This window comes from Streptococcus suis (assembly GCF_019856455.1).
In the GTDB taxonomy this organism is placed as follows: domain Bacteria; phylum Bacillota; class Bacilli; order Lactobacillales; family Streptococcaceae; genus Streptococcus; species Streptococcus suis_AE.
In genome coordinates, this window is sequence record NZ_CP082205.1 from 863639 (window position 1) to 978981 (window position 115343).

The 115343-nt window shown below is 40.3% G+C and carries 107 protein-coding genes, 4 pseudogenes and 1 other annotated feature (2 of these 112 running past the window's edge); of the genes and pseudogenes, 96 read left to right on the forward strand and 15 right to left on the reverse strand.

The annotated features are described in order from the left end of the window. The 3 genes in view from K6969_RS04290 to K6969_RS04300 are tightly spaced (at most 35 nt apart) and all read left to right on the forward strand, a layout consistent with a single transcriptional unit that may run on beyond the window. A protein-coding gene (locus tag K6969_RS04290) for an MFS transporter (RefSeq protein ID WP_029173460.1) crosses the window boundary here: on the forward strand, positions 1-968 show its 3' portion. It extends 301 nt beyond the left edge of the window; 968 of the gene's 1269 nt are visible here — the last part of the coding sequence; its start codon lies off the left edge, out of view; the stop codon is at positions 966-968. A 35-nt stretch (positions 969-1003) separates the two neighbouring features. Further along, the gene (locus K6969_RS04295; RefSeq protein WP_029173459.1) at positions 1004-2272 is read left to right on the forward strand and encodes an MFS transporter; all 1269 of its coding nucleotides are present in this window, start codon (positions 1004-1006) and stop codon (positions 2270-2272) included. A gap of 10 nt (positions 2273-2282) precedes the next feature. Continuing rightward, positions 2283-3323, forward strand: a complete 1041-nt coding sequence (locus K6969_RS04300; protein WP_029173458.1) for an ArsR/SmtB family transcription factor — start codon at positions 2283-2285, stop codon at positions 3321-3323. A 226-nt stretch (positions 3324-3549) separates the two neighbouring features. On the opposite strand, the gene K6969_RS04305 is transcribed toward K6969_RS04300, so the two are convergent. After that, complete coding sequence (locus K6969_RS04305) at positions 3550-4557, reverse strand: acyltransferase family protein (protein ID WP_029173457.1); 1008 nt, start codon at positions 4555-4557, stop codon at positions 3550-3552. Between the two features lie 189 nt (positions 4558-4746). Between K6969_RS04305 and rnc the strand changes: the two genes are divergently transcribed. The 5 genes from rnc to ftsY are packed head-to-tail and all read left to right on the forward strand — an operon-like array spanning position 4747 to position 11853. Next, complete coding sequence (gene rnc / locus K6969_RS04310) at positions 4747-5433, forward strand: ribonuclease III (RefSeq protein ID WP_321537474.1); 687 nt, start codon at positions 4747-4749, stop codon at positions 5431-5433. Positions 5434-5435: 2 nt separating this feature from the next. Further along, positions 5436-8969, forward strand: a complete 3534-nt coding sequence (gene smc / locus K6969_RS04315; RefSeq protein WP_171942579.1) for a chromosome segregation protein SMC — start codon at positions 5436-5438, stop codon at positions 8967-8969. Continuing rightward, on the forward strand, positions 8966-9775 hold the full coding sequence (locus tag K6969_RS04320) for a Cof-type HAD-IIB family hydrolase (protein ID WP_050571204.1): 810 nt from the start codon (positions 8966-8968) through the stop codon (positions 9773-9775). The genes smc and K6969_RS04320 overlap by 4 nt, the downstream gene beginning before the upstream one ends. Continuing rightward, positions 9765-10592: a Cof-type HAD-IIB family hydrolase gene (locus K6969_RS04325; RefSeq protein ID WP_029174669.1), complete on the forward strand. Its 828-nt coding sequence runs from the start codon at positions 9765-9767 to the stop codon at positions 10590-10592. The genes K6969_RS04320 and K6969_RS04325 overlap by 11 nt, the downstream gene beginning before the upstream one ends. Then, the gene (gene ftsY, locus K6969_RS04330) at positions 10579-11853 is read left to right on the forward strand and encodes a signal recognition particle-docking protein FtsY (RefSeq protein WP_029174670.1); all 1275 of its coding nucleotides are present in this window, start codon (positions 10579-10581) and stop codon (positions 11851-11853) included. The genes K6969_RS04325 and ftsY overlap by 14 nt, the downstream gene beginning before the upstream one ends. Positions 11854-12181: 328 nt before the next feature. Here the strand turns inward: ftsY and K6969_RS04340 are convergent, their stop codons facing one another. The 6 genes from K6969_RS04340 to K6969_RS04365 form a co-directional block, all read right to left on the reverse strand. Further along, positions 12182-12529 carry a GNAT family N-acetyltransferase gene (locus tag K6969_RS04340; protein ID WP_228381544.1) on the reverse strand — a complete coding sequence of 116 codons (348 nt, stop codon included), beginning with the start codon at positions 12527-12529 and terminating at the stop codon, positions 12182-12184. 1 nt (position 12530) lies between these two features. Then, positions 12531-13205 carry a DNA alkylation repair protein gene (locus tag K6969_RS04345; protein ID WP_171942580.1) on the reverse strand — a complete coding sequence of 225 codons (675 nt, stop codon included), beginning with the start codon at positions 13203-13205 and terminating at the stop codon, positions 12531-12533. 200 nt (positions 13206-13405) lie between these two features. Continuing rightward, positions 13406-14893 carry a glucose-6-phosphate dehydrogenase gene (gene zwf / locus K6969_RS04350; protein WP_029173061.1) on the reverse strand — a complete coding sequence of 496 codons (1488 nt, stop codon included), beginning with the start codon at positions 14891-14893 and terminating at the stop codon, positions 13406-13408. 78 nt (positions 14894-14971) lie between these two features. Then, complete coding sequence (locus K6969_RS04355) at positions 14972-15787, reverse strand: TIGR03943 family putative permease subunit (protein WP_171942581.1); 816 nt, start codon at positions 15785-15787, stop codon at positions 14972-14974. Next, positions 15784-16689, reverse strand: a complete 906-nt coding sequence (locus K6969_RS04360; RefSeq protein WP_171942582.1) for a permease — start codon at positions 16687-16689, stop codon at positions 15784-15786. Before K6969_RS04360 ends, K6969_RS04355 begins: the two co-directional genes overlap by 4 nt. 1 nt (position 16690) lies before the next feature. Further along, the gene (locus K6969_RS04365; protein WP_162840664.1) at positions 16691-16837 is read right to left on the reverse strand and encodes an SPJ_0845 family protein; all 147 of its coding nucleotides are present in this window, start codon (positions 16835-16837) and stop codon (positions 16691-16693) included. Between the two features lie 122 nt (positions 16838-16959). Here K6969_RS04365 and ligA point away from each other — a divergent pair, with 122 nt between their 5' ends. From ligA to K6969_RS04480, 23 genes and pseudogenes are all read left to right on the forward strand, one after another. Continuing rightward, positions 16960-18918 (forward strand): NAD-dependent DNA ligase LigA, encoded by a 1959-nt coding sequence (gene ligA, locus K6969_RS04370; protein WP_171942583.1) that lies wholly within the window; start codon positions 16960-16962, stop codon positions 18916-18918. Between the two features lie 10 nt (positions 18919-18928). Next, the gene (locus tag K6969_RS04375) at positions 18929-19972 is read left to right on the forward strand and encodes a diacylglycerol kinase family lipid kinase (RefSeq protein ID WP_002939803.1); all 1044 of its coding nucleotides are present in this window, start codon (positions 18929-18931) and stop codon (positions 19970-19972) included. A gap of 136 nt (positions 19973-20108) precedes the next feature. Further along, a complete protein-coding gene (locus K6969_RS04380; RefSeq protein ID WP_002936021.1) occupies positions 20109-20309 on the forward strand; it encodes a F0F1 ATP synthase subunit C in 201 nt (66 codons plus the stop codon). Positions 20310-20345: 36 nt separating this feature from the next. Further along, on the forward strand, positions 20346-21062 hold the full coding sequence (gene atpB / locus K6969_RS04385; RefSeq protein WP_105130701.1) for a F0F1 ATP synthase subunit A: 717 nt from the start codon (positions 20346-20348) through the stop codon (positions 21060-21062). A 17-nt stretch (positions 21063-21079) separates the two neighbouring features. Then, positions 21080-21586, forward strand: coding sequence for a F0F1 ATP synthase subunit B (gene atpF, locus K6969_RS04390; protein ID WP_029184975.1), 507 nt, complete (start codon positions 21080-21082; stop codon positions 21584-21586). Next, on the forward strand, positions 21587-22120 hold the full coding sequence (locus K6969_RS04395) for a F0F1 ATP synthase subunit delta (protein WP_002936016.1): 534 nt from the start codon (positions 21587-21589) through the stop codon (positions 22118-22120). It begins immediately after the preceding gene. Between the two features lie 3 nt (positions 22121-22123). Continuing rightward, entirely contained in the window at positions 22124-23644 is a 1521-nt protein-coding gene (atpA, locus tag K6969_RS04400; RefSeq protein ID WP_032497571.1) for a F0F1 ATP synthase subunit alpha, read from the forward strand. A gap of 11 nt (positions 23645-23655) precedes the next feature. Then, positions 23656-24534, forward strand: coding sequence for a F0F1 ATP synthase subunit gamma (locus K6969_RS04405; RefSeq protein WP_002936012.1), 879 nt, complete (start codon positions 23656-23658; stop codon positions 24532-24534). A 19-nt stretch (positions 24535-24553) separates the two neighbouring features. After that, a complete protein-coding gene (atpD, locus tag K6969_RS04410) occupies positions 24554-25960 on the forward strand; it encodes a F0F1 ATP synthase subunit beta (RefSeq protein WP_171942584.1) in 1407 nt (468 codons plus the stop codon). Positions 25961-25969: 9 nt separating this feature from the next. Beyond that, entirely contained in the window at positions 25970-26386 is a 417-nt protein-coding gene (locus tag K6969_RS04415; protein ID WP_002936007.1) for a F0F1 ATP synthase subunit epsilon, read from the forward strand. Positions 26387-26445: 59 nt separating this feature from the next. Continuing rightward, on the forward strand, positions 26446-26670 hold the full coding sequence (locus tag K6969_RS04420) for a DUF1146 family protein (protein ID WP_012775178.1): 225 nt from the start codon (positions 26446-26448) through the stop codon (positions 26668-26670). A 24-nt stretch (positions 26671-26694) separates the two neighbouring features. Continuing rightward, a complete protein-coding gene (gene murA / locus K6969_RS04425; protein WP_029180030.1) occupies positions 26695-27978 on the forward strand; it encodes a UDP-N-acetylglucosamine 1-carboxyvinyltransferase in 1284 nt (427 codons plus the stop codon). Beyond that, complete coding sequence (locus K6969_RS04430) at positions 27971-28162, forward strand: DNA-directed RNA polymerase subunit beta (protein ID WP_012775177.1); 192 nt, start codon at positions 27971-27973, stop codon at positions 28160-28162. The genes murA and K6969_RS04430 overlap by 8 nt, the downstream gene beginning before the upstream one ends. 29 nt (positions 28163-28191) lie before the next feature. Further along, a complete protein-coding gene (locus K6969_RS04435; protein ID WP_171942585.1) occupies positions 28192-29031 on the forward strand; it encodes a DNA/RNA non-specific endonuclease in 840 nt (279 codons plus the stop codon). Between the two features lie 251 nt (positions 29032-29282). Then, a complete protein-coding gene (pheS, locus tag K6969_RS04440; protein ID WP_024378481.1) occupies positions 29283-30326 on the forward strand; it encodes a phenylalanine--tRNA ligase subunit alpha in 1044 nt (347 codons plus the stop codon). A 763-nt stretch (positions 30327-31089) separates the two neighbouring features. After that, positions 31090-31611 carry a GNAT family N-acetyltransferase gene (locus K6969_RS04445; RefSeq protein WP_171942587.1) on the forward strand — a complete coding sequence of 174 codons (522 nt, stop codon included), beginning with the start codon at positions 31090-31092 and terminating at the stop codon, positions 31609-31611. A gap of 1 nt (position 31612) precedes the next feature. Beyond that, complete coding sequence (pheT, locus tag K6969_RS04450; RefSeq protein WP_171942586.1) at positions 31613-34012, forward strand: phenylalanine--tRNA ligase subunit beta; 2400 nt, start codon at positions 31613-31615, stop codon at positions 34010-34012. Between the two features lie 54 nt (positions 34013-34066). Further along, positions 34067-34324 (forward strand): DUF2087 domain-containing protein, encoded by a 258-nt coding sequence (locus tag K6969_RS04455; protein ID WP_248029882.1) that lies wholly within the window; start codon positions 34067-34069, stop codon positions 34322-34324. Then, positions 34300-34485 carry a hypothetical protein gene (locus tag K6969_RS04460; RefSeq protein WP_029188188.1) on the forward strand — a complete coding sequence of 62 codons (186 nt, stop codon included), beginning with the start codon at positions 34300-34302 and terminating at the stop codon, positions 34483-34485. The genes K6969_RS04455 and K6969_RS04460 overlap by 25 nt, the downstream gene beginning before the upstream one ends. Then, positions 34466-34816, forward strand: coding sequence for an IS66 family insertion sequence element accessory protein TnpB (tnpB, locus tag K6969_RS04465; protein WP_029188189.1), 351 nt, complete (start codon positions 34466-34468; stop codon positions 34814-34816). The genes K6969_RS04460 and tnpB overlap by 20 nt, the downstream gene beginning before the upstream one ends. A gap of 50 nt (positions 34817-34866) precedes the next feature. Continuing rightward, positions 34867-35073: a transposase gene (locus K6969_RS04470; RefSeq protein WP_029178852.1), complete on the forward strand. Its 207-nt coding sequence runs from the start codon at positions 34867-34869 to the stop codon at positions 35071-35073. Next, entirely contained in the window at positions 35027-36379 is a 1353-nt protein-coding gene (locus K6969_RS04475) for an IS66-like element short variant transposase (RefSeq protein ID WP_029943010.1), read from the forward strand. Before K6969_RS04470 ends, K6969_RS04475 begins: the two co-directional genes overlap by 47 nt. Before the next feature lie 70 nt (positions 36380-36449). Beyond that, positions 36450-36572, forward strand: a pseudogene (locus K6969_RS04480) (DUF2087 domain-containing protein); the annotation flags it as partial. A 20-nt stretch (positions 36573-36592) separates the two neighbouring features. On the opposite strand, the gene K6969_RS04485 reads toward K6969_RS04480, so the two are convergent. Then, positions 36593-36895 carry a hypothetical protein gene (locus K6969_RS04485; protein WP_029173577.1) on the reverse strand — a complete coding sequence of 101 codons (303 nt, stop codon included), beginning with the start codon at positions 36893-36895 and terminating at the stop codon, positions 36593-36595. 188 nt (positions 36896-37083) lie between these two features. Here K6969_RS04485 and K6969_RS04490 point away from each other — a divergent pair, with 188 nt between their 5' ends. Further along, on the forward strand, positions 37084-37827 hold the full coding sequence (locus K6969_RS04490) for a polyphosphate polymerase domain-containing protein (RefSeq protein ID WP_029173578.1): 744 nt from the start codon (positions 37084-37086) through the stop codon (positions 37825-37827). Next, the gene (locus K6969_RS04495; RefSeq protein WP_029173579.1) at positions 37814-38491 is read left to right on the forward strand and encodes a DUF4956 domain-containing protein; all 678 of its coding nucleotides are present in this window, start codon (positions 37814-37816) and stop codon (positions 38489-38491) included. The genes K6969_RS04490 and K6969_RS04495 overlap by 14 nt, the downstream gene beginning before the upstream one ends. 310 nt (positions 38492-38801) lie before the next feature. Here the strand turns inward: K6969_RS04495 and K6969_RS04500 are convergent, their stop codons facing one another. Continuing rightward, a complete protein-coding gene (locus K6969_RS04500; protein WP_029173580.1) occupies positions 38802-39284 on the reverse strand; it encodes an NUDIX hydrolase in 483 nt (160 codons plus the stop codon). 156 nt (positions 39285-39440) lie between these two features. On the opposite strand from K6969_RS04500, the gene folE reads away from it, so the two are divergent. The 5 genes from folE to K6969_RS04525 are packed head-to-tail and all read left to right on the forward strand — an operon-like array spanning position 39441 to position 43003. Further along, complete coding sequence (gene folE / locus K6969_RS04505; RefSeq protein WP_029173581.1) at positions 39441-40004, forward strand: GTP cyclohydrolase I FolE; 564 nt, start codon at positions 39441-39443, stop codon at positions 40002-40004. An 8-nt stretch (positions 40005-40012) separates the two neighbouring features. Beyond that, positions 40013-40825 (forward strand): dihydropteroate synthase, encoded by an 813-nt coding sequence (folP, locus tag K6969_RS04510; protein ID WP_029173582.1) that lies wholly within the window; start codon positions 40013-40015, stop codon positions 40823-40825. Continuing rightward, positions 40818-41180, forward strand: a complete 363-nt coding sequence (gene folB, locus K6969_RS04515; protein WP_012027113.1) for a dihydroneopterin aldolase — start codon at positions 40818-40820, stop codon at positions 41178-41180. Before folP ends, folB begins: the two co-directional genes overlap by 8 nt. Then, positions 41177-41671, forward strand: a complete 495-nt coding sequence (gene folK, locus K6969_RS04520; RefSeq protein ID WP_024418459.1) for a 2-amino-4-hydroxy-6-hydroxymethyldihydropteridine diphosphokinase — start codon at positions 41177-41179, stop codon at positions 41669-41671. Before folB ends, folK begins: the two co-directional genes overlap by 4 nt. Positions 41672-41692: 21 nt before the next feature. Then, entirely contained in the window at positions 41693-43003 is a 1311-nt protein-coding gene (locus K6969_RS04525) for a GntP family permease (RefSeq protein WP_029173583.1), read from the forward strand. A gap of 70 nt (positions 43004-43073) precedes the next feature. Here K6969_RS04525 and K6969_RS04530 read toward each other — a convergent pair whose 3' ends face one another. Beyond that, a complete protein-coding gene (locus K6969_RS04530; RefSeq protein ID WP_014637706.1) occupies positions 43074-44222 on the reverse strand; it encodes a cobalamin-independent methionine synthase II family protein in 1149 nt (382 codons plus the stop codon). 202 nt (positions 44223-44424) lie between these two features. Here K6969_RS04530 and K6969_RS04535 point away from each other — a divergent pair, with 202 nt between their 5' ends. Next, positions 44425-45591: an MFS transporter gene (locus K6969_RS04535; protein ID WP_029173584.1), complete on the forward strand. Its 1167-nt coding sequence runs from the start codon at positions 44425-44427 to the stop codon at positions 45589-45591. Positions 45592-45690: 99 nt separating this feature from the next. Here K6969_RS04535 and K6969_RS04540 read toward each other — a convergent pair whose 3' ends face one another. Continuing rightward, positions 45691-45861, reverse strand: a complete 171-nt coding sequence (locus K6969_RS04540) for a DUF3042 family protein (RefSeq protein WP_012775205.1) — start codon at positions 45859-45861, stop codon at positions 45691-45693. A gap of 68 nt (positions 45862-45929) precedes the next feature. On the opposite strand from K6969_RS04540, the gene miaA reads away from it, so the two are divergent. From miaA to K6969_RS04565, 5 genes are read left to right on the forward strand one after another with little or no spacing between them, the layout of a single operon-like run. Beyond that, positions 45930-46814, forward strand: coding sequence for a tRNA (adenosine(37)-N6)-dimethylallyltransferase MiaA (gene miaA, locus K6969_RS04545; protein ID WP_029173585.1), 885 nt, complete (start codon positions 45930-45932; stop codon positions 46812-46814). After that, on the forward strand, positions 46807-48057 hold the full coding sequence (gene hflX, locus K6969_RS04550; protein WP_029173586.1) for a GTPase HflX: 1251 nt from the start codon (positions 46807-46809) through the stop codon (positions 48055-48057). Before miaA ends, hflX begins: the two co-directional genes overlap by 8 nt. After that, positions 48041-48670, forward strand: a complete 630-nt coding sequence (locus tag K6969_RS04555; RefSeq protein ID WP_029173587.1) for a cystathionine beta-lyase — start codon at positions 48041-48043, stop codon at positions 48668-48670. The genes hflX and K6969_RS04555 overlap by 17 nt, the downstream gene beginning before the upstream one ends. A 10-nt stretch (positions 48671-48680) precedes the next feature. Then, positions 48681-49610: a ribonuclease Z gene (rnz, locus tag K6969_RS04560; protein ID WP_029173588.1), complete on the forward strand. Its 930-nt coding sequence runs from the start codon at positions 48681-48683 to the stop codon at positions 49608-49610. Then, positions 49607-50362 (forward strand): SDR family NAD(P)-dependent oxidoreductase, encoded by a 756-nt coding sequence (locus K6969_RS04565; protein ID WP_029173589.1) that lies wholly within the window; start codon positions 49607-49609, stop codon positions 50360-50362. The genes rnz and K6969_RS04565 overlap by 4 nt, the downstream gene beginning before the upstream one ends. 43 nt (positions 50363-50405) lie before the next feature. Here K6969_RS04565 and K6969_RS04570 read toward each other — a convergent pair whose 3' ends face one another. Then, on the reverse strand, positions 50406-53591 hold the full coding sequence (locus K6969_RS04570; RefSeq protein ID WP_171943005.1) for a M14 family zinc carboxypeptidase: 3186 nt from the start codon (positions 53589-53591) through the stop codon (positions 50406-50408). Between the two features lie 215 nt (positions 53592-53806). Here K6969_RS04570 and cls point away from each other — a divergent pair, with 215 nt between their 5' ends. From cls to K6969_RS04665, 19 genes are all read left to right on the forward strand, one after another. Beyond that, the gene (gene cls / locus K6969_RS04575) at positions 53807-55354 is read left to right on the forward strand and encodes a cardiolipin synthase (RefSeq protein ID WP_024395267.1); all 1548 of its coding nucleotides are present in this window, start codon (positions 53807-53809) and stop codon (positions 55352-55354) included. A 157-nt stretch (positions 55355-55511) separates the two neighbouring features. After that, the gene (gene recJ / locus K6969_RS04580; RefSeq protein WP_029943097.1) at positions 55512-57725 is read left to right on the forward strand and encodes a single-stranded-DNA-specific exonuclease RecJ; all 2214 of its coding nucleotides are present in this window, start codon (positions 55512-55514) and stop codon (positions 57723-57725) included. After that, a complete protein-coding gene (locus tag K6969_RS04585; RefSeq protein WP_171943007.1) occupies positions 57704-58600 on the forward strand; it encodes a DUF3114 domain-containing protein in 897 nt (298 codons plus the stop codon). The genes recJ and K6969_RS04585 overlap by 22 nt, the downstream gene beginning before the upstream one ends. 243 nt (positions 58601-58843) lie before the next feature. Beyond that, complete coding sequence (locus K6969_RS04590) at positions 58844-60046, forward strand: IS110 family transposase (protein WP_321537499.1); 1203 nt, start codon at positions 58844-58846, stop codon at positions 60044-60046. 692 nt (positions 60047-60738) lie between these two features. Then, positions 60739-62028, forward strand: a complete 1290-nt coding sequence (locus K6969_RS04595; protein ID WP_321537475.1) for an IS4 family transposase — start codon at positions 60739-60741, stop codon at positions 62026-62028. A gap of 310 nt (positions 62029-62338) precedes the next feature. After that, a complete protein-coding gene (locus tag K6969_RS04600) occupies positions 62339-62851 on the forward strand; it encodes an adenine phosphoribosyltransferase (RefSeq protein WP_002937136.1) in 513 nt (170 codons plus the stop codon). 103 nt (positions 62852-62954) lie between these two features. Next, a complete protein-coding gene (metA, locus tag K6969_RS04605; RefSeq protein ID WP_029944187.1) occupies positions 62955-63896 on the forward strand; it encodes a homoserine O-acetyltransferase MetA in 942 nt (313 codons plus the stop codon). 9 nt (positions 63897-63905) lie between these two features. Continuing rightward, complete coding sequence (locus K6969_RS04610; protein WP_014735657.1) at positions 63906-64580, forward strand: DnaD domain-containing protein; 675 nt, start codon at positions 63906-63908, stop codon at positions 64578-64580. A 1-nt stretch (position 64581) separates the two neighbouring features. Then, entirely contained in the window at positions 64582-65265 is a 684-nt protein-coding gene (locus K6969_RS04615) for a tRNA (adenine(22)-N(1))-methyltransferase (RefSeq protein ID WP_029173594.1), read from the forward strand. Next, complete coding sequence (locus K6969_RS04620) at positions 65255-66049, forward strand: Nif3-like dinuclear metal center hexameric protein (protein ID WP_029173595.1); 795 nt, start codon at positions 65255-65257, stop codon at positions 66047-66049. The genes K6969_RS04615 and K6969_RS04620 overlap by 11 nt, the downstream gene beginning before the upstream one ends. Before the next feature lie 175 nt (positions 66050-66224). Then, positions 66225-67049, forward strand: coding sequence for a ZIP family metal transporter (locus K6969_RS04625; RefSeq protein WP_029944186.1), 825 nt, complete (start codon positions 66225-66227; stop codon positions 67047-67049). Positions 67050-67146: 97 nt separating this feature from the next. After that, positions 67147-68016, forward strand: coding sequence for a glucose-1-phosphate thymidylyltransferase RfbA (gene rfbA, locus K6969_RS04630; RefSeq protein ID WP_171942778.1), 870 nt, complete (start codon positions 67147-67149; stop codon positions 68014-68016). Beyond that, entirely contained in the window at positions 68016-68609 is a 594-nt protein-coding gene (locus K6969_RS04635; RefSeq protein ID WP_029173597.1) for a dTDP-4-dehydrorhamnose 3,5-epimerase family protein, read from the forward strand. The genes rfbA and K6969_RS04635 overlap by 1 nt, the downstream gene beginning before the upstream one ends. Further along, complete coding sequence (locus K6969_RS04640) at positions 68609-69094, forward strand: phosphoribosylanthranilate isomerase (protein ID WP_029173598.1); 486 nt, start codon at positions 68609-68611, stop codon at positions 69092-69094. Before K6969_RS04635 ends, K6969_RS04640 begins: the two co-directional genes overlap by 1 nt. Positions 69095-69282: 188 nt before the next feature. Next, positions 69283-70329 (forward strand): dTDP-glucose 4,6-dehydratase, encoded by a 1047-nt coding sequence (gene rfbB, locus K6969_RS04645; protein WP_029173599.1) that lies wholly within the window; start codon positions 69283-69285, stop codon positions 70327-70329. Between the two features lie 54 nt (positions 70330-70383). Continuing rightward, on the forward strand, positions 70384-71235 hold the full coding sequence (gene rfbD, locus K6969_RS04650; RefSeq protein WP_029173600.1) for a dTDP-4-dehydrorhamnose reductase: 852 nt from the start codon (positions 70384-70386) through the stop codon (positions 71233-71235). A 16-nt stretch (positions 71236-71251) separates the two neighbouring features. Next, positions 71252-72295 (forward strand): LPXTG cell wall anchor domain-containing protein, encoded by a 1044-nt coding sequence (locus tag K6969_RS04655; RefSeq protein WP_029173601.1) that lies wholly within the window; start codon positions 71252-71254, stop codon positions 72293-72295. 37 nt (positions 72296-72332) lie between these two features. Continuing rightward, entirely contained in the window at positions 72333-75728 is a 3396-nt protein-coding gene (locus tag K6969_RS04660) for a GBS Bsp-like repeat-containing protein (RefSeq protein WP_321537476.1), read from the forward strand. A gap of 119 nt (positions 75729-75847) precedes the next feature. Next, on the forward strand, positions 75848-76234 hold the full coding sequence (locus tag K6969_RS04665) for a glycoside hydrolase family 73 protein (RefSeq protein ID WP_029174368.1): 387 nt from the start codon (positions 75848-75850) through the stop codon (positions 76232-76234). Positions 76235-76303: 69 nt separating this feature from the next. Here K6969_RS04665 and K6969_RS04670 read toward each other — a convergent pair whose 3' ends face one another. Beyond that, complete coding sequence (locus K6969_RS04670) at positions 76304-78853, reverse strand: LTA synthase family protein (RefSeq protein WP_171942776.1); 2550 nt, start codon at positions 78851-78853, stop codon at positions 76304-76306. Between the two features lie 208 nt (positions 78854-79061). Here K6969_RS04670 and cps2T point away from each other — a divergent pair, with 208 nt between their 5' ends. The 16 genes from cps2T to K6969_RS04750 all read left to right on the forward strand — a co-directional run bounded on the left by cps2T (position 79062) and on the right by K6969_RS04750 (position 96653). After that, a complete protein-coding gene (gene cps2T / locus K6969_RS04675; protein ID WP_171942775.1) occupies positions 79062-80210 on the forward strand; it encodes a beta 1-4 rhamnosyltransferase Cps2T in 1149 nt (382 codons plus the stop codon). Next, positions 80207-81136, forward strand: a complete 930-nt coding sequence (locus K6969_RS04680; protein ID WP_171942774.1) for a glycosyltransferase family 2 protein — start codon at positions 80207-80209, stop codon at positions 81134-81136. Before cps2T ends, K6969_RS04680 begins: the two co-directional genes overlap by 4 nt. Before the next feature lie 2 nt (positions 81137-81138). Further along, positions 81139-81945, forward strand: a complete 807-nt coding sequence (locus K6969_RS04685) for an ABC transporter permease (protein WP_029174372.1) — start codon at positions 81139-81141, stop codon at positions 81943-81945. Continuing rightward, entirely contained in the window at positions 81945-83159 is a 1215-nt protein-coding gene (locus K6969_RS04690) for an ABC transporter ATP-binding protein (RefSeq protein ID WP_171942773.1), read from the forward strand. The genes K6969_RS04685 and K6969_RS04690 overlap by 1 nt, the downstream gene beginning before the upstream one ends. Beyond that, positions 83141-84904 (forward strand): rhamnan synthesis F family protein, encoded by a 1764-nt coding sequence (locus tag K6969_RS04695; RefSeq protein ID WP_253911804.1) that lies wholly within the window; start codon positions 83141-83143, stop codon positions 84902-84904. Before K6969_RS04690 ends, K6969_RS04695 begins: the two co-directional genes overlap by 19 nt. Positions 84905-84936: 32 nt before the next feature. Further along, the gene (locus tag K6969_RS04700; protein WP_029174375.1) at positions 84937-86196 is read left to right on the forward strand and encodes a polysaccharide biosynthesis C-terminal domain-containing protein; all 1260 of its coding nucleotides are present in this window, start codon (positions 84937-84939) and stop codon (positions 86194-86196) included. After that, positions 86193-87500, forward strand: a complete 1308-nt coding sequence (locus K6969_RS04705; RefSeq protein WP_171942772.1) for a DUF2142 domain-containing protein — start codon at positions 86193-86195, stop codon at positions 87498-87500. Before K6969_RS04700 ends, K6969_RS04705 begins: the two co-directional genes overlap by 4 nt. 22 nt (positions 87501-87522) lie before the next feature. Further along, positions 87523-88512, forward strand: a complete 990-nt coding sequence (locus K6969_RS04710; protein ID WP_029174377.1) for a glycosyltransferase family 8 protein — start codon at positions 87523-87525, stop codon at positions 88510-88512. A gap of 2 nt (positions 88513-88514) precedes the next feature. After that, the gene (locus tag K6969_RS04715; RefSeq protein WP_029174378.1) at positions 88515-89495 is read left to right on the forward strand and encodes a glycosyltransferase family 2 protein; all 981 of its coding nucleotides are present in this window, start codon (positions 88515-88517) and stop codon (positions 89493-89495) included. Between the two features lie 9 nt (positions 89496-89504). Beyond that, positions 89505-91565 (forward strand): rhamnan synthesis F family protein, encoded by a 2061-nt coding sequence (locus tag K6969_RS04720; RefSeq protein WP_029174379.1) that lies wholly within the window; start codon positions 89505-89507, stop codon positions 91563-91565. Then, positions 91565-92818, forward strand: a complete 1254-nt coding sequence (locus tag K6969_RS04725) for a glycosyltransferase family 4 protein (protein ID WP_171942771.1) — start codon at positions 91565-91567, stop codon at positions 92816-92818. Before K6969_RS04720 ends, K6969_RS04725 begins: the two co-directional genes overlap by 1 nt. Before the next feature lie 104 nt (positions 92819-92922). Continuing rightward, on the forward strand, positions 92923-93639 hold the full coding sequence (locus tag K6969_RS04730; RefSeq protein ID WP_024375707.1) for a glycosyltransferase family 2 protein: 717 nt from the start codon (positions 92923-92925) through the stop codon (positions 93637-93639). Then, complete coding sequence (locus tag K6969_RS04735; protein WP_171942770.1) at positions 93639-93995, forward strand: DUF2304 domain-containing protein; 357 nt, start codon at positions 93639-93641, stop codon at positions 93993-93995. Before K6969_RS04730 ends, K6969_RS04735 begins: the two co-directional genes overlap by 1 nt. Beyond that, positions 93985-94773: a glycosyltransferase family 2 protein gene (locus K6969_RS04740; RefSeq protein ID WP_099780225.1), complete on the forward strand. Its 789-nt coding sequence runs from the start codon at positions 93985-93987 to the stop codon at positions 94771-94773. The genes K6969_RS04735 and K6969_RS04740 overlap by 11 nt, the downstream gene beginning before the upstream one ends. Before the next feature lie 96 nt (positions 94774-94869). Then, entirely contained in the window at positions 94870-95985 is a 1116-nt protein-coding gene (locus K6969_RS04745; protein ID WP_029177963.1) for a glycerophosphodiester phosphodiesterase family protein, read from the forward strand. Between the two features lie 179 nt (positions 95986-96164). Next, on the forward strand, positions 96165-96653 hold the full coding sequence (locus K6969_RS04750) for an EbsA family protein (protein WP_029174384.1): 489 nt from the start codon (positions 96165-96167) through the stop codon (positions 96651-96653). Here K6969_RS04750 and K6969_RS04755 read toward each other — a convergent pair. Then, complete coding sequence (locus K6969_RS04755; RefSeq protein WP_014637747.1) at positions 96642-96836, reverse strand: ferredoxin; 195 nt, start codon at positions 96834-96836, stop codon at positions 96642-96644. The two genes, K6969_RS04750 and K6969_RS04755, sit on opposite strands and share 12 nt — an antisense overlap. A 50-nt stretch (positions 96837-96886) precedes the next feature. On the opposite strand from K6969_RS04755, the gene K6969_RS04760 reads away from it, so the two are divergent. The 9 genes and pseudogenes from K6969_RS04760 to K6969_RS04800 all read left to right on the forward strand — a co-directional run bounded on the left by K6969_RS04760 (position 96887) and on the right by K6969_RS04800 (position 104732). Further along, on the forward strand, positions 96887-97363 hold the full coding sequence (locus K6969_RS04760) for an SAG1386/EF1546 family surface-associated protein (RefSeq protein ID WP_024407378.1): 477 nt from the start codon (positions 96887-96889) through the stop codon (positions 97361-97363). Between the two features lie 9 nt (positions 97364-97372). Further along, positions 97373-98050: a (d)CMP kinase gene (cmk, locus tag K6969_RS04765; protein WP_029174385.1), complete on the forward strand. Its 678-nt coding sequence runs from the start codon at positions 97373-97375 to the stop codon at positions 98048-98050. Positions 98051-98076: 26 nt separating this feature from the next. Then, positions 98077-98205, forward strand: a sequence feature (ribosomal protein L20 leader region). Between the two features lie 40 nt (positions 98206-98245). Then, positions 98246-98752 carry a translation initiation factor IF-3 gene (gene infC / locus K6969_RS04770; protein ID WP_074415973.1) on the forward strand — a complete coding sequence of 169 codons (507 nt, stop codon included), beginning with the start codon at positions 98246-98248 and terminating at the stop codon, positions 98750-98752. Between the two features lie 26 nt (positions 98753-98778). After that, complete coding sequence (gene rpmI / locus K6969_RS04775; protein ID WP_002940607.1) at positions 98779-98979, forward strand: 50S ribosomal protein L35; 201 nt, start codon at positions 98779-98781, stop codon at positions 98977-98979. Positions 98980-99028: 49 nt separating this feature from the next. Next, positions 99029-99388: a 50S ribosomal protein L20 gene (gene rplT / locus K6969_RS04780; RefSeq protein ID WP_012028296.1), complete on the forward strand. Its 360-nt coding sequence runs from the start codon at positions 99029-99031 to the stop codon at positions 99386-99388. Positions 99389-99502: 114 nt separating this feature from the next. Continuing rightward, positions 99503-100417: pseudogene (locus tag K6969_RS04785) on the forward strand (IS4 family transposase); the annotation flags it as partial. Positions 100418-100632: 215 nt separating this feature from the next. Beyond that, a pseudogene (locus tag K6969_RS04790) lies at positions 100633-101491 on the forward strand (IS630 family transposase); the annotation flags it as partial. 28 nt (positions 101492-101519) lie between these two features. Beyond that, positions 101520-101897: pseudogene (locus K6969_RS04795) on the forward strand (transposase); the annotation flags it as partial. A 339-nt stretch (positions 101898-102236) separates the two neighbouring features. Beyond that, entirely contained in the window at positions 102237-104732 is a 2496-nt protein-coding gene (locus tag K6969_RS04800) for a pneumococcal-type histidine triad protein (protein WP_171943111.1), read from the forward strand. A gap of 296 nt (positions 104733-105028) precedes the next feature. Here the strand turns inward: K6969_RS04800 and K6969_RS04805 are convergent, their stop codons facing one another. After that, on the reverse strand, positions 105029-107203 hold the full coding sequence (locus tag K6969_RS04805; RefSeq protein WP_171943112.1) for an LTA synthase family protein: 2175 nt from the start codon (positions 107201-107203) through the stop codon (positions 105029-105031). Between the two features lie 116 nt (positions 107204-107319). On the opposite strand from K6969_RS04805, the gene K6969_RS04810 reads away from it, so the two are divergent. The 8 genes from K6969_RS04810 to K6969_RS04845 all read left to right on the forward strand — a co-directional run. Next, positions 107320-108483: a class I SAM-dependent rRNA methyltransferase gene (locus K6969_RS04810; protein WP_171943113.1), complete on the forward strand. Its 1164-nt coding sequence runs from the start codon at positions 107320-107322 to the stop codon at positions 108481-108483. Beyond that, complete coding sequence (aroD, locus tag K6969_RS04815) at positions 108480-109154, forward strand: type I 3-dehydroquinate dehydratase (RefSeq protein ID WP_002940621.1); 675 nt, start codon at positions 108480-108482, stop codon at positions 109152-109154. The genes K6969_RS04810 and aroD overlap by 4 nt, the downstream gene beginning before the upstream one ends. 2 nt (positions 109155-109156) lie before the next feature. Then, positions 109157-110323, forward strand: a complete 1167-nt coding sequence (gene aroC, locus K6969_RS04820; RefSeq protein WP_002940623.1) for a chorismate synthase — start codon at positions 109157-109159, stop codon at positions 110321-110323. Between the two features lie 7 nt (positions 110324-110330). Next, positions 110331-111434 (forward strand): prephenate dehydrogenase, encoded by a 1104-nt coding sequence (locus K6969_RS04825; protein WP_321537477.1) that lies wholly within the window; start codon positions 110331-110333, stop codon positions 111432-111434. Between the two features lie 9 nt (positions 111435-111443). Further along, the gene (locus tag K6969_RS04830; protein WP_024419139.1) at positions 111444-111782 is read left to right on the forward strand and encodes a YlbF/YmcA family competence regulator; all 339 of its coding nucleotides are present in this window, start codon (positions 111444-111446) and stop codon (positions 111780-111782) included. A gap of 268 nt (positions 111783-112050) precedes the next feature. Beyond that, a complete protein-coding gene (gene nagA, locus K6969_RS04835) occupies positions 112051-113196 on the forward strand; it encodes an N-acetylglucosamine-6-phosphate deacetylase (protein ID WP_171943115.1) in 1146 nt (381 codons plus the stop codon). A gap of 23 nt (positions 113197-113219) precedes the next feature. Then, positions 113220-114221, forward strand: a complete 1002-nt coding sequence (lacD, locus tag K6969_RS04840) for a tagatose-bisphosphate aldolase (protein WP_171943116.1) — start codon at positions 113220-113222, stop codon at positions 114219-114221. Positions 114222-114384: 163 nt separating this feature from the next. Continuing rightward, positions 114385-115343: the 5' portion of an IS110 family transposase gene (locus K6969_RS04845; RefSeq protein WP_015445098.1), read on the forward strand. Its footprint extends 163 nt past the window's final position; the window shows 959 of its 1122 coding nt (coding positions 1-959); its start codon is at positions 114385-114387; its stop codon lies beyond the right edge, outside the window.

Consider the following 115343-nt stretch of genomic DNA (forward strand, 5'->3'; position numbering starts at 1 on the left):
GGGTTGTGGCAGTGGTCTGCGTCATCAACTTCCTGTCTGACCTTGCTGGTCAATACGAAAACGGTCTCTATATGCCAGTCAGCTTGCGGGTTGTGGCAGCTGAAGACCGTGAAACAGCTATGGCTTTTAAAATGACTGTTAAAAATCTCTTGCAAATTGCCTTCCAAGCCAGTGGTGCCATCCTGATCGGATTTATGTCCTATCAAAACCTAGCCTTCTTCAACGCTGGGACCTTCTTGGTCAGCCTTGCGATTATGGCAGGTTTGCGTCCAGCTTTTGCCAAGTTGTTGAAAGAGAGTCCTATCCAAGAAGTTGAACAAACCGAAACAGAAGCAGGACTTATCAAGGGAATTGGTCAGAGTATCAAAGATTCCTACCAAGCTGTGCAGAATATTCCTGTTCTTAAAGCGTCAATCATTACCATTGCAAGCTTGAATGCGATTTTTACTGCCCTCTCACCATTAGCAATTCTTAATATGAAGGAGTTTTCAGACTTTGTGATTGTCAATGCGGGGACAACGGTGGCTCTGATTTCCATTCTCTTCTCAGTTGGTAGTATCTTGGGGTCAAGTATCGGTATGGCTCTTTTCAAAAATGTTAGCTTGGTCAACCTCCTCAAGTTTTCTACTCTTATGCCTGTTTTACTTTTCTCAGGTTTCTTTCTTCACAATATTTATGTGGTATTGATGGTTATTTTTGTGACAGCTATGACTTTGGGTGTCTTCAATCCGAAAATGAGTGCTCTTGTTATGAATGAATTACCGGAGGATAAATTAGCGACAGTCGGTGGAGGGATTGATGCTTTCTGCCAGATTGGTATGGTAGCAGGTCAAGCCTTGGTCGCCCTTATGGTGACGGTGCTTTCTGCGACAAGTATTTCTCTCATCTTCCTCTTGCTTTCTGTGGGACTCTTGGGTTATAGCATTTTTACAGGAAAAAATACTGAAAAGATTGTAGCTAGTGCATAGATAGAAAAATTTGACTACTAGAAGGAAAATTACTTGTGAAAAAAATTATCTGTAATAAAATATTCTTGTTCAGTTACCTAGCAGATGTGATTTCCAACTTTGGCGATACGCTTTACTATCTGACTTTGATGAACTATGTCTTGTTTTTACCAGATACCAAGTTTGCCTTGGCCATGATTACGGTTTCTGAAACTCTGCCGATCTTGTCGGGACTTTTTATGGGAATTTGGGCTGATCGGACCAAAAAGAAATTGGACACGATTTTGGCTACTCTGGTGCTTCGTTTTGTTCTTTATGTCCTCGTTGGCTTACTGATGGGATTTACACCAGCTCTCTGGATTGTAGCAGTCGTCTGTGTGGTCAATTTCTTGTCTGACTTGGCTGGGCAATACGAAAATGGTCTTTATATGCCACTTAGCCTGCGGGTCTTGGAGGCAGAAGACCGTGAAACAGCCATGGCCTTTAAGAACACCGTGGGTGGCATCTTGATGATTGTCTTTCGATCCAGCGGTGCCATTCTCATCGGCTTCATGTCTTACCAGAATCTTGCCTTTTTCAATGCTGGGACCTTCTTGGTCAGTCTTGCCATCATGGTAACCCTCCGTCCAGCTTTTGCCAAGTTGTTGAAAGAAAATCCTATCCAAGAGGCTGAACAAACCGAAACAGAAGCAGGACTTATCAAGGGAATTGGTCAGAGCCTTAAAGAATCTTATCAAGTCATTCAAAACATCCCTGTACTAAAGGCTTCTATTCTGACTATTTCGGGTATCAATACGGTTGTTAGTGCCGTATCTCCCATGGTTATCTTGTCTATGAAGGAATTTTCAGACTTCGTGATTGTCAATTCTGGCATAACTCTTGCCTTGGTATTCAATCTATTTTCTGTTGGTTACATCCTTGGCTCTAGTCTAGGTATGGCTTTCTTCAAACATATCAGCTTGTCCAATCTGCTCAAGTGTTGTACAGTTTTTTCGGTCATCCTGTTTGTTGGCTTCTACCTTCATAATATTGATATTGTGATGGCGACTATCTTAGTCACTACCATGACGACTGGCATTTTCAATCCAAAAATGAGTGCTCTGGTTATGAATGAACTACCCGAAGATAAATTGGCGACTATAAATGCAGGAATGGGGACTATATTTAATATTGGGATGCTTGCAGGTCAAGCCTTGGTCGCCCTTATGGTGACGGTGCTTTCTGCGACAAGTATTTCTCTCATCTTCCTCTTGCTTTCTGTGGGACTCTTGGGCTATACTATTCTTACAGGGATCAAGCCTGCAAAGTCATTCGTGAATACTTAGAAAGAAAACTATGAAATTAGATTACCGAGATTATAGAAGCGAAATTGTCGAAAAATTCTTTATTCCTTTAATTGTTACGGAACGTGAGGAACCGATTGAGGCGGATTTTTCACAGAAAGAAAAAGACATTCTCAAAGATGCCTTGGACATTCGTGATGAGATGGAAGAAAAGTTGGCGGATTATCGTCAGGAGGTTAATGAGGTCTTTGTCTGGGGACATATCTTTACAATCCTGCACACCTTGTATTTCTACCTCTTGGATCAAGGACAGGATCCTAAGACAGTCGAGGAAGCTTGTCAATTGATTTTAAAGCTGTCTCAAGAAGAAGTAGAAGATGCCATGCGAACCATGTTGGCGTCTGAAAATGACGGACATCGTGAAAAGGACCTCAGCCTCATGGAACTCTTGGAAAAGACAGATAAAAAGCCGGCAGATAAGTGGTACTGGTCACTGGCTATTCGCAATCCTTTGGAAACAGTTCAGCGGTCTGTCCATCTCTTGGATAAGCTGCTCCCAATCTATCAGCCCTATTTTGAGCTGGCAAGGGCGGAGCGTGAAAAATTTGCTCATGAATTTGACATTGAAAAACTCTATCAAGAGTCCAAGCGGTTATCAATGACTAGCTTGGATGCTTTGAGTGTTGAAAATGCTCAATTCTTCGTTCTCAGTCCGTGGAATTATTGGTTTGCTTATTATGGCAATGAGCAGTTTGACACTATGAAGGTTGCCTTGCTTGCTTCCTGTAGAATTGACCAGATTATGCTGTCAAATGACGAGCTGGATCTGGATGATTTGACAACAGTTCTCAAGGTTATCAGCGATAGTACGCGTTATCAGGTCTTGGTGGAGCTGACCAAGCCCCATGCCAAGAGCAAGGATATCGCAGAGCGACTGAATATTACAGGGGCTGCCGTATCCTTCCACACCCAAAAGCTGATTAATGGCGACCTGCTCCTCTTTAACACAAAAGTCAAGGACGCTAAATACAGTGTCAATCGCGACCTGCTCCAACAGGTGATTGATAAGTTGAAAGAGGATTTTGATTTGTAAAAAAGCCTTGTAAGTTAAGTCTTACAAGGTTCTTTTGTGCTTATACTCTTCGAAAATCAAAATCAGACGTTGTTGACTTGATTTGATGAGTGAAAAGGTCCAGTGGATCTTTTCAGCCTGTTCCCTTGAAATATAATAAGGAACAGTGTTCTATCTGCATCTTACGGTCACGAACCAAGTTCGTCTAATTTCCGACCTCCAACAGTCTATTCCCAGACTGTTGGAGCTAGTCTGTTTTTGATTTTCTTTGAGTATTAATGATTAACCAGCTGAGCAGTTGGCAAGTGATGATGGTGATAAGGAAGACTAACCAACCTTGCTGTATTTTGGTCAGGGAACTAGTTTCTAGGAAGAAAAAGCTGATTTCGACTGGGATAACATGGATAAAATAATAATAGCTGGCGTATTCTTTTAGAAATTGGAATTTTTTCTTGCGGAAGAGGTCTGTGGTTAGGGTCCAGGCGACTAGATAGGCTGTGAATGGAATCAGGCTAAACAGAAAGTTCTTGTCGTAGCCCTGATTGAGATAGATGATAGTGGCTTCAAAAGCTAAAAGGGCTATGCAGACAAGTAGTTTGGTTTTTTGTCGGTGTTGGAAAATGGGTTGATTGAGTTTGTCGGCTAGATAAAAGCCTGTCAGGACAAAAATCGGTGCGTAGAAGAGGCCGTTGCGGCTGGTGAAAAAGAAGGTTTTGTAGCTGTCAAATGCGGTCAGGAAAATCGATTCTGCTAGGTAGGAGGAGTAGGTTTCGACTGAGCCTAGGAGATAGAGAAGGCAGGCTAGACAAGCTGTGATGCGCCAGCCCCATTTCTCCAAGGAAAAATGGACGAGGACAAGTCCTAGCAAGAAGGCGGGCATGTACCAGAGTTGGTAGCTGGTGCCGGTGTAGGTCAGTCCGACTAGGAGTGCGAGGGGATAGTAGGGGAAGGGGATTTCTTGGAGTGTTAGGTAGATGAGGTAGAAGGGCAGGTAGAGGGCGGACCAGGTCAAGTATTGTTTGCTGTAGCGGATGAGGTATTGTTTGGAGAGACTAGAGTAGTTATGTCGGAGGAAGAAGCTGGCGGTGACCATGAAGTAGGGGACGACCATGCGGCTAAAGATTGATTTTTGGATGAAGTGGAGCTGGTCTGCTTCAAATAACCTGCGGCAATGGAGGGCGATAACGAGAATGGCTCCGATGAACTGGATGAGGGAGAGTAGTGATGTATTGAGTGGTTTTGTCTTATTTTGCATGCTAACGTTTTTCTTTTTTTCTTCTATTTTATCGAAATCTGATGAATATGTAAATGTTTGCAAAAAGATGTGGAGAGGTGCTGGCTGAAACTTAGTTGACAAGAGAAGTCCAGTGGAAAATATGGTATAATGTTAGGACGGAGTAAATGTAAACCATCTATTTCGTTTAAGTTAGAAAGGAGCATATAGATGAAAGATTTACGTGCAAAATTATTGGCTGATTTTGGGATTGATTTTCCGGATTTGAATTTATTAGAAACGGCTTTTACCCATACTTCTTATGCCAATGAGCATCGCCTTCTAAAAATTTCACATAATGAACGCTTGGAATTTTTAGGAGACGCTGTTCTCCAATTGATGATTTCCAAGTACCTCTATAAAAAATATCCTGATAGACCGGAAGGTGAGATGTCCAAGTTGCGTTCGACCTTTGTACGTGAGGAGTCTTTGGCTGGTTTTTCACGTGCTTGTGGTTTTGATCGGTTTCTTCGTCTTGGTAAGGGGGAAGAGAAGTCTGGAGGGCGAAATCGCGATACTATTTTAGGAGATGCTTTCGAGGCGTTCTTAGGAGCTCTGCTATTGGACAAAGGGGAAAAGACCGTAGAGGAATTTATCCATAAGGTCATGATTCCTCGTTTAGAAAAAGGGAATTTTGAGCGCGTGACCGACTATAAGACTGCTTTGCAGGAAATTTTGCAGGTCAATGGTGAGATTGCTATTTCGTATCAAGTAATAGCTGAGTCTGGACCTGCCCATGATAAGACCTTTGAAGTGGAGGTATCTGCTGATCAGCGTGTGATTGGTCGTGGTCGTGGTCGCTCTAAGAAATTAGCTGAACAAGCCGCCGCCAAAAATGCTGTGGAGGCTAGAGGATAGGTATGTATCTAAAATCAATTGAAATGCAGGGCTTTAAGTCCTTTGCGGATAAGACTAAGGTAGTCTTTGATCGTGGAGTGACTGCTGTTGTAGGGCCGAATGGTTCTGGTAAGTCCAATATTACAGAAAGTCTACGTTGGGCCTTGGGAGAGTCGTCTGCTAAAAGTCTACGTGGAGGCAAGATGCCAGACGTCATCTTTTCGGGAACTGAAAGCCGTAAGCCTCTTAATTATGCTTCCGTTGTCGTAACCTTGGATAATAGCACAGGTTTTATTGCTAATAAGAATAAAGAAATCAAGGTAGAACGCCATATTTATCGATCTGGAGATAGCGAGTATTTGATAGATGGTCAGAAGGTTCGATTGCGGGATATCCATGATCTTTTCATGGATACAGGCTTGGGACGTGATTCTTTCTCTATCATTTCACAAGGGCGGGTTGAAGCAATTTTCAATTCCAAGCCTGAGGAACGCCGTGCTATTTTTGAAGAGGCGGCAGGAGTTTTAAAATACAAGACGCGTAAAAAAGAAACAGAAAGTAAGTTGGCACAGGCCCAGGGCAACTTGGACCGCTTGGATGATATTATCTATGAATTGGATAATCAGGTCAAACCATTGGAGAAACAGGCACAAACTGCTAAGAAATTTCTAGAATTGGATGGTCAACGTAAGGAATTATACTTAGATGTTTTGGTGGCTCAGTTGTCGCTTGGTAAGGAAAAGTTATCGGAAAAAGAAGCCGAACTAGAGTCTGTCAAAACGGAATTGACTAGCTACTACAAACAGCGTTCTGAGCTGGAGCAAGAAAATCAGAACTTGAAAGAGAAGCGCCACCGCCTTTCAGAACAATTGGAGCGTGAACAGGCAGTTCTGTTGGATTTGACCAAGTTAATCAGTGATTTGGAGCGAAAAATTGAGGTCCATAAACTGGAATCTAGTCAAAACGAATCAAGTCGTCAAGAAGCGCAGGCGCGTTTGGAAAACTTGTTGACTAGACGAGAGCAGTTGGCAGAACAGATTGAGCAAAAGAAAGAAACGCTTGCGCAATTAGATAGTTCCTTGTCTAGCTTGAAAGACGATATTGCTGAGGTAGACAAAGAAATTTCCTACTTTTCAGAAGATCCTGATCAGGTTTTAGATCATCTGCGTGAACAGTATGTTGCTCTGATGCAGGAAGAGGCAGAAGCTTCAAACAGTCTGACCAAGATTCAGCAGGATATTGCCAATCAAATCAGTCTTTCTGAGAGTAAATCTGAAGACTTGGCACGCTTGCAGACGGAAAAACAAACAGCTCAAGAAGTACTTGATAAGAGTCGGAAAAGTTTAGAAGAAGCTGATCACGTTTTACGCCAGTTGCTTGAGAGCTATCAGACCAAAAAAACAGAATTGGATCAAGTCCAGACTGCTTATCAGGCTGAGCAAGGTCGCTTGTTTGATTTGCTGGATCAGTTGAAAGGCAAGCAGGCTCGCCAGTCTAGTTTAGAAGCTATTTTAAAAAATCATTCCAATTTCTACGCGGGGGTTAAGGCTGTCTTACAGGCGGCACCAAGCTTAGGAGGAATTATTGGAGCAGTCAGTGAACAATTGACCTTTGATACTCGTTACCAAACGGCTTTGGAAATTGCTCTTGGAGGTGCTAGTCAAAACGTCATCGTTGAAGACGAAGCGACTGCTAAACGAGCTATCGCGTTTTTGAAAGAAAAACGGCAAGGACGGGCAACCTTCTTACCTCTAACAACTATCAAGCCACGTCAGCTTTCTGGACAGCAAGTCTCTTTACTAGAATCTTCAGAAGGATTCTTGGGGCTTGCAAGTGATTTGGTGACTTATCAGCCAAATTTAGATGCGATTTTCCAAAATTTGCTAGGTACTATCGCGATTTTTGATACCATTGACCATGCCAATCAGGCAGCGCGGGCAACCAAGTTTCAAGTGCGTATGGTGACCATGGATGGAGCGGAAATCCGTCCTGGTGGAGCCTTTGCTGGTGGTAGCAATCGAAATAACAGCACGACCTTTATCAAACCAGAACTGGATGCTCTTTTAGGAGAAATAGCAGAGCTGTCCAGCCAGTTACAGGAGCAAGAAAGCTTGGTTGCGGCTAAGAAAACTAGCTTAGACCAGACCAGAGAAGCCTTGGAAACGATTAAGGCGGAGGGGGGAGAAGCTAGATTGAACCAGCAGAGCGCAAGGATTCATCAGGAACAGGCAGAAAATAGACTGGCTCAGCTATCAGCCCAGTATGACCTGCAAATGAGTCAGGTTAGTCCGACCATTTTGACTGAGCTAGAAGAGGCTGCTGCTAAGGAAGAAGTAAATGTCCAAGCCTTGAATGAGAAAAAACTAGCCTTGGATCAACAAATCAATCAAGTTCGTGATAATCGCGACAGTATTCAAGAAAGCTTGCAGAAACTACAGACTCAGAAGGGTCAACTAACTTTGGAACAGGCTGAACTGACTAGCCAACTTCGTTTTGAACAGACAGATTTGAGACGTTTGCAAGAAGAAAAAGTGGTTGCAGATAAGGAAATTTCTCTTTTAGAGGATATGATTGACCAGAAGCTTGAAGCTCTTGAAGATACTAGTATTGAGATTCTTGAAGAACAATTGCAGGCCGCATCTGATAAGCAAAACCAGACAAATCAGATTCTAATTCGCTTAAAGTTTGAATTGGAAGATATTGATGGGCAGTTTGAAGACTTGGAAGAAAGATTGCAACAAGCTCGGACTAAGAATGATGATTTGATTCGTAAGCAGGCTAAGCTAGAGGCGGATTGTGAGCAAGCGGGCGATAAATTACGGGCTCTACTTGGTAATTTGACAGAGCATTTTAAATTGAGTTTTGAAGCTGCCCAGTCTCAGGCCAAGGAAGTTGAGTATCTTGCAGTTGCTGAACAAAACCTCAAAGACCTAGAAAGAGCTATTCGTGCTTTGGGGCCAGTCAATTTGGATGCTATTGAGCAGTATGACGAGGTTAATAATCGCCTTACCTTCCTCAATGAGCAACGGACAGATATTTTGTCGGCGCGTGATTTACTACTAGATACTATCCACGAGATGGATGATGAGGTCAAAGAGCGCTTCAAGGTTACTTTTGAAGCTATTCGTGAAAGCTTTAAGCAGACATTCAAACAAATGTTTGGCGGTGGTTCAGCGGATTTGATTTTGACAGAAGGTGACCTGTTGACTGCGGGTGTGGAGATTTCAGTTCAACCTCCGGGTAAGAAAATTCAATCTCTCAATCTTATGTCAGGTGGCGAAAAAGCCCTTTCGGCCCTCGCTCTGCTATTTTCCATTATCCGTGTTAAGACCATTCCTTTTGTTATTCTCGATGAGGTGGAGGCAGCCTTGGATGAGGCCAATGTCAAACGTTTTGGCGACTACCTCAACCGTTTTGATAAGGAGAGTCAGTTTATCGTCGTGACCCACCGTAAAGGGACCATGGCGGCAGCGGATGCCATGTATGGGGTGACCATGCAGGAATCTGGCGTGTCCAAGATTGTTTCCGTTAAGCTGAAAGATGTGGAGAAATTATGATTAACAAAATTTACGCCAGTGATATGGATGGTACCTTTTTACGAGAAGACCATAGTTTTGATAAGGAACGGTTTCGTCGTATACTGAATCAGTTTAAGGAAAAAGGTTATTTATTTGTGGCAGCAAGTGGGCGATCTATGCAAAGCCTGAAACTTGTTTTTGAAGATTTTGTAGATGAAATCGGTTTTGTGGCAGAAAATGGTTCAATCGTTGAATATCAGGGGCAGACTATCTTTATGGATGATCCAATTAGTCCTGAAATCTATCTGCCGATTATCGCGGGTATTGATGCAGGTCCCTTTGGTAGCAGTCGTTCCATGGTGCTGTCTGGACTCGAAAACTTTTATTTATTAAAAAATGCTGAGCCTCAGTTTTTAGAGACGATGACGAATTATTATGCACATTTTCGATTGGTAGACACATTTGAAGAAGTTCGAGAAGAGATTATAAAAATCAATGCCAAATTTTCTCCTGAGGAAATGGACGATGCCAGACGATGGTTAAATGATACATTTGAAGGTGTAACGGCCATGACAACTGGTTTTGACAATATTGATATAATTCCAAATGGTTCAAACAAATCAGTTGGATTGAGTCATCTCTGTGCTCATTTTGGAATTACCGGTCAGGCTGTAGTGGCATTTGGTGATAATCAAAACGATTTAGATATGTTTGACTTTGCAGGTCTGGCTCTTGCGACAGAAAATGCAAGAGAGGACGTGAAGGCCAAGGCAGATTCTATTATTGGTCATTGCAATGATGGAGCAGTATTAGCCTATTTAGAGGAGGAAGTAAATGGCAATTAAGTTGATTGCATTGGATTTAGATGGAACACTTCTGACATCGGACAAACGGATTTCAGAAGCTAATAAAAAGGCCTTGCAGGCAGCGCGTGAGCGTGGAGTTTATGTAGTTCTGACAACAGGGCGTCCTTTACAAGCTATCGGTACTTTTCTAGAAGAACTAGATCTGCTAGGGGAGAATCAATATTCGATTACATTTAACGGTGGTCTAGTACAGGAAAATACAGGTCGTGTTTTGGATAAGGTTGGCTTTACCATTGAAGATGTGCGCACCATCCGTCGTGTGACAAATGACTTGGACCTGCCTCTGGATGTCCTGTATGGTGGCGATGTCTATTCTCTACCATCAGCCCATGAATCACTTTATCTAACTTGTAATCCATTGCTTAATAAAATTGTGGCAAGCGATGAGGAAATGCCAGAAGATTTTGTCTACAATAAGGCAGTTTCAGCTGTGGCAGCAGACTTTTTGGATGGACAAATTCCAAAAATTCCTGCGGAACTTCACGAGCGCTTCGAGATTTTCAAATCGCGTGATATTCTGCTCGAGTGGAGTCCAAAAGGTGTTCATAAGGCAAATGGTCTGGCTAAGTTGATTGGACATCTGGGGATTGATCGGTCAGAAGTTATGGCCTGTGGCGATGAAGGAAACGATCTTTCGATGATTGAATGGGCTGGTCTGGGTGTTGCCATGGCTAATGCGACTGATGAAATCAAGTCTGCGGCCAAAGTAGTCTTACCAAAAACCAATGATGAAGATGGCATTGCCTGGGCCATCGAGCACTATGTATTGAATGAGGACTATTATGGGATTATTTGATCGATTATTTGGACAAGAAAAACAAGAGGAGCAAGTCGCTCTTGTTGAAGAAGTGGAAAGGGAGCAGTCGGCTTCTAGCGAAGATACAGTAACTACTGAAGTTGAGTCAACGACTCAAGAAATGGAAGAGTTCCAGTCTGAAGTAGCAGAGCCTGAATTGACAGCCGAGCAAGAAGCTCAGAAACAACGGACCTTAGACATGATGGCTCAATATTATGCAGCCAAAGAAGCTGCTGCGGCTCGAGTGAAGGAAGCGCAGGAACAAGGCTTTGACCCTGCTATTCAAACCAAGGTCAAGGAAGAGCCTGTTGAGGAAGTTGCTCCAGTAGAGCAAGAAAGTGAGCAGGACAAGTACCAGCGTACCTTGAAAAAGACGCGTACAGGATTTGGGGCAAGGCTCAATGAATTCTTTGCCAATTTCCGTTCTGTAGACGAAGAATTTTTCGAAGAGTTGGAAGAAATGCTGATTTTGTCAGACGTAGGTGTACAGGTTGCTTCTACGCTGACAGAGGAGCTCCGCTATGAAGCCAAACTACAAAATGCCAAGAAGACAGATGAACTCCGTCGGGTTATCATCGAAAAATTGGTGGATATTTACGAAAAAGATGGTCAATTCAGCGAGCAAATCAATTTCCAAGATGATTTGACTGTCATGCTCTTTGTCGGTGTTAACGGAGTTGGGAAGACGACGTCTATCGGTAAGTTAGCCTACAAGTACAAGCAGGCTGGCAAGAAGGTCATGTTGGTCGCAGCGGACACCTTCCGTGCGGGTGCGGTAGCCCAGCTGGTCGAGTGGGGTCGCCGTGTCGATGTGCCAGTAGTCACAGGACCTGAAAAGTCAGACCCAGCTAGTGTGGTTTTTGATGGGGTAAAACGTGCCGTGGCAGAAGGCGTGGATATTCTCATGATTGACACAGCAGGCCGCTTGCAAAATAAAGATAACCTTATGGCAGAGCTGGAAAAAATCGGTCGTATCATTAAACGAACACTTCCTGATGCACCGCATGAAACCCTCTTAGCACTAGATGCCTCGACAGGACAAAACGCCCTTAGTCAAGCCAAAGAATTTGCAAAAATTACTCCATTGACAGGTCTTGTTTTGACCAAGCTAGACGGTACTGCAAAAGGTGGTGTTGTCCTTGCCATCCGTCAGGAACTGGATATTCCAGTTAAGCTGATTGGTTTCGGTGAGAAAATCGATGATATCGGAGAATTCAAGTCTGAAGAGTTCATGCGTGGGCTTTTGGAAGGATTGGTGTAGAAAAAAGTCGTTAGTTCAACAAGAACTAGCGACTTTTTCTATCTGTATGCAACAGTGAGTAAATGGCAATATCCACAATACCACGATTATTTCGATCGGCTTGGCGGAGAGTTCCTTCATAGGTCATACCGACTTTTTCCATGACACGACCAGAAGGACGATTTTCACTATCGTGAACAGCCGTAATCCGTAAACAGCCGCCCTCTTCTAGTAGAAAGCGAGTGACTTCGGGCAGTATAGTCTTTTAGTTTACTTTTAGTACTAGGCAACGAGCTGCAGACAGTACTAGAGTACGGCAAAGCGAGTTAACGAAGTAATAAAAGAAAAACTAAATGACTAGATAGCCTTGGCCCCACCATTGTCTGCTAAACACCCAACCTAATTCAGCAGCTTGTACTCTCTCATCTAAGCTGACAACGGAAATATCTCCAATAGGTTGCTTACTTTCTTTGAGCTCAATTACCCACCTGTATGTTTTTTCCTGTGAATAGGATTGAAGACAGAACTGGACATAGTCTTCAGTATCTTGGAGTGTCTGATGAGTTGGCCAGGTCAGATAGGTGGTAACCTTTTCATCTGAAGTCCAGTTTTGGAAAACGGGCTCAACATCGCTTGCTTGAAAAGGGCGTAAAATCAGTCGTTCTGTTTCTAAAATCTGAGTTCCTTTATGTTGCATCTCATTTCCTCCTCAATAATGCCTCAATCCAGTCGGGTGCGTAGGCAGAAGTACAGCCTTTTGGAACTTTCATGTCCGCATAGACAGCCAATTCCTGACCGATTGCAAGGCCTTGTTCCAGATAGTTGGGATAGGCAACCGCAATCTCCACCAAGCATTGGTTCATGGTCCATTGGATAAGCGGGTCTGCGGTTTGCAAATGCTGGCGAATATGGTCTAGAGTTTCTTCAATTTCTTGATTTGAGGCAGTTCTTCCAGCAAAGTACTTGGCGCGGAGGAACCAGCCAATGCGTTGAAAAATGGCTGGTTTTTGGGCAAGCAAGGTTTCTTCCCAATCCCTACTGTCTTTTCGTTTGCTGAGAATGATAGAAGCTAGTTTGTCTAAGACATTGACAGAAACCTGTTCATCGAGGCAGTTTTCTAAATCCTCTAGGGTCAGTTGGTCGGGCTTATTTTTGGCAATTTGAATGGCTAAATATTGTGCCTCTAGGACACCTGTTTGCCAGAGTGGAGCAAACAAGTCCAGTCGATTTTTATAGGCCTTGGCGATACCAGAAATAGCTCCCATTGGAACGCCGTAGTAGGGCTTGGTTTCGCCAATTTTTTCATAACGCTTGAGGGTGCCAGCATGGCTGGCTGCTTCAAGTTGGGTGAGAATGGTGTTCATTTCAGTCATAAATATCTCCGAAAAAAAACTGGATTGCTCCAGTTTTTATATGTAGTCGTTTAGTTTGCTTTTAGTACAAGGTAACGAGGTGCAGGTTGCTAGAACAGCCTCTAGGCTGTTCTAGGTTGGAAATAAGACATGCGAAGCAAGTCACTTTCGTGGAGTACGGCAAAGCGAGTTAACGAAGTAATCAAAGATAAACTAAATGACTATTTCAATAAACCACGTTCACGGTACCAGACATCTGGCGTCCATACCCACTTGCAACCGTAGCTTTCTAGCAAATCAAATGCTGCCTCAGGTCCCATGGTTCCAGCTGGATAGGTGTGGAGTGGGACTTGGTTGCTTGCCCACAAATCAACAATGCGGTCAATCAAGCTCCAGCTTGCTTTCACTTCTTCCCAATGGCTAAAGTTAGTAGAATCACCATTTAGGACATCGAAAAATAGTTTTTCGTAGGCTTCGGGTGAATTTCCAAGAGCAGTTGCATTGTGGCGGAAGTTGAGTTTGGCAGGTGTAAGAGCGAAGTGGGAACCAACTTCCTTACCGTTGATAGAGAGCATAAAGCCTTCAGTTGGTTGGATGAAGATGGTCAATACATTGGCCTCAGAAGGCTGACCAAAAATATCTTCCGCATGCTTGAAGGTGATGGTCACGCGCGTGCCCTTTTCTGTCAGACGTTTACCTGTACGGAAGAAGAAAGGTACATCACGGAATCGGTCAGTATCAACGAAGAAGACACCTCCTGCAAAGGTTTCTGTCTGAGAAGCTTCGGCAATATTTGGTTCATCCAAGTAGCTAACGTAGTCTTTTCCGTCGATGGAACCTGCTGCATATTGACCACGGATGAAGTTGCGCTTGAGGTCTTCGTCAGAAGGCTGACGCAAGTGTTGGAAGACCTTGATTTTCTCAGCGCGGACATCTTCCTCCTTGAAGCTGGCTGGCTTATCCATTGCTAGAAGGGAAAGGACTTGAAGGGCATGGTTTTGCACCATGTCCTTCAAGGCGCCAGAATGATCGTAGTAGCTCCCACGATCCTCAACACCAATCGCTTCAGCAAATGTAATTTGGACGTTATCGATGTAATCGCGGTTCCAAATATGCTCAAAAATGATATTGGCAAAGCGAACAGCGAAGATATTTTGCACCATTTCTTTACCTAAGTAATGGTCGATACGGTAGATTTGGTCTTCATTGAAGGCTGCTGCCAATTCATCATTGAGTTTGGTAGCTGTAGCAAGGCTAGTTCCGAAAGGTTTTTCAATAATCAAGCGTTCAAAACCTTGTCCGTCAACAATCTGCTCAGATTTGAGGTGTTTGGCAATGGTTCCGAAAAATTCAGGCGCCATAGAGAGGAAGAAGACCTTGTTGTGCTGGGTATCGTATTTTTCACATAAGTCATCCTGCAATTTACGAAGAGCTATATAATGTTCCGTGTCATTGACATCATGGCTTTGGTAGTAGAAATGACTAGCAAATTCATGAGCTTGACGTGGTGTGTCAGGTAGATCACCCAGTGATTCAATGACGGTTTGCTCAAAAAATTCCTTGGTCCAGGGTCTACGAGCTGTACCGATAACTGCAAAATTTTCTCGGATGTGTCCGGCCTTATAGAGGCGAAATAAAGATGGGTAAAGTTTGCGTTTGGCAAGGTCGCCACTAGCACCAAAAATTGTAAACAATACATGTGATGACATAATTTCATTCCTATCTGTTGAATATCATTAATAGTATACCACAAATTGTCAGAAAATTCACTTTTTGAGTTGGGATTATTAGAAAACACGGTAGACATACGGGGAATCTGGCTGTTCAATCTGAACCATCGATTGTAATTCAAGTGTTGGGAGATTTTGTTTCAACGATGTGTGGTAGGAAACCTTGATTGTTCCTCTGGCTTTTACCCAAGTATTGTTAGGAAATTCTGTGGTAGCCCCCGTAGAGAGTAAGCCATATACCCCAGAATCAGCAATGCAGTGAATAATACCAAAGCGGAAAAGGAAAAATTGCTGGCTATTGTCAGGGTCATTGTAGACAAATCCAATCATTTCAATCGTTTTTCCTGAAAATTCCGTAGGATAGTCGTAGATTGCTTCCATCACTTCCATATAGTTTTCATTAGTAACGACAATGATTTCTTCAGCCAAGTATCTATCAGCAATTTCACGCATCTGGTTTTGATAGGCAGATTTTGTAAAATAAATAGAAGTATCAGGCTTGAGATACTGAACAGTCGTCCCTTCTTGGTTTTGTGTATTAGCATCGTTTTCTGCTGCTAGTGGGAAATGATAGCCCTTGGCAGCGACAGTTGTTGAATCCAGGCTTACCGTAGGAAAGAGCCAGGCTATAGCAAGAGGAATGAGCAATAGTCCAATGCTTGATAGTTTGGCAATTTTGCTTTTTAAATGGCTATGTACTCGAATTTCTTTTACCCAGACATACAATTGTACGATGGCAAGTATGAAAGATAAAACCATGGATAGATAGGCTAGATAGCTATAGTGCAGATTAATGTATTGGTCTAATTTTCCAGAAATATAGAGATACATGGTCATCTCAAAATAGCCAGCAAGAATTAAAAAACGAATCATACTACACCTCCAAGTATCAGACTATATCCCAAAATAACGAGAGTGATAGTAATGATAAAACCGGCTATAAATTTTCCCTTGAAATAATGTTTCATCATGAGCAAGTTTTTAACATCCACCATGGGTCCGATAACTAAGAAAGCCATTACTGGGGCGAATCCGAAGCTGGATAGTAGTGATGCACCAATAAAGGCATCGGCTTCAGAACATAGGGAAAGTAGAAAGGCCAGCAACATCATCAGTATAATAGCTGTTAATGGACTGTGACCGATGGTAGTCAGGACAGCGGTTGGAATATAGACTTGTACGAGACTGGCAAATAGACAACCCAAGACTAGGTAACGTCCCGTATCAAAAAATTCATCAATGGCATGAATAAGTGCGAAGCCAACTTTTTGCCAACTGGTTTTATCTGAATAATCATGCTGGTGATGGTCAAACTTGCTTCCTTTAAGAATTTGTCCTTTTACGAAAAAACCAAGAATGATTCCCAATACTAGGGATACAATGATGGCTCCTAGGGCTCTATAGAAGGCGAAAAGTAGGGAATTGCCAAAAGCGGTAAAGGTTGCAAAAAGGACGATAGGATTAATGACAGGCGCCGTTACTAAAAAGGGAACAGCAGTGTAACTTGGCACTTTTTTCTCTAATAGCCGATTGACAATAGGGACAATACCACATTCGCAAGACGGAAAAATGAAGCCGATAAAGGTTCCAAATAGAATGGCAAGAAACTTGTTTTGGGGTAAGAGTTTACGAACCTTATCTGGTGTTATAAACACATCGATAAAACCTGAAATAATAGCTCCAATCAAGACAAAGGGCAAGGCTTCAATCATGATAGACAGGGAAATAGCCCCCGCCTGTAGGACGGAGGTAGGTAATTGATCAAGACCAAACATATTATTTTTTATCCTGATTCAAGTTGTTTTTCTCGGAATTTTCTTTTGATTTTGAATCTGGATACTCAATTTCTTCCAATTTTTCAAATGAAGCAAATTCTTCCAGCATCTTTTCTAAATCATCTTGTCGTTTATAGGTTACAGCCATAGGGCACCTCCAAAAATTTTATATAAACATTATACATTTTTTGCTAAAAATTTTCTAAAGGAATCTGTTTTTATTGAAGCGCAAATATAGTTAGCACCCTCAAATCATGATATAATATTCTTATGAAAACAAGAATATCAGAATTAGTTAGCGTGCTCAATCAATACGCTAAAGAGTATTATCAATTGGACCAACCTAGCGTATCAGATGCAGAATATGATACGCTTTATCGTGAATTAGTAGAGCTAGAAACGGCTTATCCAGAACTGATTTTACCAGATAGTCCTACCCATCGGGTCGGGGGAAAGGTGCTAGACGGATTTGAAAAATATAATCATGTTTATCCTCTTTTTAGTTTGCAGGATGCCTTTTCTCGTGAAGAGTTAGAAGCTTTTGACCAGCGAGTTCGCAAGGAATTTCCTCAAGCAACATATATCTGTGAATTGAAGATTGATGGTCTATCTATTTCCCTGACCTATGAAGCGGGTAATTTAGTCGTGGGTGCTACACGTGGTGACGGTAGTGTCGGTGAAAATATCACAGAAAATCTCAAACGAGTGGCTGATATTCCTTTGACCTTACCCGAAGCTGTGGACATCACTGTCCGAGGTGAGTGTTATATGCCAAAGGCTTCTTTTGACCGTGTTAACAAACAGCGTCAGGAGGCTGGTGAAGCTGAATTTGCTAATCCGCGTAATGCAGCAGCAGGGACTCTCCGCCAGCTTGATACGGGAGTGGTGGCCCAGCGTGGTCTCGCTACCTTCCTCTACCAAGAGGCCAGCCCCTCTGAAGTGACTAGCCAGTCCGAAGTGCTTCGCAAGTTAGATGCTCTGGGATTTGTGACCAACCACGAATATTGCTTGGCGGAGTCGATTGATGACACGTGGGATTTTATTGAAAAAATAGCAGAGCGTAGAGATGATTTGCCCTATGAGATAGATGGTGTTGTCATCAAGGTAAATGATTTAGCTATACAAGAAGAACTAGGATTTACAGTAAAAGCGCCACGATGGGCAGTAGCTTACAAGTTTCCAGCTGAGGAAAAAGAAGCAGAAATCTTGTCGGTTGATTGGACTGTTGGCCGAACAGGTGTTGTGACACCAACTGCCAATCTTAGTCCTGTTCAACTGGCAGGAACGACTGTCAGTCGAGCGACCTTGCATAACGTAGATTATATCGCCGAAAAAGATATTCGTATTGGCGATACGGTCATTGTTTATAAGGCGGGAGATATTATTCCAGCAGTTCTGAAAGTGGTGGACAAGTATCGAAAAGAGCAAGAAATCATGCTCATTCCTAGTCATTGTCCGTCTTGTCAGAGCGACCTAAAACACTATGAGGACGAAGTTGCCCTCCGCTGTATCAACCCTATTTGTCCTAGCCAGCTGATGAGTAAGTTGGAACATTTTGCAAGTCGGGATGCCATGAACATCGCAGGGCTAGGGGCTTCAATCGTTGAAAAACTCTTTGGAGCAGGCTTGGTACACGATGTTGCTGATATTTATAAATTGACTGTTGATGACCTATTGACCTTGGAAGGTTTCAAAGAAAAATCAGCTGACAAGCTCTATCAAGCCATTCAAACTTCTAAGAGCAACTCAGCAGAACGCCTCCTATTTGGACTAGGTATTCGCCATGTAGGTAGTAAGGCAAGTAAGATTTTAGTAGAAAAATTTGGTGATTTAGAAACTCTAGCATTTACTGATCAAGAAGCAATTGCTTCGCTAGAAGGGCTTGGTCAGGTTATTGCTAAGTCTTTGACAACTTTTTTTGCTAGTGAGGGTGCGCAACAACTTTTAGCCGAACTTAAGGAAGCTAAGGTAAACTTAACCTATCTCGGACAAGTAGTAGATGAAAATGCTGCGCTATCGGGTATGACAGTTGTACTGACTGGTAAATTGGAGCGAATGAAACGAAACGAAGCCAAAGCCAAATTAGAAGCTTTAGGGGCAAATGTAGCGGGATCTGTTTCTAAAAAAACTAATCTTGTGGTTGCCGGAACAGATGCAGGCAGTAAATTGACTAAAGCACAGGAGCTAGGTATCGAAATTAAAGATGAGGCTTGGTTAGAGAGCTTGTAAAGGTAAAACGATGGAAGAAAGAAAACGTGCTAGACTAATATATAATCCGACCTCAGGTCAAGAAATCATGAAGAAAAATGTGGCCGAAGTATTGGAAATTTTGGAAGGCTACGGTTATGAAACTTCAGCTTTCCAAACAACTGCTGAGAAAGACTCTGCAAAGAATGAAGCTACACGTGCGGCGCTTGCAGGCTTTGACTTGATTATCGCGGCTGGTGGAGATGGAACGATCAATGAAGTCGTCAATGGAATTGCTCCGCTTGAAAAACGTCCGCAGATGGCCATCATACCGACTGGCACCACCAATGACTATGCGCGTGCTTTAAAAGTGCCCAGGGGAAATCCTGTAGAAGCAGCTAAGGTTATCGGTAAGCAGCAGACCATTTTAATGGATATTGGTTTAGCCAAAAATCAAAAAAATGGTTTTCATCAAGAACATTATTTTATCAACATTGCTGCGGCAGGTACACTTACGGAGTTGACCTACAGTGTTCCCAGTCAACTTAAGACCATGTTTGGCTATTTGGCCTATGTGGTAAAAGGAGCAGAACTCCTGCCACAAGTACAATTTACACCTGTTCGTGTAGAGCATGACGAGGGCGTGTTTGAAGGCTCGGTTTCAATGATTTTTGTTGCCTTAACCAATTCAATTGGTGGTTTTGAACAGATTGTTCCCGATGCTAAGTTAGATGATGGTAATTTTACCTTATTGATGGTTAAAACAGGGAATTTATTTGAAATTCTACATCTGATTCGTCAAGTCTTAGATGGTGGCAAACACATTGAGAGTGATTTAGTTGAATACATAAAAACAAAGAGCCTATCCATTGAAAATCTGAATCCAGATAACCGTCTACTGCTCAATCTAGATGGAGAGTTTGGTGGGGAAGCCCCTGTACGTCTGTACAACCTATCAAACCATATAGAGTTTTTCGCAGATACAGATCTGGTTTCTGACCATGCAATCACTCTTGATACTGATCAGATGAATCGAGAAGATATGGCCAAACGATTCATTGAAGAAACAGACCATATTGATGAAGCTATTAAATAGGAAGAAAAGATGAAATACTCTTTTCTTTTTATTTTACAAAAACGAATTAAACGCTTACAATGGCGGTATTTTCTTGACAAATAGATGTTTTAGGAGTATCCTTACATGGTATTAAATTTTAAAAGGAGAATTCGTTATGAGTTTAGGCGCATTGGCCCTTGGATTGGCCTGTCTTGGTGTAAGTATCGGTGAGGGACTGTTGGTGGCTTCATACCTTAGTTCGACTGCACGTCAACCAGAAATGCAAAGTAAATTGATGGCTGGTGTATTTTTGGGTGTTGCCTTTATCGAGGGAACTTTCTTCGTAACCTTGGCTATGACATTTGTCTTGAAATAGTAGAAAATAGAGAAATAGAAAAGGGGGGAACCTCCATTGGAAGAACATTTAAGTCCAACCCTTACCCTTGGTCCCGTAACCTTTGACCTGACCATGGTATTGGTTTCTGTCATTACCATTTCCATTATTTTCTTACTTGTTTTTTGGGCTAGTCGTCAGATGGAGCTCAAGCCTAAAGGAAAACAGAATGTTTTGGAGTACGTTTACGAATTGACCATCAATTTTACAAAAGGGAATCTTGGCGATGCGGAAGCAAAGCGGTATTCCTTGTTCTTCTTTACAGTCTTTACTTTTCTTTTGGTTGCCAATAATCTAGGTTTGATGACCAAATTGGAAACAGCAGAAGGACATAATTTGTGGACTTCTCCAACGGCCAATATGGCTTACGATTTCGGTTTGGCAACAATTGCAACAGTATTTTGTCATGTTGAGGGTATTCGTCGTCGCGGTTTCAAGGCATACCTCAAATCTTTTGTGACACCCTGGGCTATGGCTCCAATGAACATTTTGGAAGAAGTGACCAACCTTGTGTCGCTTGCTCTTCGTCTGTACGGTAACATTTATGCTGGTGAAGTGCTTGTCTCTCTTCTTCTACAATTATCTCAACAAAGTGCACTTGCATATCCAATTGCCTTTGCTCTGAACGTTGTTTGGACAGCATTTTCTGTATTCATTTCATGCTTGCAGGGATATGTATTTATCATGTTGGTATCTATGTACTTAAATAAAAAAATCAGTAGTGAGAGTGAATAGGAAAGGGAAAGACAACTATGGCAACAACTATTACAATGCAATCTAGTACCATTCTTGGAAACTTTATCTTGGTAACAGTCTCATTTGCAGTACTTATTATTCTTATTCGTGTTTTTGCATGGGATAAAATTACAGGTATTTTTGAAGAACGTGCCAATAAGATTGCGAACGATATTGATGCTGCAGAAGAAAAATTAACAGTAGCAGCAAACCTTGTTCAACAACGTGAAGATGAGTTGGTACAGGGACGTATCGAAAGTCAAAAGATTATTCAAGATGCGGTTGAACGTGCAAAACTAGAGAAAAAACGAATTTTAGAACAAGCTGAAGTTGAGGCTCAAGCTCTAAAAACAAAAGCGACAATGGAAATTGAAGCTGAAAAACGTGAGGCACAAGAAAACTTGCGCGTTCAAGTTGCTGAATTGGCAGTTGATCTTGCAAGCAAAATTATTTTGGAAGATTTGGACCAACAAGCTCATAGTAACTTGATTGACCGTTATTTGGACAAACTAGGAGACAAGTAGATGAACGCTAGAGAAAATGCCATCGTGCAAAAATATGCTCTATCATTTGTTGAAAAAGTCAGTGATCATGCAGATATTTGGGATATGTATGACCAGATTTCTGACTTGATTTCCATCATTCATGATAGTAAGCTGAATCGAATCTTGCTGTCAGCGACAGTATCGAGAGAAGAAAAGGCTGACTTTGTAAGGACGGTACGTCAATCTAGTTTCTGGCAAATCAATGACTTGATTGAAGATGTTATTCGTGATGGTCATGCAGACTTGCTTCTTGAAACCCTTGAGCGTGTCCAATTACAAATCAGTAAATTTAAAAATGAATTTGAAGCCCGTGTGGTTTCGGTCTATCCGTTGACAGAAGCTCAAAAAGAGCGTCTCCGTCACTTGGTAGAACAACGATTCTCCTTGCGTGTACGCAATATCACGGAAGAACTTGATCAAAGTCTCCTCGGTGGTTTTATTGTAACGGTTAACCATAAGGTAATCGATGCAAGCGTTCGGACACAGTTGAAGGACGTTAGAAAAAAACTTTAGAAAATAGAAAGTGGTGTTCTTTTGATTAATGCACAAGAAATTAGCGCTTTACTAAAACAACAAATTGAAGGCTTTCAGCCTGACTTTGACTACACAGAGACAGGTGTCGTAACCTATATCGGTGACGGTATCGCCCGTGCGCAAGGTCTTGACAATGCCATGAGTGGAGAGCTTTTGGTATTTGAAAATGGCACCATTGGTATGGCACAAAACTTAGAAACCAACGATGTTGGTATCATCATTCTTGGACAATTTACCGATATTCGTGAAGGATCAGTTGTTCGTCGTACTGGTAAAATTATGGAAGTACCAGTTGGTTCGGCTTTGATTGGTCGTGTCATCAACCCACTTGGTCAACCTGTGGATGGTCTTGGTGAAATTCGTACTAGTAAGACTCGTCCGATTGAATATCCAGCACCAGGTGTTATGCAACGTAAGTCGGTTAATGAACCGCTTCAAACTGGTCTTAAGGCTATTGACGCTTTGGTTCCGATTGGTCGTGGTCAGCGTGAATTGATTATCGGTGACCGTCAGACAGGGAAGACATCTGTAGCTATTGATGCTATTCTCAACCAAAAAGGCCAAGACATGATTTGTATCTATGTGGCTATCGGTCAGAAAGAGTCAACTGTTCGTACTCAGGTTGAAACCCTTCGTCAATATGGTGCTTTGGATTACACAATTGTAGTAACTGCATCTGCTTCACAACCGTCTCCATTGCTTTTCTTGGCTCCTTATGCTGGTGTTGCGATGGCAGAAGAGTTCATGTATGAAGGCAAACACGTCTTGATTGTTTACGATGATTTGTCAAAACAAGCGGTAGCTTACCGTGAATTATCTCTCTTGCTTCGTCGTCCTCCGGGTCGTGAAGCCTATCCAGGGGATGTATTCTACTTGCACAGTCGTTTGCTAGAGCGTTCAGCAAAGGTTTCAGATGAATTGGGCGGTGGCTCCATTACAGCTCTACCATTTATCGAAACACAAGCGGGAGATATTTCAGCTTACATCGCGACCAACGTGATTTCAATCACGGATGGACAAATCTTCTTGAAGGACGATTTATTCAACTCTGGTATCCGTCCAGCCATTGATGCGGGTTCTTCTGTATCACGTGTAGGTGGCTCTGCACAGATTAAGGCCATGAAAAAGGTTGCAGGTACCCTTCGTATCGACTTAGCTTCTTATCGTGAATTAGAAGCCTTTACTCAATTTGGTTCGGATTTGGATGCGGCTACTCAGGCCAAACTCAATCGTGGTCGTCGGACTGTGGAAGTGTTGAAACAACCATTGCATAAGCCGCTTCCAGTTGAAAAACAGGTTTTGATTTTGTATGCTTTGACAAATGGCTTCTTGGATTCAGTGCCAATTGATGATATTTTGGCATTTGAAGAAGAACTGTACGCATATTTTGATTTGCACTACGATGGTCTTTTGGATGTTATTCGTACAACAAAAGACCTTCCTGACACAGATGAATTGAATGCTGCTATCCAAGCTTTCAAAGACCAGTCTGTCTTTAAGTAAAGGAGTGAATAATGGCAGGTTCTCTCAATGAAATCAAGTCAAAAATTGCATCTACTAAGAAAACCAGTCAAATCACCGGTGCCATGCAGATGGTTTCGGCTTCTAAACTAGCCAAATCAGAGCAATTAGCGCAATCCTTTCAAATCTACGCTAGCAAGGTTCGTCAGATTACAACGGATCTCTTGCGTGGAGAATTGATGGCTTCAGATACAAGCAATCCAATGCTGATTCGCCGTCCAGTTCAAAAATCTGGTTATATTGTCATTACCTCTGACAGTGGACTAAAAGGTTCTTATAATTCCAGTATTTTGAAGGCTGTGATGGGGATGATTGAACAGGACCATGACTCGAAAGATGAGTATGAGATTATTGCTATTGGTAGTATGGGAGCTGATTTCTTCCGTGCTCGTGGTATCAATCCTGTCTTTGAATTGCGTGGTTTAGCAGACAACCCAAGTTTTGAAGAGGTTCAAAAAATCATTTCTAAGTCTGTTGAGATGTACAAGAATGAACTCTTTGATGAGTTGTATGTTTGTTATAACCACCATGTCAATAGTTTGACCAGTCAGGTGCGTGTACAACAGATGCTTCCTGTAGAAGATTTGGACCACAATGAAGCAGATGGTTATACAGCTACCTTTGAGTTGGAACCAAACCGTGAGGTTATTTTGGAACAACTCTTGACTCAATATGCAGAATCAACCATTTATGGAGCAATTTTGGATGCCAAAACTGCTGAAAATGCAGCAGGTATGACAGCCATGCAGACAGCGACGGATAATGCTAAGAATGTCATTAACGATTTGACAATCCAATACAATAGGGCTCGTCAGGCAGCGATTACTCAGGAAATTACTGAGATTGTAGCTGGTGCCTCAGCCCTTGAGTAATAGAAATAGAGGAAATAGAATGAGTTCAGGCAAAATTACTCAGGTTGTCGGACCAGTTGTAGACGTTGCGTTTGCAGCAGAAGATAAACTTCCTGAGATTAACAACGCACTCGTTGTATATAAAAATGATGATTCCAAACAAAAAGTCGTGCTTGAAGTGGCTTTGGAACTTGGTGATGGCGTTGTACGGACCATTGCCATGGAATCAACGGATGGATTGACACGTGGGATGGAAGTTCTCGATACAGGTCGTCCCATCTCTGTTCCAGTCGGTAAAGAAACACTGGGTCGTGTCTTCAATGTGTTGGGAGATACCATTGACCTTGAAGAGTCTTTTCCGGCAGATTTTGAACGTGAGCCTATCCATAAGAAAGCGCCGGCTTTTGACGAATTATCTACTTCAAGCGAAATTTTGGAAACAGGGATTAAGGTTATCGACCTCCTAGCACCTTATCTAAAAGGTGGTAAGGTTGGTCTCTTCGGTGGTGCCGGTGTTGGTAAAACCGTCCTTATCCAAGAATTGATTCACAATATTGCCCAAGAACACGGTGGTATCTCTGTATTTACCGGAGTTGGCGAGCGTACCCGTGAAGGGAACGACTTGTATTGGGAAATGAAAGAATCAGGTGTTATTGAAAAAACGGCCATGGTATTTGGTCAGATGAATGAGCCACCGGGAGCCCGTATGCGTGTTGCTCTTACTGGTTTGACCATTGCAGAATACTTCCGTGATGTGGAAGGACAGGATGTTCTTCTTTTCATCGATAATATCTTCCGTTTCACTCAGGCTGGTTCAGAAGTATCAGCCCTCTTGGGTCGTATGCCGTCAGCCGTTGGTTATCAGCCAACACTTGCAACTGAGATGGGGCAATTGCAGGAGCGTATTACCTCAACCAAGAAGGGTTCTGTTACATCTATTCAGGCTATTTACGTACCTGCCGATGACTATACAGACCCAGCTCCAGCGACAGCTTTCGCTCATTTGGACTCGACTACCAACTTGGAGCGTAAGTTGACTCAGCTGGGTATCTACCCTGCGGTGGATCCATTGGCTTCGTCATCACGTGCACTTGCTCCACAAATCGTTGGTGAAGAGCACTATGCAGTAGCTATGGAAGTAAAACGTGTCCTTCAACGTTACCAAGAATTGCAAGATATTATTGCCATTCTCGGTATGGATGAATTGTCAGATGAAGAGAAGACCTTGGTTGGTCGCGCTCGTCGTATCCAATTCTTCCTCTCTCAAAACTTCAACGTTGCAGAGCAATTTACAGGTATGCCAGGTTCTTATGTGCCAGTAGCTGAAACGGTGAAAGGCTTTAAGGAAATCTTGGACGGCAAACACGACCATCTACCAGAAGATGCCTTCCGAAATGTTGGTTCAATTGAGGATGTGGTCGCTAAAGCTACTAAAATGAAATTCTAGAGGTGGCTTATGGGACAAATGACTGTACAAATCGTAACACCAGACGGTATCAAATATGACCATCATGCAGCATTTGTTTTGGTCAAAACGGTTGATGGTGAGATGGGTGTCTATTCTGGACATGAAGAACTGATTGCAGTTTTGGAAATCGGTGAAATGAAAGTGCGTCGTGTTGATGATGAAAACCATGTAGACTGGATTGCGGTCAATGGTGGAATCATTGAAGTCAACAAGGATATTATTACGGTCATTTCTGATTCCGCTGAGCGGGAACGGGATATTGATATTAGTCGTGCAGAACGTGCCAAATTGCGCGCGGAACGTGAATTGGAAGAAGCACAGACTGCTCGTAATATTGATATGGAGATGCGTGCAACAGTCGCCCTCCAACGCGCGATAAATCGTATTCGTGTCGGGAAACATTAATATATATGGGATTGAACTTGGTTCAGTTCCATTTTTTAATTTCATGGTATAATGGAAACATGGTAATTTCAATTTTACAGTTTTTTAGTCATATATTGTTTATCTATCTGGCTCATCATCTCTTGGTTACAACAGTTGATTGGTCACGGTGGTTGAAGGTGACTGGGGACAATCAGCGTAAAATCAATTTGCTGATTCTCTTTCTGGCAATAGCACTGGGGTACTTAGTCTCGACTTTCTTTTTAGAATTGTTGATGATGGGACGCTCTTTTGCAAATATGTGATTTAAGATAAGAAAAGGATAAGAAATGGATACAATTATTGTTACAGGTAGTAAAAACGGTTTGAAAGGACAGGTTGAGATTGAGGGGGCGAAGAATGCCGTTCTGCCTTTATTGGCAGCAACAGTTCTAGCAAGTCAAGGGCAAACCAAATTGACTCAGGTTCCTATTTTGTCTGATGTCTATACAATGAATAATGTTGTACGTGGTCTGGGAGTTCGTGTGAATTTTGACGAGGAAACAAAGACTATCGATATTGACGCAACAGGTAAACTTGGTAGCGAAACTCCTTATAAGTATGTGAGTCAAATGCGCGCCTCTATTGTTATTCTTGGTCCGATTTTGGCACGCAATGGTTATGCTAAGGTTTCTATGCCAGGAGGCTGTACAATTGGTAGTCGTCCAATAGATTTGCATTTAAAAGGTTTGCAAGCTATGGGGGCTAAAATTAAACAACGCGCTGGTTATATTGAAGCGAGTGCAGAGAACTTGCAGGGAGCTCATATCTATCTTGATTTCCCAAGTGTTGGGGCAACGCAAAACTTAATGATGGCTGCAACTCTGGCGCAGGGTACAACGGTATTAGAAAATGCTGCGCGAGAACCTGAAATTGTTGACTTGGCTATTTTCCTAAACAAAATGGGGGCCAAAGTTAAGGGAGCAGGTACAGAGACGATTACGATTACTGGTGTAGAAGAATTGACTGGCGCAGAACACCAAGTTGTCCAAGATCGTATCGAAGCGGGTACCTTTATGGTGGCAGCGGCAATGACTGGTGGCGATGTCTTGGTCAAGGACGCTGTCTGGGAGCACAACCGTCCACTCATTTCTAAGATGTTGGAAATGGGAGTTGAGGTGACGGAAGAAGCTGAAGGGATTCGAGTTCGTTCGCAAGTGGATAAGCTTAAACCTGTAACAGTAAAAACTTTGCCCCACCCAGGCTTCCCAACGGATATGCAGGCTCAATTTACAGCTCTAATGGCAGTTGCAAAGGGTGAATCTACCATGATTGAAACGGTATTTGAGAATCGTTTCCAGCATTTGGAAGAAATGCGTCGGATGGATTTGCATTCGGAAATTTTACGAGATACAGCTATCATCACGGGAGGACAAGCTCTGCAAGGTGCTCAGGTTATGTCTACTGATTTGCGAGCTAGTGCTGCATTGATTTTGGCAGGTTTGGTTGCTGAAGGTGAAACGATTGTAGGTAAATTAACGCACTTAGATCGAGGTTACTATCGTTTTCATGAGAAATTAGCTGCTTTAGGTGCAACGATTGAACGTGTGAGTGGAGAAGATGAAAATGGATAAGGATAATCTTAGCTATGTTGGTAAAAATTTAATCTTAGTAGCAGTTGTTTTGTTGATTGCTATTTTGGTGTTTATTTTAGGATTAATGGTTGGTTACGGTGTCATAGGAGATGGAGACAATGTATTTGCGGTGTTGTCACCAGCTAAGTGGCAAGAACTAATCGGTAAATTTACAGGAAAGTAGGCTGGACCTGCTTTTTTGATGGAGAGAAAATGGCGAAGAAAAATGTAAAAAAACAAGCGATGAGTCTGCTCAGCTTATTGGCTACGATTGTTGTAGTAGCGGGTGGCTATCTTTTAAGTGATAACAAGAGCAGTAACCTTGCTGACTATTCCTATTATGTCAATCAGTCTAAGGCAAGTGAAGGCACACCTAGTCAGGAACTGGCTAGTTCGGTATTGACAGAAGATGTAAAAAAGCAACTGGGGAATTCGATTGAATGGAATGGTGCTGGAGCATTTATTATTAACGGAAATAAGACTGATTTAGATGCTTCAGTCTCTAGTAAGCCCTATGCGGATAATAAGACAAAGACTGTGCAGGGAGAAACGGTTCCAACAGTGGCAAATGCCCTTTTAGCCAAATCAACGCGACAGTATAAGAGTCGTGAAGAAACAGGAAATGGTTCGACTTCATGGACCCCAGCTGGTTGGCATCAGGTACAGGATTTGGATGGTTCCTATGATCATGCGATTGATAGGGGGCATCTGCTGGGCTATGCCTTGATTGGCGGTTTAAAAGGCTTTGATGCTTCAACCAGCAATCCTAAGAATATTGCAGTTCAAACAGCTTGGTCCAATCAGGCAAGGGCTGAGGATTCGACGGGGCAAAACTATTTTGAGAGTCAAGTTCGTAAAGCTTTGGATAAGAACAAACGTGTTCGTTACCGCGTGACCTTGGTGTATGCTGATGAGGATGATTTGGTTCCAGTCGGAAGCCATCTAGAGGCAAAAGCAGCAGATGGTAGCCTAGAGTTCAATGTGTTCGTTCCAAATGTGCAGAGCGGTCTCAGTATCAACTATCATAGTGGGGAAATTGCAGTAAATGAGTAAAGAAATCAATTGCCAAACATTCTTATTTTTGATAGAATATTCTTAATTGAATAGAAGTCTGTGAGACTAGTACACCTATGGAAACTGCTCAGGGAGTTGAGCCGTGACTGCAAGCTCAATCAGTGAAAGTTGGTCGAATTCACTCACACAAGGACTTAGAAACAAGGTCTGCCTTGCAGATGAAAACGGATGGTACCGCGTGACAACGCTCCGATACGAGTGGTGTCATGCGTTTTTTTATTGGAGGAATTATGTCAAACATTGAACAACAGTTGGCTGAACTAAGCCAATCCACACTTGAAAAGTTAAAAGAAATCCAGCACCAAGGAGAAAAAGAACTACAAGACCTGCGTGTTGCGGTTTTGGGTAAAAAAGGGTCCTTGACTGACTTGTTGAAAGGCTTAAAAGACCTATCTAACGAAATGAAACCAATCGTTGGTAAACAAGTCAATGAAGTGCGTGATGTCTTGACAGCAGCCTTTGAAGAAACAGCTCAAAAGGTTGCGGCAGCGAAAATTCAACAACAATTAGCATCCGAAACCATTGATGTGACCCTGCCAGGTCGTCAGGTTAAGGTCGGAAAACGCCATGTCTTGACCCAAACTTCTGAAGAAATTGAAGATATTTTCTTGGGTATGGGCTTCCAAATCGTCGACGGATTTGAAGTGGAGAAAGACTACTATAACTTTGAGCGCATGAATTTGCCAAAAGACCACCCAGCGCGTGATATGCAGGACACCTTCTACATCACAGAAGAAATCCTTATGCGGACCCATACGTCGCCTGTTCAGGCGCGTACCATGGACCAACATGATTTCTCAAAAGGTGCCTTGAAGATGATTTCGCCTGGACGTGTTTTCCGTCGTGATACGGATGATGCGACCCACAGCCACCAGTTCCACCAGATTGAAGGTTTGGTTGTTGGTGAAAATGTATCCATGGGCGATCTCAAAGGTACGCTTGAAATGATTATCAAGAAAATGTTTGGTGAAGAGCGTCAGATTCGCCTGCGTCCATCATACTTCCCATTCACTGAGCCTTCTGTTGAGGTGGATGTTTCCTGCTTCAAGTGCGGTGGTGACGGCTGTAATGTATGTAAGAAAACAGGCTGGATTGAAATCCTCGGTGCCGGCATGGTCCACCCGCAAGTATTGGAAATGAGTGGCATTGACTCAACCAAGTACTCTGGCTTTGCCTTCGGTCTTGGTCAGGAACGTATTGCCATGCTCCGCTACGGTATCAACGATATTCGTGGATTCTATCAAGGCGATGTACGATTCTCGGAGCAGTTTTGATGTGAGACCTGTTTCTGATACTGAAAGTATCTAGAAACAGGACGGTAGCCGCTCTAGCGGTCTACCTACTCCCCTCACTAGTTCTAAGGTTGAAAAAATGTCGTTTTCAACCTTAGAACGTCGTAATCTCGCACTATTTAAGGTGTGGTAATCGCTGCTCTGCGACTTTCCTAGCTACCTTACTAGGATTTCTAGATAAAAATATCGTTTTGCTTGAAATCCGTCGTGATTTAGTAAGTTTGTCAGGTTGTTTAAGGTGAAAAACGGTAGCTGCTCTAGTGGCCTACCTACTCCCCTCGCTAGGTTCAAGGTTGAAAAAATGTCGTTTTCAACCTTAGAGCGTCGTAACCACGGACGAGTAAAGTAAGGAGGAAATCGCTATTCTGCGACTTTCCTAGCTACCTTACTAGGCTTTCAAGCAAAAAATATCGTTTCGCTTGAAATTCGTCGTAATCCTATAAAATTAGTAGATTGTTGATTGAGAGAAAGGATAGCCGCTATGGCGGTCTACCTACTCCCCTCACTAGGTTTAGAGTTGAAAAAGTATCGTTTTCAACCTTAGAACGTCGTAACTCCGCACGAGTAAGTGAAGGGAAATCGCCATTAAGCGACTTTCCTAGCTACCTTACTAGGATTTCAAGCGAAAAATATCGTTTTGCTTGAAATCCGTCGTAATTCGATAAAGTTAGTAGATTGTTGATTGAGAGAAGCGGTAGCTGCTCTAGCAGCTTACTTAACCCAGTTAGAAATGAGAGGCAATGAAATGCAGATTGATCCTATACGTTTGGAAGAGGTTTCTGTTTTGCAGGAGCTGGCTAAGCAGACTTTTGCAGAGACCTTCGCTCACGATAATGCCCCTAAGGAACTGGAGGCATTCTTTGAGGAGTCTTATTCCTTGGAGGTCTTGACTAGTGAGTTGTCGGACCCCAATTGCCAGCACTATTTTTTAAGAGTTGATAAACAGATAGCTGGTTACCTCAAACTCAACCAAGGTCCTGCCCAGACAGAACAGGAGTTGGAAAATGCCTTTGAAATCCAGCGTATCTATCTCTTGCAGGCTTTTCAAGGTCGCGGTCTTGGGAAGGTCTTGTTTGAATTTGCTTTGGAAAAAGCAGAGCAGTCTAGTTGTGACTGGGTCTGGCTGGGAGTTTGGGAACACAATCTCAAGGCTCAGCAATTCTATGCAAAATATGGATTTGAAAAATTTGGCCAGCATGAATTTGCGGTCGGTGATAAGATAGATGTGGATTGGCTACTAAAACGGCCTTTGCACCAGAAAGGATAATATGTTAGTAAGTTACAAATGGTTAAAAGAACTGGTTGACTTTGATGCGACAAGCCATGACTTGTCTGAAAAAATGTCAACAACAGGAATTGAAGTAGAAGGGGTTGAGCAAAAGAGTGCTGGCCTTTCTAAGTTGGTTGTCGGTCAGGTTGTGTCTGCTGAGCCCATTCCAGATACTCACCTCAACATCTGCCAGGTCAATGTGGGTGAGGAAATCACGCAAATCGTTTGCGGTGCACCAAATGTCAAGCCTGGCATCAAGGTGATCGTTGCTCTGCCAGGAGCTCGTATCGCTGGCAACTACAAAATCAAGAAAGGCAAAATCCGCGGCGTTGAGTCTTTGGGGATGCTCTGCTCATTGAGTGAAATCGGCGTGTCCGATTCAGTTGTGCCAAAAGTCTATGCGGACGGCATCTACCACCTGCCGGAAGCTGCAGTCGTGGGTGAGCCAGTCTTTTCATACCTTGACCTCGACGACGAGATTATCGAGCTGTCCATCACACCAAACCGTGCTGACGCCCTTTCCATGCGTGGCGTGGCTCACGAAGTGGCTGCTATCTATGATAGCAAGGTCAACTTCAAGCCTGTGGCCTTGGAGGAAAGTGACAAGAAGGCCAGCGATGTGATTGAAGTGGCCATTGAGTCGGACAAGGTGACTGCCTACACGGCCCGTGTCATTGAAAATGTGAGCATCGCACCAAGTCCACAGTGGTTGCAAAACCTGCTCATGAACGCAGGTATTCGACCGCTTAACAACGTAGTTGACATCACCAACTACATCTTGCTCTACTTCGGTCAACCAATGCACGCCTTTGACTTTGACAAGTTTGACGATAAGAAAATCGTGGCTCGTCAGGCAAAAGAGGGTGAGAACTTGGTAACCCTTGACGGTGAAGAGCGTGATTTGATTGCCGATGACATCGTCATTTCCGTTGGGGACAAGGCGGTTGCCCTCGGTGGTGTCATGGGTGGTGCCAATACAGAAATCGACAATAGCTCTAAGACCGTTGTGCTGGAAGCGGCCCTCTTTGACGGCAAGTCAATCCGCAAGACCTCAGGTCGCCTCAACCTTCGCTCAGAGTCCTCTTCTCGATTTGAAAAGGGCATCAACGTAGCGACCTTGACGGAGGCTATGGACACAGCGGCTGCTATGATTGCAGAGCTGGCTGGCGGTCAGGTCTTGTTTGGTATCGTTTCTGCGGGTAGCGTGGATACTTCGGATGTCCCAGTCACAGCAACCATTGACTACGTTAACCGCTCGCTCGGGACCAACCTCGACTATGCACAAATCGCAGACATTTTCCGTCGTTTAGGTATGGAAACAACTGGCGATGCAAGTCAGTTCACAGTCGCAGTACCGCGTCGTCGTTGGGACATTCGCATTCCAGCAGACTTGGTAGAGGAAATCGCTCGTATTTATGGGTACAATAATCTGCCAACCACTCTTCCGAAAGAGGACGGAACAGCTGGTGAGTTGACCCTGACCCAGAACATCCGTCGCCAAGTACGTAGCCTGGCTGAAGGTGCAGGTCTGACAGAAATCATTTCCTATGCCTTGACAACGCCTGACAAGGCTGTGGAGTTTGCGGCTCGTCCAACCACAGTCACCGAACTCATGTGGCCTATGACTGTTGACCGCTCTGCCCTCCGTCAGAACATGGTGTCTGGTATGTTGGAAACAGTGGCCTACAACGTAGCTCGTAAGAATAAGAATTTGGCTCTTTACGAAATAGGAAAAATCTTTGAACAGTCTGGCAATCCAAAAGAAGACCTGCCACAAGAAATCAATAAGTTTGCCCTTGTCTTGACTGGTTTGGTAGCTGAGAAAGACTTCCAGACACCAGCTGTGCCAGTTGATTTCTTCCATGCCAAAGGGATTTTGGAAGCAATCTTTGATCATTACAAGTTGGCAGTTGACTTTGTAGCCACAAGTGAGATTGCTGCTCTGCACCCAGGTCGTACAGCTGAAATCCATTTGAATGGGGCGGTTATCGGCTTTGTCGGTCAGGTACATCCTCAAACGGCTAAGGACTACGGTATTCCTGAAACCTATGTGGCTGAAATCAATCTGGATGCGATTGAAGAAGCACTCCAGCCTGCTCAGCCATTTGCCGAAATATCCAAATTCCCAGCGGTTAGCCGTGATATTGCCCTGCTCTTGAGCAGTGATGTCAAGCATCAGGATGTCCTGGATGCGATTGCTGGTGCTGGCGTGAAACGCTTGACTAAAGTGACACTCTTTGATGTCTATGCGGGCAGCAATATTGAGGCTGGTAAGAAGTCTATGGCTTATAACCTGACCTTCCAGAATCCTGCGGATAGCCTGACGGATGAGGAAGTGGCTAAGTATATGGAGAAAATTAGTAAAGCTTTGGTTGAGCTTGGAGCTGAAATCCGTTAACATGTAAATCTTGTGAAATCCTAGTCAGCGGGCTAGGATTTTTTGGAGGGAAGTATGAACACTCAAGACATTCAAGAAAAATTTTTCCGAGATGGGAAGTTGCTTGTCATTCCTAAAAAATTAAAAAGTAAGCAGGTCTTGTTTGCCTATTTACAAGAAGAGTTGGCTAAGAAAGGCTCTACCTTCACAGAAAAAGAAGTCAATGGTAACCGCCCAATAACAAGGTATCTATCCACCCACTCCCTCCTCCAGTATACTGTTAGAAAAACAAAACTGGAGGATTTATTATGTCACACCCCATCATTCCATTGACTGTTCCCCAATCTCGCCGCTTTGAGAAGCGAGGCAGAAACGATATTATGATGAAAATTCGTCTCGGAAAAGTGGAGCTCACAGTCTTTCACACTATCAATCAAGAAACACTAGAAACAATCTTAGATAAGGTACTGTTCTATGACCATCCAACTCAGTGATTTAGGTCAAGTTTACTTGGTCTGTGGAAAAACAGATATGCGTCAGGGAATTGATTCCCTGGCCTATCTTATCAAAAGTCAGTTCAACCTGGATCCCTTCTCCGGTCAGGTCTATCTCTTCTGCGGAGGTCGAAAAGACCGGTTCAAAGCTCTTTATTGGGATGGACAGGGATTTTGGTTATTGTATAAACGTTTTGAAAATGGGAAATTGACCTGGCCAAACAATGAAGAAGAGGTCAAGGCTCTAACTTCCGAGCAAGTCGACTGGCTCATGAAAGGATTTTCTATCATTCCAAAAATAAATGTTTCAAAAAGTCGTGATTTCTATTGAAATCATGGCTTTTCTTTGTGTATAATGAGATAAAAAGAAGGAGATTGGTTATGTCATCACTAGAAAAAATTATTGAAACACAGTCAAAAACGATAGAGATGATGGCTAATGAACTCACTCTCCTTCGAGAACAGGTTGACTATCTGAGACAGAAACTCTACGGAAAATCATCAGAGAAGGTCGTATATCAACCAGGTCAGCTGAGCTTGTTTGGGGAGGAAAGTCTCCCTGAAGAAGAAGCTGACTTACCCAGTTGAAACGGAGACCATCACCTATAAACGCAAGAAAGCTAAGGGAGTTCGTCAGGCTATTTTCAGCCAGTTCACTCCAGAGATTGTGCATCACGAATTGCAGGGCGAAGACTGCACTTGTCCAGACTGTCATGGTCAGCTGAAAGAGATTGGCTCAACTGTTCAACGACAAGAGTTGGTCTTCATTCCTGCACAATTAAAGCGGATTGACCATGTTCAACACGCATACAAGTGTCAGGCATGTAGTCAGAAGAATCTAAGCGATAAGATTATCAAGGCTCCTGTTCCTAAGGCACCTTTGGCACACAGCTTGGGTTCAGCCTCTATCATCGCTCACACCATTCACCAGAAATTCAATCTGAAGGTACCCAATTACCGTCAGGAAGAGGACTGGCATAAACTTGGCCTGCCCATCAGTCGGAAGGAAATAGCCAACTGGCACATCAAGTCTAGTCAGTATTATTTCGAGCCGATTTATAACCTGTTGCACGAGAAATTGTTGGAGCAGCCTATTCTTCATGCGGATGAGACTTCCTACAAGGTCTTAGAAAATGATAGCCAGTTGACCTACTACTGGACTTTCTTGTCTGGGAAACATGAGAAAAATGGAATTACCCTCTATCATCATGACAAACGACGGAGCGGCTTAGTTGTGGAGGAGTTTCTTGGGGACTATGCGGGCTACGTTCATTGTGACATGTGGAGTGCTTATCGTCAATTAGACAAGGCTCAGCTCGTTGGCTGTTGGGCTCATGTTAGACGAAAATTTTTTGAGGCGACTCCTAAGAAGACAGATAATACTTCTTTAGGAGCCAAGGGATTAGCCTATTGCGACCGCCTGTTTGCCTTGGAGAGTGACTGGGCTGACCTGTCTACTGAGGAACGGCTACATAAACGGCAGACAGAGTTAACTCCCTTGATGGACGAGTTCTTTGATTGGTGCCGTGAACAGGCTGTCTTGCCAGCTTCCAAATTGGGTACTGCAATAGAGTATAGCCTCAAATACGAAACCACCTTCCGAGCCGTTCTCTCGGACGGTGACCTAGTCCTGTCCAACAATATGGCTGAGAGGGCTATGAAGACCTTGGTGATGGGCAGAAAAAATTGGCTTTTTTCTCAGAGCTTTGAGGGAGCCAAGTCGACAGCTGTCATTTTGAGTCTTTTAGAAACAGCTAAGCGACACGGACTTGATGCAGAAAAATATATGACCTATCTTCTAGAACACTTACCTAATGAGGAGTCGCTCGCAAAAAAGGAGGTTTTAGAAGCCTATTTGCCATGGGATAAAAATATTAAGAGAGCTTGTAAATAGAAAAAGGTTCCAGAGTCGACAGGACTTTGGAGCCTTTTCAATATACCTTGTTATTGGGCGCTTACTTACAGTCAATGCCTTTCTAGCTGGGATTTATGATGACTATGCTATATTGAGACGTTACATGGTGGATTATGGTTACCTATCGCGTGACCAGTATGGTTTGGAATACAGAATAGAAGAAAAGAGATGATTGCGGTCATCTCTTTTGTCTTACAAAATAAAGGGTTCAATCTTCAACTCTATCTGGTTACCATACTTGGCTAGTAAATCGTCTGCCAGGGGATGATAGAGTGTTCTTAGTTGTTCAATCTTGTCAGGGAATTGCTTGCCGATGTAGTCAAACTTGCATTCGACAGTGTGGAAAAGTTGGTGGAAGAGTTCGTTAATCTCATTTAAGCGGGTAATCATTTCTTCATCCTCTTTGAGAAAATCAGGGATTTCGGAGCGATTGTTGACAAAACCGTCAATGAGTTTTACAGGGAATGAGCCATATTCTAAGACAAATTCGTACATAGTTTTCTCCTTTGTTATCATTATGCTAATTGTAACACAGATTGAAATGTGACAAAAGAATTTCAACTTTATTGTAGTTTAAGTTTTGTTTAATTTTATTTTCAGTTTCATTTAAAGCTTGGTCGGTAAACTATATCTTGTAAACAAGACAGGGACCTGTCAAAATTTAGGATAGAAGAGGCACAATAATGAAAACAAGAATCGTACAAAAACAGTTTAAGCGTAAAGAAACAAAATATATCGTTGATAAAGAAACTTTTGCCTTGCTAGAAAAAGATTTGCAGAAATATATGGTTTCAGATGAGTTTGCAACTTCAACCATTACGAATATATATTTCGACAATGAAGATTTTGATATGATTCAAGATTCCATTGCTAAAAAGAATGGTCGAGAAAAAATTCGTATGCGTGTCTACGATTCTAAACCTTCTGAATCGAGTCAAGCCTTTCTTGAAATTAAGAAAAAAGAAAATAAAATTGGCTATAAATACCGTTTAACTTCAAACCCTGTTTCTGTAACAAACTATATCGAAAATGGAGTGATTGATTCCACAATTAAGGACGATAAAGTTACATCAGAACTAGAGCAATTGAGAGAACGCTACGGGACTATTAAGCCGAAGATGTATATCTACTACGATCGCGTATCCTATAAAGGAATCGAAGACAAAAAAGTTCGTCTCACAATCGATAAGAACTTACTTTATCGAGACTACGATGTGGATGCAATGGAAGGTAAATTTGGTAAGAACCTATTAGACCCAACCAAAGTAATCATGGAAGTAAAAGTTCCAGAAGAACGACCAGACTGGTTGGTAGCCCTGCTTGAAAAATACCAGATCGAAAAGCAATCATTTTCAAAATATGGCAATGCCTATAAGCTTGCCCACAACATTACTGGAGAGGAAGTAAGCAAACATGCAGCTGTTTAATAGTATCTTTTCAACGGCCAATAGCAATATTACCTTAGCGCAAATGTCCATGGTTTTTGGAGTTAGTCTATCCATGGGGGTACTCTTAGCGGCTGTTTATAAATATAAATCTAATTATACAAAGGAATTTGTCATCACACTAAGTTTAATGCCGGCATTGATTGCAGTAATCATAGCATTGGTAAATGGTAACTTAGGCGCGGGAGTTGCGGTAGCAGGGACCTTTAGTCTTATTAAATTCCGTTCAGCGGCAGGTTCATCAAAAGAAATGCTTGCAGTCCTCTTAGCGATGGCTATCGGTCTAGCGACAGGAATGGGCTTCCTAGGTTTGGCTGTCTTTATGACGGTCATCCTATCTGCTTGTATCTTGATTTTTGAAAATATTAGCTTTGCCCAAGTTAATCAAAATCGTCGACATCTCTTGGTAACAGTGCCAATGAATTTTGACTACGACCAATTTTTTGAGAAACAATTTGGTGCATCCTGCAAGCAAGCAGATCTCATTTCCCTTAAGTACAAAAAGAAAAAAGAAGCGCTGATCTTAGAATATCAAATTCTCCTCGATAAGAAGATTACAGACAAACGTTTGGTAGATACAGTATTGTCAGCCGGTCCCTTGGATGTCGTATTGAACAAGCAAATGCCGAAGAAGAAGTATTTGTAATATCAAAGAGGGAGTGGGAAAGAACTCGACCATTCTTAGAAGAGTTCGTCAACAAGTCCTTATTTCCAATTGTTGAGCTGAAACAGTCTATCCCCAGACTGTTTCACTCCCACCCCCGCATAGCTCAAAAGGTTCAGTGAACCTTTTGAGGTTGGAAATAGAGCGAACTTTGTTCGCAACAGTCGTAATGGTCAGATTTAGAGTGTAAAACACGAACAAATCTGCCAATTAACCACTGCGTTAAGATATTGACACTAACGTTGAGAAGCGGTGCTGGGCTTGAGCTCAGCTTTTTTCGTATTTTATTAGCTTATTCTTCATAAAAATCAACGCTGTAATCCAGCAAGTTGTCCCCATCATAGCGGAAGCAAGCGGAAAAAAATGGTTTGTCCTCTAATAGCCATTCTTGAAAATGTCTGTCCCCTTCCCAGGTTGGTTTGGACAAGACTTGGTCATAGGGAACCCACTCTAAGTCACCTTCATTGCAGTCAATAAGACTTCCTTCAAAACCAGTTATCTTAAAGACATAGGTGTACCAGTCTGTGTTTGGAGTAAAGTCTGGGAAGGTTATCACTCCTTTTAGAGCATGCTTTGTTACAGTAAGTCCAGTTTCCTCAAAGACCTCGCGAATGGCACAAGCTTGCGGTGTTTCACCAGGCTCCAGTTTGCCACCAACTCCAATCCATTTTCCTTGATGGACGTCATTTTCTTTCTTGTTTCGATGAAGGAGAAGATATTCCTTACCATTATCAATGTAGCAAATCGTAGCCAGTTGGACAGGTTTTTTGGTCATAGTAGCTCCTTGTAGTTGATTTATCCTATTATACCACAAAGGTGAGAGTGTCTGGCATTCTGAACGGGGACAGTTTGTTGTTTAGAATGTTGAAAGCCCTTTTCTGAAAACAGTTTTTAGGGTATAATAAGAACATCAAACTATTTAGGATGCATTATGTCAAAACAAGAACAAATCGAACAAACCATTTATCAATTATTGGAATTATTGGGTGAAGACCCGAATCGTGAAGGTTTATTAGATACGCCTAAACGGGTCGCTAAGATGTATTTAGAAATGTTTAACGGCTTAGAAGAGGATCCCAAAGACCAATTTACAGCTGTCTTTTCAGAAGGTCATGAAGAGGTTGTTTTGGTGAAAGATATTCCCTTTCATTCTATGTGTGAACACCATCTTGTCCCATTTTATGGCATTGCACATGTCGCCTATATTCCGAGCAAGGGGCGTGTAACTGGTCTGAGTAAGCTAGCGCGTGCAGTGGAGGTGGCAAGCCGTCGCCCTCAATTGCAGGAGCGTTTAACTCATCAAGTTGCTCATGCACTTCAAGATGCTTTAGAGCCAGAAGGTGTTTTTGTTATGGTAGAAGCAGAGCATATGTGTATGAGTATGCGTGGGATTCGTAAGCCGGGTAGCAAGACAGTAACGACAGTTGCTCTTGGCACATACAAGGAAGATGCCATCTTGCGCCGTGAACTCTTATCCATGATCCACAATAAATAGGAGGTCCTATGTCAATCGAACAGTTAGCGAATCAAGTAACCATTATGGGGATTCTCAATGTGACCCCAGATTCCTTTTCTGATGGTGGTAACTATAATGAAGTAGAAGCAGCCCTGGTTCAGGTTGAAAAATTATTAGCAGACGGTGCGACCGTCATTGATGTTGGTGGTGAGTCCACTCGTCCAGGTGCAAGCTTTGTGTCGGAAGAAGATGAAATTGCTCGCGTAGTGCCCATTATCCGCGCTATCAAAGAAAACTATGACTGTCTTGTCAGCGTCGATACCTATAAGACAGGAACTGCACGTGCAGCCTTGGAAGCAGGCGCAGATATTTTAAATGATGTCTGGTCGGGTCTTTATGATGGGGAAATGCTAGCACTGGCTGCTGAGTACAAAGTACCAATCATTCTCATGCACAACCAGAAAGACGAAAGCTATGTGGATGTTGTTGGAGAGGTCAGAAACTTTCTAACAGAGCGGGCTCAAGCTGCTTTGGATGCTGGTATAGCTGCAGACAAGATTTGGTTGGATCCAGGATTTGGCTTTTCGAAGAATGTCCAACATAATCTGGACCTCTTACAAGGTTTGGAACAGATTACTGGTCTTGGTTATCCCGTTCTATTTGGAATATCTCGTAAGCGCGTGGTGGATTATCTGCTTGGGGGCAATAGCCTACCGACAGACCGCGATCAAGCAACGGCAGCCTTGTCTGCCTGGGCAGTCCAAAAAGGCTGTAAAATGGTCCGTGTTCACAATGTCGCTGTCAACCGTGACATCGTTAAAGTTTGGGACCAATTGACTTCTGGAGGTCAACATGGATAAGATTTCTCTCAATAAATGCCGTTTTTACGGCTACCATGGTGCCTTCAAAGAAGAACAAGTTCTTGGTCAAATTTTCACAGTTGACTGTGATTTGTTTGTTGACCTGACAGCAGCTTCACAAACTGACAATTTAGAAGACACAGTTCACTATGGTATGGTCTTTGAAACCATTAAAGCAGTTGTGGAAGGCAAGCCCTACATCCTTATAGAAAAGGTAGCAGGTGTTATTTGTCAGGAGATTTTTGATCAATTTCCAAAGGTGGAGAAGATTCGCTTGGCTATTTACAAGGAAAATCCGCCCATTGCTGGACACTATGATTCTGTCGGAATTGAATTGGAGCGTGAACGACCATGAAGCATCTAGCCTATCTCAGTATCGGAGGGAACATGGGCAATCGGCAAGCCTATTTACAGGCAGCCCTAGACAAATTAGCCAGTCATCCAGGTTGCCAGCTTGGCTTAGTTTCCAACATTTATGAAACTCCAGCTTGGGGCAAGACCGACCAGGCTGATTTCCTCAATCTAGCCTGTCAAGTGTATACTGATTTGTCTGCTCAGGATTTTCTAAGCGTTTGCCAGAACATCGAACAAGAGTTGGACCGAGTACGGATTGAAAAATGGGGACAACGGACCATTGATTTGGATATTATTTTTTGGGATGAGCAAGTGATAGACGAAGAAAATCTCATCGTACCACATCCTTATGCACATGAGAGGGCATTTGTTCTTTTACCACTGGCTGATATTGCAGCAGATTATCGACATCCTGGTCTTGGACAAAGGGTAGAAGTGCTAGTAAGTAATTTAGGAGATACGTCAGACATTAAAAAAATCTCCCTTGACTAGGAAGGGAAAATAAGGAGAACTATGGAAATTTTAGCAATTTTAGGAGTTTTATTGGCCATTGTAGCCATTATTTATTGGACATCAAAGAATCTACATGTGATTGTTGCCGCCCCACTGGCTAGCTTGATTATCATCTTGACCAATCAGATGAATGTTTTAGAGGTCATGTTAGGCCAAGAAAAATCCTATATGACAGGCCTAGCAGGTTTTTTGATTAATAACTTTGCTATCTTTATGTTAGGATCGATTTTGGCTCGTTATATGGAAGCGAGTGGAGCTACGCAGACGATTGCCAATAGCATTTTGAAAGTAATGGGAAAAGATAGTCCCTATAAGGGCTTGTTAGCCATCACTTTGATTGCTTCCATTCTGACCTATGGTGGTGTGAGTATTTTTGTAGTTATTTTTACCTTGCTTCCCCTTTCACGCCCCCTCTTTAAAGAGTTGAATATCAACTGGGCACTTTTTCCGATTCCTGTCTTTCTGGGAGCAGGAACCTACACGATGACAACTCTTCCTGGTGCACCTTCTATCCAGAATGTTATTCCGACAAAAGTTTTGGGAACTAGTTTGACTGCAGCACCCGTTATCAGTTTGGCAGCCAGCTTGACACTATTAGTATTTGGCTTGCTCTACATGGCCTACTGCCTCAAGAAAAGTCTAGCAAATGGAGAGACGTATACGGAAGAAGAGGATGAAACTGCAGTAGTGGTAGCTGATAAGACACCAAATCTATTTTTATCAGTCCTGCCTCTATTCAGTCTTATTGGGACGATTTTCCTAATGAGTAAAACTCCGAATGTCCTAGCAATCGGATTATTGGTCTCTATCCTTCTATCAGCCTTGATTTTTTATCCATATCTGCCAAATCAAAAAGAAATTTTGAATGCTGCGACAACAGCATCTATAGTGCCTGCTTTTGCAACTTCTAGTACAGTAGCATTTGGGACGGTGTTAACCTTGTCAGCAGGTTTTGCAGTCATTCAAGAATGGATTCAACAAATTCCAGGATCGCCGCTGATTAGTTTATCTGTTTCGACAGCATTGGTTAGTGGTATTATCGGTTCCTCTTCTGGTGCAGTAGGTATTGCTTCAAGTAATTTCCTTCCTGCCTATTTAGAAATGGGGATTAATCCAGAGTTGCTGCATCGTGTAGTAGTTGTTGCATCAGCTATCTTGACAGTTGTGCCTCAGTCTGGCGTGATGATTACCTTCCACAATCTATCGAAATTAAGTATGAAACGTGGACTCAAGTATTCATTTATCCTAGTGACAGTTGGGCATTTGTTAGCCTTACTTGTGATTTTACTGATGGCGCCTTTGCTATATTAGGATTGATTAACAAACAAATAAAAGCCCTGCCGAATGGCGGGGCTTTTATGCACGAATAACAAGAAGTGGCTTAAGACCAAAACTTCTCTGCAATTTCTTGACCTTGTTTAATTTTTGCCCACTGTTGCGGGATGGCCAATTCATTACCTGAATCACATGAAGCGAATCCACATTGATGTGACAAGTAGAGACGCTCTTTTGGAATAATCTTGCTTGCTTCCTCGAGTAATTTGTAAACACGTTCTTCATCATCCAAATCAGAAGTTTTACTTGAAAGTAGACCAAGAACGACTTCGACATTCTTATCACGCAAGCTTTCCAAAGCTTTTAAATCACCTGCACGTTCATCATCCCACTCAAGGAAGAATCGATCGTATTTTTGGTCACGCAGGAATTTTTCAGCAATAGCTTCGTAAGTTCCGCCAGCTGCAGAGCGGCTTTCATAGTTCCCACGGCAGTTGTGCGTCCAGACGGTCAAGCCAATTTCATGTCCGTAATCAATAACAGCATTATTGATAGCAACAAACTCGTCAGCCAAAGCAGCCAATGCTTCAGAATCGTCTTGTGGCAAGAAAGGTACAGGGTTAGCAGGGTCAAATAATTCCCAAAGGCAGTCATCAAATTGAACGATTTGTCCACCAGCTTCCTTGTACTGGTCTAAAAATTCCTTATAGGCAGCGATGAGCCCGGCTTTTAATTCATCACGAGTTTTGTAGACCTGATTTGGTCCAACTTGTCCATTGAAAATTGTCAATTCATTAAAGGCATGGGCTGGACCGAAAATAGTCTGTTTGGTTACAGTTTCTCCTGCTAATTCTTTCACTTGTTTAAAAATATCAATGAAATGGTGATTTTTTGCAGAAAGTGGAGCAGTAATACGCAATCCAATATCCTTACGTGTTTCAAAAATCTGTCCATCATGGTCTTTAAATGGATAACCATGCTCAGCAATGTAACGCTCGATACCATCGAAGCCCCAGAGAAAATCTAGGTGCCACATTGAACGACCAAATTCTCCATCTGTCACAATATCCAAACCGTTTTCTTTTTGTTCTGCAACAATTTTTTGGATGAGTGAAGCTTCAGTTTCTTTGTAACCATCGAAGTCATCATAGAATGGGTATTTGATGTCCTCACGAGCTTCGATTTGTCGTTTAAATTCTCCTAAGTTTGCTGGTCGAAGAAGTGAACCGACTAATTGGAATCTTGAAGTTGTCATATATGTATCTCTCTTTCTTTCGTTTTAGTGATGAACCTATTCTAACTCATAAGCTATCATTTGAAAAATAGTTATTTTCATGGCAAATCCATAGTTAAAAACTATAACTAGAAAAAATAAACGGAAATAACTTTCTATCATTTGTCAACTATGGTATAATCGAAAGTGCTGAAATCCGAACATTAGGAGACTTAGGAGAAAAATGAAAAAACAATCACCCTTTATAATTGCAGGAATCGTCATGCTAGGGGTCGTGATGCGTGCCCCCTTTACAGCTTTGCCTGCTATTTTGACAGATGTGGCAGCAGGACTGGGAGTAGAAGTGAGTTCATTAGGAATTTTAACCTCTATTCCGCTCATCATGTTTGCCCTCTGTTCATCCTTAGCACCGCGTCTTGCGGCTAAGTTTGGCATGGAAAAACTAATGGCCCTAGTCTTACTGGTTATGGTGCTGGGTTCAGGAATGCGAGTTCTCAACTTACCAGCCCTTTACATTGGTACAATGCTTGTTGGTGCTACAATAGCATTTATTAATGTTTTGCTACCAAGTTTGGTTGCGGCTAATTTTCCAAAGAAAATTGGTCTGTATACGACGATTTATATCACTCTCATGGGGGTGGCGGCAACAGTTGCATCCATGATTGCTGTTCCAATTGTATCCTCTAGTTCTTGGGAATTTTTTATTCTATTAATTACAGGATTGGTGTTTATGGCTTTCCTAATCTGGTTGCCTAATGTAAGAAATAACCATCGATTTGCAAGTGAGAACCAAGGAAACCAGAAATCATCTATCTGGAAAAATAAAGCAGCGATTGCCTTTTTGATATTTGGTGGGCTACAATCAGTCCTCTACTATACAGAGATTACCTGGTTGCCAACTATTTCTCAATCAGTTGGCTTTAGTAAGGCAGAAGCAGGGCTAATGGCTGGCTTCTTCAATATGACAGCTATTCCCATGTCTATGATTATCCCAGCTGTTCTTTCCCGTCAGACAAAAGAAATGCGTCGAAATATCATGCTGGCTATTTCATCTGTTACCTTGCTTGGTTTGGTCATGATGGCATTGATTCCGACCAATCTCATTCTTTGGTCAGCGCTTCACATTATTTTAAGTTTTTCAAATGCAGCCCTCTTCCCTTATATGATGTTGAGCTTTACTTTGAAAACAAGCAACAGCCAGGCTACTGCCCAGTTATCAGGAATGGTGCAGACAGGTGGCTATCTCATTGCAGCATTTGGACCAGGCCTTCTCGGTTATAGCTATCCAATCTTCGGAAACTGGATGCCATTGATTCTTGCTCTGGCTATCGTCACACTTGCCATGATGTGGACTATTGTTCTCATTGAAAGAGAAGATATTATCTTATAAAGTATAATCCCTTAAGAAGGCTGGCATTTTTCTGTGAAAATGGCAGAGCTTCTAAGGGATTTTTTGTCAAACAAAAAAAGCTAGACATTTGCCAGCTTTTTAATGTGCCACACGTTTACGAGCAGCTTTTTTACGATTTTCCTCAATGAAGGCTTCTTTCTTTTCTTCTGGTTCAATGATTGTTTTGTGAACAGTGAAGACTGCGCCTGCTGCAAGAGCAACTGTAGAAAGAACACCTGTTAAGAAACCTTTACCAAAACCTTTAGCCATAGTTATTTCTCCTTTACTTGTGTTATAATAGATTTTAGCGAAAAAACAAAATATTTTCAAGGAAAAAGATGAAAACTAAAGTTATTGTGATCATTGGACCGACAGCGGTAGGAAAAACTGCCCTTGGCATAGACTTGGCCCAGCGCTACAATGGAGAAATTATTAGCGGTGATAGCCAGCAAGTCTATCGCAAACTTGATATTGGTACGGCAAAAGCTAGTCCTGAAGAGCAGGCTGCTGCGGTTCATCACTTGATTGATGTCCGAGATGTGACCGATGGCTATTCGGCTTATGAATTTGTAGCAGAAGCCAAGGCCCTGATTGCGGACATAAAAAGTCGTGGCAAGTTGCCTATTATCGTGGGTGGGACAGGACTTTACATCCAAAGTCTGCTTGAAGGCTACCATCTGGGCGGGCTGGTTGACCAGGAGCAAGTTCTTGCTTATCGGGCGGAACTCGATTGCTTGTCTGACGAGGATTTGGAAACAATGGCAGAGCAGGCAGGTTTGATGGTCGAGGGAAACAGTCGACGGAGAATCATTCGTGGGTTGGAGTTGAAAAAATTTGGCAAAAACTTAGAAAATACCGAGTCAGAATATCTGCCTCTTTATATCTGCTTGACGGATGACAGACAGGTTCTTTACGACCGCATCAATCAGCGAGTGGATAAGATGATGGCGGCGGGCCTATTAGATGAAGTCAACTGGCTCTATCAAGAACATCCTCAAGCTCAAGCAGCCATGGGGATTGGCTACAAGGAGTTTTTCCCATACTTATCAGGTCAAATCAGCCTAGAAGAAGCAGTTGATAAGGTCAAGCAAAATAGCCGCCGCTTTGCCAAACGCCAATTGACCTGGTTCAGAAATCGGATGGAAGTTCCCTTTTATTCAGTAGGCGAGCCAGATTACAAGTCGCAGATTTTCAACGCCGTGGAGGAATTTTTAGATGATTGAAACGCAGAAAGAACAAGAACGCGCCCTCCTGGTCGGAGTGGAATTACAGCAGACAGATAATTTTGACATGTCCATGGAGGAGTTGGCAAGCCTTGCTAAGACAGCTGGCGCTCTGGTCAAGGGAGTCTACACTCAAAAACGAGAAAAATACGACAGCAAGACCTTTGTCGGCTCAGGGAAACTAGAAGAAATTGCCCAGATGGTCGAAGCTGAAGAGATTGATACTGTCATTGTCAATAACCGACTGACACCCCGCCAGAATGTCAATCTGGAAGAGATTTTAGGTGTCAAGGTCATTGACCGCATGCAGTTGATTTTGGATATTTTTGCCATGCGGGCACGGAGTCACGAGGGAAAACTGCAGGTCCACTTGGCCCAGCTCAAGTATATGTTGCCACGTCTGGTTGGACAAGGAATTATGCTTAGTCGTCAGGCAGGTGGTATCGGCTCTCGTGGACCGGGTGAAAGCCAGTTGGAGCTCAACCGTCGCAGTATTCGCAACCAGATTCACGACATCGAACGCCAACTCAAAACGGTAGAGAAAAACCGAGCGACTGTCCGTGAACGCCGCCTGCAATCAGGCGTCTTCAAAATCGGCTTGATTGGTTATACCAACGCTGGCAAGTCCACGATTATGAATGCCATGACCGACAAGCGGCAGTATGAGGCGGACGAACTCTTTGCCACACTGGATGCCACGACCAAGCAGATTAACTTGGCGGACAAGTTCAACGTGACCTTGACCGATACGGTTGGTTTCATTCAGGACCTGCCGACCGAGTTGATTTCCGCCTTCAAATCCACCTTGGAGGAGTCCATGAACGTGGACCTCTTGCTCCATGTCATCGACGCCTCTGACCCCAATCATAGTGAGCAGGAGCAGGTAGTCTTGGACATTCTAAAGGACCTGGATATGCTGGACATTCCTCGCCTGGCCCTTTACAACAAGCTGGACAAGACCGATGACAGCTTTACCCCTAGTCAGTTTCCGCATGTCATGCTGTCCGCTAAGGATGAAAATGCCAAAGGCCATATTCAGATGATGGTCTTGGCCAAGATGAAGACCATGTTTGAACGATTTGAGGTCAGGGTTCCACTTGCTGAATCTTATAAATTGCATGATTTAGCAACTCTTGCCCTGATTGAAAATCGGACCTACGAAGAGGATGTGGAAGTGGTATCAGGCTATATCGCTTCCAGCAATAAATGGAAGTTGGAAGAATTTTATGACGGATTATCTTGATTTGGCAATGAAATACGGTGGCTTTACCAGTCTGGACAAGGTCTATCTGGCGAATAAATTAGCTGGTTTGACGGACCGGCAAAAACTAGATTTTATCACGCCACCGCCTTCGGTTATCAATGCCTATTTTGCGGAAATCTACCAGAAACAAGGGGCAGAAGAGGCGACAGACTACTATCTCACTCTATCTCAGCAGCTCTGCCTTTTTCCAAAAGACCCCAGCTTTGCTGAGGACAAGCCCTTTGTCCGCCTGAATTTATCAGGTAAGTCTTTCGGATTTGCCTATGTGTCGGCTGACGGTCTGGCCCAGGTTTTTTCGGAAGGTGTAGAGGAAGTGACGGAAAGTTTGCTCTTTGAAATCGCCCAAGTCTTTCCCCACTATGTCGTCTTTGTGGAGGAGGGCAAGATTTTCATGAAAGTCAATCCCTTCGAGGAAGCCGAGTTAGAGGAAGTTGAAACAGACTACCTTTTGACCCAAGTGGCGACAGCGAAAGGTTTGGTCAAGATTTCAGGCTTTAATCAGGAAGAAGTGCTGGAAGTGGCGGACGGCTATGCTGGTCAGTATTACTATGTCTGGTCGGGTCGCTCTGCAATTTTATATATAAAACATTAGAAAGTAAACAATGCAAATTCAATTTTTAGGTACGGGGGCTGGTCAGCCCTCCAAGGCTCGAAATGTATCCAGTTTGGCCTTGAAACTCTTGGATGAAATCAATCAGGTTTGGCTTTTTGACTGTGGCGAAGGCACACAAAATCAAATTTTAGAAACGACTATTCGTCCGCGCAAGGTCGCAAAAATCTTCATCACTCACCTGCACGGAGACCATATTTTTGGTTTACCTGGTTTTTTGTCTAGCCGTTCTTTCCAGTCTAGCGAGGAGCAGACGGATATTGATATTTACGGACCTGTGGGTATTCGTTCCTTTGTCTTGGCAAGTCTTAAAGTATCAGGGACACGCCTACCTTATCGCATTCATTTTCATGAGTTTGATGTTGATACAGTCGGTCAGGTCCTAGAAACGGACAAATTCACGGTATTCGCTGAAAAACTGGACCATACCATTCCTTGTGTCGGCTACCGTGTCATGCAAAAAGATTTGGAAGGGACATTGGACGCAGAGGCTCTGCGCGCGGCAGGTGTACCATTTGGTCCCCTCTTTGGTAAAATCAAAAACGGTCAAAACGTGACGCTTGAAGATGGGACTGAAATTATCGCGAGTGACTATATTTCTCCTCCTCGGCCTGGTAAGGTAGTGACCATTCTTGGTGATACGCGCAAGTGTTATGCTAGTGTCCGTCTGGCTGTCAATGCTGATGTGCTGGTGCATGAGGCGACTTACGGAAAAGGCGATGAGAAGATTGCTCGCAAGCATGGGCATTCGACCAATATGGAAGCCGCTCAGGTTGCCAAGGATGCTGGTGTCAAGCAGCTCTTACTCAATCATATCAGTCCACGCTTTTTGTCCAAAGATATTAGTCAATTACGGAAAGATGCAAGTACTATTTTCGAGCAGGTTCATATTGTCAAAGATTTAGAGGAAATTGAGCTATGAGAACCATTCTAATCACAGGTGCTTCTGGTGGCTTGGTACAGGAAATGGTGCCCTTGCTGAAAGATGATTTTTTGATTTTGTTGGGGCGAGATGTGGAGAAAATCGAGCAGCTCTATGCTTACCATGAAAAAAAGGCTGTCTTTGATGTAGACATCCGAGATGAAATAGCTCTGACGGCATTTTTTGATGAGCTGGATAGTCAGTTTGGTCAGATTGATATTTTAGTCAATAATGCTGGCTATGCCATTTATGATGATTTTGAGAATTTTTCCAGCCAGCAGGTGCAGGCTATGTTTGACATCAATACCTTTGCCCTGATGACCATGTGCCGTTTAGTAGGTAAACAAATGAAGGCCAGACGGAGCGGGCAGATTATCAATATTATTTCCATGTCAGGCTTGATTGCTTCAAGCAAGTCATCGGTTTATTCGGCGACCAAGTTTGCAGCTATGGGGTTTTCCAATACCATTCGCTTGGAATTAGCCCAGTATGGTGTGACAGTTACAACTGTTAACCCAGGTCCAATCGCAACCAGCTTTTTCGACCAAGCAGATCCAGACGGAAGCTATCAAGAGAGCGTCAAGGCTTTCTTGCTCCAGCCAGACTATGTTGCCAAGAAGATTGTTTCAGCTATGGGGACGAAGAAGCGGGAAATCAACTTGCCTTGGTCACTAGCAGCTGCTCATAAACTCTATACTCTCTTTCCGAGAATAGCAGACTACTTGGCCAGTACAGTATTTAATTTAAAATAAGCATAGAAAAACGCCGAAATAAAACTCGGCGTTTTCGTGTAGACTAGCTACGCTCTTTTCTACGTAAGGCGATACTGCCTAGAAGTAGGCTACCTAATGCGATAGCGATATAGTTTGTTTTTTCACCTGTTTGAGGTAGTTGTTTTTCATCGGTAGACTTGGTGGTATGTACTACTGTAGTATTTTTTGGTGCTTCATCCAAAATATTTTTTGGCATTTCAGGTTGTGGAACAAGAATTTCTACAGCTGGTAAGTCTTCTAAGGTTGCTAATTGACTACCAAATAGGGCGTTGGACACCCAACGGAAGAAGTGAACAGGGTGGACCTTGTTAGTTGGATTACCTGCATAGATAAAGACAGGTTGGTCTTGATAATTTCCAGCGATGGCGACAATTTTATTGGCTAATTTGTCATGACCAGGCCACCAACCTGCAATATAATAATCTTTATCAGCGATTTTAATAAGTGTCTTAAATCCTTCAGGAATGCCTTCAATCCAGTTACCGGAGTTAGAATAGAAAAGTCCATTCATGGCGTAGCCACTTGTTAATGGATCTTTATCATCAATAATAGCTCGCATGAGACCTTCATAGTCACCGCCATCTGTAAACTGTTCCGCATTGAAACCTGCTAAGATTCCTAATTCCTCCAGTTTTTGCATGGCGACACCACCTACGATGATAATTGGTTTCTTACCAAATACACTGGCATCAAATTGATCAGATTCGAGAATGATAGCATCAGCCTCATCTGCGCTATTGACAATTTCAAAGCCCATTCGTTCTACAGCAAGTGCAGCATTTGCAAGAATGGCAAAGTCGCCTGCCCAACTATAAAAGTGAGAAGGAGCATAAACTTTCATCGGTTTCAATTCTTGTCCAATAGGTTTCTTATAGAGGGGCTCGCCGTATAGAGCATAGGTGTCCAGTAAGTGACTAAATTGGTTAGTTTCTATGATGTAGCCATCGTCTGTAAGGTAGACCTTAGCGCCTGATTTGATGGCTTGATTAATGGCCTGAACGGCGCTTTCAGAGGTGTTTGCGACGACATAATAAGGCGCTTTGAAATCAATTTCCGTAGTACGTGGAGCTTTTGTCCATGTGATGCTACCTAATTTGCCGCTAAAGGCGTTTTCTTCAAACACAGCCTTGGCGCTAAAGCCTTTCATATCTGGGAAGTTGACCACCAATTCAGCATACATGGCTCCCCAGGCAGATTCATCAGAACCAGCGTAGAGGACATGGTTAGCGAATCCTCGTTTAGCTTGAGCCATATCGACAACTAGGTCGCCCTTGCGGAAGTTTCCAACATCTTCAGTTAATTCCTTGACAACAACCCCATTACGATTGAAATATTCAATCATCTTAAACGCTTCTTGCATATCGTTGTGTTTACCGAGCGTCATAGGAATCACATAGTAGTCTGGGAAGAATTTTGGCTGGTCTTTTTTGAAACGTCCGACAACAGCTCCGTCTGGTCCGACTAGTTCAGACTCTGCTTTTGGATCTTCTACCTTATTGACACCGCGTGAATAGTATTTGAGGCGCATTTCCATAAGACTGTCAGGCTTGGTTGCCATATTGTGAACACCGCCCAAAACAGCAAAGAATCCCGCCTTGAATGATTCTTGATTTCCTTCTGGAATTTCAATCGTGTGTCCAAGAATACCGTGGTACATTGCATACACCGCTGTATAGCCTGAGAAGGAATCGTCCCAACCATCTCCCCAGTGGACTTTAGGGATGGTGTAGCGTTCATATTTAGAATTTGCAATACCTGCTCGGCCCATTTCATGAGCTTTTTCCAGCATAATATCGGCTAGTAAATCATATTCAAAGTTCGGGTCATGTGGCGGAGTGGCAGGCTCGATGAGAAATCCAGATACAAAGCCATGAATATCTAAAACAGATATTGGATTCCATTTGTGGATTTGACGGACGATGGCTTGTGTTTCTGGATTCACTTGGAAACCAGTATCACGGTTAGGGTCCAAACCATTTACTAGTGAACGCAAGTTTTTAACATCGCCATCAGGATTTTCTGTGAAATTGAACAAGAAGATAAATTTATCTAACAAATCTGTCACTTTTAAATGAAGAGTAACAGGATTTCCATCGGCATCTGTAGATGGGAAGGTGATGGTATCTTTTTGTGCAAATTCTTTGAATAGGCTAGTTACCACATCTATGCCGGGTTGTTCATCAGCGTGAGTGTTGTTGATGAGAATAGGTAATTTATAGTCGAAGGTTCCAGCTTGCAACTGTTTCAGCATCTGGTCGGGTTGGGTCAGCATGAGTGGTGTTGTTTCAGTAAGATATTTATCAATACTTGCTTGATTTTTAGCCACAACAGCCATTTTAATGTCTCTACCTTCAGCTGATTGACCAATTGACTCAATCCTTACTAGGCGGTCGGTCGCAGCATTATTTTTCGTTTCCTCAATCTCTGTCAACATTTCCTCATGTGTACGGTAGGCTTCATAAGGACGGAAATGAAGAGTTTTTGAAATTATCAGGTTTCCATCGGCACTAGTACCTTCCAACAGCATATCTTTTATAAAATGTCGATAGGTACGGCGAATATTACTCGGTGTCCGTTTACTCAAATCTTCTCCAAAGAGAGCTGCGAGCTGGATATTCAAATGAAGTTGGTTATCCTGTCTGCTTTCTTCTACTGTGATAAATGTATCGCCTGTGAAATCTCCCTCTTTCAAATTCCAGGTTTTCCATTCGGAAATAGGCTTTCCATCCAATGTCCATTCTATTTTTTCAGTCGTATCTGGAAGTGTGACGGATTCTGTGATAGTGACTGCTTCCGATAGATAGACAGTTTTTGTTTCGAGTGTAACTGTATCAATAGTCGGTACGGCAGATTTTTCTTCTGTAGTATTCTGATTATCATTATTAGCTGCTCTGAGCGTAGTTTCCTCGGCATTGGGCTCGGAAGATGTTGTCTCTTCTTCTGTGGAAACAGGTGTAGGAGAAGTATCTGCTATTTCTTCAGTTTGTTTTTCTGTCCCCTTCCCTTCTACAAGATTATCTGTAGCTTCGCTTGTGCTAGTTTCCATGATAGGAGTCTCTTCAGGTAGTGGAGTCACTGTTTCACTAGTAGTAGGTGGTATCTCCTCTGTATTTGCGAAGACCGTTCCTTGAGCGAGAGATGCAGCTAAAAGAACTGTTGAGGCAAGTAGGACTTGATTCAACAGCCTTTTCTTATATGAAAGTTTCATACGAACTTCCTCCTTTTGATAATGTGTACGGGGTAATAAATTAAAACGGGTTATTTCATGCCTATCTTATCAAAAAATATATGTCTTTACAATATAAATTGAATATGTTTATATATTTAAAATATTCAGAAATATCGAATCATAGAGACTATTTATTTTGAGTAGGATAATGAACTAAAATCTGTTATAATGGTAAAAAAATAAGGGAGAGATGTATGGAAAAACTTTGGAAAATTATATACAGTCGGACATTTATTGTCATTAGTTTGATTATTCTAACCATTTTCCTTATTCTATGGTTGGTAGGTTCGGCAGCTACCTATATGCCTGCTTTATTGATTGTTTTGCAAATTTTTTCGATTTTTGTGGCTATTTCAATCATCAATAGACCGATGAATACCAGTTTTAAGTTAACCTGGATTATTTTTGTCATTGGTATTCCGATTTTTGGTGCTCTATTCTATTTTATTTTGCAGTCCAACATTGAAACCAAACGTTATCGTAAAAATTTTCATAAGCAAGCACAAAGACTTCGGGAGTATAGTAAGACGTCTGAAAAGGTCATGAAGGCATTGGAGCAGGAAGATAAGGAGCAACTGAAATTAGCTCACTTCATGAGTGAGTACGTTGGCTACCCAATTCATACCAATACGGATGCCGTCTATTTTTCAACAGGTCAGGAAAAATTTGAAGCTCTACTAGAAGAATTAAAAAAGGCAGAGCAGTATATTTTTATGGAGTACTTTATTGTCGATATGGGATATATGTGGGATTCTATCCTTGACATTTTGAAGGAAAAGGCAGCGCAAGGGGTGGAAGTTCGTTTTATGTATGATGGGATGAATTCACTGACCAATCTTCCCTATAATTACTATAAAACCTTGAGAAAATATGGGATAAAAGCCAAAGTATTTTCTCAAATTATCCCAGCCTTATCTACGGTGCAAAATAACCGTGACCATAGAAAAATTGCAATTATTGATGGAAAGGTTGCCTTTACCGGTGGCATTAATATCGCAGATGAATACATCAACAAGAAAGTGCGTTTTGGTTACTGGAAAGACGCAGCGATTATGATTAGGGGAGAAGCTGTTGCAAACTTTACGTTGATGTTCCTTCAAATGTGGAATTACAATGAAAAGACAGAGACAGATGACCTAAAATACCTCAAAACGCATAAAGATTTAGAGACGGAAACCGTTGATGCCGAAGGTTTCTTCCTTCCGTATGGCGAGAATCCATTTGATGGAGATGAGGTAGCCAAACGAGTCTGCCTAGACATGATTCAGTCGGCAACGGATTATATTTATATCATGACACCCTACCTAGTGTTGGATGATGAAATGATTGATAATTTGACTTATGCAGCGAAGCGTGGAGTCGAGGTTCGCATTTTACTACCGCATATCTACGATAAAAAATCAGCCTATTTGGCTGCTCGTACTGATTTTCCGACTTACTTGGAAGCAGGAATTGAAATCTTTGAATTCCAGCCTGGATTTGTCCATTCCAAAGTTGTTTTGGTCGATGATAAGAAAGCTACTGTTGGTACGGTGAATATGGATTTTCGCTCTTTTTATCTTAATTTTGAGTGTGGTCTCTATATTTACAATCACTCGGCAGTTTTGGCAGCTATTAAGGATGACTTTACTCAGTCCTTCAAAAAATCACAGCAAATTAACCTTCTAACCTTCCATAAAACGTACTCTTGGTATAAGCGTTTGGGAGGAGCCCTACTGCGAATTATTTCGCCGTTATTATAAATTGCAATATTCGTTCTTCATGGAGCAAGGGATCGACATTCTGTTTCGGTCTTACCTTGCTCCATTTTTCTTGGAAAATGATATAATAGAAAGATAGTTTATACTCGGAAAAGTTACAGGTTACTTGTGATTTTGAGTATTAAGGAGTAAAAAAAACGTGATAAAACCTAATTATGACTGGCAATTATTGACCGGTTTTTCTGATGAACAATTTATCAAAGTCGCTAAAAAAGAAGGATTGGACCCTGTAGCTGCAAAGTTACTCTACGAACGTGGTATTCAGTCGGCGGAAGCTTTGCAAGCTTTTTTACAACCAAGCCTAGAAGACCTCCACGATCCCTATTTGTTACATGATATGGACAAGGCGGTGGAACGGATTCGCCGAGCAATCGAAGATTATGAACAAATCTTGATTTATGGAGATTATGACGCAGACGGTATGACCTCGGCATCTATTCTGAAAGAAACTTTGGAGGAGATGGGGGCAGAAGTCCAAGTTTATCTTCCCAACCGTTTCACAGATGGTTATGGTCCCAATCAGTCGGTTTATAAGTATTTTATCGAGCAACAGGGGATTTCTCTTATTGTGACGGTGGACAATGGCGTAGCGGGTCATGAAGCGATTGCCTATGCCCAGGAAATGGGTGTTGATGTTGTCGTGACAGACCACCATTCCATGCAGGAAACCCTTCCCAATGCCTATGCGATTGTACATCCAGAGCATCCCGAGGGAAATTATCCCTTCAAACATTTGGCGGGCTGCGGCGTGGCTTTTAAATTGGCCTGTGCTCTTCTTGAAACGGTTCATGCAGACTTGCTGGATTTGGTCGCAATTGGTACCATCGCTGATATGGTTAGCTTGACCGATGAGAATCGTGTCATGGTCAAATATGGTCTCTCGCTTCTCAAACAGACTGAGCGAGCAGGTTTGCAAGAGTTGATAAAGATAGCTGGTATTGACATAGACAGTATTGATGAAGAAACAGTTGGTTTCCAACTTGCTCCGAGGTTGAATGCCCTTGGTCGACTCGACGATCCTAATCCAGCCATCGAATTACTGACTGGTTTTGATGACGAAGAGGCCCATCAAATTGCCCTCATGATTGACAGTAAAAATGTAGAACGCAAAGACGTCGTCCAAGCAATTTACGATGAAGCAAAAACCATGCTCCGTCAGGATAGACCTGTTCAAGTTCTGGCTAAAGAAGGTTGGAACCCAGGTGTTTTAGGGATTGTAGCAGGACGCCTACTAGAAGAATTGCAGCAACCTGTTATCGTCTTGTCTATTGAAGATGGTAAGGCAAAGGGGTCGGCTCGTTCTGTTGAAGCAGTTGACATTTTCAAGGCCCTTAAAGATCATCAGGACCTATTTATCGCCTTTGGTGGTCATGCTGGTGCAGCAGGTATGACCTTGGAAGTTGACAAACTTGAAGAGCTTGCTCTAACCTTGACAGACTACATTATCGAAAATAAATTGGATTTATCCAGCAAGTCTTCGCTGGTCTTAGATGAAGAATTGGATTTAGAGGAATTAACCCTAGATACTCTAAAATCTTTCGAGAAGCTTGCGCCTTACGGCATGGATAATAAAAAGCCTGTATTCTACATCAGAGACTTTCAGGTGGAATCAGCAAGAACCATGGGGCAGAATAATGCCCATTTGAAACTACGCATTACTAAAGATGCTGCTGGATTTGATGTCGTTGCTTTTGGTAAGGGCAATCTAGCCTTGGAATTTTCACAGGCCAAGGGCTTAGAACTAGCTGTCACCTTGTCTGTCAATCAATGGAATGGCAATACCAGTCTTCAGCTCATGTTGGTTGATGCTCGGGTCAATGGTGTTCAACTTTATAATATTCGTGGAAAGCAACATCCTATTCCTGCGGGAGTCCCAATTTTGGACATTGAAAATCCAGTAGCAGATAACAAAGCAATTGTCTTGGCTAACTTGCCTGAGGACCTCAGTAGTCTACGTAGCTATTTTCAGGAAAGAGAATTTGAAGCCATTTATTTTAAAAATGAAATTGCCAAACCGTACTATCTAGATGGTTATGGTAGCCGAGAACAATTCGCTAAATTGTATAAGACTATTTACCAATTTGATGAGTTTGATGTTCGCTACAAACTGAAAGATTTGGCTGTTTACTTAAAAATTAAGGACAGTCTATTGGTTAAAATGATTCAGATTTTCCAAGAATTAGAATTTGTCACGATTACGGATGGGGTCATGCGGGTCAACAAAGAGGCACAGAAGCGAGAGATTTCAGAAAGTCAAATATATCAAGAATTGAAAGAAACAGTTATCCAACAAGAGTTGATGGCGCTTGGCACCGTTCAGGAAATTTATGAATGGCTATGTGGTCGCGTTTGATAACAGTAGAAGCTCTGGTTGTTGGAGTGATTGGAACGCTTCTCTACACTCATTGGTTTATCAGGCAAAAAGGTTTGTTGAAAAATCTTGAACAGATAACCGAAATAAAGCACGCACTGATTGAATTACGGCGAGTAGGATGGTCAGAACGAGCCATCAAAAAGGTTTTCCTGAAACAACTGTTGCCTCTAAAACAAGAAGACATCCCAGCATTTGTTCAAAATTTCATAAAAGAAGCTACTATTTTTGCCTCAACTAGCTTTTATCAGTTGATAAGAGTTGACAGTCGCTCTTTAAGCCAAGAGAAAGCGACGGCTTTATTGGAGCAAAGTATGAATATGTTAGATTTTCCTGTGGAATTAAGTCATGGGATATTACCTGAACTTTTGCAGAAGATGGATGTGAATTGTCCTCCACACCATCCGTTTTGGCGGTACTTTGCTAAGCTAGTTGATAAGGCTTTTCCAGTTTGGGAATTAGAAGTCAAACGGCCGTTAAACAGACAGGTCCATCAGCTGCGCTACCTTATTTCCTATCAGCAGGCTTTTTGGGTGCGTCAGCAGTTTGGAAAAGGAAATACAGATTGGCAGGCTCTGATAGCCTATTTACGTAGCCTACCTCGATGGTCTTACCGCTTACGAGAATCTGCCCGCCTACACAATAAACAACTGTTTGGCAAGAAAAATCAGAAGACTTTGCCAGTCAATATGAAGATTTTGATTCACTTTCACAGCGAATTTATCCTAAATCAAGATGGACAATTTGCCTTGATTTTAGAAGAACGACCTCATATCAATGGCGTGGTAAACGGGGCTTCCTTTAATTATGCCAGAGCTAATAATAAGCGGGAGCGGGAAAGAACTCGACTGGTCTAAAACATACTAAGATTAGTAGTGAGGAAATCTCCGACGGGAGAGAGTAGTCACTACTTTTTCTTTATGATAAAGTAGAGGTGTCTTGTTAAGTCGAGAACTCTTTTGACGCTAGACGTCGCATCAAAAACTGGCAAGACACCTGTTTTAGAAAGAATGTTATCAAAGTATGTGGGACGCCAGACGTCGAGTATTGAAAATGACATCACTAAAACAAGGAATCATTCAAGACAAAGAGGTAATATCATGCGTGCAGTTTTTGGGATTGATGTGAGTAAGGCAAGTTCAGAAGTGGCCATTCTAGTCAATGGTGAGAAAGTTCATGGCTATACCATGTCCAATGACGCCATCGGCTTTGCTCGGCTACTTGGCGATTTGAAAACCGTCCATAAGCCAGAAATCATCTTTGAAGCAACAGGTGTCTATTCTCGTCGTCTCCAAGCTTTTCTGGATGAACATGGCTACGCTTATACACGGCTTAATCCCTTAGAAGCTAAGAAGCAACTGGATAGCTTGCGTGTGCGGAAAACAGATCAAATTGACGCCGAAAAACTGGCTCAATCTCAATTTGTGCTGAATCGTAAACCCACTTATGTCCAAGAAGAAGTCTATCAAGAACTGCGAGATTTAAGTCGCTTCTATCAGAACTTAACTGAGGACATCGTTCGAGCTAAAAACCGTCTGCACAAGGTCTTGCAAGTCACGTTTCCAGAGATAGAGACTGTCTTATCAAAGCCAACTGGGGAACAATACTGGAACTTAGTTACTGCGTTTCCTTGCAAGGACTTCGTGCTTGATTTAAGCAAGGACAAACTCTTAGAGAGCATTCGTCAGTCCACCTCAAAACGTATTTCGGACAAGCGTGTGGCGTATTTAGCTGAGAAGCTGATAGCACTAGCTAATCAATCTTATTGTGCCGTCAAGAAAACCTCTCCAATGCTGGAAGAGGTTCGTTACTATGCAAAAGAATTGCTTAGACTTTCTGAACAGAGACAAACTGTTCTAGACCAAATGGTGGAACTAGCTCAGCCATTACCTGAATATGACATTCTGCTCTCTATTCCTGGAATAGCTGAGACTACTGCAACAAGTATTATTGGTGAACTGGGAGATATTCGCCGTTTTCAGTCTGCCAATCAAATCAATGCCTTTATCGGTATTGATCTGAGACACTATGAATCTGGCAACTTCCTCGCTAAGGAACACATTACCAAGCGTGGCAATCCCTACGCTAGAAAGATTCTGTTCAAATGTATCCACAATATCGCTTCAGCCAGTCATACCAATCCTTGCCATATCGCAGACTTTTATGAGAAACGAAAAAGACAATCGCAAACGACTTCTACGAAGCCACACACGATTGCCTCCATACATCGTCTCATTCGGACAATGTATTACCTCATTATGCATAACAAACTTTACGATTACGCTTCAACCCAAAATCGGTAAGATTGTTTATGCTATATTATTGTAACACCTTATCAAAAATTTTCAACATAAGGTGTTCATTTCGTGTACTCTTTTTTACACGAAACTTTAGTCCAAAAGAAAACAATTTCCTTATTTTGACTATTGAACTTAACATATTTTTCATCAAATACCTTGATAGGCTTGACAAATGGTAGAAAAAGAGTTCGTCAACAAGTCTTTATTTCTAGTTGTTGAGCTGAAACAGTCTATTCCTAGACTGCTTCACTCCCACCCCCGCATAGTTCCAACTGTCTGGGGGACAGTTGGAAGTTGGAAATAGAGCGAACAAAGTTCGCTACAAAACTGTCTGGGAGACAGTTTGAGGTTGGAGATAAGGCGAACTCTGTTCGCATCAGTCGTAGAGGTCAGATTTGGAGTGTAAAACACGAACAAATCCGTCAATCAACCACTGCGCTGAGATGTTGACACGAACTCTAAGAAGTGGCGCTGGGCTTTTTGCCCAGCCTCTCCAGTTGGCAGGTAGGATCCTGTTTTTCGGAAAGAATTGCTACGCTCAAAGATGGAGTCTATTTATCGCCTACTCGCTTTCGTCGCTACCAAAAAGGAAGAAATGAGGTTGGCTGGGAGCCAATGTCATTAAGTTAACTAACCTATCACATTTTGTGGTGGGTTAGTTTTTATGTTACACTAAAAATAAAAGGGGAAAAGTCATGCTAGATCAGATTAAAGCTCATTTACTTGATAGTATTAACGACATCGTTTCTAGTGCCAATCAGTTTGTGCTTCATCCTGAAAAAGATTTTAGTCGGCAAAGTCAGCTAACTATGAAAACCATGATTCAAGCCATACTGACCATGGGTGGTAATACCTTAGCCAAAGAGCTACTTGATTTAGATTTGCCTGTCTCTCAATCTGCCTTTGTCCAACGGCGGTATCAGATTAAACACCAAGCTTTTAAAACACTTTTTAGGGATATTACTTCTAAAATTCCAATCTCTGATAATCTCCCTATCCTGGCTGTTGATGGCAGTGATGTGATTCTACCAAGAAATCGTTTTGATAAAACGACCTCTTTTCAAACTGGACCACATCACACTCCTTACAATCTTATTCATATCAATGCTCTCTACAATCTTGAACAAGAGATATATCATGATTTACGGATCCAAGATAATCGAGAGGTTGATGAACGTGCAGCTTTTATTGACATGATGAAGAACTCTTCTTTCAAACAAGCTCTGGTAATAATGGATAGGGGGTATGAATCCTACAATGTCATGGCTCACTGCCAAGAAAGAAATTGGTCCTATATTATTCGTATTCGTGACGGGAATCATTCTATGAAATCAGGATTTAACCTCCCTGACACCCCTTGTTTTGATGAAAAATTTGACCTAAACATCTGTCGGAAACAGACCAATGAGATGAAGCAACAGTATCAAAATTTTCCTAATCACTATCGCTGTTTACCTAATCACACATCCTTTGACTTTCTACCAAGCTCTAGCCGAAAAAGCGACCCAGTTCAGTTTTACGAACTTCATTTTCGAATGGTGCGTCTCGAAATCAAGCCAGGTTTCTTTGAAACTTTGGTGACAAACACCGATTATTCTCCAGAAAAATTAAAAGATCTCTATGCCTACAGATGGGGCATAGAGACTAGTTTTCGTGACCTAAAATATAGTATCGGTCTAACTCATTTTCATGCAAAAAAGAAGGAAGGGATTCTCCAAGAAATCTACGCTCGCTTTATCAATTTTAATGTTTGTAAATGGCTAACCTCACACGTTGCTATTAAAACATCAAAGTTAAAACAGACTTATAAAATTTGTTTTTCAGACGCTGTTTATGCCTGTCGAAAATTTCTTAGAGAAGAACTTACTTCCTTCCAATTGGAAACCTACATTGCCAAACATTTATCCATCATCCGACCCAATCGAACGTTCCAAAGAAAGATAAAAAGCAAGGCACCTGTAAGCTTCACTTATAGAGTAACATAATAGTTGAAAAATAGGGTTAAAAAACCTCCTTTTTGTGCGCCCTAAATACAAAAACTATTCCCGTTTGGTCATCAATTGCTCGGACGGGAATAGTTCCTTTAATTGTTTAAATGCTTAACTTAATGACATTGGGCTGGGAGCAGTCTTACTTTAATCAGCAAGGAAGCTTTTCCTATGGTGGACATAGTAGGGCAACTTGTGTGGCGAATTTGAGGAGACGATTTACTAAAGATATAGGTCTGAAATGTATCAAAAAACAATTTCATGGTATAATGAAGAGTAAAAATTATTTTTAAAAAGAGAGAGACAAATGAACTTAAAAGATTACATCGCAACAATTCCTAACTATCCAAAAGAAGGTATCGAATTCCGTGACATTAGCCCTTTGATGGCAGATGGAAATGCTTATAGCTATGCAGTACGTGAAATCGTTCAGTATGCGACAGATAAGCAAATTGATATGATTGTTGGGCCAGAGGCGCGTGGTTTCATCGTTGGATGTCCAGTTGCCTTTGAATTGGGAATCGGTTTTGCACCAGTTCGTAAGCCAGGTAAGTTACCACGTGAGGTTATCTCAGCTGACTATGAAAAAGAATATGGTGTAGATACATTGACGATGCATGCAGACGCAATCAAACCAGGACAACGTGTCTTGATTGTCGATGACTTGTTGGCGACTGGTGGTACTGTAAAAGCAACGATCGAAATGATTGAAAAGCTTGGCGGTATCGTTGCTGGCTGTGCCTTCTTGATTGAGCTGGATGATTTGAAAGGCCGCGAAGCAATCGGTGATTACGACTACAAGGTTTTGATGCACTATTAATCTAAGGTTATAGCCAAAACTTATAACTGGTCCTATTTTTATTCTAATTGAATTGCATAGCAACCTGTCTTATAATAAATATAAGAAAATTGGGAGGTTGCTTATGCCAATTAAAATTGAAAAATCATTACCAGCAGTTGAAATTTTGAGAAAAGAGAATATTTTTGTGATGGATAGTGACCGAGCTAGTCATCAGGACATTCGTCCTATCAAAATCCTTATTCTCAATCTCATGCCACAGAAGATAGTGACGGAGACTCAGTTGCTCCGTCTTTTGGCTAACACTCCTTTACAGCTAGAGGTTGAATTTCTCTACATGGCTAGTCACGAGTCCAAAAATACACACTCGGACCATTTGAAGCAGTTTTATAAGACTTTTGAGCAGGTCAGGGATAGCTATTTTGATGGGCTCATCGTGACAGGAGCACCAGTTGAAAACTTACCTTTTGAGGAAGTTGATTACTGGCAAGAACTTACTCAAGTTTTTGATTGGTCAAAAACACATGTTTATTCAACATTGCACATTTGTTGGGGTGCACAGGCAGGTTTGTATGCACGCTATGGTGTACCCAAACACAGTATGTCTCGAAAACTATCAGGCGTATATTGTCAAGAAGTGACTAATCCAACTAGCCCTCTTATGCGTGGATTTGACGATGAATTTCGTTCACCACACTCCCGTTATACGGAAGTAAGAGAAGCAGATATTGCCCATCTGAGTGGGTTGACGATTTTATCACAAGGTCCAGAAGTTGGCCTATCCATTTTAGCCAGCAAGGATTTAAGAGAAATTTATAGTTTTGGACATTTAGAGTATGATAGGGATACACTAGCTAAGGAATATCAACGTGATTGTATAGCTGGAAAAAATCCCCATTTACCGGAAAATTATTTCAAAGAAGATGACCCTACAAGCAAACCATCTCTCTCTTGGAATTTACCAGCAGCACAATTCTTTACCAACTGGGTGAATTATGCTGTCTATCAAGAAACTCCATATGACTGGTATATCTTTGAACAATCAGCCCAGTCAGCTAGTCTTTAAAGAGGAAGTATGAACTATTCACAGCAATTTCGTCAGGGACATTTGGTCCTGCCAGCAGCAATATTATTCCACTATCAAGAGCTTTTTCCGTCGGCAGATGATTTTTTGATTTGGCAGTTTTTCTTATATCAAAATTCCTCATCTGTCGAATCATTAGCACCTAGTGAGATTGCTCAAGCTACTGGTAAAACAGTTGCTCAGGTCAATCAAGCTATTGAAAATCTCCAAGATGCTGGACTCTTAGAATTTAAGACAATCAGTATTGCTGGTGAAATTGAAATGATATTCGATGCGCTTCCTGCTTTTGAAAAATTGGATGTTCTGTTAACTCCAAAACAGGCAGTTGAGATTGTGCAACCAGAGAATGATTTGAAGACCTTGGTGGGTGATTTTGAACGTGAATTGGGCCGCTTTTTATCGCCGTTTGAAATCGAAGATTTGCAGAAGACTATTGAGGATGACAAAACTTCGATTGATTTGGTTCGTGCAGCCTTGAAAGAAGCTGTTTTTAACAACAAAACAAATTGGAAATACATCCAAGCTATTCTACGAAACTGGCGCCGTGAGGGAATTACTACAGTTGCGCAAGTAGAAGCGAAAAATGCAGAAAGAGAAATTCAGACTCCTAAGAATGTGACTGTTTCAAGTGACTTTCTTGATGCAATGGATCTCTGGAAAGATTGATATGGAAACAAAATTATCTAAAAGGCTGGAAACAGTCGCAAGTTTTGTCCCACAAGGGGCACGTCTAGTTGATGTAGGGAGTGACCATGCTTATCTCCCTCTTTTTTTGGTAGAGCAGGGGCATATTGATTTTGCCATTGCGGGGGAAGTCGTTCAAGGTCCCTATCAGTCAGCGCTCCAGAATGTAGAGCAGGCGGGACAAACAGAAAAAATTCTAGTCCGTTTGGCAAATGGCTTAGGTGCGTTTGAGACGTCTGATCAGATGACTGCCGTGACCATAGCAGGTATGGGAGGGCGCTTGATTGCGGAAATCTTAGAAGCAGGAAAAGAAAAGCTTGCGACCATTGAACGTTTGATACTCCAGCCAAATAATCGTGAAGATGATGTGCGGCGATGGTTGGAAAAAAATGGTTTTAGATTGGTTGCTGAAAAGATTCTGGAAGAAAATGGCAAGTTATATGAAGTCCTCGTTGCAGAATCAGGACAGATGAGATTGTCAGAAGTTGAACATCGTTTTGGTCCCTATCTACTAGAGGAGGCCTCACCAGTTTTCGTCAAAAAGTGGAGAAGAGAACTTGAAAAATTAAGTTTTGCTTTGGAACAAGTTCCATCTGAACGCCAAGGTGAACGCTTTGCCATTTCCCAAAAGATCCAACAAATTCAGGAGGCAGTCCATGTTAGCTAGTCAGGTTATTGAGCGCTATCAAGCCTTTTGCCCCCCTTCTTTGGCTATGGAAGGTGATGTCAAAGGGCTGCAAATCGGTACCCTTAATAAAGAGATTCAACGTGTCATGGTGGCTCTGGATATTCGTGAGACAACAGTGGCAGAGGCGATTGATAAAAAGGTGGATTTGATTATCGTCAAGCACGCTCCGATTTTTCGTCCAATAAAGGATTTGGTGGCGGACAATCCGCAAACTAAAATGTATCTTGATTTGATTAAGCATGATATTGCAGTCTATGTTAGTCATACAGATATTGATGTGGTTGAGGGTGGTCTCAACGACTGGTTCTGTGAACTATTAGAAATTCAAGATACTACCTACTTGATTGAAACTGCCGAGGGGCAGGGGCTTGGCCGTGTGGGGACAATAGCAGAGCAGACCTTGGAGGAGTTGGCTTTGAAAGTCAAGTCTGTCTTTGGTCTAGATGCTGTCCGTCTAGTGACCTATGGGCACCAAGCCAAGCAGTATGTCAGCCGTGTAGCCATCTGTGGTGGCAGTGGTGGATCTTACTACCATGAGGCTCTGGCCAAGGAAGCAGATGTTTACATCACAGGCGATATTTACTACCATACTGGGCAGGATATGCTGACCCAGGGCTTGCTGGCGATTGACCCAGGCCACCATATCGAAGCCTTGTTTATCAAGAAAATTGCAGATTTGCTGGAAACTTGGAAAGCAGAAGAGGGCTGGGATGTGGACATTATGCCTTCAACCGTTTCAACCAATCCATTTAGGCATTTGTGATAAATTAATCAGCACTTGATTGTGGAAAGACCAAGACGACATTTAATGTAGTTTTAGGTCTTTTATTTTTTAGATATTTTCTTATTTATTTAAGTGAAAAAGCTTGAATTTTATAATAAATTAGGGTATCTTAATTCATAGGATATGCAAGATTAAACAGGATAGGATGTTAGTTATGACTTGGTTTACTAATCAGTCTGTAGTTCTACAGGCTTTGCTAGGTGGTTTATTCACATGGTTTTGTACGATTGTGGGGTCTGCCGTTGTATTTTTCTTTAAGACAGTTAGTCGTCGTTTGCTAGATACCATGCTAGGCTTTGCAGCTGGCGTTATGATTGCGGCTTCTTTTTGGTCTTTATTAGCCCCATCGATTGAGTATGCTGAAAGTTCATACGGCAATCTGGCTTGGATACCAGCAGCAGTAGGTTTTGCAGCAGGTGGTATTTTTTTACGCTTGGTAGATGCCTGGGTTCCGCATTTGCATTTGGGAAATGATAAAGATAAGGCAGAAGGTGGTGGTGAGAAGGATAGAAAAAATCTATCAAAAACAGCCCTGCTCTTCTTAGCTATTACAATTCACAATATTCCTGAAGGCTTGGCGGTCGGTGTGACATTTGGTGCACTTGCTTCTAACTATAGTCCAGCAGCTTTTATCGGCGCAATCGGTCTTGCTATTGGGATTGGTATACAAAATATTCCTGAAGGGGCAGCCTTGGCTATTCCAATTCGTACAGACGGCGCATCTAGGTGGAAAGCTTTTTACTGGGGATCAATGTCAGCAATTGTTGAGCCGATTGCAGCAGTCATCGGGGCTTTTGCGGTCACCTTTATGACACCTGTTTTACCTTATGCCCTCTCCTTTGCGGCAGGAGCCATGATTTTTGTCGTCGTAGAAGAGCTCATTCCAGAATCGCAGACAAACGGTAATACGGATATTGCAACTCTGGGCTTAATGGCTGGTTTTATCATCATGATGATTTTGGATGTTGCTCTAGGATAATTTGTTAAAGTCTGTCGTCACAGGCTTTTTTCTTATGACAATATCTTTAAAAATATGGTATAATGAACTGATATTAATTTAGGGAAGGTACTCTTATATGAAAGGTATTATTCTAGCAGGTGGTTCAGGTACACGCTTGTATCCTTTGACGCGCGCAGCTTCAAAACAGTTGATGCCAATTTACGATAAACCAATGATTTATTATCCATTGTCAACATTGATGTTGGCTGGAATCAAAGATATTTTGATTATTTCAACTCCGCAAGATCTACCACGTTTTAAGGACATGCTTGGTGATGGTTCTGAATTGGGAATTTCTCTCTCTTATGCTGAACAACCAAGTCCAGATGGTTTGGCGCAAGCCTTCATTATCGGTGAAGAATTTATCGGTGATGACAATGTGGCTTTGATTTTGGGGGATAACATCTATCATGGAAATGGTTTGACCAAGATGTTGCAACGGGCGGCTAGCAAAGAAAAAGGTGCGACAGTATTCGGTTACCAAGTGAAAGATCCGGAACGTTTTGGTGTCGTAGAATTCGACGCAGACATGAATGCCATTTCTATCGAAGAAAAACCAGAGGTACCAAAATCAAACTTTGCAGTTACTGGTCTTTATTTCTATGACAATGATGTTGTGGAGATTGCGAAAAATATCAAGCCTTCACCTCGTGGCGAGTTGGAAATCACAGATGTCAACAAGGCTTACTTAGAACGCGGCGACTTGTCTGTTGAGCTTATGGGCCGTGGATTTGCCTGGTTGGACACTGGTACGCATGAAAGCCTCTTGGAAGCTGCACAGTACATCGAAACGGTTCAACGTTTGCAAAACGTTCAAGTGGCTAACTTGGAAGAAATTGCTTACCGCATGGGCTACATTACAAAAGAACAAGTGCATGAATTGGCGCAGGCACTTAAGAAAAATGAATACGGGCAATACTTGCTCCGTTTGATTGGAGAGGCCTAATGACAGAAAAATTTTTCGGTAAAACACCAGCAGCTCGCCCAGTTGAAGCTATTCCAGGAATGTTAGAATTTGACATTCCTGTTCATGGCGACAACCGTGGCTGGTTCAAGGAAAATTTCCAAAAGGAAAAAATGTTGCCTCTCGGCTTTCCTGAAAGCTTCTTTGCAGAAGGGAAATTGCAGAATAATGTTTCTTTCTCCCGCAAAAACGTTCTTCGTGGTCTTCACGCAGAGCCTTGGGATAAATACATTTCAGTAGCAGACGGCGGTAAGGTTTTGGGAACTTGGGTGGATCTACGTGAAGGCGAAACCTTCGGTAATACCTACCAAACCGTTATCGATGCTTCAAAAGGTATCTTCGTTCCGCGCGGAGTAGCCAATGGTTTCCAAGTCTTGTCAGATTTCGTGGCTTACAGTTACTTGGTCAACGACTACTGGGCTTTGGAGCTTAAGCCTAAGTATGCCTTCGTCAACTACGCTGACCCGAGCCTTGACATCCAGTGGGAAAACCTAGAAGAAGCAGAAGTTTCAGAAGCAGATAAAAATCACCCACTCCTCAAAGACGTCAAGCCTTTGAGAAAAGAGGACCTCTAATGTTTCAAGCCTTTTTGGAAATAGCAGAGCAGTTAAACAAGTTAGGAATCACTCCCTTGTTAATGGGCTCAGTTGGTTTGGAAAGGCGCACAGGGAGGGACTGGCAGGCAGGAGATTTAGATATTCATGTTCCAAGTAATCCACGTGGCTGGGAAGCCCCAGACGATGAACGGATTTATCAGGTGGACGCCTTGATTTCTATGATGAACCAACTAGGCTATGTCCTTGTTGACCGTCATGAACATGAATTTCATAAAGACGGCCTATCTGTTGAATTCGGAGGCCTACATTCACTGCCTGAATTTGCAGGTGTGGAATTAGACGAACTGGAAGAGCTGGAAACAGCAGGTGTTCGTTATTACCTACCGACACTTGAGCAATACCTGAAAATCTACCAAGCCTCTTCAAAAGATTCCTACCGAGCAGAAAATAACAATCAAAAAGACTTTGCGAAGATTGCTTACTTGAAAGAAGTATTGAAGTAGTCTGGTAATGTAAGAGGGCGAGCATTGCGAGCCAATAGCGATAGTTTCCGCCGTAGTGAAAATACATAATCTTGCAGGGAATTTTTGAAACCTTAGGTTCAAAATTTAGCCATGAAACCGGAGGTTTGCTGGCGTCTCCACTGCCTAAGGAAACTATCAACTAAAGAAAAAACTTTTCGGAGAAAAAAATGTCTCAATTTAAAAATATTATCGTAACTGGTGGAGCTGGTTTCATCGGTTCAAACTTCGTACACTATGTGTATAACAACCATCCAGATGTTCATGTAACTGTTTTGGATAAACTCACTTATGCAGGAAATAAGGCTAACTTGGAAGCTATTCTTGGCGACCGTGTTGAGCTTGTTGTTGGCGATATTGCAGATGCTGAATTGGTTGACAAATTAGCTGCTAAGGCAGATGCCATCGTTCACTATGCGGCAGAAAGCCACAACGACAACTCTCTCAACGATCCAAGCCCATTTATCCAGACCAACTTTATCGGAACCTATACTCTCCTTGAAGCGGCTCGTAAATACGACATCCGTTTCCATCATGTATCGACTGACGAAGTATATGGCGACCTTCCTTTACGTGAAGACTTGCCAGGTCATGGCGAAGGTCCAGGTGAGAAATTCACTGCGGAAACCAACTATAACCCGTCATCACCATACTCTTCAACCAAGGCTGCTTCAGACTTGATTGTCAAAGCATGGGTGCGTTCATTTGGTGTCAAAGCAACCATTTCAAACTGTTCAAATAACTACGGTCCTTACCAACACATCGAGAAATTTATCCCACGCCAAATCACCAATATCTTGGCAGGTATTAAGCCAAAACTTTACGGTGAAGGTAAAAACGTCCGTGACTGGATTCATACCAACGACCACTCGACTGGTGTTTGGGCAATCTTGACAAAAGGCCGTATGGGTGAAACTTACCTAATCGGTGCTGACGGTGAGAAGAACAACAAAGAAGTGCTTGAATTGATTCTTGAAAAAATGGGTCAACCAAAAGATGCTTACGACCACGTGACTGACCGTGCAGGACACGATTTGCGCTATGCTATTGACGCAAGCAAACTTCGTGATGAGCTAGGATGGACACCACAATTCACAGACTTCTCTCAAGGTTTGGAAGAAACTATCCAGTGGTATACAGATAACCAAGACTGGTGGAAGGCTGAAAAAGAAGCTGTTGAAGCCAACTATGCTAAGACACAGGAAGTTATTAAATAAGACTATTAAAGGCTAGGGCTCTTGCTCAAGCCTTTCTTGAAATAAGGAGCAAATATGATTTTAATTACAGGTGCAAATGGTCAGTTGGGTACAGAATTGCGTTATCTCTTGGATGAGCGTGGTGTTGAGTATGTGGCCGCTGACGTAGCAGAAATGGATATCACGGATGCAGAGAAAGTAGATGCTTTCTTTGAAGATGTAAATCCAAGTGTTGTTTACCACTGTGCAGCCTACACAGCAGTTGATATGGCTGAAGACGAGGGTAAGGAACTCAACTACAAGATTAACGTAACAGGTTCTGAGAATGTTGCCAAGGCAGCAGCCAAATACGATGCGACCCTTGTCTATATCTCAACAGACTATGTCTTCAATGGTGATTTGCCAGTCGGTCAAGAGTGGCAAGTTGATGACCAGCCAGATCCACAATCTGAATATGGTTGTACCAAGCGCTTGGGTGAGGAAGCAGTTGAGAAATTTGCTGACAAATTCTACACTGTTCGTACAGCTTGGGTCTTTGGTAACTACGGTAAAAACTTTGTTTTCACCATGCAAAATCTTGCGGAAACTCGCGATACTTTGACGGTTGTCAATGACCAACACGGTCGCCCAACTTGGACACGCACACTTGCGGAATTCATGGTGCACTTGGTGGACACCAAGCAAGCATTTGGTTACTACCATTTGTCAAACGATGCAGCAGAAGATACGACTTGGTTTGACTTCGCGACGGAAATCCTCAAGGATACCAACACCAAGGTATTGCCAGTGGATTCTAGCCAGTTCCCAGCCAAGGCAAAACGTCCATTCAACTCAACCATGAGCTTGGATAAGGCAAAGGCGACAGGTTTTGTCATCCCGACCTGGCAAGAAGCTTTGGAAGCATTCTATAAGCAAGAAAAGAAATAATCTACAGGAGATGTGTATGAAAAAGAAAGCGATTGTTAAGCCGTTGTTGACGTCAGCAATCCTTCTTGCTTTACTAGGAGGTGCTATATTACCGTACGGATCTGTTCCAGTTGTAGTAGCAGAGACAAGTCAAAGTACGACCTATCATTTAACTGATGATGAAAAAGTTGCCGTACGTGAATATATTCAAGCTAAAATGACTATCGATATGCAAGAATATAGATTGGCGTTTCTTGAGGGAATGATGGAAGAAATGGCTTCGGGTAGTGCTGAAGTTGCATGGGATGAAGAAATTGCAGACTTGAAGGCAAACTTAACAGCAGAGCAAGTTGTTGTTTTAGATGAACTCAAAGCAAATTTAATTGGTAACATAGCCCAACATTACCATTACTTATTTGAGACACTTACAGTCGCTGGAAAAAGTGGAAGAGAAGAAGCGACGGCTATAGTTTCTAAGTACGAGTCTGAAGATGATGCAAGTACTCCTGAAGCAGAATTGGCTGCATTAAAATACGCTAGAGAAGTTATTGTTGAACTACTGAATAATGAGTCGGCAGCGATTGATACTTATATTGCTTATGCAGAAGCAAATGGACAAGAATTAGCTGGATTATTGGAAAGTGGAAACTCTAATTTAGAATTTATTACATCTGCAACTATAGGATATGGTCAAGCTCTTGCAATTGCTTCGCAACCAAAATTTCCGTATGACTTTTCAGAAATGGACCGACAGATTGCAGAACTAACTGCTAGTCTACAATCAAAAGTCGAGGATAAAAGTGCAGCTAATATTGAAAATACTGGGGCACAAACAAGTCAAAGCGTTACAAATGACTCAAATGATTTGCAAGATGTTTCAGGTCAAGGGGACGGTCAGATTTCTGATGCAGCTACAGGAAAAGGCAGTATTTCCGAAGCAGGTCAGAAAAAGGTCATACCAAATGATAAAGCTAAAGTATTACCAAAAACCTCAGGGAAATCTGGTCTTCCACTAGCTGTGGTAGGACTCATAACAATTTTTGCTGGTTGGTTAGTGACAAAGAAGCAAGAAGAAAAATAGAAGATAAGTGTAATTGCATCTATTTTGAGAAATATAGTTGTTTTTACATGTGAAATATATAAAGGAGATATTTGTGAACAAAAGAACATTGTTATTTCTTTCTTTGTGTGCATCCGCTTTGAATGCTCAGCTTGTTCAAGCGGATATGGTAAATGCCCCATCTAGTCAAGTTTCTTCATCTCAGGTTGCTGAAACTGGCGGGCAGCTATCTGTCGTTGATGAGGCTGGTCAGATTAAAGCTATTCTATCGAACATTCAAGGGGAAATTATTGGTGTTACAGCCCAGTTTAGCTCTGAAACAAATAGCGGCATTACTGTCACATTCTCAATGGATGAGCAGGGTAGATATGTAGCGGTTTTAGATCGGTCTGCATTTGCGGAGGAAGACCAAGTCTTTTCGCTGAAGTTAACAGCACAATTAACAGATGGAAGTTTTCAGACCTTATCAGATTATAGTTTCGAGTGGAAGAAGGATGTCGTAAGCGCGGCTGAGAAGCCTACTGCTTTGGATAATAGTGATGCAACTCCGTCTAAAATTGAGGAGAAAGCAACTTCGACTACTACAAGAACAACGGTTAATTCTAATTTGACAGCAGGTGCAACAAGCAGTACTTCGAATTTGCTGACAAGAAGTATTTCAGGAAGTTCGAATGGCTCTACAAGTGTTCCAAGTGCTCGAGTCAGTACAGCTTCCAGTTCGGTCAATGTTACACAACCTACAGGCACCATCACAATTGAAAATCGTAACGATTCCCAAGGTACCTTCGATGTTCGTGTTACTAATGTTTCATCACCGAAAGATATAGCAAGTGTTGTTTTACCCACTTGGTCACAGACGGATGATTTACGTTGGTATGAAGCAAAGCGTCAAGCAGACGGAAGTTATAAATTAACTGTCAATAAGAAAGACCATAAGTATCGTACAGGTACCTACACGGTTCATCTATATTATAAGGATTCAAATGGTGGTTTGACAGGTGCAGGTGGTACAACGACTTATTTATCAGAAGCGAAGCCAACAGGTACCATCACAATTGAAAATCGTAACGATGCCCAAGGTACCTTCGATGTTCGTGTTACTAATATTTCATCGCCGAAAGATATAGCAAGTGTTATTTTACCCACTTGGTCACAGACGGATGATTTACGTTGGTATGAAGCCACTCGTCAGTCAGATCGCAGCTATAAGTTAACTGTTAATAAGAAGGACCATAAGTATCGTACAGGTACCTACACGGTTCACTTATATTATAAGGACTCAAGTGGTGGTCTGACAGGTGCAGGTGGTACAACGACTCATTTATCAGAAGTGAATCCGACAGGTACCATCACAATTGAAAATCGTAACGATGCCCAAGGTACCTTCGATGTTCGTGTTACTAATGTTTCATCGCCGAAAGATATAGTAAGTGTTATTTTACCGACTTGGTCACAGACGGATGATTTACGTTGGTATGAAGCCACTCGTCAGTCAGATGGCAGCTATAAGTTAACTGTTAATAAGAAGGACCATAAGTATCGTACAGGTACCTACACGGTTCACTTATATTATAAGGACTCAAGTGGTGGTCTGACAGGTGCAGGTGGTACAACGACTCATTTATCAGAAGTGAATCCGACAGGTACCATCACAATTGAAAATCGTAACGATGCCCAAGGTACCTTCGATGTTCGTGTTACTAATGTTTCATCGCCGAAAGATATAGCAAGTGTTATTTTACCCACTTGGTCACAGACGGATGATTTACGTTGGTATGAAGCCACTCGTCAGTCAGATGGCAGTTATAAGTTAACTGTTAATAAGAAGGACCATAAGTATCGTACAGGTACCTACACGGTTCATCTATATTATAAGGATTCAAATGGTGGTTTGACAGGTGCAGGTGGTACAACGACTTATTTATCAGAAGCGAAGCCAACAGGCACCATCACAATTGAAAATCGTAACGATGCCCAAGGTACCTTCGATGTTCGTGTTACTAATGTTTCATCGCCGAAAGATATAGCAAGTGTTATTTTACCTACTTGGTCACAGACGGATGATTTACGTTGGTATGAAGCAAAGCGTCAAGCAGACGGAAGTTATAAATTAACTGTCAATAAGAAGGATCATAAGTATCGTACAGGTACCTACACGGTTCATTTATATTATAAGGATTCAAATGGTGGTTTGACAGGTGCAGGTGGTACAACGACTCATTTATCAGAAGTGAAGCCAACAGGCACCATCACAATTGAAAATCGTAACGATGCTCAAGGCACCTTCGATGTTCGTGTTACTAATGTTTCATCACCGAAAGATATAGCAAGTGTTCTCTTACCTACCTGGTCCCAGTCAGACGATATACGTTGGTATGAAGCCACTCGTCAGTCAGATGGCAGTTATAAGTTAACTGTTAATAAGAAGGACCATAAGTACCGTACAGGTACCTACACGGTTCATTTATATTATAAGGATTCAAATGGTGGTTTGACAGGTGCAGGTGGTACAACGACTCATTTATCAGAAGTGAAGCCAACAGGCACCATCACAATTGAAAATCGTAACGATGCTCAAGGCACCTTCGATGTTCGTGTTACTAATGTTTCATCACCGAAAGATATAGCAAGTGTTCTCTTACCTATCTGGTCCCAGTCAGACGATATACGTTGGTATGAAGCCACTCGTCAGTCAGATGGCAGTTATAAGTTAACTGTTAATAAGAAGGACCATAAGTACCGTACAGGTACCTATACGGTTCACTTATATTATAAGGATTCAAATGGTGGTTTGACAGGTGCAGGTGGTACAACGACTCACTTATCAAATCCGTCGGCACAGCGATCCTACACAGTCTATATTGACCCAGGGCATGGAGGGCGAGACTCGGGCGCTTCTTACGGTGGCGTACATGAAAAAAATCTTGCATTGTCTGTTTCAAATAAGTTGCGTGAAAATCTCTTGCAATATGGAATCAATGTTTTGATGACCCGTACAGGTGATTATGATGTAGACTTCAAAACAGAGAGGTCACGAATGACGAATGCAAGCAACGCAGACTTATTTATTAGTATCCATTTTAATGCGACGGGAGCAGGAGTTTCGAATGCGACTGGTATCGAAACATACTGGTATCAATACGATCCGGAATACCAACCTAAAATTAATAAAGAAATGCATAATAACCCTACTCGTTTAGCTGAAAGTGAGATTTTAGCCAACAAGGTTCAGGAGAGTTTAATTAAAGAAACAGGTGCAGTTAACCGTGGCGTAAGAAGAGAAACTTTTGCAGTCCTTCGCGAGACAGCAATTCCTGCCATTCTAGTGGAGCTAGGATTTATGGATAATCCTTCGGAATTACAAGTTATCAAACAAGATTCTTATCACACTCGCCTTGCGAAAGCATTGGCACAAGGCGTAATGAATTGGTATGGTGCTGTTGAGGGAAAGTAGAAATTGCAGGTACAGGTATTGAAACAGGAAAACTTTCTAATGATCAAAAAAGTTTCATAGCTAATCTAGTACCTGCAATTGTGCAAAGTTCAAAAGCTAATTCTATCCTTTCGAGCGTCATGTTATCTCAAGCCATCCTAGAAAGTGCATGGGGAACGTCATACTTGGCGACTCATGGGAATAATCTTTTTGGCATCAAAGCGGGTGCTGCATGGACGGGTGATACAATTGAAATCATTACCAATGAATACCGTGATGGTGAGAAGAAGCAAGAAAAGCACTTGTTTAGAAAATATAATTCATGGAATGAAAGTGTAGCAGACTATGCTAAGTTCTTTACCTCTACTCCGTGGAGAATAAAAAATTACCAGAGTTTCAGAGAGGCAACTGATTATCAACAAGCGATTCTTGCGCTAAGACAATCAGGATATGCTACTGATCCGAAATATGGTGAAAAATTACGATCAATTATCGAGAATTACAAGCTTTATCTTTTAGATAATTAAGTTTTTTGCCCAGCCTCTTTTAGGGGACAAATAAATAGCCTTGCTCAAAAACGAGCAAGGCTATTTTTATCACTCATATAGATCTGTTAGAGGTCGTTTATCAACGGCACTATTGTATTCTAGTTGTAAGTAGGTTTGGTAAAGTGATAGGCTGGATATGTCTTCAATTTGTTGGCCATTATTATCGGTATTTCCCCAGCTAGTAATGATAGGTGCTTCGATTTGCATAACACTCAAAAATTGTTGGTAAGGTGATCGAGGAAGGGCATAGTCGGATTCGGATAAAATATCCATCAAATATGGAACGAGATAGTTTGGGCTAATAGTTGTAGATTCACGTTCCTTAATATCAAAATTAGACCAAATCACAAAAGGGGTAGAATATTTAGCGGCAGGATTATTTTCATCCATAAATTGTGCGTAAAATTCCTGAGTCAAACTAGGTTGGTGATCGCCGTACATGACGATGACTGTTGGCTCTTTGTAAGTGCTAAAGAAAGTAATTAAATCTGCAAATGCTTCATCTGTTCTTTTCATGCTGGTCAAAAATTCTGTTTCAGCTAAGTATTCAGATGTTGAACCATTAATGCTGACTTCGCGAGGATAAATTTCTTCCGTACTTGGATAGCCTCCATGTCCTTGCATGGTAACAACAAAGCTAAATAGAGGCTGGTCTCCTTTTTGGGTATAAAGTTCTTTTATTCCGTTGAACAAGAATTGGTCAGATGGCCAGCCACGATCGATTGTTAGTGGTGCTAAGCTACTAATAGCAGGTTCCGAATCTAAAAAATAAGATTTATTAAACCCCAGTAGAGGATACACTGCATTGCGGTTGTAATTATTTCCGGATTGAGGATGTAGAGCTACGGTGTCGTAATTTTTATTTTTTAGATAAGTTGCGAAACTTGGACGTTCTTGTGTGATAATCTGCTGATATGGAAATAAATTAGAAGATAGTAAACTGATTGGGTTACTTGTCAGAACTTCATACTCTGTATTGGCTGTTCCGCCTCCAAATACAGAAACATTTAATGTACCGTGAACAGTATTATCTGTTAAAGCATGTTGGTTTGATAGCGGATTAGGTTCCATATTTAAGCCCTGTAAGTTTGAAAAATCACTCTGTGATTCATTCTGTATAAAGATAATATTAGGTCTGATTGTTTGTCTTTCTGGTTCAGGAGAGTATTTTTCAAGAACTTCACTAAGCTTGGAAGCTGAATATCCATCAGGCTTAGTTATTTTACTATCTTCATAGAAAGAGGCGAGCGAGAGTGGTAGCCCAAATTGACCGTAGGTAACGTACATTCTCCAGTAATTTAATGATATATTTGCATTAGAGACGACAGTTTTATTAATCATTGGAACGATTGTTATTAAAATTATATAACCCAGTAAAATTCTGCTGAAACGTTTCGGCCACTTGAAATCATAACTAGAATAAAACGTTCTAGAAGGTAGAAGTTTTGGTAAATATAATTTAGGGATAAAGAAAAAGAAGGTCAATAAAATATAAGAAAATACCATGCTTTGTAGCATTCGATTGTTGATATTAATTGCTACGCTAGAAGCTACATTTAATCCATCTGTGATTTGAAAAAGATTATAAAATAATAGAGGAGCATCACGGCTGTCAATCAAAAGTTGGTTACTTATACCAATAAATACTGAAGCAGATAGCATTGATAGGCTGGCAAATCGTAGATTAGTTGTAAAGACTAGTATTAGGTAGAGGACTCCGATAATGATTAGATTGTTCCAAAGACTGTTTGGGGAAAGAGTAGAGAATTGTGAATAGCTATTTTCAATAATAAATAATGAAAAAATGGGAACTAGAAGGTAAATCACTGATAGACTAATCGTTTTGAAGGCTTTAGAGATATGACCTCGGAGTTGTTTGTATCCCAAAAGACTAAAAAATATAAGGTAGGTCAGTGGAACTAATAGCTGTTGAGTTTCCATTTTATTAAAACTGGAATTAAACAGTACTAGTTCGTTGCGATATAAACGTGGGAATGTAAAAGTAGTGAATATATATTGAGTGATTAATAATATTGTTAAGATGCTGATATGTCTTCTCTTGATTCTCCGTGTTGATCCATTTAAGATAAAGCATGATAGGCCTAAAGCAAGGACTATTAAGTGGAGATACCAAAATTGATTATCTTTAGTTATCCGTAAAGTATAGGGAAGTTCAATAAAGGCTAAATTTTTATATTTATCTCCAGTTGATGTGTCAACAGATTCAACCAATTGTCCACCAACTTTAATTTTTACAATAGTCGGATTTTCACTAACAAAGTATTCAAATGATAAGGTTCTTACGGAAGAGGAAGATTTAATTACGAGTGAATTTTCCTCACCTAGAGAAGAAAAATTGGGAATTAAATCAGCATCATTGATTCCCCATTGGTTTTCTATAATTTCTGATGAATGAATATAACGTCCATTTATTTGGATGCTGTCGATTACTTGGTTTGGTTGTTCTGCAATTATTTCTATAGTTCCATCATTTTTTGTAGAACCTAATTCGTTTTGAATGAGATGTGCATAGAGAAAGAAACTTCCAATCAATCCGATGGAGATCAGTATGTGAATAAGCTGTTTGATTAATTTCATATTTATTAACAATTCTAAGTTTTATATTTTTAAAATCCAGTACGTATTATATCAAATTTTTCTTATTAACTCAAAATTTGTTTTTATCTATACTGTGAAGTTAGGGTGTAGAAAAAGAAAAGGTTTTATAGCCAAACTAGGATAGAATTAGGAAAAAAAACTAAAAAATGGTATAATGAAAAGAACTGCAATTTGATGGAGAGGATTCATGAAACATGTTTTTATTATCGGTAGTCGTGGACTGCCAGCAAAATATGGTGGCTTTGAGACCTTTGTCCAACAATTGGCCAGTCACCAACAATCTGAAAGGATTCATTACCATGTGGCGTGCTTGTCTGATACAAGTCATCACCAACATTCGACCTACCTAGGTGCAGATTGCTTCACCATTAATCCACCAAAATTTGGACCAGCTCGTGTGATTGCTTATGATATGATGGCGATTACTTATGCCCTTAAAATCATTAAGGACCAGCAGATAGAGCGACCAATTTTCTATATCTTGGGAAATACCATAGGTGGCTTCATAGTACCTTTTGCGAAAAAGATTCACTCTGTTGGAGGTACCTTGTTTGTCAATCCAGATGGTTTGGAATGGAAACGGGCCAAGTGGGCTAAGCCAGTCCAAAGGTATCTAAAATTTTCTGAAAAAATGATGGTCAAATATGCTGATTTGATTATTGCTGATAATGAGGGAATTGAGGATTATATTCAATCTGAATACTCGGCTACCAATACACGCTTCATTGCCTATGGTACAGATTTAAGTCCGACCAAGTTAACAAAAGAATCTGAGCAAGTTCGCCAATATTTTACAAATTGGAACATTAAAGAGAAAGAATTTTATCTGATTATCGGTCGTTTTGTACCTGAGAATAACTATGTGATAGCAATTAGGGAGTTTATGGCAAGTAACACGAGACGTGATTTAGTCATCGTTGCAAACCATGAAGGCTCTGCCTATTTTCAAAAATTGAAAGATGAGACAGGCTTTATATCCGATAAGCGGATTAAGTTCGTAGGAACAGTATATGACCAAGAACTACTTAAGTATCTGCGCCAAGAATGTCGAGCTTATATTCATGGACATGAAGTTGGAGGAACCAATCCTAGTCTCCTAGAAGCGCTGGCGCAAACCAATGAAAATTTGGTTTTAGGTGTTGATTTTAACCGCAAAGTTGCCCTAGAAGGTGCTCGGTATTGGAGTAAGGAGTCAGGTAGCCTGAGTCAATTAATTAACCAAATTGATGAGAATGCTGAAGCGGTGGAATTAGGAGAAATTGCGAAAAAACACATGAAGGATGAATACACCTGGGAAAAAATCGTCCAAGAGTACGAGGAATTATTTTTACAATGAAAGTAAACATACTCATGTCGACCTACAATGGTCAACAGTTCTTAGCTGAGCAAATTCGTTCTATTCAAGAACAGACTTACACAGACTGGATACTGTTCATTCGTGATGATGGTTCCAGTGATCGAACTAGAGAGATTATTAAAGATTTTGTTGAACAAGATCAGCGAATTCATTTCATGGATGTTGAGACAGACGAAAATCTCGGTGTCATCAAAAGTTTTCATAGGCTAGTTCATTATGATACTGCTGATTTCTATTTTTTCAGTGACCAAGATGATGTTTGGCTGCCAAATAAACTGGAAGTTAGCCTGAAAAAAGCACAAGCCTATCCAACAAATTTGCCATTGATGGTTTATATGGACCTCAAAGTTGTCAATCAAAATCTAGAGGTTATGGCAGAAAGCATGGTAAAATCTCAATCTCATCATGCCAATACGGAATTGGTGCAAGAGTTGACTGAGAATACTGTGACTGGTGGTGTCGCCATGATTAATCATCATCTTGCTGAAATGTGGCAAGTAACTGAGGATATTTTGATGCATGATTGGTATCTGGCTCTGCTTGCGTCAGCCTTTGGAAATTTGGTATTTATTGATCAACCAGGGGAACTGTACCGTCAGCATTCTGATAATGTTTTAGGGGCTCGAACACTCTCAAAACGCTTTAAAAAATGGATTCGCCCTCATATTTTATTTGCTGTCTATTGGGATTTGATAAAAAATAGTCAAAAACAAGCCCGACACTTACTACAAATGCCTCTATCTCAGTCAAATAGAGAATTAATTGAAGCATTTGTAACCATTATGGATAAACCAATGCTAGAACGATTCAGGATTTTGAGAAAATATGGATTGAGGAAAAATAAGGCTTTTCACACCTTCGTGTTTACAACACTGATTGTGACAAAATTTGCTTATAAGGAGTAGTTATGAATTTATTAAATAAAGAAAACCAAATTCTATTAAGAGAGATGGTTAAAACTGATTTTAAACTGCGTTATCAAGGTTCTTTGATTGGTCACCTGTGGTCAATCCTAAAACCATTGTTACTTTTTACAATTATGTATTTAGTCTTTGTACGTTTTTTGCGTTTTGATGATGGAACTCCACATTATGCAGTAAGCTTACTGCTTGGTATGGTTACTTGGAACTTTTTTACTGAAGCAACCAACATGGGAATGATGTCCATTGTTTCTCGTGGAGATTTGTTGCGTAAATTGAATTTTTCGAAAGAAATTATTGTCTTTTCTTCAGTTGCAGGAGCTGCAATTAATTACGCCATTAACTTAATGGTTGTGTTTGTATTTGCTGCTATTAACGGAGTTCCCTTTACTTGGTCCGTTTTAGTTATAATCCCATTGTTTTTTGAATTGGCATTACTAGCAACAGGTATAGCTTTCATTCTATCTTCTTTATTTGTAAGATTTAGAGATATTGGTCCAATTTGGGAAGTGTTCTTACAGGCTGGATTGTATGCGACACCAATTATTTATTCATTGACATTTATTTTACAGCGTGGGCAAGTAACATTTGCTAAGTTGATGATGTTGAACCCTGTTGCACAAATTATTCAAGACTTGAGACATTTTATTGTTTATTCTGGGAATACTACAGTTAGTGAATTGATAGAAAATCCTGTTATTGTGGCAATTCCGTATATTCTTCCAGTCGTTGTTTACCTATTGGGTATAACTGTGTTTAGAAAAAATGCCAAAAAGTTTGCGGAGATTTTGTAATGGTAAAAAATAATAATATTGCTGTAAAAGTAGAACATGTTAGCAAGAGTTTTAAGCTTCCAACGGAGAGTAGTCAGAGTTTAAGAACTACACTAGTTAATCTATTTAAAGGGATTAAAGGCTACGTAGAGTATAATGTTTTGCAGGATATCAGTTTTGAAGTTGAAAAAGGGGACTTTTTTGGAATCGTTGGTCGCAATGGTTCTGGTAAGTCGACACTGTTAAAAATTTTATCTCAAATATATGTTCCTGAAAGAGGGACTGTAGCTGTGGATGGTAAATTAGTTTCTTTTATTGAACTTGGTGTTGGGTTTAATCCGGAACTAACTGGTAAGGAAAATGTATACCTAAATGGTGCGATGTTAGGATTTACTGCAGAAGAAATTGATGCAATGTATGATGATATTGTTGAATTTGCGGAATTAAGTGAATTCATGAATCAAAAGCTGAAAAATTATTCTAGTGGTATGCAGGTACGTTTAGCCTTTTCAGTTGCCATTAAAGCTCAAGGAGATATTCTGATACTTGATGAGGTTCTAGCAGTCGGTGATGAGGCCTTTCAGCGTAAATGTAATGATTACTTCCTAGAGCGTAAAAAAAGTGGAAAAACAACCATTCTTGTCACCCATGATATGGGAGCTGTGAAAAAGTATTGTAATAAAGCTCTTCTTATAGAGAAAGGATACGTCAAGGCATTAGGAGAACCTGATGATGTAGCTAATCAATACAGTTTTGATAATGTGCTTGCCTTAATAAGCGAAGTTACAGAAAACGAAGAACCTCTGCATCAGAGTGATATTGTAAAAGATTTGCAGATTAACCTGGTCTCAAAAAATCAAATTGAACCAGATGAATCAATTGAAATCGAGTTTAGATATACGGTTTTAGAAGATATTGAAACACATGTTGCATTTACATTTTTAGATTTAGAACGTCATTTTGATGTATATAACGACAATTCTATGGATTTAAAAATGTTTGGCAAAGGCGAGAAGTTTTTCCGAGTGAAATGTAAGCTACCTTCAATTAATCAGGCAAAATTAAAAATGGCGGTGTCAGTACGAAATAGTAATAAGCAGCCGTTATTATTTGCCAAGACTTCTGACACACCAGCTATTTTTATTAGTAGGAAGTTTAGTACTGATAATATTGCAGAGGAAGACGCAGCAACCGGGTTTATTCAGAGAAATAGCCAATGGGAGCTGCTAGATTAATAAAATATAACGGAGGCAGAATGTCGCGTTTGTTGGTATATGTTCACTATAATAAATATAATGTTGTCAGTGAATATATTTATTATCAATTAAAGTCGATACGAAGTATTTATTCAGACATAGTTTTTGTTTCTAACAGCCATGTTTCAAAGGACATAGTACAATATTTACAGTCGGAACGACTGATTGATTTTTTTATCCAAAGAGATAATATTGGTTATGATTTTGCGGCATGGAAAGAAGGGCTGAATCAAGTAACATTTTATCAATATGATTCGGTAACTCTGATGAATGATACATGTTTCGGCCCCCTCTGGGACCTAGAGGATTATTATAGTCAATTTGACAGTGATGTTGATGTAGATTTTTGGGGGATGACCAATCACTTAGAGACAAAAATAGATAGTGTAGTTGTCCCGGAACATTTACAGTCATATTTTATGGTATTTAAAAAACGAATCTTGCAGAGTCAAGCATTTGTTGATTTTTGGTCATCGGTAAGTGAGCTAACAGATATTCAAGATGTTATAAAATTATATGAGAGCCAATTGACAAAAATACTTTTATCAGAGGGCTATAGCTATAAGTGTGCATTAGATACGTCCATTTGTTGTAAAACCCTTGAAAATAGCAACATTACACTAGAATATCCAGAAGTTATACTAAAAAATAATGTTCCATTCATAAAAATAAAGAGTTTTACCGAATATCCAGACAGAATATACTCTTTATTACATCTTATTAGGATGAAAACGAAATATCCAGTTGAATTAATCGAGAGGCATTTGAGGCAGATAATTATTCCAGGTACGAGTTTTATTCCTCCAATACGGGTTTCGCAAACGACGGAGACCGTTCGTTCTTCGACGTCGGTACTTCTTCATGTTCACATAGAATCAGTGTCTATTTTTGAAGAGTATATTGAAGAGTTATGCAAAATATCTGATAGGTGTCAGTTACTAATAACATTGCCAGAAACTGATTTTTCAAATAATTTTAGTATAGTTGAGAGATATTTGTCTACTTACAAATTGCGAGCCCAAATTGTAAAACTCACAGATGAATTGCATTTTTTTGAAATAGTAAACAACTATATGGGAGATGCCAAATATCTTGCTCATATAACTGTCAAACAAACAAAGGAAATAAAATATTCTGTAGAGGATATTATTGACAGGTATCAGTTGAGGAAAATGTTTTTTACATCATTTGATGCAGTGATTTCTAATTTTGAATCACAATCTAATTTGGCTGTAGTTATTCCAGACTTAACAACCAATCAAAGATATGATAGAAAAAGTCTTCGAGAGGGCAATCCAGAACTTATTCGTCAATTGCATATACTCTATGAATCACTTGCGAGAACTAAGAAAGTTGATTTTTATAAAGTGCCTTATATAATTGGAGAAGAAGTAAGTTGGTATTGGATAAAAACAGAACACTATAAAAAGATTGAGGAGAAATTTAGAAACATTGATTTTTCAAAAGAAGATAGATTATTGTTAGTTCCAATATTATTTATTTATAGCGCGTGGGATTTATCAAACGATTATGCAGTGGTCGAGAATACTGAAAATGTGAGTCCAATCTTGGAAAAGATTAGTTTTTCTAGCGGAAGAGAATTGCGTTTAATTATTGAAGAAAAGGAATTTTTACAAATTGGACTGAGAAGGACACTAAAGATAATATCAGTTGGAATTGTAAGCGTGTTTAAGATGATAAAGAAATCTCTATTAAAAAATTAGGGATAACGGATGACAAACAAGGGGAAGATAGTGTGAAGAACAAAATAGCATCACCAAAAATAATATTTATTTGGAATTTATTAGGAAGTGTTTCCTCAGCAGCAATATCAATATTTTTATTGTTACTAGTAACACGTTTGTTGACGGAATTAGAGGCTGATATTTTTAGTTTTGCTTATGCAGTAGCAAATCTTTTTGTAATCATTGCTAGTTTTCAGGTAAGAGATTATCAAGCTACTGATGTTTCGAAAAAGTTTTCGTTTAGCCAGTATCTTGTAACAAGGCTTATAACAATCACTATTATGCTATTACTTGCCTTAAGCTATATTTTTCTGTCTAAATATGAATTTCAAAAATCTGCTTGTATTTTCCTAATATGTTTGTATCGTGGAAGTGATGCTCTATCGGATGTTTTTCAAGGATTGTTCCAACAAAATGCTCGGCTAGATATTGCAGGTAAATCACTTTTTTTGAGAAACTCTATTGTGATTTTGACATTTGGACTTGGTTTGTTTATAACCAATAACCTGCTACTCTCATTAATCTATCTAGTAATTAGCTCATATTTATTTATTTTCTTTTTTGATGTTCCGAATTTGTTTCAATTTACGAGGGTTATCAAAGAAGAAATTAATTTGAAAGCCATTAAAAATATATTATTAGAATGCTTGCCGTTATTTATTAATGCATTTTTACTTGTTACTATCTATAATCAACCTAAATATGCTTTGAATACTTTTTTTGAGAGAGGTGTTATAGGAACAGGTGTTCAAAGAGATTTTAATATTTTATTTATGCCTGTTTTTTCAATGAATATTTTATTGATTTTGTTTAGACCCATGATAACTCAGTTGGCTATATATAGAAGAGTTGGGGACTATAATCAGTTTAAACAATATCAGAAGCGTATCGTTAAAATGGTTGTCGGGTTGGCTGTGTTAGTTTTGGTTGGGGGAATAGTGTTGGGGATTCCGGCATTAAATATTCTCTATGGAACGAATCTTAATAAATACTGGCTAAGTTTTATTATAACAATGCTTGGGGGAATTGCGAGTACCTTTGCAACCATTTGTGATAACATGCTTACTGTTTTGAGGAAGCAAAAGTATCTCGTAATTTCATTTGCAATTTCTTGTTTATTATCCATATTGATTTCTAATCCACTGGTAGAATATTATGGAATATTGGGGGCAGCTATTGCTTTTGTTAGTTCGATGTGGACTTGGTTTTTAATTTCTTTCGTAATATATCTAAAATTGCAAAAACATTTGAATTGGGAAGTACAAGAATGAAGATAGAAAAATTATTTTTAAGGTTAGCAATCCCCTTTTTGTTAATTTCAATATTTGTTATGCCTGTGACAAAGGTTCCTGATGAAGCAACACATGCTTTTATGTCGTGGAATATATTATTTGATTCTCCGACAAGTAGAGATACTGAGGCAATGAATGAATTACGGACAACAGATTTTGCATATTCAAAACCGGAGATTCATGCAGTTGATTCTACAGAATATTCAAGCCTTTTTACCAAAATTCGTGATTTTTCAAAGGACAAATTATCTATCGATTTTTCTCTGAAATCGTTAATGAGTACACCTCAGCTAATTGGTCTAGTTGTAGGTAAATTGCTTTATCCGTCATATGGTATGATGGTCACTATAGGGCGCCTTTTTAATACAATAGTCTATATTATAGGTATCTACTATTTGATAAAAAAAATAAAGTATGGGAAGATGACCCTGTTTTTTGTCTCACTTTTACCTATGATGATTCAGCAGGCTGGCTCACTGTCTTATGATGTGGTGAACTATCTGGCTGTTGTTGCATTTTTTGTTTTTTATGTTAACTTATTGGTAGACAAGGTACTGACCACCAGGAAATTTATCAACTTAATATTACTATCCTTGATACTATATTTAACAAAAGCAAATAATATTTTACTTTTGGCACTATTGTTTTTTGTTGATTTTGAATTTGAAGGCGTCTTATCTAAGTTTAATTCGATTTTAAAATGGATTCAAAAGAGAAGATTACCAATTCTTATTTTGGGGTTTGGACTAGTTTTACTTGTTAGCTATCTATTCCTACATAATAGAGGTGGTGTCGTGCACTTTGTGAAAGTGATGATAAACAGTTTATTTATCAATAATAGAAATGATCATCTTAATGATATTTTAACGGTTGGTATTTTTGGTTATTTTGGCTGGTTTGTCACTCAACTACCTCTCTGGTTAATTTTCATAGATATTTTCATTTTTACGCTATTATTATTTAATGATGGAAATTTAAAGATAAGTAAAACAGAAGGTCTTGCTTCGTTATTTGTACTCCCTGTTCAGGTAGCTATCATTGTAGCGGGCATGTATTTTGCATGGACACCGACAGCTATTGGACCAAATGCAATGATTTCTCAAGGGGCACAAGGAAGATACTTTACTCCGTTTTTAGTCTATCTATTTCCGGCATGTTTAATGTTAAAAGAGCAGGTAAGTGTATCGGTAAAACAGAAGTATTTGATACGGTTGCTCACTGGCACAGTAGTCATTAACTTTATCATGTATCTATTTTTGATAGTGGATTATTATTGGTTGTAAGAAGATAGTGGAAGAGGGAAACGTGAATATATTATTTACATTGAATGATGCTTTTGTCCCGCAAGTTGCAGCTTGTATGGGCTCAATCATGCGAACATTAAACGAAGACGATACATGCCATTTTTATCTTTTCTCAGATGGTATAAGTCAACAGAATAAAGAAAAACTTCATCAATTTGTTACCGACGGAGGAAATAAATTGACAATCGTTGAATTGGAAAACTTGGAATCATATTTTGATTTTGAAGTTGACACAAATGGTTGGGTTTCGGTTGTACTTGCAAGATTACTTGTAGATAAATTACTGCCCGAAGAAGTTGATAGAATCATCTATTTAGATGGAGATACTTTAGTTTTAGAAAATATTCGGGAGCTATGGGAAGTAGATTTGGAGGGGAGAGTCCTTGGAATGTGCCCAGAACCAACAGCTTCATCTGAGAGAAGAGAGAGTTTGGATTTGGGGATGAATATGTATCATAATTCAGGTGTATTGCTAATTGACTTGCAACAGTGGCGAATGAGAGAAATTGGTAAAAAAATATTTCATTATTATCGTGTAAATGATGGACGACTTTTTGCGCCAGATCAAGATGCACTGAATGGAGCATTGAAAGAAGAGATAAAAACACTCTCAATCACTTATAATTATTTTAATATTTTTGATGTTTATCCATATCGTACGTTGGAAAAATTAAGTAGGCCTTCAACGTTTATTTCAAAAGAAGAATTTGTAAAAATTCGTAAGCAACCACGTATTGTTCATTTTTTAGGTGAAGAACGTCCATGGAGAATCGGAAATAAACATCGATTTAGAGAGGACTATGTTTCTGCATTAAATCAGACGCCATGGAGAGGTACTCAATTTGAGAGTGGTTGGCAGTTTTACTTTTTCTGCTTTAATCTTTTTAACATGGTTATGAAGCCTTTTCCTATGTTGCGTTATAAAATTATTACAGTCTTAATTCCTGTATTCATGAAATATAGGAAAATTAGATTACAAAAAGGAGTCTAGGTGTGAAGTTTTCCGTTATTATCCCAGCGTACAATGTTGCTGATTATCTGGAAGAATGTGTGTATAGTGTACTGAATCAGACTTATGAAGAATTTGAAATATTGTTGGTAGATGACGGTTCTACAGATGGTAAAACCTCCAATATATGCGATAAATTAGCAGCTAAAGATGATAGGGTGAAGGTATTTCATCAAACTAATGGTGGGCAATCAATTGCGAGAAATACGGGAATAAAAAATGCTAGTGGTGATTATATTTTATTCCTAGATGGTGATGATTTTTGGACTGATGTGCATTTTTTAGATGAAATCAATAATGAACTACATTCTCATGAGGAAGTGGTAGATGCAGTAATTTATCCATTTTCATACTGGTATGGTAATGCTGATATAAGAGTTCGTGATTTCCCTCAAAAATTACCTAGACATGAAGTTATTACTGATTCTGTTCTACTTGTAGAAACAGGCGCATTGATTGCTCCTGTTTGGAACAAGTGTGTCCACAGAGAACTATTTGCAGATTCTTTGATGTTTCCGGATGGGTTAATGTACGAAGATGGTATTTGGTGTGCAGACCTATTAAAAATAATAACTTGTTGTTGTGTCATTGAAAATTCTAATTATATGTATAGACAAAATAGAGATGGAAGTTTTACTAACAAAATTACACAAAAAAAAGTCTATCATGCCTTTAGAGGAATTGAAGAAAATCTAAAGAATTTTAAACAACTATCGAATGAGAAACAAGAAGCACTTTTGATTTATTTATCAAATTCTTATATTTCCATCTTGCCATTTGTATTTCCATATCTGAATAATTCTGATATAAAAATGTTTGTGAAAAAATTTAGATATTTGCTAAAATATTCACAGAGGGTAGAACTTGTTTCGTTTAGAATCTCAGGTTTAATGACCAGAGTTCTGGGGATATATGTATCAACATTTATTCAAAACAAACTTTTGAAAATTTATAAAAGTAGATAATAATAGAAAGTGATTGGTAACACTGTGAAAAGGTGGATTAGAAATTTCACAACGCGATTATTTATCTTATCAGGTAAATACAAGCTATTGTTTTATATATTAGAGCTTACCAAAAATATTGCAAAGTTTTTCTGGAGAATTCCAAAATATATAAAGCGAACTCTACTAGCTTTGCAACGTGATAAGCAACGTAGAAATAATTATTCAGATATCAAAAATCGTTACTTGATTTACACAATTTATGAACATCAATCGTCTTTACAGGACTATAAAGTAATTTTTTTAGAGGCATTGGCTAAAATTTCTCGAGATGTTTTAATTGTTGTAAATGGTAAACTTCCACAGGCTGATATAAATCGTTTAGCACAATTTGGTAAGGTTTTGGAAAGAGATAATGAGGGCTATGACGTTGCGGCTTTCCGACACGGGATAATACATACTGGAAAAGAGGCGTTACAACAGTATAATCAGCTCATCTTGGTTAATGATACGAATATTGGTCCTTTTAGAGATTTAGAAGAGGTTTTCTCTGAGTTTAATTCCGATCAGCTAGACTTTTGGGGAATTTCCATGGGTGAGGAGCAACTAGACTTTACTGGTTATAACCCTTATGGTAAAATTCCTAAGCACTTACAATCATATTTTGTTGTTATTGAAAATAGCTTGCTTAGGTATGAAGGATTTTATGATTATTGGGAAAAGCTCTCTGATACGGATTCTCGTAATAAGGCAATTGGAAAACATGAAACTGTGTTTGCAAAATATTTTCATGATCGAGGCTTTAAGTATGAAGCATTGATTAAAGACACGAAAGATAGTGCATTGTATATTCATCCGCTTAAATTATTAAAGCAAGGTTGTCCATTAGTTAAGTATTCGGCCTTTAGAAATTATGACAGAGAACAATATTTTTGGCATGGTTTAGAGAGAGAATCTGAGATTCCAGATTTGATGGAGTATATTGCTAAGGAAACAGATTATCCGATTGAAGTGGTGTCTTCTATATTAGAAGATTTTAAAACTAGAGAAAATCAATCTTATATTTTGATTATTGATGGTGTTGAAAATATTATTCCACAATGTACACGTTATCGTGTGTTAAATAAGGCTGAGCAATTGCGAGAACTTGGTTATACAGTTCGAGTGATAAATAATTCTCTTGTACAACTTCAGGATGCACAGTTTGCTAGTCATATTATTATTTATCGTGCTCCATTCAATGATATGCTGAAAGAAATATGTAGGGCGGCACACATAAAGAACAGACCTGTTTATTTTGATATTGATGATTTGGTTTTTGATACAAAATTTACAGATGAACTTGAATTTACCCAAGGTTTGAGCAAGAGAGAGAAAAAAGGCTACGATACAAGTGTTTTAGCTTACAAAAAAATGCTTTCTCTCTGCGACTATGCTATCACATCAACTTCGAAATTGAAAGACGAGCTTGAACAATATAAAAACAAGGTTATCTTGAATCGCAACGTCATGTCTAAAGAATTAGTTGAGCGTAGTTTACAAGTTAAGAAAAATTCGAACGACAATAAAGTTAAAATAGGATATTTCTCAGGGTCAATTACACACAACGAAAATTTTGATTTAATTAGTCAAGCATTGCTACATCTACTTCAAAAGTACCCGCAAGTGGAATTACATATAGTAGGATATTTAGACATTCCGAAACCATTCCAAAAATTCAAAAAACAGATTGTGAGTCATGATTATGTTGATTGGAGAAAGCTTCCGATTTTAATTTCACAAGTTGATATTAACTTGGCGCCGCTTGTAACCACAACCTTTAATGAAGCAAAGTCGGAAATTAAATGGATAGAAGCAGCAGCAGTTAAAGTTGTGACAGTCGCAAGTAATCTTGGAGCATTTGAAGAGATGATTCAAGATGGAGTGACTGGAGTTCTAGCAGATGATAACGAATGGGAAAGTAAATTGGAGAGATTGATTCTTGAACAAGACTTGAGAGAACAAATAGCAGAAAATGCTTTTGAGTTTGTAATGAATCATTGCACTACAGCAAATAGAATTAATGATTTTTTGAAAGAAGAGTTAGTCTAATGAAACGTATTTTGTTTATTTCTCCTACGACTAGTATGGATAATGGTGCGGAGAAGTCTATTTATTATCTAATGAAGCACCTTACTCAATTGGGACACACAGTTATAAATGTTACTCATGCAATAGGAGGGGAACCACAAGATAAGCATGAGCGACTTTATAAAATGATAGGGGTTAAGAATTACTATTTGCCAACCGTCAAGTGGTGGTGGCCGGATGCACCAGGTGGAGGAATTCTTAATAGAGAAGAGGCTACAAGCTACTATCGCCAGAATGTTCAAGACATATCTGAAATTATTGAGCAAAATGAGATAGACTTGGTTATTTCAAATACTGTTAATGTTTTTCAGGGAGCAATTGCTGCCTCATGTCAAAAGGTTCCCCATTTCTGGCTAATTCATGAATTTCCTAAAAATGAGTTTGCTTATTATGCTGATAAAATTGACTTCATAGAAGAGTATTCTTCAGAATTATTTAGTGTGACTGGAGAGTTAAATAATTTTTTAACACCACTATTTAATAAGAGAGTCCATCCGTTTATTTCTTATACTGAACAAGAAACAAAAGATTTAAAAAAAGGCAATCAAGTTAGAATTGTTTCTGTTGGTCGATTAACAGAAGGAAAAAATCAATTAGAACTTATAAAAGCATATAAGACACTAAATAGATTAGATATCGAATTGGTTTTTATTGGAGGATGGGATAGTAAATACAAAGCTATTTGTGATGAATATATCCATGAAAATAAATTACAGAAAAATGTTAAATTTTTAGGTAACTTGGATAATCCTTGGGAAGAAGTCACTGATAGAGATATCTGTGTTTTCCCCTCATCTATGGAAACTTTTGGCTTAGTCTATGTTGAAGCAATCTTAAGAGGGCTTCCAGTAATTCTATCAGATAATTTAGGACATTTGACGGCATTTGAAATATTCTCAGCAGGTCAAATTTATAAATTGGGCGATATAGAAGAGTTGGTGACTAAGTTAGAGCAAGTGATTGAATCTTTTAGAAATTTTTCAGATAGGGCTCGGCTTGATGTGGAACGTTTACGTACTCTATATACACCAGAAGTTGCCTATAAAGAAATACTGAACGGCATCAATCACTTAGAATATACTGGACACCAAAATACAAATTTAAGTCACATAAAAGAGTTATTGACTTTAAATATGCATCCAACAAGATTAGAGCGTTATGCAAGATTGATCAGCAAGATCGCGACAAAAATCAGACATAAACTTCGACTTTGATGGATAATAGGATATCTATGTTAAAATATGTATTATTATAGTTTCTTCAAATGAGTAAGTAGAATCTAAAAAGTTATATAGAATTCTAGTTTTAGAGAGAAAAAATGAAAGTATTAATGATTATCCCTGCCTACAATGAAGAAGAAAGTATCCTTCAAACTGTTCAGGGAATTATAGATTATAGAAATAGTGTGAATTTCCAATTGGATTATGTTGTCATCAATGATGGTTCAACAGATAGCACGAAAGAAATTTTAATTCAAAATAAATTAAATGCTGTTCACCTAGTACAAAATTTAGGCATTGGTGGAGCTGTTCAGACGGGATATAAATATGCCTTGGACAATGACTATGATGTAGCAGTTCAATTTGATGGTGATGGTCAGCATGACATTCGTTCATTAAATAGCTTAATTCAGCCAATCTTAGTTGGTCAGGCTGATATGGTGATTGGCTCACGCTTTGTTGGTGATACTTTGTCGGAATTTCAAACTAGCTTTATGAGACGTTTTGGAATAGGTGTTATTTCAAATATGATTAAATTAACAACTGGAAACCGAATTTGGGATACTACATCAGGTTATCGTTTGGGAAATAGAAAAGTGATTGCACAATTTGCAAAACGATACCCGATTAAATATCCGGAACCGGAATCAACTGTTCATTTACTAAAGCAAAATTTCCAAGTAGTAGAAGCACCGGCAAATATGTTTGAAAGAGCGGGAGGGGTTTCTTCGATTACTCCATTTAAGTCCATCCGCTACATGGTAGAAGTTTGCTCATCAATCTTGATTGCATCATTAATGAAGGAGGGAGAATAATGACCATACAAGCATTAGCTATGTTTCTTGCTTCACTAGGTTTTTTGTATTTTATTTTTAGGAATATTAATAAAAATAAGATCTTATTCGAACATGCCTTTATGTGGATTATTATTGGCTTCGGACTGATTGTTTTTGCGCTCTTTGATGTTATTCCTATTAAATTGGCTTACTTATTCGGGTTTGGTCTGACTTCCAATTTCTTGTTATCTGTGGCAATTTTTGTTCTCTTGGTGATTGGATTTTTGCACAGTATGGCTTTATCTCAACAAAAGCAGCAGATTAAAAATTTAATTCAAGAAGTATCAATGACTAAAAAAAGAATGTCTGAGTTGGAGGAGCATCATGCAGAATAACCATACATTTGTTATCTGTGCTTATGGAGATAGTAAGTATCTAGAAGAATGCATCCATTCGTTAAAGCAGCAAACACTTCAATCACAACTCATCCTATACACTAGTACTCCGAGTGAATATATAGAACAAATTTGCCAAAAGAATGCAATCGTAATGCGTACCGCACAAGGAGGAGGTATTGGAAAAGATTGGAATTTGGCACTCTCTTTTGTAACAACCCCTTATGCTACAATTGCTCATCAAGATGATATTTATTTACCAGACTATTGTGAAAAAATAATGTCTCAGATGACAGAGGAAACGTTGATTGCTTATTCAGATTACCAGGAAGTTAAGGAAGGTGTGGCTATTCCCTTAACTTCAAATTTGAAAATCAAGCAACTCATGTTACGGACAATGGCCATGTTTCCCAAATGGAAGTTTTGGCGGAATAGGGTTTTAGCCTTTGGTAATCCAATTTCTTGTCCAGCTGTGACCTATAATTTGAAGAAACTGAATGATTTCAAGTTTAATGAAGAAATGAAAGTTTCTCTTGATTGGTTTGCTTGGTATCAGATTGCACAAAAAAATGGTAGCTTTACCTTTGTAGACGAGGGTTTGATGTATCATCGTATCCATGAGGAGTCTGAGACGACAAATAGCATTGAAAACAATATTCGTACAAAAGAAGACTATGAAATGTATTTGTTGTTCTGGCCAGAGTTTATTGCCAAATTTCTCTTGAGATACTATGTTAAGAGTCAAGAAACGAATGGAGGAAACAATGGGGAGAAATAAAATAGAAGGAAATACACGAACTCGCAAACGAACACGTTGTCGCTTTATTAATATATATATATATATATATATATATTAATAAATGTATCTTTATTCATGTGTTTACTGGTTGGCTACAAGCATTTTTCTTTGTTGCGAGACGGTTATATTCCATTGAATACGGTTTTAGAAAAACAATCATTTAAAAAAACTTCTGCTGGGCAGTATGAGAAAAAAATCGGTGATTTATCATACTCCTTGCTGATTGATACAGATAAAAACAGAGTGACAAAAGCAGGTTATCAATTTGATATTAGCAATAATATTCAACATTTTTTATGGATGGACTATCTGTCAGCAGATAAGATTGAGGAAATATTCAATTTGCAAGTCTCTCTTAATGGAATTTTTGTGGATGTTCAAAATATTGAATTTTCACAACATCAGTGGATAGAAAAATTTCCAAATCTTATTGCTCATGCTGGTGGTACTTATCGTGAAAAGTCCTACAATACTTTTTATACGAACTCTTTAGAAGCGTTACAACAAAACTATTCTATGGGTCACCGAGTATTTGAAATGGATTTCTATTTAACTAGTGATGGGAAGATGGCAGCTGTCCACGATTGGGACCAATTCGGCTATATGAATGGTGTAGCTTTGAGCTCAGATGAATGGAAAAATTTTCAAACTTTTGGATCACCAGTCACTGATTCACGTTTTACAACGATGCTTATTGGTGATGTGTTAGATCAAATGCTGATTAATAAGGATATGTTCTTAGTGACGGATACTAAATCTTTTGAAGTTTCAGAAGAAGAGGTAATCCATCAGCTTACTGAAATTTATAATGAAGCAATGAAACGAAGCCCTGAATTACTAAGTCGTATTATCCCACAAATTTACAATCAAACGATGTATACTACCCTAAAAAAAGTTTATGATTTCTCGAATGTTATCTACACGCTATATGCCTCGCCCGATAGTCCGGAACAGGTTATTGAATTTGTGGCTAATAATCCATCTATTAAAGTGGTTACTATTCCTTTGAATCATGGTGGATATTTTAATTCAGAATTTTTTAATAACCTTCATGCTTTAGATAAAAAAATCTATACCCACACCATTCACACATATGATGAATTGACGAAATACTCTGCGCTTGGAATTGATGGTTTTTATACCGGTCTATTATTGCCAAGTGATATGGAGAGATTATCGAGTTTGAGGTAATCGTTATTATTACTAATGACACTATTTTAATCATATCATCAAAAAATATTTCAAAAGCATTTCAGAAGTTTTACAAACAAACTAATATTGTCGTGTAAATGTAATAAAAATTTCAAAAGATAGAGGTTTTCATAGGAAAATCTCTTTTTTTGTGCTAGAATAATAGATGGAGGTCCGATATGATCAAAATTTTTGGTAAAATTCGTTACCATTGGCAACCGGATTTATCATGGGCCATTATTTACTGGTCACTTACCTTCACGCCTATTTTCATTGGTATGACACTTTTATTGGAAAAGTTGAGAGTTTCAAGATTATTTATCTTACTTCTCTCTCTCTTTGCTGTATTAGTAGTGCTTGGATTACATCGCTATTTCGAGATAAAAGAAAAGCATTTACGGATTGCTTCGGCTAATCCTTTTGCAGTACAGAAAATTGAAATTGCTACCATAGAAAAAATTGAAGTTTCTTATCTAGCCATTCGCATATTTTCACAAGCATTTCCCAATGGGCAGGTGTATCACATGCGCAAATGGCCGAAAAAATACTTTATTAACCATTTAGCTATTCATAATTGCTTCAAGGGTGAGATTGAATTAATAGACCATTTAATAAAACAGGATTATTTTGAAGAGTATTATACAAAAAAAGCCAAATCAATCCGCTGAAATGGCTTTTGTAGGACAGGATTTGATGGCTTTGAGAATATCTGGATTGGGTTCAATCGTTTTCTCAAATTGTGAGTCGTCTGAAAAAACAACGATACCGTCGTCATCATAATCGAATATAGATGAATAGGTTTGGCAGAGCCCGCAGGCAATGCACCGTTCAGGAATAAGTTTTATTTTCATATTAGTATTGTAATCATATTTTAATAAAAATACAAGGAGTTTTCTCGATAATGTCACAAGAGCCATGGAATGAAGAAGTTTATCAAACAGAAACAGTTAGTCGAAAAGAACGTTTAAACAAGGGAGTAGCAAGTACAACAGTATTTACAGTCTTGGCAATTATTTTCTTTGTTATCGTACTGATTATTGGTATCACTGCTATCTATTTGTCGGTTGGAGGAAGTAAAACAGATTCAACTAAAGAATTTTATAATCCAAGCTCCGCGGCAGTTGTAGCAGAAAGTTCAACTTCAGTTGCAGAAACACAGGAGTCTACTTCTACTGATGCGACAGAAACAACGGAAACAAGTTCCAGTCTAGCAGAAGCTACGGATGGCTCTACCCTTACTGTTCAAGCAGGTGAAGGTGTTGGGCAATTAGCCGCACGTGGCGGGATTTCAATTGCTGAGCTAGAGCGATTAAATCCAGAGAAAATGACCACAGGGTCTTGGCTTGCGCATCCAGGTGATGTAGTCCGTATTAGATAAAGAGGAGTTATGAAATCAATTCAAATTGCAATTGACGGTCCAGCTTCAAGTGGGAAGTCAACGGTTGCTAAAATTATTGCTAAAAATTTTGGATATACTTACTTAGATACAGGAGCTATGTATCGCTCGGCTACCTATCTAGCCTTGACAAACGGTATAGAGGTCACAGATCAAAATAGAATCGTGGCCTTGCTTGCTCAGTATCCTATTCGATTTGGGCGTGATGAAAATGGCCAACAATTAGTTTTTGTAGGTGATGAAGATGTCACTTTACCAATTCGTGATAACCAAGTAACAAATAATGTATCGGCAGTAGCAGCACTTCCTCTAGTACGGGAAGAATTGGTACGCTTGCAACAGGAAATTGCCCAGGCTGGTGGCATTGTTATGGATGGTCGCGATATTGGAACAGTTGTTTTACCACAGGCAGAACTCAAAATATTCCTTATTGCCTCTGTTGAAGAGCGTGCCCTCCGTCGATTTAAGGAAAATACGGAACGTGGCATTGAGACCGATTTGGAATCTCTAAAGCAGGAAATTGCGGCTCGTGACTATAAAGATTCCCATCGAGAAGTTTCTCCTTTAAAGGCATCGGACGATGCCATTACCTTTGATACAACAGGAGTATCCATCGAAGGTGTAGTGAAATTTATTTCCGAAAAAGCGAAAGAAATTCTTGACAAGTAGTTTTAGATATGTTAGAATAGTCATATTGAGAAAAGCAGAAGTGAGAGCTTCTCGCCTTGCGACTAACGTTGTCTGGCTCTACGGATTAAGATTTCTTCGGAAAGAATAATGGTGTAGTGCGGACTTGTGTAGCAAGTCCGTTTCGTTTTTCTCGAAAAATATAAAATGAGGTGAAAAGCCATAGCAAAGCAAGATTTGTTCATCAATGATGAAATTCGAGTGCGTGAAGTTCGTCTTATCGGTCTTGAGGGTGAACAGTTGGGAATCAAACCGCTCAATGAGGCTCAGGCCATTGCTGATAGCGCCAATGTGGATTTAGTATTGATTCAACCACAAGCTAAACCACCAGTAGCGAAAATTATGGACTACGGTAAGTTCAAATTTGAATATCAGAAGAAACAGAAAGAACAACGCAAAAAACAAAGTGTTGTCACTGTAAAAGAAGTGCGTTTAAGTCCAGTTATTGATAAAGGGGACTTCGAGACAAAACTTCGTCATGCCCGTAAATTCCTTGAAAAAGGAAATAAGGTTAAGGTTTCGATCCGTTTCAAGGGTCGTATGATTACCCACAAAGAAGTTGGAGCGAAAGTATTAGCTGAGTTCGCTGAAGCAACCCAAGATATTGCCATTATCGAACAACGCGCTAAGATGGACGGACGTCAAATGTTTATGCAATTGGCCCCAACTTCAGATAAAAAATAAGCTTTTTAAGCAAAAGGAGAATTAACATGCCAAAACAAAAAACTCACCGCGCATCAGCTAAACGTTTCAAACGTACAGGTTCTGGTGGATTGAAACGCTTCCGCGCTTATACTTCACACCGTTTCCACGGTAAAACTAAAAAACAACGTCGTCACCTTCGTAAAGCAGGTATGGTACATTCAGGTGACTTCAAGCGTATCAAGTCAATGCTTACTCAAATGCGCTAAGCACTGATATAGCACTACTTATTATTTGAATTATTTGGAGGAAAATTAAATGGCACGTGTTAAAGGTGGCGTTGTTTCTCGTAAACGCCGTAAACGTATTTTAAAATTAGCTAAAGGTTACTATGGAGCTAAACATCTCTTGTTCCGCACTGCGAAAGAACAAGTAATGAACTCTTACTACTATGCATACCGTGACCGCCGTCAGAAAAAACGTGATTTCCGTAAATTGTGGATCACTCGTATCAACGCGGCTGCTCGCATGAACGGTTTGTCATACTCACAATTGATGCACGGTTTGAAATTGGCAGAAATCGAAGTAAACCGCAAAATGCTTGCTGACTTGGCAGTGAATGATGCAGCAGCTTTCACAGCTCTTGCAGATGCTGCTAAAGCAAAACTTGCTAAATAAGTATATAAAATAAAGAGTTTGGTCTGTGTACCCAATGTCATTAAGTTAACTAACCTATCACATTTTGTGGTGGGTTAGTTTTTATGTTACACTAAAAATAAAAGGGGAAAAGTCATGCTAGATCAGATTAAAGCTCATTTACTTGATAGTATTAACGACATCGTTTCTAGTGCCACTCAGTTTGTGCTTCATCCTGAAAAAGATTTTAGTCGGCAAAGTCAGCTAACTATGAAAACCATGATTCAAGCCATACTGACCATGGGAGGCAATACCTTATCTAAAGAGTTACTTGACTTACATTTACCAGTTACCCAATCTGCCTTTGTTCAACGACGGTATCAGATTAAACACCAAGCTTTTAAAACACTTTTTAGGGATATTACTTCTAAAATTCCAATCTCTGATAATCTCCCTATCCTGGCTGTTGATGGCAGTGATGTGATTCTACCAAGAAATCGTTTTGATAAAACGACCTCTTTTCAAACTGGACCACATCACACTCCTTATAATCTTATTCATATCAATGCTCTCTACAATCTTGAACAAGAGATATATCATGATTTACGGATCCAAGATAATCGAGAGGTTGATGAACGTGCAGCTTTTATTGACATGATGAAGAACTCTTCTTTCAAACAAGCTCTGGTAATAATGGATAGGGGGTATGAATCCTACAATGTCATGGCTCACTGCCAAGAAAGAAATTGGTCCTATATTATTCGTATTCGCGATGGAAATAATTCTATGAAAAAGAGTTTTCATCTCCCTGATACCCCTTGTTTTGATGAGGCATTTGACCTAAACATCTGTCGCAAACAAACCAATGACATGAAAGAACTGTATCGAGACTTCCCTAATCAGTATCATTTTTTACCTCATAATGCTTCCTTTGACTTTTTGCCAAATTCTAGTCGAAAAAGCGACCCACTTCAGTTTTACGAACTTCATTTTCGGATGGTGCGCTTCGAAATCAAGCCAGGTTTCTTTGAAACTTTGGTGACAAACACCGATTATTCTCCAGAAAAATTATACTGTTCAAAAAACAAAAACTAACGTATAATAGATTTATGAAACTTACTATCGAACAAACAAACGAATTAAAAACTTATTTGAAAGATAAAACCTATTCCCCATTTCATAGACGACTTCAAGTAATCCTATTCAGAGCAGAAGGGCTTAGTTATAAGGAAATCACTAACCTTATCGGCTATTCAAAGTATACAATCTGGTCCTTACAAGGCAAGTATGAGCTTGGTGGGATTTCAGCTCTAGTAAGAGAAACGCGAGGTGGACGGAACCGTCAATATTTAACCCTTCAAGAAGAGGAAGCATTTCTAAAAGAACAGTTAACAGCTTCACTAAATGGCGAATTTGTGACCATAAACTCTCTCTACGAAACTTATCAGAAACGGGTTGGACACCCTACGACCAAGGAAGGATTCTATGCCCTTCTGAAACGCCATGGTTGGCGCAAAGTGACGCCAAGACCAGAACACCCTAAAAAAGCAGACGCCGAAACGATTCTAGCGTCTAAAAATAAAATCTTCATTCACGAAAATAGGAAAGCGCTTCAAGAATAGTCGTCGCTATCATAAAGTCAGACTAATGTATCAAGATGAGGCGGGTTTCGGTCGGATTAGTAAAATTGGAAAGGCCTGGGCACCAAAAGGGGTGAGACCGCATGTACATAGCCACTATATTCGTGAGTATCGCTATTGCTATGGTGCTATTGATGCCCATACAGGAGAGTCCTTCTTCATTATCGCTGGGGGTTGCAATACAGATTGGATGAATGTTTTTCTCAAACAACTATCTGAAGCTTATCCTGACGATTATATTTTATTAGTGATGGACAATGCCGTTTGGCATAAATCAAGTACCTTAGAGAAACCACATAATATTGGTTTTGAGTTTATTCCTCCCTATACTCCTGAAATGAATCCAATTGAACAAGTTTGGGCTGAGATTCGAAAGAGAGGGTTTAAGAATAAAGCTTTTAAAACACTAGATGATGTGATAAACAAGCTTCAAGAAGTGATACGAGAGTTAGATTGGTCTATTTTAAAACCAATTGTTAGTAGACGATGGTTAAAAAACACTTGATTGGTTTGTTTTTGATTTTTGTTGAGTATTAAAAGATCTCTATGCCTACAGATGGGGCATAGAGACCAGTTTTCGTGACCTAAAATACAGTATCGGTCTAACTCATTTTCATGCAAAAAAGAAGGAAGGGATTCTCCAAGAAATCTACGCTCGCTTTATCAATTTTAATGTTTGTAAATGGCTAACCTCACACGTTGCTATTAAAACATCAAAGTTAAAACAGACTTATAAAATTTGTTTTTCAGACGCTGTTTATGCCTGTCGAAAATTTCTTAGAGAAGAACTTACTTCCTTCCAATTGGAAACCTACATTGCCAAACATTTATCCATCATCCGACCCAATCGAACGTTCCAAAGAAAGATAAAAAGCAAGGCACCTGTAAGCTTCACTTATAGAGTAACATAATAGTTGAAAAATAGGGTTAAAAAACATCCTTTTTGTGCGCCCTAAATACAAAAACTATTCCCGTTTTGTCATGAACTGCTCAGACGAGAATAGTTCCTTTAATTGTTTAAATGCTTAACTTAATGACATTGGTCTGTGTACCAAGCTCTTTTTTTATTTTAATTCGCTCAGAGCTTGCTAAATTTCAATATGAATGATATAATTAACCAGTAAATTAAAAAGTCGACAAATTTTATTTTATAAAGTAAATGGATATGGCGATGGCATTCTACAATGGTAGAATCCATTTATCATGTCAATAATATAAATATAATAGTAAGTAAGGAGAGAAACATAGATATGAAACAAGGTAAGACTTTTCTTTATGTAGCAGGAGTATCGCTTATTTGTGCTGTAGCATTGGTAACATATCAAGTGTCAAATTATAAAGAGCAATCGAGCCATCAAAAAATAACAAGTATAGAAACATCGCAATCAAAGCAATCAAGAGAGATTCCTTCAGATCCGAAAAAGGAAGTTCCAGGGATTGATAAGGCGACAGATGATGGTTTTTTACTCACTGATGAGTCACAAATTGAGGAAAAAACTGATTTAGGAATTATTGTCAATCATGGTGATCATAAGCATTTTTTCTTTTACTCAGATTTAAAGAATACAAAATGGGCTTATTTAATTCCTGAAAACTATCAAGAAAAAAACCATTCTTCTCAACCTAAGAGAAATCAATTATCGTCAGGCTCGAAACAGACCGAAGATGAATACGTTTTTGATCCTAAAGATATTGTTGCAGAGGATGCAAATGGCTATACTGTGCGGCATGGGGATCATTATCACTATATTTTAAAATCAAGCTTAGGTGGTATGACACACAGGCAATTGACCTCTGATAGTCGTCAATCGTCAACCCTTCCTGTCGTTCATCAACAGGAAGGGATTCCGGGGATTGATTTTCAAACGAGTGATGGTTTCTTGTTTGATGGGCAAAATATCAGCGGTGTAACAGAAACTGGGATTCTAGTAAGGCATGGGAAACATTTGCATCTTATTCATTTTGAAACATTGAAAAAGAGTAAATGGTCTTATCTTGTAAATCAGTATAAACCAAATGTTGAATCGGATAAGAAGTCACAACCTGAGGTAGAAAATGCTGAGTATCAAACTAAATTGGACTACTTAGCAAAAGAACTAAATTTAGAGCCGTCACGTCTTAAGAAAGTCATCGTTGACGGTCAAATTGGATTAGAGTATCCGCATGGAGATCACACACACATTGTTTTATTAAAGGAAATTGATACAAGGAAGCCGTTTGAAAGTCCAGAGGATCGTATTCTTAAGCAAAAGGATGGAGAAACTCTTGAACAGAGAAAAGAACGTCTCATTAAGCAGTACATGGAGCGTTTTAAAGTCAAGCGTGAGGACATTACAATTGACGGGAACTATATGAGTGTACGCCATGGGGACCATGCGCACGTTTATAAAATTGATCCTAGTTTGCCAGATGATCCTGAGCGTGATGTTAAGACCGAAACGGTAAATCTTGCTATTGAGAAACAATCGGTATATGGGCCTTTTTATACAGAAGGTTCAACAGAAAATTTAACACGTAATGGTGTCCATCAAAAGTATCATCCAGAAGGGCTTCAGGATATTAAAAATTTCATTCTAGTAACATTCAGTACAAATAGTGATTTTGGTGATTTTGTCGTTAATGGTAAAAAAACGAAGAGAGTTTATTATTTGGTTCGTAAAGATTTAAATTGGGAGGATTTGAACATCGCCTATCCGCAGACCCTTCAACAAAAGGGACGCGTCTTTAATGGTTGGAATGCTACTTTGCCAAAGTCTGGCAAGATGGCAAGAGAACATCAGAGTTTTTATGCTGATTTTGATAATGTTTATCGTAAGCCGACAAAAAATATTTACACTCCAAGTGATGATGTTTCAAATATTGATCTATCAGACTATGTACCTGTTAAATATAGTGCGATAGCCAATGGTCGTTTAAAATTAAATGGTGAGATTCGAGCAGGGTTCATATACTTTGTGAAATCTGACTTAACTTGGAAACAAGCTAAGGAGCAGGGGCTTATTGTACCAGAACCGGTTCCAAGTAAAGATTATGAATTCATCGAGTTTAGGACAGTTATTACCGGTGGAGAAAAAGATACAGATTATGTTAGTGCCACAACGAGCTTGGCAGCATTTGGGACAACAGCTCCTCGTATAGGGCCATATATTGCCGAAAATACGGATAATCCAACGGACATCAATGATCCAAGTAGACATCCAAATTACTATTGGCATGATCCAAAGAATTATGTAGCTCTTGCATTTCGAGCAGGTGACGGCGGTCAACTTCAGACCCATTTGGGAACTAGTAAAACAGTTGTTTACCTTGTTAGAAAAGGGTTAACATTGAACCAAGCTGGAATTTTTCCGCCGTCTTTGAAGAGTGATACAGGTTATAAACGAGATTATACAAAACCTGTTATTCCAAATGTAGCATGGGACACACCTATTTTGGAAGATACTGTCTACGATATTCATTTCGATAAAGTTGAAAGTGATAGCAAAGATGGGACAGTTGAGCCAGGTGATACTTGGTTGCCTGGAAATCCATTGCCGAATACTCCAGATGTCCCTAATGGAGAAGAGGATGCAGATGGCTGGTTAGATGATTTGTTGACACCTAGTTCAGAAGTAGAAACTGTAACAGGCATTGAAACTACAACAGAAGATACAAAAGCAACTGAAAGTAGTACTGTTGCACCCATAGATGTCCCTAAGAATCCATCAGCAGGGGAAGAGTCTAGCGAGGATTCTATATTTCCTTGATGCAATAGATATGAGTGATTTGAAATAGTGGTCTAATGCTCTTCGAAAATCAAAATCAGACGTTGTTGACTTGATTTGATGAGTGAAAGGCTCCAGTTGAGCCTTTCAGCCTGTTACCTTGAAACAAAATAGTAACAGGGTTCTATCTGCTAAGTAGAAACGAACTACGTTCGCTCTATCTCCAACCTCCAAAGGTTCCCCAAACCTTTGGAGCTAGCCTGTTTTTGATTTTCATTGAGTATAAAAAGGCTTAGAATCAATGTAGTAACTGATATGATTCTAAGCCTTTTAGTGTATTACTGCGAATTTGAACTGGTACTTGTTGAGCTAGTACCAGTATTTGGTGTGCTAGTAGCAGTTGTACTACCGTGAAGTTCTAGGTAGCTTGGTGCTTTAAATAGTCCAATTGTTGACTTATTGCCGTTTTTACTATACAAACTTGTCGATTGTGTACCAAGTTTATTCTCCAGAGCAATCTCGGCAGCCAATGAGTCAATGTAGTTATATTGACTTGAATCCAAGGCTGGCAATCCATTGTCGAAGAAACGCATAAGATCACCAGTTTGAATGGCATCGCTAGTCGCCAGTTGTGCTGCGGTAGCTTCTTTAATTGCATCAATTTCTTTCTGAGTTGTCTCATCTGGATTTGTAATTTCAAGACCAGTTTCTGTATAGTAGATTTTACCTTCGTAGCTAGTGTATTTTGGTGTGATAAAACTGCCAGCGGTTCGAAGAGCCACGATTTGGCTGTGTTGGCTGGAAAGTAGGTCTTGACCAACTTGAAGATAGTTATCGGATTTGATTCCTAAAAGATGTTCGAGAGTAGGAAGTGCATCAATCTCACCACCGTAGGTATCAAAAATCCCACCGTTGGTCATTCCAGGTACAACAATCATATATGGAACACGTTGCATCATGGCATTGTCAAAATCTGACCAAGTCTGAGAATTTTTTCCAATCAACGGTGCCAAGTCAGGATTGCGTGAATTAGAAATTCCATAGTGATCACCATAGAGGACGATGACGGAGTTTTCGTACAAGCCAGTCGCTTTTAAGTAATCGAAAAATGCCTTTATGGACGCATCGAGATAGTTTGCAGTAGCAAAATAGCCATTAATGGTTTCATCATCTGTATTGGCTAATGGAAAGCCAATCTCATCCCCAATCAAGCTGGTTGTATAGGGGTAGTGGTTGGAAACGGTGATAAATTTGGTATAGAAAGGTTGCTGTAAATGTTCCAGATATTGGATAGAGTCGGCGAACATGATTTTATCATTCAGACCGTATTGGAATGAATTTTCAGCAGTGGCTTTAGAGAAATAGGATTGATCAAAGAAGTAATTGTAACCCCATTGTTTATAGGTGTTGTTCCTATTCCAGAAACTGGCTGCATTTCCGTGGAATACAGCAGATGTATAGCCACCATTTTGAGAGAGAATATATGGTGCGGCTTGCTGGGTATTGCTTCCGCCATATTGGACCATGAAAGAGCCTTGATTGAGTCCAAAAAGGGAGGTTTCAATCATAGTTTCGGCATCAGAGGTTTTACCTGCCTTCACTTGGTTGAAGAAATTAGAAAAGGCGAGAGTAGAGTTAGAATGATACAGAGAATTGAGGAAAGGTGTGACTTCGTATTCGACACCGTTGACGTTCAACTTATAGTCAATAACAAATTGTTGTAAGCTTTCTAGGTGGAGATAGATAACATTTCGTCCTTTGGCAATACCGAAGTAGTTGTCATTCGGCTGAGCATAATGTTCTGTAATATATTGTTTTACAGGCTCCAAATCTGTAGCTGTTGCTCCAGAGCGATCCTTATGGGCATTGTAGGTTTGATTAGCATTGTAGCCAAGGAAAGCTGGTAACCCAAGGGCTCTGACGATATAAGTATTAGAAAATCCTCTCGTAAGTAGCTCAGGTCTATCAATTTCTGCTAAAAAGAGATTGATAGAGAATAATAATACTGAAAAGGCTGTGATGGCAAAGCTAGATTTTTTATGAAATGGAGTTTTGTCCCAGTGAAATGCCTTACGGTAGACTAAGAAACCAAAAGCTATAAAATCAAGAAAATAGACAATATCCCATAGCCTAAATAACTTAAGAGCTGCTTCTCCTAATCCAGCAGATACGCTAGGGGTAGCCATCATGGTAGAAATGGAGATATAATCGGAAAATTCTCTATAATAGACTGCATTTGAAAAGAGCCAGGCGAAAAGAACAATATAAATGGTCATCGCTACACTATAGAATGCCTTCGTATTCTTTATATAAAGCGAGAGGCCAAGCAATAAAATTCCTACTGGTAGAGGATTCATAATAGCGATAAAATTTTGGAAAAATCCTTGGGTATCTAAATTAAAATCAATATAGTAGGCCCAGAGTGTTTTGAGCCAGTAAATGATTAGCAAAATCAAGACGAAGCCAAGTCGAGTTTGTCCGATCTTCTTGACGTAGTCAATTAGTTTTTTCACAATAAAACCTCATGGTCCTTTCTAAAAGCTTAGTTCATTATACCATAATTTTAAAATAAGCCTCAAAGTTTAGAGTTTTTTTGGCATAGTATGAAGAAACATGTTATAATAATTCTATGAAAATAAAGGTAAACCGTATTGCAGAACAGAAAATAAACAGAGGGATTCAACTCTTGGATAGCGCTGATTTTTCAGGTTTTTCGTTTGATGAAGACAGGCTGGCTGTTTTGTATTCAGAGTCTGGAAGCTATTTGGGCCAGGCTTATTTATCCAAACAGAATAAGGGAATAGGCTGGCTGTTTAGTAGAAGCAATCAAGATTTGACCATGAATTTCTTTGTTAAATTATTCGTGGATGCTAAACAGAAACGTCAACATTTTTATCAATCTGAGATGACGAACGCTTTTCGTTTATTTAATCAAGATGGAGATAGTTTTGGTGGAATGACGGTTGACTTGTATGATGAATACGCAGTTTTTTCATGGTATAATACCTTTATTTATTCTGTCAAAGAGATGATTGTTGCTGCCTTTCAACAGGTATTTCCAGAAGTAAGAGGAGCTTATGAGAAGATTCGTCTTAAAGGTTTAGCCTTTGAGTCTGCTCATCTTTATGGAGAAGAAGCCCCTGAGTATTTCACTGTGTTGGAAAATGGAGTTCACTATCAGGTCTTTATGAATGATGGACTGATGACGGGAATCTTTTTGGATCAGCATGAGGTACGTGGTTCCTTGGTGGATGGCCTGGCGGCAGGCAAGTCACTTTTGAACATGTTTTCGTACACGGCAGCATTTTCTATTGCTGCTGCCATGGGCGGAGCAGGGGAAACGACTTCTGTTGACTTAGCCAAACGCTCGCGAGAACTTTCTAAAGCTCACTTTAAGGTTAATAGTTTAGACTTAGATAATCATCACTTTGTGGTAATGGATGTATTTGAATATTTCAAATATGCCAAACGTAAAGGCTTGACTTATGATGTGATTGTCTTGGATCCGCCAAGCTTTGCACGAAATAAGAAACAAACCTTTTCAGTAGCCAAAGATTATCACAAGTTGATTTCTCAATCTTTGGAAATACTAAATACAGGTGGAACTATTATCGCTTCGACCAACGCCGCAAATGTTTCTGTTGAAAAATTTAAGAGGCAGATTGAAAAAGGTTTTGGTGTTAGAAAACACCGTTATGAGGCAAGTTACCGCTTGCCGGCCGATTTTGTAATCAATAAAAATGATGAAAGTAGTAATTACCTAAAGGTCTTTACGATACAGGTAGATAAATGAAAATAGTAGTTCCTATTATGCCTAGAAATCTGGAAGAGGTAGAGGCCATTGATGTAGAACGTCTAGCAGAGGCAGATATTGTTGAATGGCGAGCAGACTACCTTCCGAAAGATGATATTTTAAGAGTAGCACCTGCTATATTTGAAAAATGTAATGGTAAGGAAGTGGTTTTCACTATTCGGACAACACGTGAAGGTGGCCACTTGGATTTGGACGATCAAGAATATGTCAATTTAATCAAAGAAGTTGCAGCGCTTTATCAGCCAGATTATATTGATTTTGAATATTATTCTTATAAGTCGGTTTTTGAGCAGATGTTGGAGTTTCCAAATCTTGTGTTGAGTTATCATAATTTTGAGGAAACACCGTCTAATTATATGGAAATCATGTCTGAACTAACTAGCCTGTCACCAGCTGTTGTTAAAATGGCTGTAATGGCTAAGACAGAGCAGGATGTCCTAGATGTTATGAATTATACTCGTGGTTTTAAATCGCTGAACACCGAGCAGACATTTGCGACAATCGCTATGGGTGAACTAGGGAAGTTAACGCGTATTGCTGGTGTGATTACAGGATCCTGCTGGACTTTTGCCAGCTTAGATGAAACATCTGCACCTGGACAGATGTCTTTAGGCAATACTCGTAAGTTTTTGGAAATTTTGGAGAATTAAGTATGCGTTATTTAACAGCTGGTGAGTCTCATGGACCACGTCTAACAGCCATTATTGAGGGAGTTCCAGCTGGTCTTCCTTTAACAGCTGAGGATATTAATGAAGATTTAAAACGTCGCCAGGGGGGATACGGTCGTGGTAGTCGGATGCAGATTGAAACAGATCGCGTAGAGATTACGGCTGGTGTTCGTCACGGTAAGACAACAGGTGCCCCGATTACATTGAATGTGACCAATAAAGACCATCAAAAATGGTTGGATATTATGGCGGTTGAGGACATCGAAGAGAAGCTCAAAAGTAAGCGTCGTATCAAACATCCACGACCAGGACATGCTGACCTAGTTGGTGGTATGAAGTATCGCTTTGATGATTTGCGTAATTCCTTGGAGCGTTCTAGTGCGCGTGAGACAACTATGCGTGTGGCTGTTGGTGCGGTTGCCAAACGGATTTTGGCTGAGTTGGATATTGAAATTGCTAACCATGTAGTCGTTTTCGGAGGGAAGGAAATTGATGTCCCAGATGGTTTAAGCGTAGCAGAAATCAAAGAGCGTGCAGCCCAGTCAGAAGTATCCATTGTCAACCAAGAGCGTGAAGAAGAAATCAAAGCCTATATCGATCAAATCAAACGAGATGGAGATACTATTGGCGGAGTGATTGAGACTGTTGTTGGAGGAGTTCCAGCTGGCTTGGGGTCATATGTGCAATGGGATAAAAAGTTAGATGCAAAATTAGCGCAGGCTGTTGTTTCAATCAATGCTTTTAAGGGAGTAGAATTTGGGGTAGGCTTTCAAGCTGGTTATCTCAAAGGGAGCCAAGTCATGGACGAAATTCTCTGGTCCCAAGAAAAAGGATATACACGCCGAACCAATAATCTAGGTGGTTTCGAAGGTGGTATGACCAATGGCGAGGCCCTAATCATTCGTGGTGTTATGAAACCAATTCCGACCCTCTATAAGCCATTGATGTCTGTTGACATTGACACCCATGAGCCTTATAAAGCTACTGTGGAGCGTTCAGATCCAACGGCTCTCCCAGCAGCTGGTGTAGTCATGGAATCAGTCGTAGCTACAACTCTAGCGACAGAAATCCTAGAGAAGTTCTCTTCCGATAATATGGAGGAATTGAAAGCTGCGGTAGCCAGTCATCGCGACTATGTCAAAAATTTCTAGGTAATTAATGAAAAAAACGATTTTAATTGTAGGTCTAGGGTTGATTGGAAGTTCACTTGCGCTCTGTATTCGCAAAGACCATCCTGACTATCACCTCATTGGCTTTGATCCTAACGAACAATCATGCCAAATTTCCTTGGGCAAGGGGATGGTTGATGAGGTATCAACGGAATTGGAGGGTGTAGCAAAGCAGGCTGATGTGATTCTTCTTTGTGTTCCAATTCAAGTTTCTTTGCGTTTGATTGAAGAATTTAGTGCCCTTGAATTGAAGGATACGGTCTTGATTACAGATGCAGGTTCAACGAAGTCTGCAATTGTGGCTGCTGCTGAGGAACATTTGGCGCCAAGACAAATTAATTTTATCGGTGGACACCCTATGGCAGGTAGTCATAAATCTGGTGCCAGTGCAGCAGATCTCCATCTATTTGAGAATGCTTACTACATTATGACACCGTGTCAGGCTACCAAGCAGGATGCGGTTCCCCGATTGACAGACTTGTTATCTGGAACGGGGGCACGTTTTGTTCAGATTGATGCGGCAGAACATGACCGTGTGACCAGTCAAATTTCACATTTTCCACACGTATTGGCTTCTAGTTTGATGCATCAAGCTGGTGAGTATGCCCAAAATCATCCCTTTACGAATAATTTTGCAGCTGGAGGATTTAGAGATATGACACGGATTGCGGAAAGTGAGCCGTGCATGTGGACTAGCATTTTGCTAACCAATGCAGATTCTATTCTAAATCGAATCGAGGAATTTCAAGCACGTCTCTCAGAAATTGCAGATGTTCTCAGATCTGGCAATCAAAAAGCAATTTGGGACTTTTTTGATAAGGGACGTCAAACTCGTAGAGCCATGGAAATTCACAAGCGTGCAGGTGTTGATTCTTTCTACGATTTATTCCTTAGTGTTCCTGATGAGGAAGATACGATTTTGAAGGTTTTGGAAGTCTTACGGGGGATTTCCATTGTCAATATTCGTATCAATGAAGAGAACCGTGAAGATATACACGGTATTTTACAAATTACGTTTAAAAACAAAGGAAATTTGGAAGACGCTGCGAAACGTTTAAGAGAGCAGACGACTTACAAAATCCATTTAGATTAGGAGAAAATTATGTCAACAAATATCTATGATATAGCAAATGAATTGGAACGTGCAATCCGTAACCTGCCTGAATATAAGGCTGTGGAATCCGTTAAGGTCTCAGTTGAGGGGAATTCAGAAGCCAAAGAAATATTGGAAAGTTATATTTCTTTCCAAAAAGAAATCCAATCTAAATTGCAGGCTGGAGAAATTCCTACTGAAGCTGACCAAAAGAAAATGTTGGATTTCAACAAGAAAGTTCAAGGAAATCCACTTTTGACGGAATATTTCAGCAAGCAACAACAGTTGGGAACTTATGTAGCTGATTTGGAACGTATCATCTTCAAGCCTCTCAACGAATTGTTGTAATATATTTATATTTGATAGGAGCAGGGTGTTAGGTCATGTATTGACGTTTAGTATCCACTGCTTACGTAGAGTTCTTATCTCCAAGTACAGATTCAGAAACGGTACTTTGGGGAGTAAGAACTCTTTTTTCTACCTTCTCCAGCCTCCAGCATCCATTTCTTATAAAGTTATGGTAATTACTTGACATTTTCTAATAGAAGTTCTACAATATATTTGGTATATGGTTATAACCAGTTTAGTAAGTGTATATATCAATAAAGGAGATAATATGGCAGTATTTATAAAAGCAAAATCTATTATTTTACCAGAGAGTGAGGTCGAATCAGCCTATTTGGAAATTACTGACAAGGGTCAGTTTGGACGGATTATGACTGAAAAGCCTGAAGGGGAGATTGTTGATTATTCTGACTTTCATTTAGCACCAGGGCTAGTTGATACACATATCCACGGCTACGCTTCTCACGATGTTATGGACAATGATTTTGAAGGCATCAAAGTCATTTCAGAAGGTCTCTTATCCTGTGGGGTAACTTCTTGGTTGCCAACAACATTAACAGATTCAACTGAAAATTTGGATGCAGTTTGTGAAACGATTGGGACTTATGCAGGGCAGGAAACAGGCGCCAAGATTCAAGGTATTTTCTTAGAAGGTCCTTTCTTTACAGAAAAATACAAGGGAGCACAAAATCCTAAGTACATGAGCGATCCATCCATTGAAAAGTTGGACAACTGGCACAGCTTATCTAAAGGTTTAGTCAATAAAATTGCTATTGCTCCAGAACGTGAAGGCGTCAAAGAATTCATCGAGTTTGCTAACAGCAAGGCAATTCATACTGCCTTGGCTCACAGCGATGCGACCTATGCGCAAGCGGAAGCGGCAGTAGAAGCTGGTGCCAATATCTTCGTCCATGTTTACAATGGGATGAGTGGGCTTCATCACCGTGAACCAGGTATGGTCGGTGCTGCTTTGAATTTAAAAAATGTCTATGCGGAAATGATTTGTGATGGACACCATGTTCATCCAGCTGCGGCAGAAATCGTGGTCAAAGCACGTGGAGCAGAGGAAACTGTTTTGATTACGGACTGTATGCGAGCTGGCGGTATGGGTGAAGGGGAATCCCGCCTCGGTGAATTTGAAGTTGTTGTAAAAGATGGAACTGCTCGTTTAAAAGAAAGTGGTAGTTTGGCAGGTTCTGTCTTAGAATTGATTGAAGCAGTGCAGAATGTTGTGAAATGGGGCTTGGTGTCCCTACCTGATGCCCTTCGTATGGCTTCTCTGGCACCAGCTCGCTCTGTCAATATTGACCATATTTGTGGTCGGATTGCAGAAGGCCGAGCTGCAGACTTTATCGTCGTAGATGATGCAGGACGCTTACAAGCGACCTATCTAGATGGCGTGAAACGATTTGGTTAATAAAATTCCTTAGGAGGAAACTAATGACAAAATTACAACTTTCTCAAGCTAAATTCAATCACATGACCCGCTTGTCAAACAGCGATCAGGTGATTGCGGCCTTGGCGATTGACCAACGTGGTGCATTGAAACGCCTGCTTGCTGCTGCAGCAGGTGGTGGCGAATTTGGAGATGACATTTTGATTGACTTCAAGAAAGTCATCTCAAGCGATTTGACTCCTTATGCAAGCTCCATTCTCTTGGATGCGGAATACGGTGTTCCGGCTTCAGAATTGCGCCATGCAGATTGCGGTTTTATTGCAGCTTATGAAAAAACAGGTTACGATGCGTCCACACCAGGTCGTTTGCCAGACCTTTTGCCAAATTGGTCAGCCAAACGTATCAAAGAATTGGGGGCGGATGCCGTAAAAATCTTGCTTTACTATGATGTAGATGACAAGCCAGAAATCAACGACATTAAGCATGCTTGGGTAGAACGCATTGGTAGTGAGTGTATCGCAGAAGATATTCCTTACTTCGTGGAAATCTTGACTTACGATGCCAGCGATATGGATGTGACTTCTCGTGAATACGCAGCCCTCAAACCACACAAGGTCAATGGTGCCATGCGTGAATTTAGTAAGTCACGTTATAATGCCGACGTGCTCAAGGTTGAAGTACCTGTCAATATGAACTTTGTAGAAGGCTACGCAGATGAAGAGCCAGTCTATACAGTTGAGGAAGCTAAGGCCTTCTTCAAGGAACAAACAGACAGCACTCACTTGCCATTCATTTATTTGAGCGCGGGTGTATCTGCTAAACTCTTCCAAGAAACACTAGTCTTTGCCAAAGAAGCTGGTTCAAGCTTTAATGGTGTTCTTTGTGGTCGGGCGACTTGGAAGGATGCAGTAGCCATCTTTGCAAGCGAGGGTGAAGAAGCAGTCAAAGCTTGGTTGGCAGATCAAGGCCGCCGCAACGTAGAAGAACTAAACGAGGTTCTAGCAACTACAGCGCGTCCTTGGACTGAAAAAGTTGAAGTAAAATAATTGTTTTAGTAAGGTCTGGGCTTAGGTTCAGACTTTTTTGTTACATCAAATATAGACAATATGTAAAGACCCCCAGTTGAGAATTCGTGGATTTACCTGTACACTAGAATAAAAAAACAATCAACTTCTAACAGGAATTACCACACTCAATTGGAGGTCTTATATGTTTCATTTTACCACACTTTTCATCGGAATGGATGTTCACAAAGAAAGTTTTTCACTCTGCTATTATGATATGATGGCGAATCAATTCAAACATAGCACTAAAGTTGGTCCAAATGTTAGCTATATTGTGAACTATGTGAATGAGCTTCGTCGTTTATATGGTCAAGATGCAGAAGTGTTATGTGGCTACGAAGCCGGATGTCTTGGATTTACCCTATATCACCAGCTACAAGCTCACGGGATTCCCTGTATCGTGATGGCGCCTACAACGGTGATGAAGGAAGGATCTAAGCGTGTTAAGACTGATAAAAAAGATGCAGCTCAGCTCGCAAAAGCTCTGGCCTTTCGTAGCTATCGGCCTGTTCATATTCCTACTGTTGAGGATGAACAAGTCAAAGAATATATCCGCATGAGAACAGACCACAAAGTGGCTCTGAAGAAAATCAAACAACAAATTCTTGCCTTCTGTCTCCGACATGATTTTCGCTATACCGAGGGAAGCAGTAATTGGACACAGAAACATGTCCGCTGGCTCCGTTCCCTAAATCCTGATGGACTTTATGCAGAGATTTTGACAGAATATCTATTGACCTATGAGAAATTAGTAGATCAAATAGAACGGTATGATGCACGAATTGAGCAACTGGGTCAAAGCGACAGTTACCAAGAGAAGGTCTCACGGCTTTCTTGCTTTATTGGCATTAAAACACTAACTGCTCTTTCCATTGTGACAGAAATCGGTGATTTTAATCGCTTTGCGACAGCTCAACATTTTGCTTCTTATCTTGGGCTAACTCCTAGCGAAAATTCTAGCGGCGACAAGGAGAGAAGAGGTGCTATCACCAAAGCTGGGAATAGCCATGTGAGACGACTTCTGATAGAAGCTGCACAATCATTGGCTAAGGGGACGATTGGGTATAAATCCAAAGAATTGAAACGGAGACAAAGTGGAAACCG

What these genes read in the sequence shown, in the direction of transcription:
- K6969_RS04435 (WP_171942585.1), top strand. Translation starts at nt 28,192, where the DNA reads ATGGCGAAGAAAAATGTAAAAAAACAAGCGATGAGTCTGCTCAGCTTA.
- K6969_RS04725 (WP_171942771.1), top strand. Translation starts at nt 91,565, where the DNA reads ATGAAACGTATTTTGTTTATTTCTCCTACGACTAGTATGGATAATGGT.
- K6969_RS04555 (WP_029173587.1), top strand. Translation starts at nt 48,041, where the DNA reads ATGACGGATTATCTTGATTTGGCAATGAAATACGGTGGCTTTACCAGT.
- K6969_RS04490 (WP_029173578.1), top strand. Translation starts at nt 37,084, where the DNA reads ATGAAAACAAGAATCGTACAAAAACAGTTTAAGCGTAAAGAAACAAAA.
- folK (WP_024418459.1), top strand. Translation starts at nt 41,177, where the DNA reads ATGAAGCATCTAGCCTATCTCAGTATCGGAGGGAACATGGGCAATCGG.
- K6969_RS04405 (WP_002936012.1), top strand. Translation starts at nt 23,656, where the DNA reads ATGGCAGGTTCTCTCAATGAAATCAAGTCAAAAATTGCATCTACTAAG.
- ligA (WP_171942583.1), top strand. Translation starts at nt 16,960, where the DNA reads ATGAAAACAAGAATATCAGAATTAGTTAGCGTGCTCAATCAATACGCT.
- aroD (WP_002940621.1), top strand. Translation starts at nt 108,480, where the DNA reads ATGAAAATAGTAGTTCCTATTATGCCTAGAAATCTGGAAGAGGTAGAG.
- K6969_RS04705 (WP_171942772.1), top strand. Translation starts at nt 86,193, where the DNA reads ATGAAGATAGAAAAATTATTTTTAAGGTTAGCAATCCCCTTTTTGTTA.
- rpmI (WP_002940607.1), top strand. Translation starts at nt 98,779, where the DNA reads ATGCCAAAACAAAAAACTCACCGCGCATCAGCTAAACGTTTCAAACGT.
- cps2T (WP_171942775.1), top strand. Translation starts at nt 79,062, where the DNA reads ATGAAACATGTTTTTATTATCGGTAGTCGTGGACTGCCAGCAAAATAT.
- K6969_RS04670 (WP_171942776.1), bottom strand. Translation starts at nt 78,853, where the DNA reads ATGAAATTAATCAAACAGCTTATTCACATACTGATCTCCATCGGATTG.
- rfbB (WP_029173599.1), top strand. Translation starts at nt 69,283, where the DNA reads ATGTCTCAATTTAAAAATATTATCGTAACTGGTGGAGCTGGTTTCATC.
- K6969_RS04380 (WP_002936021.1), top strand. Translation starts at nt 20,109, where the DNA reads ATGAGTTTAGGCGCATTGGCCCTTGGATTGGCCTGTCTTGGTGTAAGT.
- K6969_RS04540 (WP_012775205.1), bottom strand. Translation starts at nt 45,861, where the DNA reads ATGGCTAAAGGTTTTGGTAAAGGTTTCTTAACAGGTGTTCTTTCTACA.
- K6969_RS04535 (WP_029173584.1), top strand. Translation starts at nt 44,425, where the DNA reads ATGAAAAAACAATCACCCTTTATAATTGCAGGAATCGTCATGCTAGGG.
- K6969_RS04810 (WP_171943113.1), top strand. Translation starts at nt 107,320, where the DNA reads ATGAAAATAAAGGTAAACCGTATTGCAGAACAGAAAATAAACAGAGGG.
- K6969_RS04800 (WP_171943111.1), top strand. Translation starts at nt 102,237, where the DNA reads ATGAAACAAGGTAAGACTTTTCTTTATGTAGCAGGAGTATCGCTTATT.
- K6969_RS04680 (WP_171942774.1), top strand. Translation starts at nt 80,207, where the DNA reads ATGAAAGTAAACATACTCATGTCGACCTACAATGGTCAACAGTTCTTA.
- K6969_RS04595 (WP_321537475.1), top strand. Translation starts at nt 60,739, where the DNA reads ATGCTAGATCAGATTAAAGCTCATTTACTTGATAGTATTAACGACATC.
- cmk (WP_029174385.1), top strand. Translation starts at nt 97,373, where the DNA reads ATGAAATCAATTCAAATTGCAATTGACGGTCCAGCTTCAAGTGGGAAG.
- K6969_RS04445 (WP_171942587.1), top strand. Translation starts at nt 31,090, where the DNA reads ATGCAGATTGATCCTATACGTTTGGAAGAGGTTTCTGTTTTGCAGGAG.
- pheS (WP_024378481.1), top strand. Translation starts at nt 29,283, where the DNA reads ATGTCAAACATTGAACAACAGTTGGCTGAACTAAGCCAATCCACACTT.
- K6969_RS04695 (WP_253911804.1), top strand. Translation starts at nt 83,141, where the DNA reads ATGGGAGCTGCTAGATTAATAAAATATAACGGAGGCAGAATGTCGCGT.
- K6969_RS04470 (WP_029178852.1), top strand. Translation starts at nt 34,867, where the DNA reads ATGTCATCACTAGAAAAAATTATTGAAACACAGTCAAAAACGATAGAG.
- tnpB (WP_029188189.1), top strand. Translation starts at nt 34,466, where the DNA reads ATGACCATCCAACTCAGTGATTTAGGTCAAGTTTACTTGGTCTGTGGA.
- K6969_RS04415 (WP_002936007.1), top strand. Translation starts at nt 25,970, where the DNA reads ATGGGACAAATGACTGTACAAATCGTAACACCAGACGGTATCAAATAT.
- K6969_RS04685 (WP_029174372.1), top strand. Translation starts at nt 81,139, where the DNA reads ATGAATTTATTAAATAAAGAAAACCAAATTCTATTAAGAGAGATGGTT.
- K6969_RS04735 (WP_171942770.1), top strand. Translation starts at nt 93,639, where the DNA reads ATGACCATACAAGCATTAGCTATGTTTCTTGCTTCACTAGGTTTTTTG.
- folB (WP_012027113.1), top strand. Translation starts at nt 40,818, where the DNA reads ATGGATAAGATTTCTCTCAATAAATGCCGTTTTTACGGCTACCATGGT.
- K6969_RS04825 (WP_321537477.1), top strand. Translation starts at nt 110,331, where the DNA reads ATGAAAAAAACGATTTTAATTGTAGGTCTAGGGTTGATTGGAAGTTCA.
- ftsY (WP_029174670.1), top strand. Translation starts at nt 10,579, where the DNA reads ATGGGATTATTTGATCGATTATTTGGACAAGAAAAACAAGAGGAGCAA.
- K6969_RS04690 (WP_171942773.1), top strand. Translation starts at nt 81,945, where the DNA reads ATGGTAAAAAATAATAATATTGCTGTAAAAGTAGAACATGTTAGCAAG.
- folP (WP_029173582.1), top strand. Translation starts at nt 40,013, where the DNA reads ATGTCAATCGAACAGTTAGCGAATCAAGTAACCATTATGGGGATTCTC.
- K6969_RS04365 (WP_162840664.1), bottom strand. Translation starts at nt 16,837, where the DNA reads ATGGCTGTAACCTATAAACGACAAGATGATTTAGAAAAGATGCTGGAA.
- metA (WP_029944187.1), top strand. Translation starts at nt 62,955, where the DNA reads ATGCCAATTAAAATTGAAAAATCATTACCAGCAGTTGAAATTTTGAGA.
- K6969_RS04620 (WP_029173595.1), top strand. Translation starts at nt 65,255, where the DNA reads ATGTTAGCTAGTCAGGTTATTGAGCGCTATCAAGCCTTTTGCCCCCCT.
- aroC (WP_002940623.1), top strand. Translation starts at nt 109,157, where the DNA reads ATGCGTTATTTAACAGCTGGTGAGTCTCATGGACCACGTCTAACAGCC.
- nagA (WP_171943115.1), top strand. Translation starts at nt 112,051, where the DNA reads ATGGCAGTATTTATAAAAGCAAAATCTATTATTTTACCAGAGAGTGAG.
- K6969_RS04500 (WP_029173580.1), bottom strand. Translation starts at nt 39,284, where the DNA reads ATGACCAAAAAACCTGTCCAACTGGCTACGATTTGCTACATTGATAAT.
- K6969_RS04455 (WP_248029882.1), top strand. Translation starts at nt 34,067, where the DNA reads ATGAACACTCAAGACATTCAAGAAAAATTTTTCCGAGATGGGAAGTTG.
- K6969_RS04495 (WP_029173579.1), top strand. Translation starts at nt 37,814, where the DNA reads ATGCAGCTGTTTAATAGTATCTTTTCAACGGCCAATAGCAATATTACC.
- rnz (WP_029173588.1), top strand. Translation starts at nt 48,681, where the DNA reads ATGCAAATTCAATTTTTAGGTACGGGGGCTGGTCAGCCCTCCAAGGCT.
- miaA (WP_029173585.1), top strand. Translation starts at nt 45,930, where the DNA reads ATGAAAACTAAAGTTATTGTGATCATTGGACCGACAGCGGTAGGAAAA.
- lacD (WP_171943116.1), top strand. Translation starts at nt 113,220, where the DNA reads ATGACAAAATTACAACTTTCTCAAGCTAAATTCAATCACATGACCCGC.
- cls (WP_024395267.1), top strand. Translation starts at nt 53,807, where the DNA reads ATGGAAAAACTTTGGAAAATTATATACAGTCGGACATTTATTGTCATT.
- K6969_RS04760 (WP_024407378.1), top strand. Translation starts at nt 96,887, where the DNA reads ATGTCACAAGAGCCATGGAATGAAGAAGTTTATCAAACAGAAACAGTT.
- K6969_RS04665 (WP_029174368.1), top strand. Translation starts at nt 75,848, where the DNA reads ATGTTATCTCAAGCCATCCTAGAAAGTGCATGGGGAACGTCATACTTG.
- K6969_RS04655 (WP_029173601.1), top strand. Translation starts at nt 71,252, where the DNA reads ATGAAAAAGAAAGCGATTGTTAAGCCGTTGTTGACGTCAGCAATCCTT.
- K6969_RS04565 (WP_029173589.1), top strand. Translation starts at nt 49,607, where the DNA reads ATGAGAACCATTCTAATCACAGGTGCTTCTGGTGGCTTGGTACAGGAA.
- K6969_RS04730 (WP_024375707.1), top strand. Translation starts at nt 92,923, where the DNA reads ATGAAAGTATTAATGATTATCCCTGCCTACAATGAAGAAGAAAGTATC.
- K6969_RS04355 (WP_171942581.1), bottom strand. Translation starts at nt 15,787, where the DNA reads ATGATTCGTTTTTTAATTCTTGCTGGCTATTTTGAGATGACCATGTAT.
- K6969_RS04360 (WP_171942582.1), bottom strand. Translation starts at nt 16,689, where the DNA reads ATGTTTGGTCTTGATCAATTACCTACCTCCGTCCTACAGGCGGGGGCT.
- rfbD (WP_029173600.1), top strand. Translation starts at nt 70,384, where the DNA reads ATGATTTTAATTACAGGTGCAAATGGTCAGTTGGGTACAGAATTGCGT.
- rnc (WP_321537474.1), top strand. Translation starts at nt 4,747, where the DNA reads ATGAAAGATTTACGTGCAAAATTATTGGCTGATTTTGGGATTGATTTT.
- pheT (WP_171942586.1), top strand. Translation starts at nt 31,613, where the DNA reads ATGTTAGTAAGTTACAAATGGTTAAAAGAACTGGTTGACTTTGATGCG.
- K6969_RS04740 (WP_099780225.1), top strand. Translation starts at nt 93,985, where the DNA reads ATGCAGAATAACCATACATTTGTTATCTGTGCTTATGGAGATAGTAAG.
- K6969_RS04615 (WP_029173594.1), top strand. Translation starts at nt 64,582, where the DNA reads ATGGAAACAAAATTATCTAAAAGGCTGGAAACAGTCGCAAGTTTTGTC.
- murA (WP_029180030.1), top strand. Translation starts at nt 26,695, where the DNA reads ATGGATACAATTATTGTTACAGGTAGTAAAAACGGTTTGAAAGGACAG.
- K6969_RS04755 (WP_014637747.1), bottom strand. Translation starts at nt 96,836, where the DNA reads ATGAAAATAAAACTTATTCCTGAACGGTGCATTGCCTGCGGGCTCTGC.
- K6969_RS04325 (WP_029174669.1), top strand. Translation starts at nt 9,765, where the DNA reads ATGGCAATTAAGTTGATTGCATTGGATTTAGATGGAACACTTCTGACA.
- zwf (WP_029173061.1), bottom strand. Translation starts at nt 14,893, where the DNA reads ATGTCATCACATGTATTGTTTACAATTTTTGGTGCTAGTGGCGACCTT.
- hflX (WP_029173586.1), top strand. Translation starts at nt 46,807, where the DNA reads ATGATTGAAACGCAGAAAGAACAAGAACGCGCCCTCCTGGTCGGAGTG.
- K6969_RS04745 (WP_029177963.1), top strand. Translation starts at nt 94,870, where the DNA reads ATGTGTTTACTGGTTGGCTACAAGCATTTTTCTTTGTTGCGAGACGGT.
- K6969_RS04320 (WP_050571204.1), top strand. Translation starts at nt 8,966, where the DNA reads ATGATTAACAAAATTTACGCCAGTGATATGGATGGTACCTTTTTACGA.
- atpF (WP_029184975.1), top strand. Translation starts at nt 21,080, where the DNA reads ATGGCAACAACTATTACAATGCAATCTAGTACCATTCTTGGAAACTTT.
- K6969_RS04625 (WP_029944186.1), top strand. Translation starts at nt 66,225, where the DNA reads ATGACTTGGTTTACTAATCAGTCTGTAGTTCTACAGGCTTTGCTAGGT.
- K6969_RS04395 (WP_002936016.1), top strand. Translation starts at nt 21,587, where the DNA reads ATGAACGCTAGAGAAAATGCCATCGTGCAAAAATATGCTCTATCATTT.
- K6969_RS04635 (WP_029173597.1), top strand. Translation starts at nt 68,016, where the DNA reads ATGACAGAAAAATTTTTCGGTAAAACACCAGCAGCTCGCCCAGTTGAA.
- K6969_RS04610 (WP_014735657.1), top strand. Translation starts at nt 63,906, where the DNA reads ATGAACTATTCACAGCAATTTCGTCAGGGACATTTGGTCCTGCCAGCA.
- K6969_RS04590 (WP_321537499.1), top strand. Translation starts at nt 58,844, where the DNA reads ATGCGTGCAGTTTTTGGGATTGATGTGAGTAAGGCAAGTTCAGAAGTG.
- folE (WP_029173581.1), top strand. Translation starts at nt 39,441, where the DNA reads ATGTCAAAACAAGAACAAATCGAACAAACCATTTATCAATTATTGGAA.
- K6969_RS04525 (WP_029173583.1), top strand. Translation starts at nt 41,693, where the DNA reads ATGGAAATTTTAGCAATTTTAGGAGTTTTATTGGCCATTGTAGCCATT.
- rfbA (WP_171942778.1), top strand. Translation starts at nt 67,147, where the DNA reads ATGAAAGGTATTATTCTAGCAGGTGGTTCAGGTACACGCTTGTATCCT.
- K6969_RS04305 (WP_029173457.1), bottom strand. Translation starts at nt 4,557, where the DNA reads ATGCAAAATAAGACAAAACCACTCAATACATCACTACTCTCCCTCATC.
- K6969_RS04530 (WP_014637706.1), bottom strand. Translation starts at nt 44,222, where the DNA reads ATGACAACTTCAAGATTCCAATTAGTCGGTTCACTTCTTCGACCAGCA.
- K6969_RS04570 (WP_171943005.1), bottom strand. Translation starts at nt 53,591, where the DNA reads ATGAAACTTTCATATAAGAAAAGGCTGTTGAATCAAGTCCTACTTGCC.
- smc (WP_171942579.1), top strand. Translation starts at nt 5,436, where the DNA reads ATGTATCTAAAATCAATTGAAATGCAGGGCTTTAAGTCCTTTGCGGAT.
- K6969_RS04420 (WP_012775178.1), top strand. Translation starts at nt 26,446, where the DNA reads ATGGTAATTTCAATTTTACAGTTTTTTAGTCATATATTGTTTATCTAT.
- K6969_RS04585 (WP_171943007.1), top strand. Translation starts at nt 57,704, where the DNA reads ATGGCTATGTGGTCGCGTTTGATAACAGTAGAAGCTCTGGTTGTTGGA.
- atpD (WP_171942584.1), top strand. Translation starts at nt 24,554, where the DNA reads ATGAGTTCAGGCAAAATTACTCAGGTTGTCGGACCAGTTGTAGACGTT.
- K6969_RS04485 (WP_029173577.1), bottom strand. Translation starts at nt 36,895, where the DNA reads ATGTACGAATTTGTCTTAGAATATGGCTCATTCCCTGTAAAACTCATT.
- K6969_RS04345 (WP_171942580.1), bottom strand. Translation starts at nt 13,205, where the DNA reads ATGACTGAAATGAACACCATTCTCACCCAACTTGAAGCAGCCAGCCAT.
- K6969_RS04460 (WP_029188188.1), top strand. Translation starts at nt 34,300, where the DNA reads ATGTCACACCCCATCATTCCATTGACTGTTCCCCAATCTCGCCGCTTT.
- K6969_RS04600 (WP_002937136.1), top strand. Translation starts at nt 62,339, where the DNA reads ATGAACTTAAAAGATTACATCGCAACAATTCCTAACTATCCAAAAGAA.
- K6969_RS04430 (WP_012775177.1), top strand. Translation starts at nt 27,971, where the DNA reads ATGGATAAGGATAATCTTAGCTATGTTGGTAAAAATTTAATCTTAGTA.
- rplT (WP_012028296.1), top strand. Translation starts at nt 99,029, where the DNA reads ATGGCACGTGTTAAAGGTGGCGTTGTTTCTCGTAAACGCCGTAAACGT.
- K6969_RS04640 (WP_029173598.1), top strand. Translation starts at nt 68,609, where the DNA reads ATGTTTCAAGCCTTTTTGGAAATAGCAGAGCAGTTAAACAAGTTAGGA.
- K6969_RS04750 (WP_029174384.1), top strand. Translation starts at nt 96,165, where the DNA reads ATGATCAAAATTTTTGGTAAAATTCGTTACCATTGGCAACCGGATTTA.
- K6969_RS04300 (WP_029173458.1), top strand. Translation starts at nt 2,283, where the DNA reads ATGAAATTAGATTACCGAGATTATAGAAGCGAAATTGTCGAAAAATTC.
- K6969_RS04340 (WP_228381544.1), bottom strand. Translation starts at nt 12,529, where the DNA reads ATGCAACATAAAGGAACTCAGATTTTAGAAACAGAACGACTGATTTTA.
- K6969_RS04830 (WP_024419139.1), top strand. Translation starts at nt 111,444, where the DNA reads ATGTCAACAAATATCTATGATATAGCAAATGAATTGGAACGTGCAATC.
- K6969_RS04375 (WP_002939803.1), top strand. Translation starts at nt 18,929, where the DNA reads ATGGAAGAAAGAAAACGTGCTAGACTAATATATAATCCGACCTCAGGT.